This is a genomic window from Kouleothrix sp. 19917, from assembly GCF_057073505.1.
Genome location: NZ_CP097099.1, coordinates 6,399,093 through 6,514,435 on the forward strand (window position 1 = coordinate 6,399,093; position 115,343 = coordinate 6,514,435).

Annotated in this window: 89 protein-coding genes, 1 tRNA gene and 2 pseudogenes (2 of these 92 cut by a window edge); 56 read left to right on the forward strand and 36 right to left on the reverse strand. The window is 63.4% G+C overall.

The annotated features are described in order from the left end of the window. Nucleotides 1-1,389, reverse strand: the 5' portion of a protein-coding gene (gene maeA, locus M1P90_RS25930; protein ID WP_483698481.1) for an oxaloacetate-decarboxylating malate dehydrogenase. The gene continues 327 nt to the left of window position 1, outside the view; 1,389 of the gene's 1,716 nt are visible here — the first part of the coding sequence; its start codon is at nt 1,387-1,389; the stop codon falls past the left edge of the window. Nucleotides 1,390-1,676: 287 nt separating this feature from the next. On the opposite strand from maeA, the gene M1P90_RS25935 reads away from it, so the two are divergent. The 7 genes from M1P90_RS25935 to M1P90_RS25965 all read left to right on the forward strand — a co-directional run bounded on the left by M1P90_RS25935 (nt 1,677) and on the right by M1P90_RS25965 (nt 18,573). Further along, the gene (locus M1P90_RS25935; protein WP_483698482.1) at nt 1,677-3,314 is read left to right on the forward strand and encodes an acyl-CoA dehydrogenase family protein; all 1,638 of its coding nucleotides are present in this window, start codon (nt 1,677-1,679) and stop codon (nt 3,312-3,314) included. Nucleotides 3,315-3,404: 90 nt separating this feature from the next. Then, the gene (locus M1P90_RS25940) at nt 3,405-12,764 is read left to right on the forward strand and encodes an SDR family NAD(P)-dependent oxidoreductase (RefSeq protein WP_483698483.1); all 9,360 of its coding nucleotides are present in this window, start codon (nt 3,405-3,407) and stop codon (nt 12,762-12,764) included. An 84-nt stretch (nt 12,765-12,848) separates the two neighbouring features. Then, nucleotides 12,849-13,559, forward strand: a complete 711-nt coding sequence (locus tag M1P90_RS25945) for a 4'-phosphopantetheinyl transferase family protein (protein WP_483698484.1) — start codon at nt 12,849-12,851, stop codon at nt 13,557-13,559. Between the two features lie 298 nt (nt 13,560-13,857). Beyond that, nucleotides 13,858-15,393, forward strand: a complete 1,536-nt coding sequence (locus M1P90_RS25950) for an acyl-CoA carboxylase subunit beta (RefSeq protein WP_483704689.1) — start codon at nt 13,858-13,860, stop codon at nt 15,391-15,393. An 81-nt stretch (nt 15,394-15,474) separates the two neighbouring features. Then, the gene (locus M1P90_RS25955) at nt 15,475-16,959 is read left to right on the forward strand and encodes an ATP-binding protein (protein WP_483698485.1); all 1,485 of its coding nucleotides are present in this window, start codon (nt 15,475-15,477) and stop codon (nt 16,957-16,959) included. Nucleotides 16,960-17,139: 180 nt separating this feature from the next. After that, the gene (locus M1P90_RS25960) at nt 17,140-17,625 is read left to right on the forward strand and encodes an acyl-CoA carboxylase biotin carboxyl carrier protein subunit (protein ID WP_483698486.1); all 486 of its coding nucleotides are present in this window, start codon (nt 17,140-17,142) and stop codon (nt 17,623-17,625) included. 270 nt (nt 17,626-17,895) lie between these two features. Further along, entirely contained in the window at nt 17,896-18,573 is a 678-nt protein-coding gene (locus M1P90_RS25965) for a class I SAM-dependent methyltransferase (protein ID WP_483698487.1), read from the forward strand. Nucleotides 18,574-18,923: 350 nt separating this feature from the next. Here M1P90_RS25965 and M1P90_RS25970 read toward each other — a convergent pair whose 3' ends face one another. From M1P90_RS25970 to M1P90_RS26005, 8 genes are all read right to left on the reverse strand, one after another. Continuing rightward, nucleotides 18,924-20,219: an acetyl-CoA hydrolase/transferase family protein gene (locus tag M1P90_RS25970; RefSeq protein WP_483698489.1), complete on the reverse strand. Its 1,296-nt coding sequence runs from the start codon at nt 20,217-20,219 to the stop codon at nt 18,924-18,926. Next, nucleotides 20,216-21,331, reverse strand: a complete 1,116-nt coding sequence (locus M1P90_RS25975; RefSeq protein ID WP_483698490.1) for an alanine dehydrogenase — start codon at nt 21,329-21,331, stop codon at nt 20,216-20,218. Before M1P90_RS25975 ends, M1P90_RS25970 begins: the two co-directional genes overlap by 4 nt. A 364-nt stretch (nt 21,332-21,695) precedes the next feature. Further along, nucleotides 21,696-22,568, reverse strand: a complete 873-nt coding sequence (locus M1P90_RS25980; RefSeq protein WP_483698491.1) for a hypothetical protein — start codon at nt 22,566-22,568, stop codon at nt 21,696-21,698. Nucleotides 22,569-22,807: 239 nt separating this feature from the next. After that, the gene (locus tag M1P90_RS25985; protein ID WP_483698492.1) at nt 22,808-23,335 is read right to left on the reverse strand and encodes a Uma2 family endonuclease; all 528 of its coding nucleotides are present in this window, start codon (nt 23,333-23,335) and stop codon (nt 22,808-22,810) included. 44 nt (nt 23,336-23,379) lie between these two features. Continuing rightward, a complete protein-coding gene (locus M1P90_RS25990; RefSeq protein ID WP_483698493.1) occupies nt 23,380-23,844 on the reverse strand; it encodes a protein-export chaperone SecB in 465 nt (154 codons plus the stop codon). Further along, complete coding sequence (locus M1P90_RS25995; RefSeq protein WP_483698495.1) at nt 23,834-24,400, reverse strand: type II toxin-antitoxin system HicB family antitoxin; 567 nt, start codon at nt 24,398-24,400, stop codon at nt 23,834-23,836. The genes M1P90_RS25990 and M1P90_RS25995 overlap by 11 nt, the downstream gene beginning before the upstream one ends. Next, the gene (locus M1P90_RS26000) at nt 24,397-24,651 is read right to left on the reverse strand and encodes a type II toxin-antitoxin system HicA family toxin (protein ID WP_483698496.1); all 255 of its coding nucleotides are present in this window, start codon (nt 24,649-24,651) and stop codon (nt 24,397-24,399) included. Before M1P90_RS26000 ends, M1P90_RS25995 begins: the two co-directional genes overlap by 4 nt. Nucleotides 24,652-24,891: 240 nt before the next feature. Continuing rightward, nucleotides 24,892-24,968, reverse strand: a tRNA-Val gene (locus M1P90_RS26005). A gap of 328 nt (nt 24,969-25,296) precedes the next feature. Between M1P90_RS26005 and M1P90_RS26010 the strand changes: the two genes are divergently transcribed. Together M1P90_RS26010 and M1P90_RS26015 are read left to right on the forward strand one after the other, a co-directional pair. Continuing rightward, the gene (locus M1P90_RS26010) at nt 25,297-26,511 is read left to right on the forward strand and encodes an IS701 family transposase (protein ID WP_483696970.1); all 1,215 of its coding nucleotides are present in this window, start codon (nt 25,297-25,299) and stop codon (nt 26,509-26,511) included. A 67-nt stretch (nt 26,512-26,578) separates the two neighbouring features. Next, a complete protein-coding gene (locus M1P90_RS26015; RefSeq protein ID WP_483698497.1) occupies nt 26,579-28,108 on the forward strand; it encodes a serine/threonine-protein kinase in 1,530 nt (509 codons plus the stop codon). Between the two features lie 666 nt (nt 28,109-28,774). On the opposite strand, the gene M1P90_RS26020 is transcribed toward M1P90_RS26015, so the two are convergent. From M1P90_RS26020 to M1P90_RS26030, 3 genes are all read right to left on the reverse strand, one after another. Next, on the reverse strand, nt 28,775-31,801 hold the full coding sequence (locus M1P90_RS26020; RefSeq protein WP_483698498.1) for a SpoIIE family protein phosphatase: 3,027 nt from the start codon (nt 31,799-31,801) through the stop codon (nt 28,775-28,777). Beyond that, nucleotides 31,798-32,538 carry an anti-sigma factor antagonist gene (locus M1P90_RS26025; protein ID WP_483698499.1) on the reverse strand — a complete coding sequence of 247 codons (741 nt, stop codon included), beginning with the start codon at nt 32,536-32,538 and terminating at the stop codon, nt 31,798-31,800. The genes M1P90_RS26020 and M1P90_RS26025 overlap by 4 nt, the downstream gene beginning before the upstream one ends. Before the next feature lie 77 nt (nt 32,539-32,615). Further along, a complete protein-coding gene (locus tag M1P90_RS26030) occupies nt 32,616-32,966 on the reverse strand; it encodes an STAS domain-containing protein (protein ID WP_483698500.1) in 351 nt (116 codons plus the stop codon). 418 nt (nt 32,967-33,384) lie between these two features. Here M1P90_RS26030 and M1P90_RS26035 point away from each other — a divergent pair, with 418 nt between their 5' ends. The 3 genes from M1P90_RS26035 to M1P90_RS26045 all read left to right on the forward strand — a co-directional run bounded on the left by M1P90_RS26035 (nt 33,385) and on the right by M1P90_RS26045 (nt 39,108). Beyond that, nucleotides 33,385-36,270: a helix-turn-helix transcriptional regulator gene (locus tag M1P90_RS26035; RefSeq protein ID WP_483704691.1), complete on the forward strand. Its 2,886-nt coding sequence runs from the start codon at nt 33,385-33,387 to the stop codon at nt 36,268-36,270. 497 nt (nt 36,271-36,767) lie between these two features. Beyond that, a complete protein-coding gene (locus tag M1P90_RS26040; RefSeq protein ID WP_483698501.1) occupies nt 36,768-38,141 on the forward strand; it encodes a pyridoxal phosphate-dependent decarboxylase family protein in 1,374 nt (457 codons plus the stop codon). Nucleotides 38,142-38,286: 145 nt separating this feature from the next. Beyond that, nucleotides 38,287-39,108, forward strand: coding sequence for a class I SAM-dependent methyltransferase (locus tag M1P90_RS26045; RefSeq protein ID WP_483698502.1), 822 nt, complete (start codon nt 38,287-38,289; stop codon nt 39,106-39,108). A gap of 180 nt (nt 39,109-39,288) precedes the next feature. Here the strand turns inward: M1P90_RS26045 and M1P90_RS26050 are convergent, their stop codons facing one another. Then, a complete protein-coding gene (locus M1P90_RS26050) occupies nt 39,289-40,323 on the reverse strand; it encodes an SDR family oxidoreductase (RefSeq protein ID WP_483698504.1) in 1,035 nt (344 codons plus the stop codon). 201 nt (nt 40,324-40,524) lie between these two features. Here M1P90_RS26050 and M1P90_RS26055 point away from each other — a divergent pair, with 201 nt between their 5' ends. Further along, entirely contained in the window at nt 40,525-42,981 is a 2,457-nt protein-coding gene (locus M1P90_RS26055) for a DNA translocase FtsK (RefSeq protein WP_483698506.1), read from the forward strand. An 88-nt stretch (nt 42,982-43,069) separates the two neighbouring features. Further along, nucleotides 43,070-44,131 carry a dipeptidase gene (locus M1P90_RS26060; protein WP_483698507.1) on the forward strand — a complete coding sequence of 354 codons (1,062 nt, stop codon included), beginning with the start codon at nt 43,070-43,072 and terminating at the stop codon, nt 44,129-44,131. Between the two features lie 301 nt (nt 44,132-44,432). On the opposite strand, the gene M1P90_RS26065 is transcribed toward M1P90_RS26060, so the two are convergent. After that, a complete protein-coding gene (locus M1P90_RS26065) occupies nt 44,433-46,268 on the reverse strand; it encodes a beta-N-acetylhexosaminidase (protein ID WP_483698509.1) in 1,836 nt (611 codons plus the stop codon). Nucleotides 46,269-46,469: 201 nt separating this feature from the next. Further along, the gene (locus tag M1P90_RS26070; RefSeq protein WP_483698510.1) at nt 46,470-48,347 is read right to left on the reverse strand and encodes a mannosyltransferase family protein; all 1,878 of its coding nucleotides are present in this window, start codon (nt 48,345-48,347) and stop codon (nt 46,470-46,472) included. A gap of 132 nt (nt 48,348-48,479) precedes the next feature. On the opposite strand from M1P90_RS26070, the gene M1P90_RS26075 reads away from it, so the two are divergent. Then, nucleotides 48,480-49,907 (forward strand): aldehyde dehydrogenase family protein, encoded by a 1,428-nt coding sequence (locus tag M1P90_RS26075; RefSeq protein WP_483698512.1) that lies wholly within the window; start codon nt 48,480-48,482, stop codon nt 49,905-49,907. A gap of 85 nt (nt 49,908-49,992) precedes the next feature. Here the strand turns inward: M1P90_RS26075 and M1P90_RS26080 are convergent, their stop codons facing one another. Then, entirely contained in the window at nt 49,993-51,000 is a 1,008-nt protein-coding gene (locus M1P90_RS26080; RefSeq protein WP_483698514.1) for a hypothetical protein, read from the reverse strand. Nucleotides 51,001-51,550: 550 nt separating this feature from the next. Next, nucleotides 51,551-52,204, reverse strand: coding sequence for a LutC/YkgG family protein (locus M1P90_RS26085; RefSeq protein WP_483698515.1), 654 nt, complete (start codon nt 52,202-52,204; stop codon nt 51,551-51,553). Here M1P90_RS26085 and M1P90_RS26090 point away from each other — a divergent pair. Further along, a pseudogene (locus M1P90_RS26090) lies at nt 52,188-52,301 on the forward strand (pentapeptide repeat-containing protein); the annotation flags it as partial. The gene M1P90_RS26085 and the pseudogene M1P90_RS26090 sit on opposite strands and share 17 nt — an antisense overlap. A 283-nt stretch (nt 52,302-52,584) precedes the next feature. Here M1P90_RS26090 and M1P90_RS26095 read toward each other — a convergent pair. The 4 genes from M1P90_RS26095 to M1P90_RS26110 form a co-directional block, all read right to left on the reverse strand. Continuing rightward, a complete protein-coding gene (locus tag M1P90_RS26095) occupies nt 52,585-54,024 on the reverse strand; it encodes a LutB/LldF family L-lactate oxidation iron-sulfur protein (RefSeq protein ID WP_483698517.1) in 1,440 nt (479 codons plus the stop codon). A gap of 271 nt (nt 54,025-54,295) precedes the next feature. Then, complete coding sequence (locus M1P90_RS26100) at nt 54,296-55,024, reverse strand: (Fe-S)-binding protein (RefSeq protein WP_483698518.1); 729 nt, start codon at nt 55,022-55,024, stop codon at nt 54,296-54,298. 12 nt (nt 55,025-55,036) lie between these two features. Next, a complete protein-coding gene (locus M1P90_RS26105) occupies nt 55,037-55,813 on the reverse strand; it encodes an SDR family NAD(P)-dependent oxidoreductase (protein ID WP_483698519.1) in 777 nt (258 codons plus the stop codon). Nucleotides 55,814-56,388: 575 nt separating this feature from the next. After that, the gene (locus M1P90_RS26110; RefSeq protein ID WP_483698521.1) at nt 56,389-57,144 is read right to left on the reverse strand and encodes a GntR family transcriptional regulator; all 756 of its coding nucleotides are present in this window, start codon (nt 57,142-57,144) and stop codon (nt 56,389-56,391) included. Between the two features lie 402 nt (nt 57,145-57,546). On the opposite strand from M1P90_RS26110, the gene M1P90_RS26115 reads away from it, so the two are divergent. Further along, the gene (locus M1P90_RS26115; protein ID WP_483698522.1) at nt 57,547-59,133 is read left to right on the forward strand and encodes a heme o synthase; all 1,587 of its coding nucleotides are present in this window, start codon (nt 57,547-57,549) and stop codon (nt 59,131-59,133) included. Nucleotides 59,134-59,304: 171 nt separating this feature from the next. Here the strand turns inward: M1P90_RS26115 and M1P90_RS26120 are convergent, their stop codons facing one another. Both M1P90_RS26120 and M1P90_RS26125 read right to left on the reverse strand, forming a co-directional pair. Next, entirely contained in the window at nt 59,305-59,619 is a 315-nt protein-coding gene (locus tag M1P90_RS26120) for a hypothetical protein (RefSeq protein ID WP_483698524.1), read from the reverse strand. A 248-nt stretch (nt 59,620-59,867) separates the two neighbouring features. Beyond that, nucleotides 59,868-60,875 (reverse strand): Gfo/Idh/MocA family protein, encoded by a 1,008-nt coding sequence (locus M1P90_RS26125; protein ID WP_483698525.1) that lies wholly within the window; start codon nt 60,873-60,875, stop codon nt 59,868-59,870. A gap of 438 nt (nt 60,876-61,313) precedes the next feature. On the opposite strand from M1P90_RS26125, the gene M1P90_RS26130 reads away from it, so the two are divergent. Next, nucleotides 61,314-62,258: a YitT family protein gene (locus M1P90_RS26130; protein WP_483698527.1), complete on the forward strand. Its 945-nt coding sequence runs from the start codon at nt 61,314-61,316 to the stop codon at nt 62,256-62,258. Nucleotides 62,259-62,422: 164 nt separating this feature from the next. On the opposite strand, the gene M1P90_RS26135 is transcribed toward M1P90_RS26130, so the two are convergent. After that, on the reverse strand, nt 62,423-63,061 hold the full coding sequence (locus tag M1P90_RS26135) for a class I SAM-dependent methyltransferase (RefSeq protein WP_483698528.1): 639 nt from the start codon (nt 63,059-63,061) through the stop codon (nt 62,423-62,425). 307 nt (nt 63,062-63,368) lie between these two features. Here M1P90_RS26135 and M1P90_RS26140 point away from each other — a divergent pair, with 307 nt between their 5' ends. Beyond that, nucleotides 63,369-63,872 carry a ClbS/DfsB family four-helix bundle protein gene (locus tag M1P90_RS26140; protein WP_483698530.1) on the forward strand — a complete coding sequence of 168 codons (504 nt, stop codon included), beginning with the start codon at nt 63,369-63,371 and terminating at the stop codon, nt 63,870-63,872. A 112-nt stretch (nt 63,873-63,984) separates the two neighbouring features. Beyond that, the gene (locus M1P90_RS26145) at nt 63,985-66,123 is read left to right on the forward strand and encodes an N-acetylmuramoyl-L-alanine amidase (RefSeq protein ID WP_483698531.1); all 2,139 of its coding nucleotides are present in this window, start codon (nt 63,985-63,987) and stop codon (nt 66,121-66,123) included. A 95-nt stretch (nt 66,124-66,218) separates the two neighbouring features. Here the strand turns inward: M1P90_RS26145 and M1P90_RS26150 are convergent, their stop codons facing one another. From M1P90_RS26150 to M1P90_RS26160, 3 genes are all read right to left on the reverse strand, one after another. Then, complete coding sequence (locus M1P90_RS26150; RefSeq protein WP_483698532.1) at nt 66,219-67,625, reverse strand: MFS transporter; 1,407 nt, start codon at nt 67,623-67,625, stop codon at nt 66,219-66,221. 169 nt (nt 67,626-67,794) lie between these two features. After that, complete coding sequence (locus M1P90_RS26155) at nt 67,795-68,541, reverse strand: SDR family oxidoreductase (RefSeq protein ID WP_483698533.1); 747 nt, start codon at nt 68,539-68,541, stop codon at nt 67,795-67,797. 77 nt (nt 68,542-68,618) lie between these two features. Then, complete coding sequence (locus M1P90_RS26160; protein WP_483698534.1) at nt 68,619-69,212, reverse strand: TetR family transcriptional regulator C-terminal domain-containing protein; 594 nt, start codon at nt 69,210-69,212, stop codon at nt 68,619-68,621. 258 nt (nt 69,213-69,470) lie between these two features. Here M1P90_RS26160 and M1P90_RS26165 point away from each other — a divergent pair, with 258 nt between their 5' ends. Then, nucleotides 69,471-72,494: an ATP-binding protein gene (locus M1P90_RS26165; protein ID WP_483698535.1), complete on the forward strand. Its 3,024-nt coding sequence runs from the start codon at nt 69,471-69,473 to the stop codon at nt 72,492-72,494. A gap of 18 nt (nt 72,495-72,512) precedes the next feature. Here the strand turns inward: M1P90_RS26165 and M1P90_RS26170 are convergent, their stop codons facing one another. Continuing rightward, a complete protein-coding gene (locus M1P90_RS26170) occupies nt 72,513-73,067 on the reverse strand; it encodes a GNAT family N-acetyltransferase (RefSeq protein ID WP_483698536.1) in 555 nt (184 codons plus the stop codon). 304 nt (nt 73,068-73,371) lie between these two features. On the opposite strand from M1P90_RS26170, the gene M1P90_RS26175 reads away from it, so the two are divergent. From M1P90_RS26175 to M1P90_RS26190, 4 genes are all read left to right on the forward strand, one after another. After that, complete coding sequence (locus M1P90_RS26175) at nt 73,372-74,244, forward strand: sigma-70 family RNA polymerase sigma factor (protein WP_483698537.1); 873 nt, start codon at nt 73,372-73,374, stop codon at nt 74,242-74,244. A 79-nt stretch (nt 74,245-74,323) separates the two neighbouring features. Next, the gene (locus M1P90_RS26180; protein WP_483698538.1) at nt 74,324-75,715 is read left to right on the forward strand and encodes a DHA2 family efflux MFS transporter permease subunit; all 1,392 of its coding nucleotides are present in this window, start codon (nt 74,324-74,326) and stop codon (nt 75,713-75,715) included. A 96-nt stretch (nt 75,716-75,811) separates the two neighbouring features. Continuing rightward, a complete protein-coding gene (locus tag M1P90_RS26185; protein WP_483698540.1) occupies nt 75,812-76,096 on the forward strand; it encodes a hypothetical protein in 285 nt (94 codons plus the stop codon). Between the two features lie 10 nt (nt 76,097-76,106). Continuing rightward, nucleotides 76,107-76,580: a hypothetical protein gene (locus tag M1P90_RS26190; protein WP_483698541.1), complete on the forward strand. Its 474-nt coding sequence runs from the start codon at nt 76,107-76,109 to the stop codon at nt 76,578-76,580. A gap of 74 nt (nt 76,581-76,654) precedes the next feature. Here the strand turns inward: M1P90_RS26190 and M1P90_RS26195 are convergent, their stop codons facing one another. Continuing rightward, entirely contained in the window at nt 76,655-77,377 is a 723-nt protein-coding gene (locus M1P90_RS26195) for a MerR family transcriptional regulator (protein ID WP_483698542.1), read from the reverse strand. Between the two features lie 253 nt (nt 77,378-77,630). On the opposite strand from M1P90_RS26195, the gene M1P90_RS26200 reads away from it, so the two are divergent. The 12 genes and pseudogenes from M1P90_RS26200 (at nt 77,631) to M1P90_RS26255 (ending at nt 87,607) form a co-directional block, all read left to right on the forward strand. Further along, nucleotides 77,631-78,029, forward strand: a complete 399-nt coding sequence (locus M1P90_RS26200) for a DUF6194 family protein (RefSeq protein ID WP_483698543.1) — start codon at nt 77,631-77,633, stop codon at nt 78,027-78,029. Nucleotides 78,030-78,184: 155 nt separating this feature from the next. Beyond that, nucleotides 78,185-80,431 carry an ATP-binding cassette domain-containing protein gene (locus M1P90_RS26205; protein ID WP_483698544.1) on the forward strand — a complete coding sequence of 749 codons (2,247 nt, stop codon included), beginning with the start codon at nt 78,185-78,187 and terminating at the stop codon, nt 80,429-80,431. Between the two features lie 255 nt (nt 80,432-80,686). Beyond that, nucleotides 80,687-81,367 carry a helix-turn-helix domain-containing protein gene (locus tag M1P90_RS26210; protein ID WP_483698545.1) on the forward strand — a complete coding sequence of 227 codons (681 nt, stop codon included), beginning with the start codon at nt 80,687-80,689 and terminating at the stop codon, nt 81,365-81,367. A 248-nt stretch (nt 81,368-81,615) separates the two neighbouring features. After that, nucleotides 81,616-82,020, forward strand: a complete 405-nt coding sequence (locus M1P90_RS26215; RefSeq protein WP_483698546.1) for a DUF1801 domain-containing protein — start codon at nt 81,616-81,618, stop codon at nt 82,018-82,020. Between the two features lie 142 nt (nt 82,021-82,162). Next, nucleotides 82,163-82,918 carry an SDR family NAD(P)-dependent oxidoreductase gene (locus M1P90_RS26220; RefSeq protein WP_483698548.1) on the forward strand — a complete coding sequence of 252 codons (756 nt, stop codon included), beginning with the start codon at nt 82,163-82,165 and terminating at the stop codon, nt 82,916-82,918. A 15-nt stretch (nt 82,919-82,933) separates the two neighbouring features. After that, nucleotides 82,934-83,314, forward strand: a complete 381-nt coding sequence (locus M1P90_RS26225) for a VOC family protein (protein ID WP_483698549.1) — start codon at nt 82,934-82,936, stop codon at nt 83,312-83,314. Between the two features lie 385 nt (nt 83,315-83,699). Then, a pseudogene (locus tag M1P90_RS26230) lies at nt 83,700-84,098 on the forward strand (bleomycin resistance protein); the annotation flags it as partial. 9 nt (nt 84,099-84,107) lie between these two features. After that, nucleotides 84,108-84,569 (forward strand): SgcJ/EcaC family oxidoreductase, encoded by a 462-nt coding sequence (locus M1P90_RS26235; protein ID WP_483704693.1) that lies wholly within the window; start codon nt 84,108-84,110, stop codon nt 84,567-84,569. A 115-nt stretch (nt 84,570-84,684) separates the two neighbouring features. Continuing rightward, nucleotides 84,685-85,803 carry a WD40/YVTN/BNR-like repeat-containing protein gene (locus M1P90_RS26240; RefSeq protein ID WP_483698550.1) on the forward strand — a complete coding sequence of 373 codons (1,119 nt, stop codon included), beginning with the start codon at nt 84,685-84,687 and terminating at the stop codon, nt 85,801-85,803. Beyond that, nucleotides 85,800-86,096 carry a MoaD/ThiS family protein gene (locus tag M1P90_RS26245; RefSeq protein ID WP_483698552.1) on the forward strand — a complete coding sequence of 99 codons (297 nt, stop codon included), beginning with the start codon at nt 85,800-85,802 and terminating at the stop codon, nt 86,094-86,096. The genes M1P90_RS26240 and M1P90_RS26245 overlap by 4 nt, the downstream gene beginning before the upstream one ends. A 162-nt stretch (nt 86,097-86,258) precedes the next feature. Further along, the gene (locus M1P90_RS26250; protein ID WP_483698553.1) at nt 86,259-87,104 is read left to right on the forward strand and encodes a MerR family transcriptional regulator; all 846 of its coding nucleotides are present in this window, start codon (nt 86,259-86,261) and stop codon (nt 87,102-87,104) included. After that, nucleotides 87,104-87,607 carry a GyrI-like domain-containing protein gene (locus M1P90_RS26255; protein WP_483698554.1) on the forward strand — a complete coding sequence of 168 codons (504 nt, stop codon included), beginning with the start codon at nt 87,104-87,106 and terminating at the stop codon, nt 87,605-87,607. Before M1P90_RS26250 ends, M1P90_RS26255 begins: the two co-directional genes overlap by 1 nt. 84 nt (nt 87,608-87,691) lie before the next feature. On the opposite strand, the gene M1P90_RS26260 is transcribed toward M1P90_RS26255, so the two are convergent. Then, nucleotides 87,692-88,273 carry a TetR/AcrR family transcriptional regulator gene (locus M1P90_RS26260; RefSeq protein ID WP_483698555.1) on the reverse strand — a complete coding sequence of 194 codons (582 nt, stop codon included), beginning with the start codon at nt 88,271-88,273 and terminating at the stop codon, nt 87,692-87,694. Nucleotides 88,274-88,284: 11 nt separating this feature from the next. Continuing rightward, nucleotides 88,285-89,280, reverse strand: coding sequence for an aldo/keto reductase (locus M1P90_RS26265; RefSeq protein WP_483698556.1), 996 nt, complete (start codon nt 89,278-89,280; stop codon nt 88,285-88,287). A gap of 268 nt (nt 89,281-89,548) precedes the next feature. Between M1P90_RS26265 and M1P90_RS26270 the strand changes: the two genes are divergently transcribed. Together M1P90_RS26270 and M1P90_RS26275 are read left to right on the forward strand one after the other, a co-directional pair. Next, nucleotides 89,549-90,685 carry an FIST signal transduction protein gene (locus tag M1P90_RS26270; protein ID WP_483698557.1) on the forward strand — a complete coding sequence of 379 codons (1,137 nt, stop codon included), beginning with the start codon at nt 89,549-89,551 and terminating at the stop codon, nt 90,683-90,685. A gap of 43 nt (nt 90,686-90,728) precedes the next feature. Further along, a complete protein-coding gene (locus M1P90_RS26275) occupies nt 90,729-93,449 on the forward strand; it encodes a response regulator (RefSeq protein ID WP_483698558.1) in 2,721 nt (906 codons plus the stop codon). A gap of 833 nt (nt 93,450-94,282) precedes the next feature. Here the strand turns inward: M1P90_RS26275 and M1P90_RS26280 are convergent. From M1P90_RS26280 to M1P90_RS26290, 3 genes are all read right to left on the reverse strand, one after another. Beyond that, on the reverse strand, nt 94,283-94,963 hold the full coding sequence (locus M1P90_RS26280; RefSeq protein WP_483704598.1) for an IS630 family transposase: 681 nt from the start codon (nt 94,961-94,963) through the stop codon (nt 94,283-94,285). 26 nt (nt 94,964-94,989) lie between these two features. Then, nucleotides 94,990-95,412, reverse strand: coding sequence for a helix-turn-helix domain-containing protein (locus M1P90_RS26285; protein ID WP_483698560.1), 423 nt, complete (start codon nt 95,410-95,412; stop codon nt 94,990-94,992). 208 nt (nt 95,413-95,620) lie between these two features. Beyond that, on the reverse strand, nt 95,621-96,289 hold the full coding sequence (locus M1P90_RS26290; RefSeq protein WP_483698561.1) for a winged helix-turn-helix transcriptional regulator: 669 nt from the start codon (nt 96,287-96,289) through the stop codon (nt 95,621-95,623). Nucleotides 96,290-96,428: 139 nt separating this feature from the next. Here M1P90_RS26290 and M1P90_RS26295 point away from each other — a divergent pair, with 139 nt between their 5' ends. The 16 genes from M1P90_RS26295 to M1P90_RS26370 all read left to right on the forward strand — a co-directional run bounded on the left by M1P90_RS26295 (nt 96,429) and on the right by M1P90_RS26370 (nt 108,123). Beyond that, complete coding sequence (locus tag M1P90_RS26295) at nt 96,429-96,818, forward strand: DoxX family protein (RefSeq protein WP_483698562.1); 390 nt, start codon at nt 96,429-96,431, stop codon at nt 96,816-96,818. 92 nt (nt 96,819-96,910) lie between these two features. Continuing rightward, nucleotides 96,911-97,588 carry a DUF899 domain-containing protein gene (locus tag M1P90_RS26300; RefSeq protein ID WP_483698563.1) on the forward strand — a complete coding sequence of 226 codons (678 nt, stop codon included), beginning with the start codon at nt 96,911-96,913 and terminating at the stop codon, nt 97,586-97,588. Between the two features lie 107 nt (nt 97,589-97,695). Continuing rightward, complete coding sequence (locus M1P90_RS26305) at nt 97,696-97,965, forward strand: DUF2277 domain-containing protein (protein ID WP_483698564.1); 270 nt, start codon at nt 97,696-97,698, stop codon at nt 97,963-97,965. 185 nt (nt 97,966-98,150) lie between these two features. Beyond that, nucleotides 98,151-98,492 carry a YciI family protein gene (locus M1P90_RS26310; protein WP_483698565.1) on the forward strand — a complete coding sequence of 114 codons (342 nt, stop codon included), beginning with the start codon at nt 98,151-98,153 and terminating at the stop codon, nt 98,490-98,492. 271 nt (nt 98,493-98,763) lie between these two features. Further along, on the forward strand, nt 98,764-99,279 hold the full coding sequence (locus M1P90_RS26315; RefSeq protein ID WP_483698566.1) for a pyridoxamine 5'-phosphate oxidase family protein: 516 nt from the start codon (nt 98,764-98,766) through the stop codon (nt 99,277-99,279). Between the two features lie 12 nt (nt 99,280-99,291). Continuing rightward, nucleotides 99,292-99,960, forward strand: coding sequence for a Type 1 glutamine amidotransferase-like domain-containing protein (locus tag M1P90_RS26320; RefSeq protein ID WP_483698568.1), 669 nt, complete (start codon nt 99,292-99,294; stop codon nt 99,958-99,960). Nucleotides 99,961-100,077: 117 nt separating this feature from the next. Next, nucleotides 100,078-100,839: a DUF899 family protein gene (locus M1P90_RS26325; RefSeq protein WP_483698569.1), complete on the forward strand. Its 762-nt coding sequence runs from the start codon at nt 100,078-100,080 to the stop codon at nt 100,837-100,839. Further along, nucleotides 100,829-101,281 (forward strand): hypothetical protein, encoded by a 453-nt coding sequence (locus M1P90_RS26330; protein WP_483698571.1) that lies wholly within the window; start codon nt 100,829-100,831, stop codon nt 101,279-101,281. The genes M1P90_RS26325 and M1P90_RS26330 overlap by 11 nt, the downstream gene beginning before the upstream one ends. Before the next feature lie 19 nt (nt 101,282-101,300). Further along, on the forward strand, nt 101,301-101,840 hold the full coding sequence (locus tag M1P90_RS26335; RefSeq protein ID WP_483698573.1) for a dihydrofolate reductase family protein: 540 nt from the start codon (nt 101,301-101,303) through the stop codon (nt 101,838-101,840). Nucleotides 101,841-101,848: 8 nt separating this feature from the next. Then, nucleotides 101,849-102,433 carry a dihydrofolate reductase family protein gene (locus tag M1P90_RS26340; protein WP_483698575.1) on the forward strand — a complete coding sequence of 195 codons (585 nt, stop codon included), beginning with the start codon at nt 101,849-101,851 and terminating at the stop codon, nt 102,431-102,433. Nucleotides 102,434-102,680: 247 nt separating this feature from the next. After that, nucleotides 102,681-103,481 (forward strand): alpha/beta fold hydrolase, encoded by an 801-nt coding sequence (locus tag M1P90_RS26345; RefSeq protein ID WP_483698576.1) that lies wholly within the window; start codon nt 102,681-102,683, stop codon nt 103,479-103,481. A 141-nt stretch (nt 103,482-103,622) separates the two neighbouring features. Next, nucleotides 103,623-104,129, forward strand: coding sequence for a GyrI-like domain-containing protein (locus tag M1P90_RS26350; RefSeq protein ID WP_483698577.1), 507 nt, complete (start codon nt 103,623-103,625; stop codon nt 104,127-104,129). 173 nt (nt 104,130-104,302) lie between these two features. Then, on the forward strand, nt 104,303-105,625 hold the full coding sequence (locus tag M1P90_RS26355) for an MFS transporter (protein ID WP_483698578.1): 1,323 nt from the start codon (nt 104,303-104,305) through the stop codon (nt 105,623-105,625). A gap of 351 nt (nt 105,626-105,976) precedes the next feature. Then, entirely contained in the window at nt 105,977-106,726 is a 750-nt protein-coding gene (locus M1P90_RS26360) for an SDR family NAD(P)-dependent oxidoreductase (RefSeq protein WP_483698579.1), read from the forward strand. A 291-nt stretch (nt 106,727-107,017) separates the two neighbouring features. Then, entirely contained in the window at nt 107,018-107,827 is an 810-nt protein-coding gene (locus M1P90_RS26365) for an alpha/beta fold hydrolase (protein WP_483698580.1), read from the forward strand. Between the two features lie 74 nt (nt 107,828-107,901). Beyond that, nucleotides 107,902-108,123, forward strand: coding sequence for a helix-hairpin-helix domain-containing protein (locus tag M1P90_RS26370; protein ID WP_483698581.1), 222 nt, complete (start codon nt 107,902-107,904; stop codon nt 108,121-108,123). A gap of 523 nt (nt 108,124-108,646) precedes the next feature. Here M1P90_RS26370 and M1P90_RS26375 read toward each other — a convergent pair. Then, nucleotides 108,647-112,027 carry a tetratricopeptide repeat protein gene (locus M1P90_RS26375; protein ID WP_483698582.1) on the reverse strand — a complete coding sequence of 1,127 codons (3,381 nt, stop codon included), beginning with the start codon at nt 112,025-112,027 and terminating at the stop codon, nt 108,647-108,649. A 342-nt stretch (nt 112,028-112,369) separates the two neighbouring features. Here M1P90_RS26375 and M1P90_RS26380 point away from each other — a divergent pair, with 342 nt between their 5' ends. Next, the gene (locus M1P90_RS26380; RefSeq protein ID WP_483698583.1) at nt 112,370-113,746 is read left to right on the forward strand and encodes an amidase; all 1,377 of its coding nucleotides are present in this window, start codon (nt 112,370-112,372) and stop codon (nt 113,744-113,746) included. 1,291 nt (nt 113,747-115,037) lie between these two features. Here the strand turns inward: M1P90_RS26380 and M1P90_RS26385 are convergent. After that, a protein-coding gene (locus M1P90_RS26385; protein ID WP_483698584.1) for an adenylosuccinate synthase crosses the window boundary here: on the reverse strand, nt 115,038-115,343 show its final stretch. Its footprint extends 987 nt past the window's final position; 306 of the gene's 1,293 nt are visible here — the last part of the coding sequence; its start codon lies beyond the right edge, outside the window; the stop codon is at nt 115,038-115,040.

Sequence of the window (115,343 nt, forward strand, 5' to 3'; positions counted from 1 at the left end):
CACTACCCCGGCGCGATAGGCCACCTCGGGCTGCGGGTTGCTGCTGGCCACCAGCGCCCGCCCACCCGACCATTCGAGCAATTGGGCGGGCGTGGCCTCGCTGCGCGCCAGCGGGCTCGAAAGCGGGAAGATGATCGGGCGCTCGGCGTTGTTTGCCATCGCGCTGACGACTTCCTGTGTAAACAGCCCGCCCTGCCCCGACGCGCCGATCAAAATCGTTGGCTTGATCTGCTGCACGAGGTCGAGCAGGGTCGTGCCGCCAGGCCGCGCCAGGCGATATTTCACCGCGCTGGCGAGCGGCTGGGCATAAGGCTGCTTGCTCGCATCGAGGTCGCTGCGGCCGTCATGGAGCGGGCCATGGCTGTCGGCCAGCCAGATCGCGGCGCGCGCCTGGTCGGGCGGCACACCTGCGCCCACCATCGCAGCGGCCAGCATGTCGGCCACGCCGCCAGCCACCGCGCCCGCTCCGGCGATCACCACGCGCTGTTCGGCCAGGCTGCCGCCGCTGTGCGCCAGGCCAGCCAGCACACCCGCCAGCGCCGCCGCGCCCGTGCCCTGGATGTCGTCGTTGAACGAGGGGATGCGGTCGCGGTAGCGATCGAGCAAGCGGCGGGCGTTGGGCCGCGCAAAATCTTCCCATTGCAGCAGCGCGTTCGGGAACACGTGTGCCACTGCTTCGACAAAGGCCTCCACAAAGGCATCGTACTCAGGGCCGCGCACGCGCTCGTGCCGCCAGCCGAGGTAGAGTGGGTCGTCCAGCAGCGCCTGGTTGTCGGTGCCAACGTCGAGGTGGATGGGCAGCGTGCTGGCCGGGTGAATGCCGGCGGCGAGCGTGTAGAGCGTTAGCTTACCCACCGCGATCTCCATGCCGCCAATGCCCATGTCGCCCAGCCCCACCACATGTTCGCCGTCGGTGACGACAATAGCGCGCACGTCGTCGGTGGGCGCGCTGCGCAAAATGGCCTCGATCGCGTCGCGCTGCGGGTAGGCAATATACAGGCCGCGCGGGCGGCGGTAGCTGTGGCTGTAGTTCCGCGCAGTAATACCAATGACCGGCGCATAAACCATGGGCAGCATTTCGGGCAGGTGCTGGCCGAGCAGCTGGTAGAACAGCGCCTCGTTGCGATCTTGCAGGCTGGTGAGGAACACATGCCGCTCCTGCGCGCTGGTTTTCTGGCGGTAGTTCTCATAGGTGCGCGCAAGCTGCTCCTCAACGCTGGCGACATGCGGCGGCAGCAGGCCCAGCAGGCCCAGCGCCTGGCGTTCGCCGTCGGTGAAGGCGCTTCCTTTATTCAGCATCGGGCACTCCAGCAGCATCGCGCCGCCGAGCGTGGTTTCAAGCGTCGTCTCGCCGGAGCGAGGATCGCGCACCACCCGGTAGGGTTTCATGTGCAGCTCCTTTCAGCCGCCGCGCCAAGGCACGGGCGCTGTGCAGCATTCCATCGCCTAGCGTATGCGATTGGGGCGGCAGGCGGGGGAAAGGAATCTCCATATTGCGGAAAGAATTCTTTACTGCTCCCTGCCACGCGTTTTTTAGCGCACGCTGACCGCGAGTTTCAAGCAGTGAAGAATTGTTTCCTTACGATATTTGTTTCTTCCCTACATAGCGAACCGGCGCGGGCTACTATCCACATGTTGTACAGCGACCATTATTCAAGCTGGCTGGAGGTACGCCCATGATCGGTTTAGACACTGAAACGCGCGACATGGTCATTGCGACGCTGCAGGAATATGCTGAGCGCAAGTTGAAGCCCGAGTTCCTGCGCGAGCTTGACGAAAAAGACGAATTCCCGGCCCAGGTGCTGAAGGATCTCTACGATCCCGAGCAGTTCGGCCTGCACCTGATGTTCATCCCCGAAGAGTATGGCGGCCTGGGCGGCGGCGCCTACGACATCTACCGCGTCTCCGAGACGATGGCGCGGATCGACCTGGGCATTGCCACTGGCGTGCTTGCCACCTTCCTCGGCACCGACCCGATCACCGTGGGCGGCACCGAGGAGCAAAAGAAGCTGTGGATGGGCAGGATCGCCGACGAGGGCCTGCTGGTGGCCTATGGCGCGACCGAGCCGCAGGCCGGCAGCGACCTCGGTTCGCTCACCACCAGGGCCGTGCCGGTGCTGGAAAATGGCGAGCTGGTTGGCTACAAAATCACTGGCCGCAAGCAGTGGATCAGCAATGGCGGCGTGGCCCGCCTCTACACCGTGCTGGCGAACGCGCCCGGCGGCCCCTCATGGTTCGTTGTCGAGCACGACGCGCCGGGCTTCACCAAGGGCAAGCCGGAAGACAAGCACGGCATTCGCGCCTCGAACACCGCCGCGCTGTTCCTCGACGATGTGTATGTGCCGAAAGACCGGCTGGTTGGCGGCGTGGAAGGCCAGGGCCTGGCGCAGGCGCAGGCGGTGTTCGGCTACACGCGCCTGATGGTCGGCTCGTTTGGCCTGGGCGGCGGCTGGGCCGCACTGGAACGCGCCATTCGCTACGGCCAGACACGCGTGCAGGGTGGCGCATTACTCAGCACCAAGCAGGCCTACACACACAAGCTGCTGGTGCCCAACGCCGTGCGCCTTGAGGCCGCGCGCGCCTACATCGAATGGGTCGCAGAGCGCATCGACGGCGGCGACCCCGAGCAGCAGACCGAGGGCGCGGTGGCGAAGTATATGGCGACCGAAGCGGGAAACAAGGCTGCCGAAGACGCAATTCAGGCGCACGGCGGCTATGGCTACACCAAGGAATACATGGTCGAGAAGATCAAGCGCGACGTGCGGATCACCTGCATCTACGAAGGCACTTCGGAGATTATGGAGTGGACGATTGCGCGCGACCGCTGGCAGCTGCACCTGAAATCGCAGGGCGCGTACTACCGCGACTGGGCCACGCGCCTCGAAACGCTCGCCGCCGACCGGCCCGATAGTGGCGCGGAAACGGCCGCCCTGGCGCTGCGAGCGCTCGTGGCGCTACTAGAGCGCTGCCGCCTCGACCGGCTGACGCGCAACCAGCACATCCTGTTCCGCCTGGGCGAGCTGATTGCCTATGGCGAGACGGCTGCCATCTTTGCCGAGCGCGCCGTGACCACGCCCAGCGAGGCCGTGCCATTCGAGCCAGCCACGCTGCGCACGATGGCGCGCATTCACGCCCGCGACGCCGCGCTCAAGATCGCGAACGACGGGCTGCGCTGGGCGATTGGCGCGGGCCAGAGCGACCCGCGATTATCCGACTCGCTCAACTTGCCGGCGATTTTTGCGGCGCAGGCTGGCCTGGTGGAGGACATGAACACGGTGGCGGCGGCGCTGATTGCGGCGTTTCCAGCCGGATAATTTACGATTTTAGATTTACGATTTACGATTTTGCTTCCCCACTCATTCGTAAATCCAAAATCGGAAATCGTAAATTCAAGGATGAAAGATATGGATTCGACAGCAGATCGCGCAGTTGCGATCGTTGGTGTGGGGGCGCTGCTGCCCGACGCGCCGAATGCGCCCGCATTCTGGAAGAACATCCTCGCCAAACGCTACAGCATCACCGAGGTGCCTTCCGAGCGCTGGAGCGCGGCAAGCTACTATGATCCCGACCCCGCCGCGCCCGACAAAACCTACAGCAAAATTGGCGGCTGGCTGCGCGGTTTCACCTTCGACTGGCAGCGCTTCCGCATTCCCCCCAAAGTTGCCGCCGCAATGGACGAAAGCCAGCAGTGGGCGGTGACGATTGCCGCCGAGGCGCTGGCCGATTATGGCTACCCCGATCGCCCGCTCAATCTTGAGAACACTGGCGTAATCATCGGCACGGCGATGGGCGGCGAGCTGCACTACCTGACGAACCTGCGCGTTTCTTTCCCCGAATATGCCCGCGCGCTCGAGGCCGTGCCCGAGTTTCAGCACCTGCCGGAAAGCACGCGCGCGGCGCTGCTGGCGCGCTGGCACGAGCAGATCGAACGGCGCCTGCCCCCAATCACCGAGGACTCAATGCCCGGCGAGCTGGCGAATATTGTGGCTGGGCGCGTGGCGAACGTGCTGAACCTGCGCGGCCCGAGCTTCATCACCGACGCGGCCTGCGCCTCGACCTTTGCCGCGCTGGATGCCTCGGTCGAGCTGCTGCTCCAGGGCCAGTGCGACGCCGTGCTGACTGGCGGGGTCGACCGCAACATGGGCGCGTCGACTTTTGTGAAGTTCTGCAAGATCGGCGCGCTGAGCGCCACCGGCACGCGCCCGTTTGGCGATGGCGCGGATGGCTTTGTGATGGGCGAGGGCGCGGCGCTCTTCCTGCTCAAACGCCTCCATGACGCCGAGCGCGATGGCGACAATATCTACGCCGTCATTCGTGGGATTGGCGGCTCCAGCGATGGCAAGGGCAAGGGCATCACCGCGCCCAACCCGGTCGGGCAGGTGCTGGCCGTGCAGCGCGCCTGGCACGACGCCGGGCTCGACCCCGCCACGGCCACACTGGTCGAGGCGCACGGCACCAGCACCCGCGTCGGCGACGTGACCGAGGTCGAAAGCCTGAGCAAAGTGTTTGGCAGCGCGGAACGCGGGCGGATCGCGCTTGGCTCGGCGAAAAGCAATATCGGCCACCTCAAGGCTGGTGCGGGCGCGGCGGGCCTGCTCAAAACCGTGATGGCGCTGCGCGACAAAGTGCTGCCGCCCACGCTCAACTCCGAGAAGCCCAACCCGAACATCAACTTCGCCGCGCTGCCGTTCCGCCTGAACCACGAAGCGCGCGAATGGGAGCGCCCGAGCGGCTTCCCGCGCCGCGCTGGCGTCAGCGCCTACGGCTTCGGCGGCACCAACTTCCACGTTGTGATGGAAGAATACGTGCCGGGGATGCTGAAAGCCGAGGAGCGCAGGCAGTTCGCGGGAGCGGATACAACCGCAAAGAGCGCAGCAGCCGCAGCATCGACCATCGATAAGGGCGCAGCAGCCGCAATATCGACCGTCGGTAAGGGCGCAGCAGCCAGAAGTGTTTTACTTGAAGAAAGCTTTGTGGCTGCTGCGCCCCAACCAGCCCCTATCCGCGGCATCCTCGCCCTCGGCGCGGACACGCCCGTGGCGCTGAAGGACGCGCTCGACGCGGCGTTCCGCAGGGTTGAAGGCGGCTGGACGCCGCCAATCGCCGCGCCCGAGCCGGCCACCCTGCGCGCCCCCGAGCGTCTGGTGATCGATTTCGGCACGCACGACGAGCTGCTCGACAAACTTGCCAAGGCGCGCAAGGCCGCTGGCTTTGACAACCCGGCCGCGTGGAAGGCGCTCCAGGCGCAGGGCGTGTTCCGGGGCAGCGAGGCCGCGCCGGGCAAGATCGCGTTTTTGTTCCCCGGCCAGGGCAGCCAGTATGTGAACATGGGCCGCGAGCTGGCCGGCGTTTCGCCCGCCGTCAAAGGTGTTTTCAACGAGGCCGATGGCGTGATGACGCCGATCCTGGGCCGCCCGCTGACCAGCTACATTTTTGTGGATGGCTCCGACCCGGCCGCCGTGAAGCAGGCCGAGCGCGACCTGATGCAGACCGCAATCACCCAGCCCGCGATGCTCACGCTCGACGCGGCGGTGGCGCGGCTGCTGGCCGATTACGGCTTCCGCCCCGACATGGTGATGGGCCACTCGCTGGGCGAGTACGCCGCGCTCACCGCTGCCGGCATCATGCCGCTGGCCGACGCGCTGGAAGCCGCCGCCGCGCGCGGCAGCGAGATGACCAAGGTCAGCGTGGGCGACAACGGCTGGATGGCCGCGGTGATGGCCCCGCTCGACGTGGTGCAGGCGACGCTGAAGGAGATCGACGGCTATGTGGTGGCCGCAAACATCAACAGCTACGGGCAGTCGGTGATTGGCGGCGCGAGCAAGGCCGTCGAGCAGGCGATTGAGGTCTTTACGAAGAAGGGCTTCCAGGCCCAGCGCATCCCGGTCAGCCACGCCTTTCACACCAACATCGTCGCGCCGGCCAGCAAGCCGCTGCGCCAGGTGCTGAACCGCCTGCGCATCAGCCCGCCCACGCTGCCGCTGGTGGCGAACGTGACCGGCGAGCTGTACCCGAGCGACGTCGAGAGCATCAAAGACCTGCTGGAGCAGCAGATCGCCGCGCCGGTGCAGTGGGTCAAGGGCCTCGAAACGCTGTACGCGAATGGCGTGCGCACTTTTGTGGAGGTTGGGCCGAAGAAGGCGCTCAAGGGCTTTGTGGACGACGTGCTGGGCGGCAAGGCCGACGTGGTTTCGCTGTTCACCAACCACCCGAAGACCGGCGAGCTGGCCAGCTTCAACCAGGCGCTGTGCGGGCTGTATGCGGCGGGATATGCGGGTAGTTTTGAGTTCTCAGGTTTGAGTGCTGAGTTGCCAGAGCGAACATCCGAACCTGAAGCAGAAAGTGTAGTGATGATGCCGGCAACAACGCAACACTCCAATGGTATCGAGGCGCTAGGCCAATTGTTGACGCAGGCGTTACAAAGCATATCAACTCAACATTCAACCCTCAGCACTCAGCACTCGCCTTACGATCGCAACGCCGTTCCGCTTGGCTCAGTGGTGATCAGCGGCACGGGTTTGGGCCTGCCCGGCGCGGAAAAGCCCGTAATGGACGCCGACAACGCCCTGCGCATCCTGCATGGCGAGCAGTTCATCGATCTGATCCCCGAGCGCTTCCGCATCCACATGCTCGCCAAGCGCGTCACGCGGCTGGTGAAGGGCGAAGACGGCAGCGGCAGCTTCGAGACGATTACCGACCCGCACGACGTGATCAAGCTGGCCGCGCGGCCGGGTTCGTTCGACCTGAGCGGCGAGTATGGTGTGCCGCCCAAGCTGGTCGAAGCGCTCGACATCACCACACAGCTCGCAATGGCCGCCGGCCTGGATGCCCTGCGCGAAGCGGGCATCCCGCTGGTGCAGACCTACAAGAAGACCAGCAAGGGCACCTTCCTGCCCGAGCGCTGGCTGCTGCCCGAGGCCCTGCGCGACGAAACTGGCGTGATTTTCGCCAGCGCCTTCCCCGGCCTCGACCGCCTGGCCGACGAGTTCGAGCGCTACTACGAGTGGGAAAATCGCCGCGCACAGCTTGCCGCGCTCGAAGACCTGCGCCGCTACACGGGCGACCCCGCCACGCTGGCCGAACTGGCGCGCCGGATTGGCGCGCTCGGTGAGGAGCTGGAGCGCGCGCCGTATGAGTTCGACCGGCGCTTTATCTTCCGCATTCTGGCGATGGGCCACAGCCAGTTTGCCGAATATATCGGCGCGCGCGGCCCGAACACGCATGTCAATGCGGCCTGCGCCAGCACCACGCAGGCGATTGCGCTGGCCGAAGACTGGGTGCGCAGCGGGCGCTGCCGGCGCGTGCTGGTGATCGCCGCCGACGACGTGACTGGCGAGCGACTGATGGAGTGGATTGGCGCGGGCTTCCTTGCGACGGGTGCTGCCGCCACCGACGACCGCGTGGCCGAGGCCGCGCTGCCGTTCGACCGCCGCCGCCACGGGACAATCCTGGGCATGGGCGCGTGCGCATTGGTGGTCGAAAGCGAAGACGCCGTGCGCGAGCGCGGCATGCGCGGCGTGGTCGAGCTGCTGAGCAGCGAAACGCGCAACAGCGCCTTCCACGGCACGCGCCTGGATGTCGACCATATCGCCGAGGTGATGAACCAGCTGGTGACATCCGCCGAGCGCCGCTTCGGCATCGACCGGCGCGCGATTGCCGCGCAGACCGTGTTCGTCTCGCACGAGACCTTCACGCCCGCGCGGGGCGGCAGCGCCTCGGCCGAGGTGGCTGCGCTGCGCCGCACCTTTGGCCTGGCCGCCGGCGAGATCGTGATGGCGAACACCAAGGGCTTCACCGGCCACCCGATGGGCGTCGGCATCGAGGATGTGATCGCGCTCAAAATCCTTGAGCACGGCATCGTCCCGCCAGTGCCGAACCTGAAGGAGCCCGACCCCGACCTGGGCGCGCTGACGCTGAGTCGCGGCGGGCGCTACCCGGTGCAGTACGCCATTCACCTCGCGGCCGGCTTTGGCTCGCAGCTCGCGCTGACGCTGACGCGGCGCATCCCCGGCGCGCCTGAGCGCATCGACAGCCGCGCGCGCTACGACCGCTGGCTGGCGGATACAAGCGGCTACGACCGCGCCGAAACCGAGGTTGTTCAGCACGTGCTGCGCGTGAAGGCGCAGGGCGCGCCAGCCCGCGTGCCGGTGGCGAGCAGGTGGGACTATGGCACTGGGCCGACCCAGCGCGCTGCCGCGCCGGGGGGTAGTGTGCAAGTGGTAGTCAGGGAAACAGAGGCAAGGAGACAGGGAGATAAGGAGATACAGCGGCAGGAAATTCCTGCTCCAATGGCTACATTTGCACCTGCGACGAACGGGCATGTGCCGGTGGCAGTTGGCAGTCAGCAGTTGGCAGTCGGCAGTCGGCAGGTGGCGGTTGGCAGCGCGCCGACGAATGACGAACGACCAATGACGAATGGAGTAGCGCCTGTCGAAACAGTCGCCCATTCGTCCTCCGTCCTTCGTCCTTCGTCCGACCCCGTCACCGAAACCGTGCTCGCAATCGTCGCGGAGAAGACCGGCTACCCGCAGGACATGCTCGACCTCGACCTCGACCTGGAGGCCGACCTGGGCGTGGATACGGTCAAGCAGGCCGAGACATTCGCGGCGGTGCGGGCAGCATTCGACATCCCGCGCATCGAAGACCTCAAGCTGCGCGACTACCCGACCCTGGCGAGCGTGATTGGCTTTGTGCGCGACCAGAAGCCGGAGTTGGCTCCGCCGACGAATGACGAACGACCAATGACGGATGGAGTAGCGCCTGTCGAAACAGTCGCCCCTTCGTCCTCCGTCCTTCGTCCTTCGTCCGACCCCGTTACCGAAACCGTGCTCGCAATCGTCGCCGAGAAGACCGGCTACCCGCAGGACATGCTCGACCTCGACCTCGACCTGGAGGCCGACCTGGGCGTGGACACGGTCAAGCAGGCCGAGACATTCGCGGCGGTGCGGGCAGCCTTCGACATCCCGCGCATCGAAGACCTCAAGCTGCGCGACTACCCGACCCTGGCGAGCGTGATTGGCTTTGTGCGCGACCAGAAGCCGGAGTTGGCTCCGCCGACCAATGACGAACGACCAATGACGAATGGAGTAGTGCCTGTCGAAACAGTCGCCCCTTCGTCCGACCCCGTCACCGAAACCGTGCTCGCCATCGTCGCGGAGAAGACCGGCTACCCGCAGGACATGCTCGACCTCGACCTCGACCTGGAGGCCGACCTGGGCGTGGATACGGTCAAGCAGGCCGAAACCTTCGCGGCGGTGCGGGCGGCATTCGATATCCCGCGTATCGAAGACCTCAAGCTGCGCGACTACCCGACCCTCGCGAGCGTCATCCAGTTCGTGCGCGACCAGAAGCCGGAGCTGGCAGTCGCCAGTCGGCAGGTAGCGGTTGGCGATACGACAAATGACGAACGACCAATGACAGATGGAGTTGCACAAGTCGAAACAGTCGCCCCTTCGTCCTCCGTCCTTCGTCCTTCGTCCGACCCCGTCACCGAAACCGTGCTCGCGATCGTCGCGGAGAAGACCGGCTACCCGCAGGACATGCTCGACCTCGACCTCGACCTGGAGGCCGACCTGGGCGTGGATACGGTCAAGCAGGCCGAGACCTTTGCGGCGGTGCGGGCGGCATTCGACATCCCGCGTATCGAAGACCTCAAGCTGCGCGACTACCCGACCCTGGCGAGCGTCATCCAGTTCGTGCGCGACCAGAAGCCGGAGTTGGCAGTCGGCAGTCGGCAGTTGGCAGTTGGCGATACGACAAATGACGAACGACCAATGACGGATGGAGTTGTACAAGTCGAAACAGTCGCCCCTTCGTCCTCCGTCATTCGTCCTTCGTCCGACCCCGTTACCGAGACCGTGCTCGCCATCGTCGCGGAGAAGACCGGCTACCCGACCGAGATGCTGGAACTGGAGCTTGATCTGGAAGCCGACCTGGGCGTCGACACCGTCAAGCAGGCCGAGACCTTCGCAGCCGTGCGGGCGGCATTCGATATCCCGCGCATCGAAGACCTCAAGCTGCGCGACTACCCGACCCTGGCGAGCGTCATTCAGTTCGTGCGCGACCAGAAGCCGGAGCTGGCAGTCGCCAGTCGGCAGGTAGCGGTTGGCGATACGACGAATGACGAACGACCAATGACGAATGGTGTTGTACAAGTCGAAACAGTCGCCCCTTCGTCCTCCGTCCTTCGTCCTTCGTCCGTAGAAGAAGCCAACCGCGCCCCGCGCCGCGTGCCGGTGCCCGCGCTGCGCCCCGCCCTGGAGCTGTGCAAGCCCACTGGCGTCGCGCTCGAAATGGGCAGCCGCGTGCTGGTTGCGGCAGATCGTGGCGGGGTTGGCAAGGTGCTGATCAATCGCCTGGAGCGGCGCGGCGTAACCGTGTGCGAGCTCGACCCGCAGCACGACGCGGCAACGCTGGAAGCGCAACTGCACGCCTGCCTGGCCGATGGCGCGGTGCACGGCGTCTACTGGCTGCCCGCGCTCGATACCGAGCCCGCGCTGGAGGCGATGAGCGCCGAGCAGTGGCACGAGCTCAACCGCGTGCGCGCCAAAAATCTGCACCTCGTCATGCACACCCTGCTCGGCGCGGGCGAGCCGCCCTTCCTGGTGGCCGGCACGCGCCTGGGCGGCCTGCACGGCTACGGCGAGTCGGGCGCGAGCGCCCCACTTGGCGGCGCAGTGACAGGCTTCACCAAGGCCTACAAGCGCGAACAAACGGCCGTGCTGGTCAAGGCGGTCGACTTCGAGCCGGGCCGCAAAACCGCCGAGCCCGCCGAGCTGCTGCTGGCCGAAACGCTGGCCGACCCGGGCGTGGTCGAGGTGGGCTACCACAACGGCCTGCGCTTCACCGTCACGCTGGAAGAGCAGCCGCTGCCAGCCGAAAACCCCGGCCTGACGCTCGATTCTAACAGTGTCATCCTCGTGACTGGCGCGGCGGGCGGTATCACCAGCGCGATTGTAGCCGACCTCGCGACGGCCAGCGGCGCAAATTTCTACCTGCTCGACCTGACACCCGAGCCGAGCGCCAGCGACCCGAACATCGCGCTGTTCCGCAGCGACCGCGAAGCGCTCAAGCGCAAGCTGATCGACGACCTCAAGGCGGCTGGCGAGCGCCCTACCCCGGTGATGATCGACCGCCAGATCATGGCGATCGAGCGCGCCGAGGCGGCCCTGCGCGCCATCGAGGCGGTGCAGGCGGCCGGCGGCACCGCGCACTACCGCAGCGTCAACCTGCTCGACGATGCCGCCGTTGCGGCGGTGATCGGCGACGTGCGCGCGCGCTACGGCAAGATCGACGTGCTGCTCCACGCGGGCGGCATCGAGATCAGCCGCGCGCTGAGCGACAAAACCGCCGAAGAGTTTGGCCGCGTATTCGACATCAAGGCCGACGGCTTCTACAGCCTGCTCCATGCCGCTGCCGGCCTGCCAATCGGCGCGACGGTCGCGTTCAGCTCGGTGGCCGGGCGCTTCGGCAACAGCGGCCAGACGGACTACAGCGCGGCGAACGACCTGCTGTGCAAAATCACCAGCAGCATGCGCGCCTGGCGTCCCGACACCCGCGCCATCGTGATTGACTGGACGGCCTGGGGCGGCATCGGCATGGCGACGCGCGGCTCGATTCCCAAGATCATGGAGCTGGCTGGCATCGACATGCTGCCGCCTGAGGTGGGCATCCCGACCATCCGGCGCGAGCTGACCGGCGGCGACTTCCGCGGCGAGATGGTGGTGGGCCAGCGGCTCGGCATCCTCACCGAGGAGTTCGACCCGACCGGCGGCCTCGACCCGGCGAAAGTGCCCGCGCGCCTGGCCACAGAGGCCACGGAGAGCACTGAGAAGGCCCGAACCAGCACGTCCTCCGAGAACTCTGTGCCCTCTGTGGCTGGGCATCCCATGCTCGGCAAGGTCGTGACCGCAAAGCTCTACGGCGGGCTGGAGGTGGAAACCGAGCTCGACCCGCAGGTGCAGCCCTTCCTGTACGACCACCAGATCGACGGCATCCCGGTGCTGCCCGGCGTGATGGGCACCGAGGCCTTTGCCGAGCTGGCGAGTCTGCTCGCGCCCGGCTACCGCATCGCGGCCATCCACGAGCAGTTCCACAGTCCGTTCAAGTTCTACCGCAACGAGCCGCGCACGCTGCGCCTGAGCGCCCAAATACAGCCCGGCTGCGACGGCACGCTTGTGGCCCACACCGCCCTGCGCTCGCTCACGCCGCCCGCGCGGCCCGGCCTGCCCGCCCGCGACGACCTGCATTTCACGGCGACGGTGGAGCTTACGCCCGCGCGGATCGAAGCGCCGGTTGCCGCCGATCTGCCGAATTCCTTTATGGAAAGCCAGCCGGATGCGCGGGAATTTGAGCGGTCGGCCATTTACAAGGTCTACTTTCATGGCCCCGCCTACCAGGTGCTCGATCGCGCGCTGGTGAACGGCAGCCGCGCCCTGGGGGTGATGCCCGATCATCTGCTGCCCAACAGCGTGCCAGCCGACGCGCCCACGCTCATGGCGCCGCGCCTGATCGAGCTGTGCTTCCAGACCGCTGGCATCTGGGAAATGGCGAATCGTGGCGCAATGGCGCTGCCGCTCGGCATCGGCGCGGTCACCGTCTACCGCCAGCCCGAAGCGGCCAGCGGCGCGCGCCTGTACGCGCTCGTCACCGCCGTGGATGGCGGCGCGAGCTTCGATGCCTGCGTGCTCGACGAACGCGGCACCGTCTACGTCGACCTGCGCGGCTACCGCACGGTACAGCTGCCGGGCAGCGTCACGCTGTAGGATTTTGGATTGACGATTTACGATTTACGATTGAGAGTTAGTGCTCTGCAATCGTAAATCGTAAATCCCAAATCGTAAATCGCCATGATCGACTGGTTGCTACAATCGAGCGCGGCGCACCCGGCGATTGCGCAGGGCATCGCGCCAGAAGGCTTGCTCAGCCCCGCCGAGCAGGCGCGCCTCGCGACCATGACCGTCGCCAAGCGCCGGCGCGACTGGCTGCTGGGCCGCTGGACGGCCAAGCGCCTGCTGCAGGAGCGGGTGGCCCGCCGCGCCGGCGTGCTGCTGCCGTTCAGCGCCTTCACCATCGCCAGCGACCCCACCGGCGCGCCGCGTGTGATTGTAGACAGTCAAACCGATGTGGGCGTAACTGCGCTTGGCCCGCTCCATGTGTCGATCAGCCACAGCAACGGCCAGGCATTTTGCGGCCTGCACGCCGGCCCCGGCACGCTGGGCGTCGACATCGAGCGGGTCGAATCGCGCGCGCTCGAGTTCGCCCAGGATTACTTCACCGCCGCCGAGCTGGCCCAGCTGCATGCCGCCCCGCCCAGCCAGCGCGACACGCTCACCACCCTGCTCTGGAGCGCAAAAGAAGCCGCGCTCAAAGCACTGCATCTTGGGTTAACAGTTGACACCCGCAGTGTCTCGTGCGCGCCCGCCGATGGCTGCGGCCCAAGCTGGGGCTGGGGCGCGCTGGGCGTCACAAGCACCTTGCAGGCGGCTGGCGCGGGCTTCACCGGCTGGTGGCGCGCCGTCGGCGAATACGTGCTGACGGTGGTGGTTTTGGCGGGCTGACGGTGAGAAAACTGAACTACGGAGACACGGAGTTTTGAGTTACAGGTTTGCATGTTGGAAGGTTGCAGGTTGCGCGACGACGGGCGATGGGAATTTACCACAGAGACACAGAGGCACGGAGTTTTTTGAGTTACAAGTTTGCAGGTTACAGGTTGCGTGTTCGAAACTCGCTGGCTGCTGCCTACTGCCCACTGCCTACTGCCGACTGTCGCCCCATCTCGTGCCTACTGCCTATTGCCTACTGCCGTCTGCCGTCTGCTGACTCCTGACTTCTGACTACTGGAGAAATTGTATGGAAATGGAAGACTACGTTCGCAAGCTGCGCGAGCGCCGCGCAATTGCCGCCGGCTCGGAGCGCGACCGCGATTCGCAGCATAAGAAAGGCCGCCTGACCGCGCGCGAGCGCATCGACCTCTTGTTCGACCCGGGCAGCTTTACCGAGATCGACACGCTGGTGACGCCGCGCTACGAAACCTATATGGGCGGCAAGCAATCGCGCTTTGGCGATGGCGTGGTCACTGGCTTTGGCTTGGTGAACGGGCGGCGCGTGTTTGCCGCCGCGCAGGATGCCGCCGTGATGGGCGGCTCGCTGGGCGAAATGCACGCCAACAAAATCGTCAAGGCCATGCGCATGGCGCTGCAATATGGCTGCCCATTCATCGCCCTGAACGACTCGGGCGGCGCGCGCATTCAGGAAGGCGTGGACAGCCTGGGCGGCTATGCGCGCATCTTCGACGCGAACTGCGAGGCGTCGGGCGTGGTGCCGCAAATCTCGGTCATCCTTGGGCCATGCGCGGGCGGCGCAGTCTACTCGCCCGCCCTCACCGACTTTGTGTTCATGACCGAAAACAGCTATATGTTCATCACCGGCCCGAACGTCGTCAAAGCCGTAATGCAGGAAGATGTGAGCCAGGAAACGTTGGGCGGCGGCCTGGTGCACAGCCAGGAAAGCGGCGTCAGCCACTTCCTCGCCAAAGACGACGCGCAGTGCCTGGCGATGGTGCGCGAGCTGCTTGGCTACCTGCCCGGCAACAACCAGGACGACCCGCCCTACATCCCGCCCACCGACGACCCCGAGCGGCGCTGCCCCGAGCTGGAAACGCTGGTGCCGACCGACTCGCACAAGCCCTACGACGTGCGCCAGGTGATTGGCAGCGTGGTGGACGACGGGCGCTTTTTCGAGGTGCACGCGCTCTGGGCCGAGAACATGGTCGTCGGTTTTGCGCGCCTGAACGGCTGGGTGGTCGGCATTGTCGCCAACCAGCCGATGGTGCTGGCCGGCACAATCGACATCAAGGCCAGCATCAAGGCCACGCACTTCATTCGCGTCTGCGACGCCTACAACATCCCGATCATCACGCTGCAGGACGTGCCGGGCTTTCTGCCGGGAACCAACCAGGAGTATGGCGGCATCATCCGCAACGGCGCGCGCATGATCTACGCGTACAGCGAGGCAACCGTGCCCAAGCTGATGCTGATCCTGCGCAAGAGCTACGGCGGCGCGTACTGCGTGATGAGCAGCAAGGGCTTGCGCGGCGACCTGCTCTACGCCTGGCCGAATGCCGAAATCGCCGTGATGGGCGCGGAAGGCGCGGTCAACATTCTGTTCCAGGGCGAAGTGAAAGCCGCCGCCGACCCGGCCGCGCGCCGCAAGGAGCTGGTTGAAAGCTACGAAGATCGCTTCAATAACCCATATGTCGCCGCCTCGCGTGGGCTGATCGACGACGTGATCGAGCCACGCGACAGCCGGCGCATGCTCATCCGCGCCCTGGAGCTGACGCTGTCCAAACGCGATCGCCACGTCCCCAAGAAGCACGGAATTTCGCCCATGTGATTTACGATTTCAGATTGACGATTTACGATTGCTGAGCCTCAAATCGTAAATCCAAAATCGTCAATCGTAAATTCGGAGAAGATGATGTTTAAGAAAATCCTTATTGCCAATCGGGGCGAAATCGCCGTGCGCATTGCGCGAACCTGCCGCGACCTGGGCATCACCTCGGTGGCAGTGTACGACGCCACCGACGTCGGCTCGCTGCATGTGCGCCTGGCCGACGAGTGCGTGCCGCTGCCGGGCGCGCTGGGCGAAACCAGCGGCGACGCCTTTATCGCAATTGCGCGGGCGGCCAGCGCCGAGGCAATTCATCCCGGCTATGGCTTTCTGGCCGAAGACCCAGCCTTTATCCGCGCATGCGACGCTGCGGGAATCGCGTTCGTTGGCCCGCCCGCCGACGTGGTCGAGCTGCTGCGCGACAAAATCGCCACGCTTGCGCGCGCGGCGGCGGCTGGCTTTGCAACGCCGGCCCACTCCGAGCGCGCCTTTCATGCCGATGAGCTGGAGGCGCTGCGCGCCGCCGCCGCGCAGCTTGGCTACCCGCTGGTGATCAAATCGTGCCGGGGCGGGCGCGGGCGCGGCACACGCCTGGTGCGCGGCCCGGGGCAGCTCGAAGCCGCGCTGGCGCAGGCGCTGGCCGGCTCGGTCGCGGTATTCCACGATGCGCGCGTGTACCTCGAGCGGGCCGTGCTGCCTTCGCGCTATGTCGAGGTGCAGCTGCTGGGCGACGGGCAGGGCAACCTCATCCACCTGGGCGAGCGCGACAGCTCGATCCAGCGCAACAACCAGAAGATCGTCACCGAGTCGCCCGCGCCCTACCTGAACAACGAGCAGCGCGCCGAGCTGTGCGGCCTGGCGCTGCGGATCGCGCGCCTGTTTGACTGCCGCAGCGCCTGTACCGTGGAGTTTGTGGTCGATGACAATGGCGCATTTCTGTTCACCGAAATCAAGCCGCGCATCCAGGTTGAGCACCCGGTGACCGAGATGGTGGCGGGCGTGGATATTGTGCGCTCGCAGCTGCGCACCGCCTGGGGCGAGCCGCTAACAATCCGTCAGGGCGATGTGCTGCTGCGCGGCTGGGCCATGCAGTGCCGCATTCGCGCCGAAGACCCGCACAATAACTTCCTGCCCAGCCCGGGCCGCATTGCGCTGTTTCGCCAGCCGGGCGGGCCAAACGTGCGCGTGGACACCTACGCCTACAGCGGCTGCGACATCCCGCTCACCTACGACCCGATGTTTGCCAAGCTGATCGCGTGGGGGCGCGACCGCGAGGATTGCCTGAACCGGGTGCGCCGCGCGCTGGAAGAAACCTTTATCACCGGCGTGCAAACCAACCTGCCGATGCTGCAGCGCATTGTTGCGGAGGCGGATTTCGAGCGCGGCGCGTACACCACCGAGTTCAGCCGGCGCGCCCTGCCCGATGCTGCAAGCAGCCCCGCCGAGCTGCGCGACATGGCCGCGATTGCGGCGGCGGTGTATGCGATGCGCGCAGGCGCGGCGCAGCCTACCCAGCCGGCGCAGCTCCAGTCGGGTTGGCATCGCTCCAGCCGCACGCTGCCGGGCTAGTAGAGCTTTTCGGAAATCCGACGCTGGTTCTGACGAAAGACCAATGACGAAAGACGAAGCGCAAGGTGGTCATTCGTCCTTCGTCTTTCGTCTCAGCAATCAGAACCGAACTTCGACCGAGCTGTACTAGCCGATCATTGAACGAGCTGGCACTGCCCGGCTCCTATGTGGAAACGCACGATGAACAAGATACAGGTTCGCATCGACGAGGAATCCTTCGACGTGGACGTGCAGGTCGATCCGCGCAGCGGCATCACCGCGACGATTGCGGGCGAGGCGCTGCCTGTCACATTCGGCTACCACGCCGATGGCACGGTGGCCTGGGCGCTGGTGGGCGGGCGCTCGTATGAAATCGAGCTCGACCCGCAGCTGCGCTGGCTGCACACCACGCGCGGCCAGCACCGCCTTGAGCTGCACGACCGCGAGGCACAGGCGCAGCGCCCCGCCAGCGGCGACGGCCGCGTCAAAGCGCCCATCCCCGGCACGGTCGCGCGCGTGCTGGTGCGCCCCGGCGACGAAGTTTCCGCCGGCCAGCCCTTGCTGGTGCTCGAAGCCATGAAGATGGAAAACGAGATCCGCGCCCCGCGCAGCGGCGTTGTCGAGCAGCTCAACGTCGCCGTGGGGCAGAGCGTGACGCTCGGCACGGTGATGGTGGAGATTGGGTAGCGGGAAAATTCCGCAGATGCGGTTTTGTCGCAAGGTTGTGTTGGGAAGAAAAATACGCACTACGCACTATGATTTTGGCTTTGTAGTGCGTAGTGCGTATTTATAGTCACTCAAAAGAACAGATCACGCGCGCTGCCTGATCTGTTCTTTTGTTGTGCCATTCCGGCAAGGCGTATAATGGCGGGCAGGAACCATGACCTGTGCCGGCCAGCCACTGCGGGCATTCGCGGGGCATAGGCGTACAGCCTGCAATGTGAGACAGCCTCGCTTATGACCAACCCAGACGACCTGCACACGATCCACACCACCGATGGAGACTATGCGCTGCAGGAATACCGGCTTGGCCTGGCCGGCCGCAGCTGGACGATTCTGCACACCGACGCGATGCTGACCCACGCCGACGAGATGCGCTTCTTTGGCGAAGGGCGGCCGTATGGCGTGGCGCTCTGGCCCGCCGCAATCGCGCTGGCCCACGAGCTTGCGTCGCGCGCCGAGGAATTGCGCGACACCCGCGTGTTGGAGCTGGGCGCGGGCACCGGCCTGCCGGGCATTGTCGCCGCGTCGTTGGGCGCGCGCGTGGTGCAGACCGACCGCCAGCGGGTGGCGCTGGCCGTGTGCAAGCGCAACGCCGCGCTGAATGGCATTGGCGCGGTGACGCACCGCCTGGCCGATTGGACCGACTGGCACGACAACGAGCGCTACGACTGGATCATCGGCTCGGACGTGCTGTATGGCGAGGTACTGCACCCGCACCTGCGTCGCATCTTTGAGCGCAACCTCGCGCCGGGCGGGCGCGTGCTCGTGTCCGACCCGTTCCGGGCGGCGAGCCTGGCGCTGCTGGAAGCCCTCGACGCCGATGGCTGGGGCGTGGCGCTGAGCAAGTGGAGCGTGGGCGAGGAAGATGAGCCGCGCGCAATCGCGGTGTACGAGCTTGCGCCGCCGCGCTGAGCGTTGGGTGCGGTGAGTGAATTTATCCACAGATTACACAGATAGCACAGATTTTGTCATTAGCGCTGGAGAAAACGACTAAGCCACAGAGAACACAGAGGACACCGAGTATAGCGCTTGTACCAGATTCGAGTAAACACTTGCACTTTATCATTCTGAACGGAGCGCCAGCAAAGTGAAGAATCTCCTATTCACGGCCATGAGAGATGCTTCGCGGAGTGTAACCCTGAGCGAAGCCGAAGGGCTCAGCATGACAATCAAGAAGTAATTATCCGTTTTTGGTATCAAACCTCAGTGATCTCTGTGCGCTCTGTGGCTCAATTCATCTGCGTAATCTACGGATTTCCCTCCTAAATGTAGTTCATCTGGCGCGCGGTGGCCAGCAACTGCTCGCGGAAATCGGGGTGCGCGACGTTGATCAGCGCGCGCGCCCGCTGCGCCAGCGTGGCCCCGTGCAGCCGCGCCACGCCATATTCCGTAATCACAAAATGCACGTCATAGCGGCTCGTCACCACGCCCGCGCCCGCGTCGAGCGTGGGCACAATGCGCGAGAGCTTGCCGCCCAGCGCGGTGGCGGGCAGCGCAATAATCGGCAAACCCTCTTCCGAGCGCGCCGCGCCGCGAATGAAATCGACCTGGCCGCCCGCGCCGCTGTAAAACTGCGTGCCAATGCTGTCGGCGCACACCTGCCCGGTGAGATCGACTTGCAGCGCCGAGTTGATCGCGACCATGCGGCGGTGCTGCGCGATCACAAACGGATCGTTGATATAGTCGGTCGGGTGCAGCTCGACCATGGCGTTGTTATGCACCCAGTCGAACAGCCGCCGCGAGCCGAGCAGAAAGCCCGCCACCAGCTTGCCACGGTGCAGCGTTTTGGCCTCGCCATCGACCACGCCCGCCTCGACCAGATCGACCACGCCATCGGAAAACAGCTCGGAGTGAATGCCCAGGTGGCGCTTGTGCGACAGGTAGCGCAGCACTGCGTCGGGAATCGCGCCAATGCCGAGCTGAAGGGTCGCGCCGTCGGGGATGAGGTCAGCAATGTGCTGGCCGATGCGCTCGGCCACCGGGTTCGACTCGCCCTGCGGCAGTTCGGCCAGCGGGCGGTCGGTTTCCACGCACGCGCTGATCCGCGAAATGTGAATGAAGCTGTCACCGAGCGTGCGCGGCATTTGCGCATTGACCTCGGCAATCACCGTGCGCGCAAGCTGCGCCGCCGGCAGGGTGCAGCCCACTTCGACGCCAAACGAGCAGAAGCCGTGCTGATCGGGTGGCGAGACCTGGATCAGCGCGACATCCAGCGGCAATTGGCCCGAGCGAAACAGGCGCGGAATTTCCGACAAAAAGATCGGCGTGAAGTCGGCGCGGCCTTCGCGCACCGCCCGGCGCACATTCGCGCCAATAAACAGGGCATTGTGCCGAAACGAATCGGCCAGCTCAGGCGAGGTGGTCGGGTCGTCGCCGGCCGTCAGGATGTGCAGAATTTCGACATTGCGCAGCTCGGGCGCGCGCTCGACCAGCGCATCGAGCAGCGTGCTGGGCACGCCGCAGCCACCACCAATATAGACGCGCTGCCCCGAATGCACCAGCGCGAGCGCGTCCGTGGCGCTCATGGTGCGGGGCAGCCTGGCAGAAGCGAGGTTCATAGTATCTCCAGCTGGGTTGCCGTGGCCGGGCCGCGCAGTCGCGCCTGTACCTGGGGCGCGTGCGCTTCGCCGCGCAGCAACCCAACCGCACGCGCCAGCGCGCCTTCCTGGGCCATTGCGCGCTCGATGCCGGCGTTGGCGATCGGTAGCAGAAACGGAAGCAAAGCGTTATTTAAGGCGTGCGCGGCAGTGCGCGCCACCGCGCTCGGTATGTTCGGCACCGCGTAGTGCAGCACGCCTTCGGCCAGGAAGGTCGGCTCGCGGTGGGTGGTTGGCCGGCTGGTCGCCACGCAGCCGCCCTGGTTGATCGCCACGTCAATCACCACGCTGCGCGACTTCATGAGCCTGACGTGTTCCTGGCGCACCAGAACGGGCGCGCGGTCGCCGGGCTGCTGCACCGCGCCGATCAGCACATCCGCGAAGGGCAGCACATGCTCGATTGCACTTTCGGTGCTGAGCCGCGTCGTGACGTGGCCGCGACAAATGCGTTCGCAGTTGCGCAGCCGCTCCATGCTGTGGTCGAGCACGGTGGTGTGCACACCCCAGGCGCTCAGGCCGTAGGCCGCATTCACGCCGACCGTGCCCGCGCCCAGGATCACGACCTCGGCCGAAGGCACTCCCGGCGTGGGGGCCAGCAGGGTGCCGCGCCCGCCGAATGGCGTTTCGAGCAGGCGCGCGGCGAGCTGCGGCAAGAGCCGCCCGGTGATCTCGCTCATGGGCATCAGCACCGGCAGCGCGCCATTCTCGCCAATCAGCTCGTAGCTGATGGTGGTGGCGTGTGTGGCGGCCAGGGCGGCCAGCGCGCGGCGGTGCATCAGCGCGAGGCCCAGAAAGCCACATAGCAGCTGGCCCGGCCGCAGCCACTCAAAGGCCGCCTCGGGCACGCCATCGACCGTCACCAGCAGGTCGCCGCGGGCAATCGCTTCTTCGGCGCTCCACACCAGCTGCGCGCCCGCCGCGCTGAACTCGGCGTCGGCAAAGCCGGCCCCGTCGCCCGCGCCGCGCTCGACATACACGCTGTGCCCGGCGCGCGTGAGCGCCTGGACGCCGGCTGGCGTCAGCGCCACTCGCTGCTCGTCGTTGAGGCATGCGCGTGGTAATGCAATATCCATAAGCCCGCTCCAGCTCGCTACACTGCGGAGTCACATTCGAGCGCAGAATAGCACGGCGCAGGCGCGCGGCGCGGGAATGAGTCGTTACGCGGGGTTGCTGTTTGGGAACTGTGGAGGAGGGGTGTGGGGCAAAATGCCTCATACCAAATACGGATGATCACTTCGGAATTGTCATGTTTCGCTCTGTTCAGAATGACAAAGGAACAGTGTTTACCCGGACTTGGTATCAGTTATTCATATCAAGCTTCTGGTATCTATGAGGATGACCGATTCTACTTACATTTTCGGCCAAATGTTTACAATATCCGCAACGCACGCCGAGCGGCGTGCGTTGTATGCTAAGTGCAAAATTAAACAGTGGGATTTAGAAGAATTTCTGAGCTAGCTCAGAAGCTTTAATGATGGCCTCAACCATGCCAGCCGCAGCACCTACGCCCTGCAAAAGAGCTTTTGCTTCATTAAGACGATCAAGAATAGTTTTCCTATCAGCATCGGGCTTCTTCGCCTGATTTACAGCCTTTTCAATTTGATAGCGTGCATCGCTAATAATTTCTCCGTCGATGACTTCTGCTTCGCCAGCCTTCGTTAGTTCAGTTCGCAGCTTTTCCAATTCCTGTACAAGCTCCAGGCGATTCTGAACTGCACCGAAGTTAATGTCACCTGCTGCATTATATTGGTAAGTTACTGTTTGACCACGTTGATCAAAGTTAGCATGGTATGAAGTATGAACAAGCTGAGGGTATGGAAGCCGAAAATTGTTTTGAACTGCCATCTTTCCTGCTTGTTCGGCTTGAATAATTTCATATTTTCCTTGACTAACCATGTCTCTAATAAAATCAAGATTTCCGAGTTGGTCACAAGCATCATCATATCGCGCATCATTGATAACCAGTTCTTCTTTGATCTGCTCACGAGTAAACATTGGTCTTGAAGATTTCGTTTGTACTATATAGCGAAGAATACGTTCGGCATCAAGTGAAAGTGGTTGGCGGTTTTCAAGTTCTTGTTCCAAATATAAAATACCAGTGATTGTTAAAGAGCGATGCCCATCAATTCCGCCCATAGTACCATCAAGATATCCTCCCTTTAATAGATAAATATCTGCTTTATTAAATTCTTGCTCAGTCAAACCTGCTAGCTGAACTAAGTCACGACAGACAATCCACTCATCCACACCCGTATCGCGCTCGTGAAGCGTTCGAAGAATGATAAGAGCGTCCTCCTTCATTGATGCCATAATAGCCTCCATCTTCACTATTTGAATGCTGCAATGGTATACCAGACGCGCACTTGCGTGAACGAATATACCAGACCCTTGCCCATCCTCACAAAATAAGCCTAATCTCCGTTAGGCTAAAGTATAGCATAAACGTTCTGAGTTCGCTATCCGAAGATCACAATGTGCTTTGGGGAATTTATGAGTATTGGCGCAGAAGGCTGGCTCAAAGAGGCAGTCTGTATTGCTGGAGACAGAGATTACAGCACAACCCGGCAGCCGCACCGCAGATCGACCGTCGCGGGCATGGCAAGCTCGACCGGGCGCAGCTCGCCGGCCTGATAATACAGCACCCGCCCGGCTCGCGGGTCGCAGATCAGCACATCCGCGATCCCGCAGTCGAGGTAGAACTGCGCGCCATCTGGCCCGAGGTCTTTTTCTTCATAGCCCACGCTCAGAATCTCGATCACCGCCTGCGGCAAAACCTCAAGGGCTTCATCGCTATCGGGCGGCTCTTCGCAGAAAATCGCAATGTCGGGGCGCTTGAGCGAGCTATCGGGGTCGGGGAAGCGAATCAGCGTGTCGGCGAGCGCAAAGCAGGCACAGCCATCGCCCCGACTGGGGATGGGGCCAATCGAGCGCTCAATTCGGCGCGAGGCCTTCTGGTGGCGACTCGCGGGCGATGCCTCGACCTTGAGACGGCCGCGCACGTGCTCCAGGCGAACCGGCGCGCCGCTGGCCGCAGTCTGCACAATCAGCTCTTCAATGGTTGTCGTCGATGCCGACATTGCCTGTTCCAACGCTGTCGCTGCATTATGATTATGTACCGAAACTAATCATCCTGTTGAAGAGAAGGTAATTCTACAGTATCAGGATCGAAAAGATTTTGAAAATTTATAATTGGTGGTAACAGAGGAGGTAAACCCGCTTTAATTGATGCAGTCGCTATTGTTTCACGAATAAATGGAAACAAGGCTGAAGGAGCTATATTAGCGGCAATTATGCGTAATTCTCGTTCTAAAGCCTCAGGGCCAGTATCAGATGCATCGATTTCAAAAGTCGCTCGATACGTAACGCTGACTCTAAGGCCAGGGGTTTCCTTAATTTCTGTCAACAACTCAATATCAAGACGTTTTGCCTCTGGGCGGGCCAAACCCAAGCGAAATGCAAATGGTAAATTTACCCATTGTTCTGGAATATTATCTACATCTTCTCGCACAAACTCAAAAGCCCATAATTGCGGAGGAGATATTCGAACAAGTCCTTCTTTATTTTGTTTTCGCTTTTTAGCAGGCATCTTCGATAATCTCCCCCAAATCAAGAAGCGAGCTTAAATCATTTAGTTGCAAAGTCGGAGCTTTGGGAGCAATCAGTACCTCGTTTGTATGGCGAAACGAAGCTGTTTTCTGCAAGGTTAGGCCGCTTTCAATGAGAGCTTCGCTATGCGCAAAACGAGAATTTTGCGACATTGTTTTCACCAATGCTACAACCTCATTCTGCCATCTGGTTGTTGGTAGGGCAAATGTACCTGAATGAATAGCTTGAGAAAGTTTTTCAGTGACCCAAGCATTAATACTTTGCCCTTTTTGCGTAGCTGCTATAGCAATATCACGATGGAGATTTGGTTCAATACGAATAAGAAATCGGCCAGAAAAAGGCTTTTCGGGCGCCTCACCTCGCTCTGCACAGAATTCTAAATAATCATCAACCGAGTCAGCAAATTCTTGGCGAAGTTCTTCCACAGTAGTACCTTGAAAAGTTATGACATCGCGCATATTCATAACTTGACCATGAAACAGGCTTGCCTCATTATCAAATTCAATGCGCGCAACGTAGCCTTTATACTCCATCATAATTCAACCCCTGCTGCGGTAAGAAAGTCTCGCATCGATTTCACAGCTCCCTTATCCGTTTCCTTTTCTGGATGGGGACGATGAAAAACAGCGCGCACTCCATTAAGGGCAACGCGAACCCGAGAGCCTCTACCTTCTGAGATTTGAGCACCCAAGGCGTTCAATAAAGCTTCGATATCCTGCCAATGAATATTGGATCGAATAGGATCTTCGAATATTTGTTGTAATGTAATTCTATGTCGGCTGCGCATACCTACATGCTCGAACCATAGAAACCTACCTCCTGTCCAATATGATATCACAATATGATATCATATTCAATATTGTGTTTGAAGTATTTTCAAAAGATAAGCTCTCCTGATCTCGCAGCGAAGGATATTCTCAGCTCTTGCCCTGGGCTCTAGAGTACAGTACTAACGCTCAGCCCTTAAGTGTTAGAGAGTGTGGAGGGCAAGCAAAACACCCCGGCGATTGCTCGCACGGGGCGTGGGTGGTGGGCGATACTGGGCTCGAACCAGTGACCTCAGCGATGTCAACGCTGCGCTCTAGCCAACTGAGCTAATCGCCCGCGCCGCTAATAGTAGCATTGGGGCCAGATCCTGTCAAGCTCGCGGGCAGCGCGTGATAGTATCCACAGATTACGCAGATTTCGCAGAGCTATCAGAACCAAGAACTAAAACGAATGGTATGCCTTCATAAGGCCCGCAAGCCCGCGCAGGCGGGCTTCGCCATCTCTAGCCCGCCTGTTCACGGGCCGGGTGCGGGATGCAATGCACGCCAAGACGTTCGGGCAGCGCGCGCCGGTCTGCGCTATAACTGGACTTTTGCAGATTTGCGGCAACAAGCTTCTGAGCATATGATCAGGCGAGCGTTGGTCTACCAGTTGGGAGGCACAGGTGCCAGCAATTGTCGCGATACCACAGGTGGTCGAGGAACTGCTGGTCCAGTTCGCCGACCTGTTTCCAAATGAGCCTTCACGCCGCCACTTTGCCGAATACCTGACCGGGCTGTTTGTAGCGGAGCACAAGACCGTGAGCGGTATCACGCGAGAGTTTGCCGCCCCACCCGACCAATCCACTCTCAATCGATGGTTGACTGAAGCGCCCTGGGATGTCCAGCGCATCAACGCGCACCGGCTCGAATGGCTTCAACAGGACGCTGCAACGCGCTATCGTCACGACGGCGTTATCGCGATCGATAACACTTTGATAGATCATGACGGCAAACTGATAGAGGATGTCGGCTATTTCTGGGACCATGCCGACAAACGCCACCTGATCGCCCACGATTACCTGTTTGCCAACTACGTCAACCCGAGTGGGAAGCATTATCCGCTCGATTTCCGGCGCTTCCGCAAGCGCGAGCAGTGCGACGACGAGCGCCCGTTCAAGAATCACACCGACCTCGCTAAGGAACTGATCGATTGGGTTGTCGCTGAGGACATACCGGGCGACTTCACCTTCGACAGTTACTTCACCAACGCGCCAATTATGAACACCCTCCACGCCAAAGGTCGCAGCTACATCGGTGATTTGAAAGCCAACCGAGTGATTGTAGTCAGCGGGAAGCAGACCAGCGTGACTGAGTGGGTCAAAACGCTCACGCCGCTTGTTCGCACCAAGTTTACGGTCGGCGGTCACACGCAATGGTACTTCACCAAGTCCGTTCGTCTGCCCAATGTCAACCACCCAGTGCGTATTCTGGTGTTGTGGTCAGAAGCAGAAGCTGCGACGCCACGCAAGATCCTGATCAGCAACCGAACCCAGTGGGAAGCTCATCGCATTTTGAAGGTCTACAAAAAGCGCTGGACAGGGACGGAGACCTTTCATCGGGACGGGAAGCAGCATTTGGGCATGGGCGAGTGTCAGCTCAGGGACGGGATGGGCCAGACCAGGCACATGCACCTCGTCGTCCTGGCGTACACGGCTCTGATGCGCCAATTGAAGCATGATCGTGCCTTCGAATGGGCTCACACACGCCTGATGACCATTGGCGAGTCCTGTCGCACCATCGCTCGCGAGACCTTGGGCAAAACGCTTGCTTGGGCCATCGAACAATCGCACCAAGGCATGACTCTGTCCGATATCAAGCTCCGTTTGGCTTTACCCTGAGCTTTCGCCTATTTCTGCAAAACCTTAGCTATAATGCACGCACATCTGAGCGCACAGCCAAACATTTATGGTTCAGCATTCCGTACAATTTTGCAGCACCTGCGGCAGCCGCGCCACCCCGCGCGCGCTGTACTGCGTCGATTGCGGCGCGCGGCTCGCGCCCTCGGCGCGCCATGCCCGCTCGCCCCGCCCGGCCGGCGTGCGCGTTGGCGGGCGCTACATCCTGCGCCGCCTGATCGATATGGGCGGAAATGGCGCAGTCTACGAAGCCGAACATGCTCTGCTTGGCACTACGCACGCGCTCAAGGAAACGCTGGCCGCCGATGCCGAGTCGGTTGCGCAGTTTCTCGCGGAAGCCCGCCTGCTTGCGCGCCTCGATCACCCCGTGCTTGTGCGCGTCACCGACTATTTTGTCGAGCCATCCGGCGCGGCCTTTCTGGTGATGGATTATGTGGCCGGCGAGACCTTGCAGCACAAGCTCGAACAGCCCAAGCTCGGCTACAGCATCTCGGATGTGCTGGGCTGGCTCATTCAGCTCTGCGCCGCGCTCGAATACCTGCACGGCTACCGCGACCCGGCCACGCAGCAGCTGCACCCCGTCATCCACCGCGACATCAAGCCGCTGAATATTGTGCTCACGCCCGCCGGGCAGGTCAAGCTGCTCGACATGGGCATTGCGCGTGTGGCCCGCCCCGGCGAAGCAACCTCGCGCGTGGCGCGCGCCGTCACCGAGCCGTTTGCGCCGATTGAGCAGTATGGCGCGGGCACCGACCAGCGCAGCGACATTTATGCGCTGGGGATTATGGCCTATGTGCTGCTGACGCGCCAGCTTCCGCCCTCGGCGCTGGAGCGCGTGGCCCAGCCAAGCGATTTGAAGATTCGCGCAATCAACCGGGCGGTGCCTGCGCCCGTTGCCAGCGCCATTGAGAAGGCGATGATGCCGCAGCCCGAGGCGCGTTTCGCCACAGCTGCCGCGTTTCGGCGCGCGCTGGAGTTGGGCTGGGTGGCGGGCGACCGGCTGGAGCAGGCCGCGCAATCCACGCCCTCGGGCCGGCTTGGCCGCGAGACGGGCCTGCTTGGCGCGCTGCGCCGTGCGCTGGCGGGTGCGCCGCCGGCCCCCGGTGCCGAGCCGGGCGCGCTGGCCGCGCAGTCGGCGGGCGGCTTTACGCTGGCCGAGCGCCTGGCCGAATGGCGCTCACACGCCGACCGGCGCGGCGCAATCGAGTGCCTGCTGGCCCTCACCCGCGACGGCGACGCGCCCCCGCAATTGCGCCTGACGATCAGCATCAGCGAGCGCGGCCAGCGCGGCAAAATGACCTTTCTGCAAATCACGCTGCCCGAAACCGAAACCCGCGCCTTTATCACGCGCCTGGCCGAGCTGCCGCGCCTGGCCGCGCGCCTCACCGCCGAGGTTGCGGTGGAAGTGGGCCGCACCGCGCTCAAGGGTGAGTGGCCGGGCGGGAGGGGCCCGCTGACGCTCAGCATCCGCAGCACTGGCCCGCGCGGCGGCGTGAAAACCAGCGCCTTCGCCCTCGATCGTCGCCAGCTCGAATCGCTGGTTTTCGAGCTTCAGCACGGTCTGCGCAGGGTGCGGTGAGCGAGGAGTCAGGAGTCAGCGGGGGAGTTGGCAGGAGGCAGTGGGCAGTAGGCAGTGGGCAGTGGGCAGTAGGCAGTGGGCAGTAGGCAGTGGGCAGCAGCCAGCTAACACAAAATCTCCGTGCATCTGTGCCTCTGTGGTAAATTCCCGCCGTCGGTCGTCGCGCAACCTGCAACCTTCCAACCTGCAAACTTGCAAACCTGCAACCGCGGCAAAAGCAAGGCGCAAACCTTCTAACCTGCAACCTGCAACTTCTTGCGCCCTTCGATACGCGATTGCGCCGCACTCAGGAGGCGAATCGTTCTTTGGTCTTCCCAATCGTAAATCGCAAATGGTCAATCGTAAATTGATAAGCCTCTGTGTCTCTGTGGTAAATTCCCTTCGTCGGTCGTCGCGCAACCTGCAACCTTCCAACCTGCAAACTTGCAAACCTGCAACCACGGCAAAAGCAAGGCGCAAACCTTCTAACCTGCAACCTGCAACTTCTTGCGCCCTTCGATACGCGGTTGCGCCGCACTCAGGAGGCGAATCGTTCTTTGGTCTTCCCAATCGTAAATCGCAAATGGTCAATCGTAAATTGATAAGCCTCTGTGTCTCTGTGGTAAATTCCCTTCGTCGGTCGTCGCGCAACCTGCAACCTTCCAACCTGCAAACCTGCAACCCACCCTACGGCAGGCGCTTCAGCACCACCAGCGTCAGGTCGTCGAAGGGCGGGCGCTGGCTGAACTGGCGCAGCGCCGCATTGATCGCGCCCACCAGCTCGGCGGCCGTGTCGGCATGGTGCGCGGCAATCACCTCGCGCAGGCGCGGCACGCCAAACGCCTCTTCCTCGCCATTGATCGCCTCGGTCAGGCCGTCGGTGTAGCACACCAGCACGTCGCCGGCCGCTATCTCGGTTTCGGCCTCGCTCAGCGGTGCTTCCTCCAGCACACCCAGCGCCATGCCCGGCGTCGTCAGCTCGCTCACCGTGCCGTCGGCGGCGCGGAACAGCAGCGGCGGGTTGTGGCCGGCGCAGGAAAAGCGCAGCACGCCGCTGTTGGGCTGCAAGATGCCATAGAACAGCGTCACAAACATCGCCGAATCGCTGTCGCGCGTGATCCAGCGGTTGGCACGCGCCAGCGCCACACTGGGCGATGAGCCGTCGAGCGCGGCGGCGCGCACCAGACTGCGCGAGAGCGTCATAAACATGGCGGCGGGAATGCCCTTGTCGCTCACATCGGCCACCACAAAGCCCAGCGGCTGGATTTCCAGCGCTTCGGTGGATGTTTCGGCTGGTGGCAAACCCAGCTCCAGCGTGCTCACGCCCGCCGCACGCGGCAGCCGCCAGAAATCGTAGAAATCGCCGCCCACCAGCCGCGCCGAGCGCCAGTCGGCCGCCAGCTCCCAGCCGGGCAGGTTTGGCACATTCCCCGGCAGCAGCGTGGTCTGGATCTCGCGGGCCACGCGCAATTCTTCTTCCAGGCGCGCCGCCTCGGCGGCCTCACGCGCCAGCAGCGCGCTTTCCAATGCGCCAGCCACCTGATTCGCAATGCCGGCGCAGAGCGTCAGCTCGCGCGCGGTGAAATGGTGCGCCGCGTCGTCGTAATCGGCCACCAGCATGCCCAGCGTGGCGCCGCGCGCTGTCAGCGGCAGGGCCAGCAGCGCGCCGCCGCCAAAGGGCTCAAGGATGGGCGGGCACATATACGTGCGCGAACGGGCGTCGGGCAGCTCAAGCGGGGCCATGGCGCGGCGAGCTTCGGCCAGCAGCGGCGCTTCATTTTCGTCGAACGCCGCGCCAATAAAGGTTGCGCGCTGCGTGGGTGCAAGCCCGTAAGCCGCCAGCGGCGTGAAGCTGCTCGTTTCGCGCTGCCATGTCAGGCAGTAGCAGCGGTCGCAGCCGAGCAGCAGCGGCGGCAGGCGCACAATCGCGGGCAGCAGTTCATCAATCGACGAGGCGTGCGCGATATTCTCGGCCACCTGCAAGAGCGAGTTGAGCGTCCATGCTTCTTCGCGCTGGGCGGTGAAGGCGCGCGCGCTCTCAATCGCCACCGCAATCTGGTCGGCCAGCGTGCGCATCACAAACAGGTCGCCCTGCTTGAAGCGGCCAGCCTCGGCGCTTTGCACATCCAGCACGCCCACCGTCTGGTCGCCAAAGCGCAGCGGCACCGCCAGCTCGGCCAGCGTATGCCAGTCGTCGCCAATATAGCGCGCATCCTGGCGAACATCGTTCACCAGCACCGGGGCGGTGCCCGATGCTGCCGCGCCCACAATGCCATTGCCGCGCGTGATCGCCAGCTGGCGCAGGCGGGCCAGCGACTCGCCCTGGGCGGTGCTGGCGCGAAACACCAGCTCGCCGCTCGGTTCCTGCGTGAAGATATGCACCGGGTGGTAGCCGAAATGCTCGTTGATCAAGCGCACCACCGAGGGCAAGAGCTGATCGAGATCGAGGATCGCGCTGATGCGCTCGCTTACCTCGTGGATGGCCTGGAGCTGCACGGCGCGCTGGCGTGCTTCGGCAAAGGCGCGGGCTTTGGCAATCGCGATCGCGGCCTGGTCGGCAATCAGCGAGAGCAGGCGCAGGTCTTCGGTGTCGAACGCGCCGGGCTGGTAGCTCTGGATGGAAATGCTGCCAATCACATCTTCGCCCGCGATCAGCGGCACGTAGATGCCGGCGCGCGGCGGGTTTTCGCTCTGGTAGCGCGGGCGGGCCGGCAGCTGGTCCATTTCCTTCAAAAAATCTTCGACCAGCAGCGCCCGCCCGGTTTCGCGCATCCACCCAACGATCCCATCGCCACTCGGCAGATCGACCACCAGCGGCGGCAGGCGCACGCGATCCTGCACGCGCACGGCCAGCGTGTAGCGGTCGCTGTCGGGATCGAACAGGCCCAGGTGGAACGACGAGGTATCGATCAGCTTGCTGGCCTCGCGGTAGATCAGCTCGCACAGCGCTTCGACATTCAGCTCGGCGCGGATGATCGCCCGGCTGACGTTGTTGAGCTGGGCCAGCTCGCGCACCGAGCGGCGCTGGCGCTGCAAGTTGAGCGCGGCCCGCCGCACCGAAATGCTGCCAGCCAGCAGGGCCGCGCCCGCCAGCACGAAATACACCAGCGGCAGACGCAGGTAGATCGCCGCGCCCAGGGCCGCAATCGGCAGTGGCGCAACTTCGGCGCTCAGCGCGGGCCGCCACGCCGCCCGAAACCATGTGACCACCCCGCTGCGCCCGCCCTGCAACAGCTCGCGCAGGGCGCGGCTGCCCTGCACCACCAGCACAAAGCACAGCGCAAAGCAGAACATGCGCCGCCCGATCGCATTCGGGTCGGGAACAAGCGCGTCGGCCAGCGCGCCGCCAAGCAGCAATGCGAGGGCGCGCACGCCGCTGCGCAGCATCGGGCGGGCGACCAGCAGGTAGAAGCTGCGCGGGCGGCTGTAGAGCAGCGGCAGCAAGAGGCCAAACAGCAAGCCCGACACGGCCGCCACCAGCGCGCCCAGCGGCGCGCCCAGCGCCAGCGCGGCGCTCACCAGCACAATGCCAACCAGGCTATGCGGATCGGAAGGGGGGATGCGGAAGCCGACGCTTTCGACCAGCAGCGCCAGCGCGACAAACAGGAGCAGCAGCGCCGAGGGGAGGCCAGCCGGCAGCGCCAGGCCCAGCACGGCCCAGCCAATCAGCCCCACCGCTATGCAGTAGATGTTCAGCCAGTGTGCGCGCTTCACGCCGAACCCCGCCCAAAGGCGCGCAGCGCTTCCTCCCGCGTGGGATGGATGGCAAATAGCTGCGTAAAGCCTGTGAGCGTAAAGACCTCGTGCACCTGGGGCTGCAGCGCGCACAGGCGCAGCTCGCCGCCTTCATGCGCAAGCAGTTCCTTGCGCACCAGTAGCAGCGCGCGCATGCCGCTGCTGCTCAGAAAGGTGACGTGGGCAAGGTCGAGCAGAATGTGGCGCGTGCCGGCCGCGATCCTGGCCGAAACGTCGGCAATCGACTGCTGCGTGCTGACGGCATCGAGGCGGCCGGCCAGCTCGAAAACTTCGGCAGAGGAAGCAACCGGCAGCTGCTTGGTCATGGTCAGCAGGTTGCCCTGCGCGTCGTCGAACGTAAACGCGACCGAGTCCATCAGCCGGCCCATGAGATAGATGCCCAGCCCGCCGGCCTGGCGTTCTTCCAGTGGCGAGGTAATATCGGGCGCGGGCACGTCGTCGGGGTTGAAGCGCCGCCCGCGGTCGCGCAGCGTCACCACCAGCTCATTGCTCGCAATCTCCCAGCCGAGGTCGATGATGCCGGGGTCGCTTTCGTCGTAGCCGTGCTGAATGATGTTGGTTGCCGCTTCGTCCACAGCGAGCTGCACCTGCCAGGCGGCATGGTCGTCGAGCCCGGCCTGAGCAGTAGCGTCGGTAATAAACTCGCTAATCGGGGCGAGCGCGTCGAGCGTTGCGGGAAGCGAAAGTGTTTGCATGGGCATCAGCAGGCTGGCAGGCGCGAGCCAGCCCTGCCCGCGCGAGGGGGCGGCTGGCTCGCGCCTGCAAAGGCGGCCTAGAACGAACCGACGGCCGTGAGCGTGTCGGTGTAGATCTCGAACAGTGAGGTAAAGCCAGTGAGATCAAACACCTCTTTGATGCGCGGGGGCAGGTTTGCAATCCGCACATCGCCGCCTTCCAGATCGGTCAGCTTGCGGTCGCGCGCGCGCTTGCGGGCCTCGATCAGCACGCGCAGGCCCGGGCTGGCGATGTAATCGAGCGCAGCCATGTCGAGCACAATGCGGTAGCGGCCCTGATCGAACAGCGCGTCGATCTGCTGTTTGAGGTGCGGAGCGCTGGCGGCATCCATGCGCCCTTCCAGCGTCAGCAGATCAACCCGGTTGAATTTCTTGTGCGAAATGTCCATAGACACAGCCTCCTTGAACCCTCTCGGCTACGGGGATCGGGCGCAGAAATACTTGCCAGGCGTTCGGTGAGGCCTATTATAGCACGGAGCCTAGCGCCAAACAATCAGCCCTGCGCAGGTTGCGGGGTTCGGGTTGCAGGTTGCACGTTTTGAATGTTGAATGTTGAGTTTTGAGTGTGTACGAACCTGCAACCTTCTGGTCGGTCGTTGGCAGTGAGCAGTGAGCAGTAACCTGCAACTTGCCAAACCTCCGCGCCCTCCGCGCCCTTTGCGGTTCATTCTTCGTCCTTCGTCCTTCGTCGTTCGTCATTCGTCGTTCGTCATTCGTCGTTCGTCATTCGTCGTTCGTCAATCCCTCGTCGGTAGACAGGTGCAAATCGGCGGGCTATACTGTCGTGGCGAAATGGAGGGAACCGTGATGGTGGAAGCAGATTTCGAGCTGATCGGGCGCGCGGGTGAGCTGGCTGCGCTCGGCAAAGCGATCGACGCGGCGAGAAGCGGCGCGGGCGGTATTGTGCTGCTGGCGGGCGAGGCGGGCGTGGGCAAAACGCGCCTGCTCGAAGCTGGGCTGGCGCGCGCGGGCGTGCTGGCGCTCTCCGGCGAAACCAGCGAGCTGGCAACCCCGCCCTACGGCCCGATCATCGCCGCGCTGCGCGGCTTCTTGCGCGCCCGCCCCGGCGGCCTGGCTGCCTGCGGCCCGCTGCTGCCCTTCCTCGCGCTGCTCCTGCCCGAGCTAGGGCCGCCCGCGCCCACAGCCGACCCAAGCGCGCTCACCGAGGCCATTCGCAGCGCATTCGCTACCATTGCGCGAAACGGCCCGGCCGCGCTGGTGCTGGACGACCTGCAGTGGGCCGACCATGCGACGCTGGAGCTGCTGCCCGCGCTGGCGGGTGCGCTGGCACGCGAGCGCCTGCTGATCGTCGGCGCGTACCGAAATGATGAGATCGGGCGCGGTCACCCGCTGCGCCGTCTGCGCAACGACTTGCGGCGCGCGCGCCTGCTGCGCGAGATCGCGGTTGAGCGGCTCGACCAGGCCGGCACGGCTGCGCTGGCCGCCCGCTCGCTTGGGCAGGCGCCCGGCCCGGCGCTGACTGCCGCGCTCTACGAGCGCACCGACGGCCTGCCGCTGTTTGTGGAAGAGCTGGCTGGCGCGCTGGCGCTGCGTGGCCGTTTGCAAAGCGGCAAAGGCGGCCTGGAGCTCGCTCCCGGTGCGCAGCTGCCCATCCCCGACACCCTGCGCGACGCGGTGCTCTTGCGGCTCGACGGCCTGCCCGAAACGGCGCTGCGCCTGCTGGAGCTGGCAGCCGTTGCCGGCCCAGCATGCGATCTTGAGCTGATCGAAGGGCTGGCTGGCGGTATCTACGGCTTCGAAATGCTGGTCGAGCGCGGCCTGCTCGACGAAAGCGCGCCGGGCCGGGCGAGCTTTCGGCACGCGCTCACCCGCGAGGCCATCTATACCGATATCGCGTGGGCACGCCGCCGCACCCTGCACCGCCAGCTTGCTGAAGGGCTGGAAGCGAAGGGCTTGCCCCCACAGGCAGTTGCCGAGCACTGGCTGGCCGCGCGCGACCCCGAACGTGCCCGCGATGCCCTGCTGCGCGCCGCCCGCGCATCGTGCGCTATTCACGCCTACCGCGACGCGGCCGGAGCGGCGCAGCGTGTGCTGGAGCTGTGGCCCGACGGCGCCGACGAAGGCGGGCGGCTCGGTGTGCTCGATCAGCTTGGGAGCTGCGCGCAGCTTTCGGGGCAGTTGCCCGAGGCGGCGCGCGCCTGGCGCGAAGTGGCCGACGGGTGGCGGCAGCGCGGCGAGATGCGCGCCTGCGCCGAGGCCGAGCGCAAGCTTGCGGGCGCGGCCGAGCTGCAAGGCCACTGGGATCGGGCGCTGGCCGCGCGCGAGGCTGCCGCGTATGCATTCGCCACGGGCGGCCTGCCCGCCGAAGCCGCCGCCGAGCGCCTTTCGGCAGCGGCGCACCTGCGCTCGGCTGGGCGTTTCCGCGCCGCGCTCGATGTGCTTGCGACCGCCGACGACGAGGCCAGGCGCGCCGCCCGCCCCGACACGAGCGCCCGCATTCTGGGCTTGCAGGGCAATATTCTCGCCCGCATGGGCCAGCTTGCCGAAGGGCTGGCGACCGTGCAGCGCGGGCTGGCGCTGGCTCTTGAGCAGAACTTCGCCAGCGCATCGGCCGAAATCTACCAGCGCCTGGCCGACGCGCTGGAGCACGGCGGCGACTACCCCGGCGCCCGCGATGTCTACCTCACCGCCTTCGATTTTTGCCAGACCAACGCCGTCCCCGCCACCGCGCAGTTGTGTATCGCCTGCCTGACGGCGGTGCTGCGCCAGACTGGCGAGTGGGATCGCGCAATGACACTGTGCCGCGAGGTGCTGGCTTCCGATCACAGTTCGGCGCACGCTCGCACGGTTGCCAGCGGCATGCTTGGCTCGCTGTATGCCCAGCGCGGCCAGCCGCGCCACGCCCGCGCCCTGCTGCTTGAGTCGGCGGCGCTGTCCCAGCGCATCGAGCTGGCGGCAATGGAGCTGATGGCGTCGTGGGGTCTGGCGCTGCTCGACGATCTGAGTGGCGAGCCTGCCGCCGCCGCCGAACACTGCCGCGCCATGCTTGGTCGTTGGGAGCAGATCGAAGATCGCCATTATGCAATCGCGCCATTGCGCTGGGCCGTCACACTCTTCGCCGGGCAGGGTGCCGGTGCCGACGCGCGCGCCTGTGCCAACGCCCTGGCCCGCATTGCCAGCGCCACCGGCCAGCCCGAAGCGCTCTCGGCGCTTGCCCACGCGCTGGGCGAGATCGCCCTGCTCGAAGGCGAGCCGCAGCAGGCGGTGCAGCAGTTCGTTCAGGCGCTCGACCTGCTGCGCGATGTCGCGGTGCCGTTCTGCCACGCCAGCACACAATTCCGCGCGGGAATGGCCTGCGCAGCCGCCAGCCAGCGCGACGCCGCCGTGGCGCACCTCGCCAGCGCCTACCGCAGCGCCCGCAAGCTCGGCGCGCGCCCGCTCGCCACGCAGATCGCCCAGGCGCTTGCAGAGCTGGGCGAACCACTGGCCGAGCGCATTGGCGCAGGCGCGGCTGGCCGCTTCCGCACGGCAGACCTGACGCGCCGCCAGCACGAAATTCTGCGTCTCGTCGCGCAAGGGCAAACCAACGCCGAAATCGCGCACGCGCTGGTGCTTAGCCCGCGCACTGTCGAAATGCATGTCGCCAACATTCTCGCCACGCTCGACAGCCGTTCGCGCGCCGAGGCCGTGCGCCGCGCCACCGAGCTTGGTCTGCTCGAAAGCGTTAGCTAGCTAGTGCATTTTCGATTTACGATTTTGGATTTACGATTATGCTGAGGCGCATATTGATGATAAGCGCCACTGAAATCCGCACAGGTCGTTTGATATTGCACTAGGTGCGCCTTGCTTTTGCCACGGTTGCAGGTTTGCGAGTTGCAGGTTGGCAGGTTCCAGGTTTGCGAGTTTACGAGTTGCAGGTTCGTGCTTCCTGCCGACTGTTTGGTTCTGCGGTTCTTGGTTCTGCGGTTCTTGGTTCTGCGGTTCTGCGGTTCTTGGTTTTCGGTTCTGCGGTTCTCGGTTCTGCGGTTCTTGGTTCTGCAGCTCAGTGCTTACTGCCAACTGCCAACTGCCTGCCGCTAGGTTCTGCGCTTCCGCCAACTACCGTATCAGCTGTGCAAAAATACCGTAGATCCCCGCATCTCAAATCGCGCGCTTCGGCCTATACTGCATCCCATTGAAGCCAGCGTGAAGCACGCGCGCCAGGCCCACCGGGCAGAAAGACCACCACCATGCACGACCTCCTGCACACCACTGCCGAGCGCGCCGCCCAGTATCTCGCTGGCCTCGACTCGCGCGATGTTGCGCCCACCGCCGAGGCGCTGGCCCGCCTGCCCGAGCTGGGCGGCGCGCTGCCCGAAACGCCCAGCGACCCCGCCGCCGTCATCGACCTGCTCGACCGCATTGGCTCGCCCGCAACGGTTGCGTCGGCCGGCGGGCGCTATTTTGGCTTTGTGGTGGGCGGAACCTTGCCGGCAGCGCTGGCCGCCAGCTGGCTCGCAACCGCCTGGGATCTGAACGCCGGCATGAAAATCATGGCCCCGGTCGCCACTGCGCTCGAAGAAATCGCCCAGCAGTGGCTGCTCGACGCGCTGAACTTACCGAAAGACGCAAGCGTGGGCTTTGTAACGGGCGCGACCATGGCCAACTTCAGCGCGCTGGCCGCCGCCCGCCATGCCCTGCTTGCGCGCGCCGGCTGGGATGCCGAGGCGCAGGGCTTGTTTGGCGCGCCGCCAATTACCGTCATTGTGGGCGAGGAAGTGCATGTCAGCGTGCTCAAGGCGCTTGGCCTGCTGGGCCTGGGCCGCGAGCGCGTAGTGCGCGTGCCAGTCGATAATCAGGGCCGCATGCGCGCCGACGCCCTGCCGCCAATCAATGGCCCGACGATCATCTGCCTGCAGGCTGGCAATGTCAACACCGGCGCGTGCGACCCGCTGGAAGCAATCTGCGCAATCGCGCACGACGCCGGCGCGTGGGTGCATGTCGATGGCGCGTTCGGCCTGTGGCTGGCCGCCGCGCCCGCGCGCGCGCACTTGGTGCGTGGCCTCGCGGAAGCCGACTCGTGGGCCACCGACGCGCACAAATGGCTCAACGTGCCCTACGACAGCGGGCTGGTGTTCTGCCGCCACCCCGCCGACCTGCGCGCCGCCATGTCGGCCACCGCCGCCTACCTGCAGCAGGACGATCGCGGCGAGCCGTTTCACTACACGCCCGAAATGTCGCGCCGCGCCCGTGGCGTCGAGGTTTGGGCCGCCCTGCGCTCGCTGGGCCGCGCCGGCCTGGCCGACCTGATCGAGCGCAGCTGCCAGCACGCCGCGCATTTCGCCGCCGGCTTGCGCGAATCTGGCTTCCAGGTGCTGAACGACGTTGTGAGCAACCAGGTGCTCGTTTCGTTTGGCAGCGCCGAAACCACCCGCAAGGTCGTGGCAGCCATTCAGGCTGGCGGCGAGTGCTGGTGCGCCGGAACCGTCTGGCAGGGGCAAACCGCCATGCGCATCAGCGTCTCGTCGTGGGCAACCACCGCAGGAGATGTGGAACGGAGCCTGGCGGCAATGCGGGCGGCTGCGGCTTTGGCCCACGCTGATCCCGCCGAATCGTTGCAGTAAACACACTCATCTCACCCACCCGAATAGTTTCGCGCGGCGAGCCCACAGCCATCCGCGCACCCATCCGGTGAGCTGCGTGGCTCACCCTGGGCATTGCCTTGCCCAGGAATCAAACCATCACCATGAAATTCTGAAAGGAACCGACATGACCGCCACCCAAACCCAAACCGATTTCGCAGCTGTGAAAACTCGCCAGCAGGCCACCTGGTCGTCGGGCGATTACGCCATCATTGGCACCACGCTTGCCATCACCGGCGAGATGCTGTGCGAGGCCGCCAATATCAGCCCCGGCCAGCGCGTACTCGACGTAGCTGCCGGCAATGGCAACGCCACGGTTGCCGCCGCGCGCCGCTGGGCCGATGTCACCTCCACCGACTACGTGCCGGCGCTGCTGGAACGTGGCCGCGCCAAAGCCGAGGCCGAGCGCCTCCAGGTCGAATTTCAGGAGGCCGACGCCGAAAACCTGCCCTTCGCCAACGCCTCCTTCGACGCAGTGCTCTCGGTGTTTGGTGTGATGTTCACGCCCAACCAGGAGCAGGCCGCCAGCGAGCTGCTGCGCGTCTGCCGGCCCGGCGGCGTCATCGCCCTGGCCAGCTGGACGCCCGAAAGCTTTATTGGTCAGGTGTTCCGCACCATTGGCCGCTACGTCCCGCCGCCGGCCGGCGTAAAGTCGCCCGCGCTGTGGGGCAGCGAAGACCGCGTACGCGAGCTGTTCGGTAGTGGCATCAGCGCCCTGCGCGCCGAGCGGCGCACCTACACCTTCCGCTACCGCTCGGCCGCGCACTGGCTGGACGTTTTCCGCAGCTACTACGGCCCAATGCTGAAAGCCTTCGCCGCGCTGGACGAAGACGGGCGCGCTGGCCTTGAGCGCGACATGCTGGCCCTGCTCGAAGTCTCGAACACGGGCGGCAGCACAACCCTGGCGGTGCCGAGCGAGTACCTGGAAGTCGTTGCGACGCGGGCGTAATGCCAGTTGAGCCACAGAGCGCACAGAGAGCACTGAGTATGGCTATCAAACTCAGTGCTCTCCGTGCGCTTGGTGGCCCAGTGTCAATTCTTTTCAAATAGCGACAAAGACTCGAAGACACCAAGATTTTAGTGCATTCTAAAGCCCTTCGTGCCTTCGAGTCTTCATGGCAATCGTTTCTTACTCCTTCACCAAGCCCTTTCGAACCATGCTCTGCGCAGCAGCGACAATTGCCTCACGCGGGTCGCGGGGCGTCCAGCCGAGCACGCGGCGCGCCTTCTCATTCGAGGTCTTTTTGGCATAGCCCAGGTCGGGCACGTTCGGACGAAGATCGGGCGAGAACAGCGCGGCGACGCGCACAACAATGTCGGGAAGCGAGCGGGTTGGCACATGCTTCGCCGCATCGCCAAGCTCGGCCCTGATGATTGCGCCAATTTCCTTCAGCGCAATCGCTGGCCCATTCGAGAGCAGAAAGCGCTGGCCGGCAGCGCCGGGGCTTGTCATCGCCAGGATGTGCGCGGCAGCGACATCACGCACATCGACGATTGGGATGAACAGGTTTGGGAAGCCGGGCATCGCCCCGTCGAGCATGGTCTTGATGATGTGGTTCGCGCCAGAAATATCCTTTCCCATCACTGGCCCCATCACCGCCACGGGCAGCGTCGTCACCAGCTCCATTGGCCCACCCTCAGCGGCCATGAAATCCCACGCGGCGCGCTCGGAGAGCGTTTTGCTCTTGCCATAGGCATCGACGCCGGGGCCATTCAGGATCGTCCAGTCTTCTTCGGTGAATGCGCGCTCGCGATGCGGATGCCCCCAACTGACGGCATGGAACGCCGAGGTCAGCACCACGCGCCCGACGCCCGCATCCCGCGCCGCGCGCAGCACGCGCAATGCCCCTTCGCGCGCTGGAATGATCAGATCGTCTTCGTTCGCAACGTGGCCGGGCTGCACTGGCGATGCCACATGCAGCACATAATCGACATCGGCCACGGCGGCGGGCCATCCTTCATCGCTCAGCAAATCTGCGGCAACAAAGCTCAGATTCTCGCCATGCGTCATGCCCGCGTCGTCGAGGGCGGCCCGAGCGGCGGCTTCTTTCCCAGGCGAGCGAATGGTGGTGCGGACGCTATAGCCTTGTGCAAGCAGCTGGATGATGCAGTGGCCAGCAATAAAGCCAGAGCCACCGGTAACAAGAACGCGCTTCTGCGTCATAAGCGGGCTTCCTTTGTTGCTTCGAAATTGTGTATGTAACTGTGTAACAGTGTAACACCGCCGCGCGTGTATGGCGAATGTTCTGGCGGAGTTGACATAGCGTCGTATTTCTCGCGCCAAACCGCTCATATGCGGACGAATGTGCTATAATACGGCCCTCGAACCGTTTCACAGCACCCTGCATAGATGCGGAGCCGCCCCATGGCCAAGCGCACATCGACGAGCCGCAAACCTGCTGCGTCACGCAGCCGAAAAACGACGCAGCGCAAACAGCAGCAGACGCCTGTTTTTGAGTTTTCGCTGCGCCCCGAGCACCAGCGCGAGCTTTTCGCGTTGGGCCTGATTACGATTGCGGCAATTACAACCGTGTTCTTTCTCACTGGCGCAGCCGGCACAGTTGGCAAACCCTGGCTCGATCTCACCCAGCGCCTGCTGGGCTGGGGCGCGCTGCTGGTGCCGCTGGCGCTTGGCCTGCTGGGCGTCGCCATCCTCTGGCAGGAGCGCCGCGAAGACTTGCAGCTTACCGGCGCGACGGTGCTTGGCACGCTGATGCTGCTGGCCTCGCTGCTGGCCCTGCTCGAATTCGCCCTGGGCCATCGCACCGACGCCGCCGACCAGATCGGCAAGGGTGGCGGGCTGGTGGGCTATGCGCTCTTGCAGCTTGCCGTGCTGATCGACCGTCCGGCGACCTTCCTGATCTACTGCGTGCTTGGCTTGTTTGGCGTGCTGCTCACCTTCAACATCACGCTGCACGAGCTGGTGACGGGCATGGCTGGCAGCTTTGCGCGCTTCTGGGTGACGATCTGGAGCGTGCCCGAGTATGATCGCGCCGAGCCACGGATTGCCCGCGCGCCCAGCCTGCCAGCCGCGCCGCGCGCCGCCGATACGCCCGCCTTCGAGCCGCCGCCCGGCGCCGACGATATTGTGGCAACGCCAATCGCGGCGCGGCCCACGCGCGCCAGCCTGTTCGACCGGCCCGAGGCCAAGGCCAAGCCCGCGCCTGCCAAAGAATCCAAGCCGGCCGCGCCCGCCAAAAGCGCCAAGCCCGGCGCGAACACCCTGCTGACCAACCTGCTCACCACCGCGCCCGAAGCTGGCATGCCCGCGCCTGCCCTGGCCGCCACCCCGCCGCCAGCGGGCGTCACGCAAGAGCCGCTGGATGGCTTTGAGGTGCCGGCCGTGCACCACGCCTGGCCCCTGCCTTCCTACGAAATGCTCGACAGCTATGTCTCTGGTTCGATCACCGACGACGAGCTGAAAATGAAGTCGCGCCTGATTGAAGACACCCTGGCGAGCTTCAAGGTCGAAGCGCAGGTGGTGGGCGTGAATACCGGCCCGGCGGTCACGCAGTTCGAGCTGCAGCCCGCCGTGGGCGTGAAAGTCAGCAAGATCACCACGCTGGAAAAAGACCTGGCGCTGGCCTTGCAGGCACATTCGCTGCGCATCGAGGCGCCGATCCCCGGCAAGGCCGCCATTGGCATCGAAATCCCGAACTCGTCGATTTCGATTGTGGGCATGCGCGATGTGATTGAGAACACAGGGTTCGAGAATTCCAAGACCAAGCTCAAGCTGCCGTTGGGCGAGGACGTGTCGGGGCAGGCGGTGATTGCCGGTATGGAACGCATGCCGCACCTGCTGGTGGCTGGCAGCACCGGCTCGGGCAAGAGCGTCGCGGTGAACTGTTTTGTCTGCGCGCTGCTGATGAAGCACACGCCCGAAGACCTGAAGTTCATCATGGTCGACCCGAAGATGGTCGAGCTGATCGTCTACAATCATATTCCGCACCTGCTCTCGCCCGTGGTAACTGAGCTGGAGCGCGTGGTGCCGACGCTGAAGTGGGCCGTGAAGGAGATGGAGCGGCGCTACAAAGTGTTCGCCAAGCACGGCTTCCGCAACCTCGACAGCTACAAACAGGCTGCGCGCCGCCGCGCCGACCTGGAGCCAATGCCCTATATCATCATTATTATCGACGAGCTGGCCGACCTGATGATGATGGCGCCCGACGAGGTCGAAACGCTGATCTGCCGCCTGGCGCAGATGGCGCGCGCCACTGGCATCCACCTCATTCTCGCCACGCAGCGCCCCTCGGTCGATGTTGTGACGGGCTTGATCAAGGCGAACTTCCCGTCGCGCATTGCCTTTGCCGTTACCTCGCAGATCGACTCGCGCGTTATTCTGGACATGAACGGCGCTGAGCAGCTGCTTGGCCGCGGCGATATGCTCTACATGGCTGCCGACGCCGCCAAGCCCATTCGCGTGCAGGGCACCTACGTTTCCGACGCCGAGGTCGAGCGCATTGTGACCTTCTGGCGCAACGCCAAGCCGCCCGAGCAGGGGGCCGAGGTCGGGGAACAGGGATCGGCAACAGCAAACCAGGGAATGAGCAAAGATGGTAAGAACGCGCCGTCAGCCCCTAAACCCCAAACCTCAACCCCTGGCCTGGGCGAGTACCTGAGCGTGGAAGAACAGGATGAGCTGCTGCCCGAAGCGATCAAGCTCGTCAAGCAGCACCAGCGCGCTTCGGCCTCGCTCTTGCAGCGCCGCCTGCGCATTGGCTACAGCAAGGCCGCGCAGCTGATCGACCTGCTGGAGCAGCAGGGCGTCGTTGGCCCGGCCGAGGATGGCCGCTCGCGCGAGGTACTTCAGCCCAGCGACTAGCCACCGCACAAGCCGCCGCGATCGTGTAGAATAGCGCCACGTGCCATTGTGCCGGGCGCTTTTCTGGCACTAGAGAAAGAAGGCGACTATGCCGGCTCCGATCATGCCGATTTTCGACGGCCATAACGACGTGCTGCTGGCGTTCTACGAGCGCGACCGCGGCGTCGATGTCACGTTTTTCGACCGCAGCAGCAAGGGCCATATCGACCTGCCGCGCGCGCGCGAGGGCGGCCTGGCCGGCGGCTTCTTTGCCGTCTACCTGCCCGCCGATCCGAGCATCCCCAAGGCCGACGAGCTGGCTGAGACCGACACGTCTTCCACGCCGCTGCCCGAGCCGCTTAGCCTGGGCTACTCGCAGCGCACCGCCATGGCCATGGCCGGCATTCTGTTCCGCATCGAAGCGCAATCGCAGGGCCAGGTCAAGGTTGTGCGCACCGCCGACGAGCTGGCCGCCTGCCTGCGCGATGGCGTGATGGCGGCGATTCTGCACTTCGAGGGGGCCGAGCCGATTGATGCCGACCTGTACGCGCTGGATGTGTTCTACCAGGCCGGGTTGCGCTCGCTCGGGCCAGTGTGGAGCCGCCCAACCATTTTTGCCGAAGGCGTGCCGTTTCGCTTCCCGCACTCGCCCGACACCGGCCCCGGCCTGACCGACGCGGGCCGCGAGCTGATCCGCGCCTGCAATCGGCTGGGCATTATGGTCGACCTGTCGCACCTCAACGAAAAGGGCTTCTGGGATGTCGCGGCCCTGTCCGATGCGCCGCTCGTCGCCACCCACTCGAACGTCCACGCGATCTGCTCCAGCCCGCGCAACCTCACCGACCGCCAGCTCGACGCGATCCGCGAGTCGGATGGCATGGTCGGGCTGAACTTCCATATTGGCTTTTTGCGCCCGGATGGCAACAGCAAGCTCGATGCGCCGCTTGAGCTGATGATCGAGCATATCGACTATCTGGTAGAGCGGCTGGGGATCGAGCGGGTCGGCTTCGGCTCGGATTTCGACGGCGCGAAAATGCCCGCCACAATTGGCGACGCGGCCGGGCTGCCGAAACTCGTTGCGGCGCTGCGCGAGCACGGCTACGACGACGCGGCGCTGCGCAAGCTGGGCCACGAGAACTGGCTGCGCGTGCTGCGCAAAACGTGGAAGTAACGAGCAGGAGTCAGGAGTCAGGGGTCGGGAGTCAGGAGGACTTACGCTTTCTAAAGCCTTCACGAACGATAATTTCAGCTTACAGCCGAGAGCAAAACGGTTGAGCCACAGAGCGCACAGAGGCCACTGAGGATGGTAGCCAAAACTCGGAGTTCTCGGTGTTCTCTGTGGCCCAATACTTCTGCGCTTTGCTACAATTGATGATCCTGCTGCTGTAGCATAAAAAGAGGAAGGGTGAGGTGTTTTGTACCTGCCCTTCCTCTTTCGTCCTTCGTCCTTCGTCCTTTGTTCGTCGCCGCGCTTACGCCCCCTGGTAATCGGCCAGCGCCGCCTCGAAGCGCGCCACGCTGTCGGGCAGGCCGCCGGGCCGGTTACGCGCCAGCCACACCTCGCGATACTCCGCAATAATCGCGCGCATATCGTCGGCCAGGGCTTGCGCCTGAGCTGCGTCGGGGTTGTGCGCGTACAGGCCGCGCTGGCAGGCGTGGCGCAGCAGCCGGACGGTTTGCGCAAGCTCACGCGCCAGCAGCGCGCCGTCGGGGCCGGCAAACTGCGCCTGCGGCAGCGTTGCTGTCACCTCGTCGATTGCCTCCAGCGCGCGCGCAAAGCCTGCCGGCAGCACGTTTGTATCGGCGCGCACGCTGGCAACCGGGCGCTGCATGGCCCAGAACAGCGCCGACGAATTGCCCGGCTCGAAGCCCAGCGCACGGTAGATATTCCCCAGGTCGTAGGCCACTCGGCCAGCCACACCAGCCGTGTCGTGGAAGGCAAAGCGATCGAGCGCGGCCGGCAGATTCGCGTTCTGATTCGCCTCGAAAGCCCAGCTCAGGGCCGCGCCAGCCGCAAAGCCCAGGTAGCTCACCGGCAGCGCCTGCCAGTGGCCGCGGTCGCCCCAGTCGGTGTTCAGGTAGCCAACCGCGCCGTGGCGCAGGCCGTGCTCGGCGGCGGCGCGCAGGTTGCCCAGCGCGTTGTCGGTGCGGCCGCCAATTGTGCACCAGGCGGAGGTGCCGGGGCAGACGTAGAAAGGAATGCCCGACTCGGCAAAGCGCGCGCCGTGCTCGGCAAAGGGGTGCGTGGCCTCGTAGCCCCACTCCAGCGCGATCACGCCGGGCGGCAGCTCGGGCACCAGCTCGGGGTGCTGCATAATAATGTCGCCCCAGAACTGTGGCGTGTGGCCGCGCTCCTGCGCCGCCAGCAGCACCTGCCGCAGGAAATCGAGATAGACCGGCCCTTCGCCGCGCTGCTCGACTTCTTCGCGGCTGCGGCCCTGCCCCAGATCGACTGTCTCGTCGCAGCCGATGTTGACCTGCGTGCTGCTGAAGTGTGGCAGCAGCTCGTCGAGCAGCGAGCGCACCAGCGCGATGCTGCCAGAGTCGGAGGGGCACAGGCTGAACGGCCCCTGCATGCGCGTATTCCAGGGCGTGTCGAACTCGTCGTGGGTTTCGGCCAGCGCGGCGTAGCGCGGGTGCTTGAGCCAGCGCTCCATGTGGCCGAAAGTATTCTGGTTCGGCACCAGCTCGATGAAGCGCTCGCGGCAGAAGGCATCCAGCTCCAGTATTTCCGCGCCCGTCACTGGCGAGGCGGCGGCCCAGACATCTGGGTGCTGCGTGTAGGCGAAGGTGTGCTCGGTGTAGAGCTGAAGCTGGTTGATCTTCCAGCCCGCCAGCATCTCCGTCAGCGCCAGCAGTGTCGCCTGGGTCGGCACTTTGTCGCGGCTGATATCGAGCATCACGCCACGCACGGGGAAATCGGGCCAGTCGTGAATTTCGAGGCAGGGTAACTTTGCGCCGCGCTGCTCGACGATCTGGATGAGCGTGCAGACGCCATAGAACGCACCGGACGCGTCGTGCGCCGTGATGAAAATCTGCTCGGGCGCGATAACGAGGTGGTAGCCCTGCGCCTCGCTCACCGCCGCCGAATCGACCTTGATGCGAATGCCGCCCGGCGCAGCGGCAAAGGCCGCCAAGGGCCACGCGCCCGCCGCAGCCGAAAGGAGTGCGGCGCGCAGGCGCTCGCCGGTGGCGCGCAGCTCGGGCGCAGGGGCGAGCACAATCGGCTGGTTTGGGTCTAGCTGAAATTCGCCCGCGCCCGGCGTGAGCGTGCGCGGCTGGGGAAGCAGCACCAGGGTGTCATTCATCGTCGAATCCTTTTCTGAAGCGGTCGCGGCTTGTAGCTGCAAACAGTTGGCAGGAGGCAATCGGCATTTTCCGAAGCGCCCGCGCCCTATTGTACCGCACAGGATGAAGTCGATCCACAGATTACGCAGATTACGCAGACAGCACGTTCTAAAGCAGAATTATAATCTGTGGCATCTGTGTAATCTGTGGATGTTTCGGCCCTACGCCACCAGCACACCATTCACAAACAGCGCCGTCAGCAGCGCCAGCAGGCCAAGCATCGCAATCACCAGCACCTGCCGCACCCACAGCTTGCCCGTCCACTGCGCCAGCACAATGAAGGCAGGAAAGCCCAGCAGCACATGGCGCGACACGCTCCACGGCCAGCTGCTCAGGTAGGGCGGCAGCAGAAACAAAACCAGCGTCAGGCTGTACAGCCAGGGCAGGCGTAGCAGCGCGCCAGCCGTCAGCACCAGAAACCCGATCCAGAACAGCGCCTGCACGGTTGCCAGCGGCCAGTTATCGTAGATAAAAATGTGTCCATAGAGCGCCTGCGGCAGCACCCACGGCGGGCTAAGCTCGTTATGCCAGCTTTGCTGCGCGATCATAAAGGCGAAGGGCGTGCCAAAGCGCTGCCACTGAAACGCCATAAACAGCGCCAGCGCCAGCGGGGGCAGCGCAGCCGCCAAAACGGGCGCGCGAATCGCCCGCCAGCGCCAGCCAAGCGAGTGCAGGTAGGCCAGCACCAGAATTGGCGCAATCAGCACGCCCGGCAGACGCGCCAGCGTCAGCAGAAAGCCCAGCCCGCCGGCCAGCCACCAGCGTTCGCGGCGAATTGCCCATATTGCCGCCACCAGCAGCAGCAGCGTGATCGACTCGGTGTAGGCGGCGGCGAAAAACAGCGACGTTGGGCAGACAACCAGCAGAATGAGCGTGCGGTAGGCGACCGTGGTGCCGAAATCGCGCGACACCAGGTCGTAGAGCACCAGCAGCGCGCCAAAAAAAGCTGCCTGCGCAACCAGCACCGCCGCAAACTCGACGCTGATAGTGGTGGCGAGCGAGAGCCAGCGCGACAAGAGCGGGTAGAGCGGGAAGAAGGCGATGCTCGGCCAGCGCGTGTCGCGAAAGGTGTAGCCGGTGGTGGCAATCGCTACGTAGGCGGTGCTATCCCAGTGCACCCAGGCGTCGGCCAGCGCCGCGCGGAGGAGCGACATGCCCGCAAAGCTGGAGTTATCGGTTCCCACCACTTCCTTGATCGGCGCGAATACGGCGCTGTAGTGCAAGCCCAGCGCGGCAAAGCACCACATCAGCACGCGCCACGCCGCAAACACGATCCCAGCGGCGGCCAGCGGCCGCGTAAATGCGCGGCCATCCAGCCGGCTCAGCTGCAGCACCGTGGCGATCACGCCAATCAGGATCACCACGCCCCACCATGCCGTCAGGCTGAAGTTCCCGCGCCCGGCCCAGCACAGCAGCGCCAGCACGCTCGCGAGCGCCAGCGGGGCCACGCGCTGCTGCGCCACGGTGCCGCGCCCGCGCAAGCCAGCCACACCCCCCGCCAGCACCAGCAGCACGCTCAGCACAAGCTGATACGGCGGCGGCGCACTGCCCATTGCCCGCACGCTGATGCGGTCGAGCAGCAGGCCAAGCGGGCGGGGGTCGTTGCCGAGCCTGGCGGTTCCGCTCTGCAGGCGCAGCGTGATATCGCCCTGCGCGTCGGGCGTGGCCGCCAGGTCGTAGGTACGGATGCCGCGCACCTCGCCCAGATCGCGCGCCTGCCCGTTGACAAACAATTGCGCCGGCACGCTCACCGACGCGCCCGGCCCGCCCATGCGAATGCTGATGGCGAACTGGCTGGCGCCTAGCTGCGGCAATCGCAGGGTCGCGTCGCCGTTGGTGTAGGCGTAGGAAAATGCGTCGTTCGCCTCGGCCCGGTACACGCCGCTCATCGTCTCAACGCGCGAGCCGAGGTCGTGGTTGATCGCCACCGGCCAGGCGTAGATGCCCGCCAGCAGCAGCACAGCCCAGGCTGCCGCCAGCACAAAGCTGATCAGCAGCTGGCTGGTGCTCTGGCTGCCAGCGCGGATTTGCTGTTTCACAAGAATGCTGTCGCCTTCCATCGTTTCCCCTGCCGCGCCGAGTGCGCAAACGGCGGTAGTATACCACTCTGCCGGCCAGCCGCACTGTGCTACAATACGCGGCATTCCTGCTATAGCCGAAAGGAATGCGCCATGACAGATACGCCGGAGTATCGCTTCTGGCTGGCTGGCGAACAACGCGCCGGCACGCCCTATACCGTCGCCTGCCCCTACGACGGCCAGCCGGTTGGCAATGTGCACCGCGCCGGCCCGGATGATCTGGAACAGGCCACGCAGGCCGCCGTGCGCGCCTTTGCAACCACCCGCAAGCTGCCCGCGCACAAACGCGCCGCCGTGCTGCGCAAGGTTTCGGAAACGATTGCGGCGCGCGCCGAAGAGCTGGCGCGCACGATTGCGCTGGAGGCGGGCAAACCGATCAAGCAGGCGCGCATCGAGGTCGGGCGCAGCGTGGGCACCTTCGCCACTGCCGCCGACGAGGCCAGCCGCTTTCACGACGAAGTGCTGCATCTCGATGCGCTTGCGGGCGGCGAAAATCGCCCCGCGATCGTGCGGCGCTTCCCAATCGGCCCGATCGCGGCGATCTCGCCGTTCAACTTCCCGCTCAACCTCGTGTCGCACAAGCTGGCCCCGGCGATTGCGGCCGGCTGCCCGGTGGTGCTCAAGCCCGCCACCCAAACGCCTGTTTCCGCGCTGAAGCTGGCCGAAATTATTTACGAGGCGGGCTGGCCGGGCGAGGCGCTGAGCGTGCTGCCGATCAACAGCCGCGACGCCGCGCCGCTGGTGGAAGACGAGCGCTTCAATCTGCTGACTTTCACCGGCTCGCCAAGCGTGGGCTGGGCCATGAAGGGCCGCGCCGGCCGCAAGCGCGTGACGCTAGAGCTGGGCGGCAATGCCGGCGTGATCGTGCATTCCGACGCCGATGTGGCTTTTGCCGCCGAGCGCTGCGTGGTGGGCGGCTTTTCCTACGCTGGCCAGAGCTGCATCAGCGTGCAGCGCATTTTTGTGCAGGAAGATGCCTACGAGGCCTTTATGGACGCCTTTGTGCCGAAGGTGCGCGCGCTCAAGGTCGGTCATCCGCTCGACGAGGCAACCGACCTGGGTTCGGTAATCAGCAAGGACGAGGGCGAGCGCGTGGGCGAGTGGCTGCACGAGGCGCGCGCCGCCGGGGCCGAGTGCCTGGTCGGCGGCGATGTGCGCGATGGCGTGGTACAGCCGACCGTGGTGGTGAAGGCTGGCCCCGATCTGCGCGTCAACAACCACGAAATTTTCGCGCCGGTGGTGACCGTGCAGACCTACCGCACATTCGAGGATGGGCTGGCGGCGGTGAACAACAGCGATTTCGGCTTGCAGGCCGGCGTGTTCACCAGCGACATCAAGCGCATCTATCAGGCGTTTGAGGCGCTCGAAGTTGGCGGCGTGATGGTGAATGAAGTGCCAACCTGGCGGCTCGATCCCATGCCCTACGGCGGCGTGAAGCAGTCGGGTTTTGGGCGCGAGGGTTTGCGCTACGCAATCGAGGAAATGACCGAGCCGAAGCTGATGGTGATCAATCTGTCCTGAACAGATGCAGGTTGCAGGTTTGCAGATTGAGCCACCTGCAAACCTGCCCACTGCCCACCGCCCGCTGCTTACTGCCTACCGCTGCCTATCGGTCGATCCATGTCCGCCAGTCGTCGGCAAGCTCGTCGAGCGATTTGCCGAGCACCTTCTCGTAGTTAGCCGAGCCAGGGGCGCGCCCGCGCCCGCTCGTGTACAGCCGGTCAACAGCATCCCAGCCATACTGGCGCGTCAGGTAATCGACAAACGAGGCCCATAGCTCGTAGGCGTTGTTCGCGCCCGAATCTTCGGCAGTCAGCAGGCGCATTGGGATGCCCCGCGCCTTGAGCTGCTGCGCGCGCTCGCGCCACGTCGAGGCGCCGCACTTGTCGAGCCAGCGGATGCTTGCGATCCAGGTGGCCATGCCTTCGTGCAGGATCGTGTCGGCCTTGCGCTGGTTGTCTTCGCCGTAGCGCTGCGCCTCAAGATGGTGCCCCAACTCGTGCATCACCACTGTGGTGGCGTTGCCGAGGTCTTCCTCGGGTTGGTAGTAGATCTCGGCGCGGTGCTCGGCGGTGTAGGCCATGCCACGCACGCCACGTGTGGGCGGGGTGCGGTAGAAGCCAACCGACACGCGGTGCTTCAGTGTGGTGCCGAAATAGTCTTCGGCGGCGATCAGCACGCGCTCGAACTTGGCGGCGCGGTCGATGATCTGCTGCTCGGTGAAGGTATTCTTGCCAACGTAGAGGTCGAGGCGGGCGGTTTGCGCCACCAGTGTGCCACGCATGGCTGGGCCATCGCCGGGGATGCGGGCGGGCGCGGGGCGCGGGCGCGGGCGCGGCGCAGGCACACGCGGCGCGCGCATGATGTCGGCGTCGGCGCCCGCGCGCAGGTGCGCATAGGCCGGGCGCGCGGCCGGGCGCGGCTGGGCAGCAGCGGCAGGTGCTGCGCTGCGCCTGGCTGGCCGCGCCGCAAGCAATTCGCTTGCGCCGAGGGCAGCACGTATCGGGACAAAGGGCTGCGCGGCGATCAGGCTCACAAGCAAGACCGCGCACAGCAACACGCCCAATGTTCGGCAGGCGATGCGGATCATGGCATGGCCTGGCGTGCTCGCCACAGGGTGCCTGCCGCCCGCGTGGGCCGCAGTGTCGCCTCGGTCGTGGCGTGCATCTTCAATTCCCAGAAATGCATGGCTCTCATGTACCATCCTTTCGCATTATTGTCAAACTGCTACGACGTTCGATGGAGAGAACATCCGCCGAAATGCTGAGTTGCAAAAGCCATGCACCTGTGATATAATTCACGCATCAAGAGAAAATGATTGCGGCGGTCATTCCAGCGCAATGCCATCCTGGCGAATGCGCGAACCGGCTCCACGTCGCCCCCATATACCTCAACGGCTGCCCGAGCAATCGGGCGGCCGTTTCTGCTTTTACACGCACGCGCATCCGCTGCCAGAACTGGCATGTTCGCTTGTGGCGCAAGGGGCCATGCGCGCATGCCGGCACGGGCATGCGGGCGTTGAGTTCAGCTACCCAGCAATCAGAGTTGCCATGATAACGTTGACAAAGAAGAAAAGGTTACGAGGGGGATGCGTACTATTTTTTGTGGCGCCGGTGTGAGGGAGCGTGGCGCGCAGGTGGGGCATTTCTGCGCGCCTGTGAGGTTTATTCCGCTGCGACAATCAGCACTTCCAGCGTGCGCGGGCCATGTACGCCTTCCACGCGGTTCAGCTCGATGTCCGAGGTTGCCGAAGGGCCAGAGATTAACGTGATTGGGCGGCGGCCTTCGCGCACGGACGGGGCCAGCCGCGCAATTGCTTCCGGCACCAGGTCAACCACCTGCTCGGCGCGCACCACGCACAGGTGGTAGTCGGGCAGCAGGGTGATTGCGCGGCGGCCCTGGTATGCCCCCGCGTCAAGAATGATCGTGCCGGTCTGGGCGACACCGAGCGCGCAGCCGGTCAGCACGCCGTCGCTGGTGTCGAGCTGCTCATTGCTCAGCATGTCGTCGCGCAGCAGCTCCACGCCCTCGGGTGCCCACTCAGCGGGCAGGTCGGCGGGCACCACCAGGCGGCGCACGCCACGCCGCGCGCAGGCGTCGGCAATCGCGCCGGGCAGCTCGCCTTCCACAATCTGATGCACCGTGGCTTTATATTCGGCCACGCGCTCGGCAAAGCGCGCAATCAGCTCGGGGCTGGCAGCCGCGCCGGCATGGCGGTACTCGCGCGCCACGGCTACCTCGGCGGGCTGCTCGGCGGCGGGCACATCGCGCAGGGCGGTGCGCACGCGGCGCAGAATTTCGGTGCGGGCATTGCTCATAGTTGCCTCTTCATGTGTTGCAGGTTGCAGGTTTGCAGGTTGCAGGTTTGCAGGTTGCAGGTTTGCAGGTTGCAGGTTTGCAGGTTGCAGGTTTGCAGGTTGCAGGTTGCAGGTTGCGCGACGACCAAGACCGGATGATTCACCACAGAGACACAGAGGCACGGAGTTTTGGAGTTGCATGCTTGCAGGTTCTCGGTTTGGGCGTATTGCAATACGCCCTTCGTTGGTTCTTGGTTTGGGCGTATTGCAATACGCCCTTCGCTGGTTCTTGGTTTGGGCGTATTGCAATACGCCCTTCGCTGGTTCTCGGTTTGGGCGTATTGCAATACGCCCTTCGCTGGTTCTTGGTTCTGTGCCTGCTGCCCACTGCGCTCACCCCGTCACTTCTTCCCGCCGTTGCGTTCACGCCACCACTCGCGGAAGGTTTGATCGGCCACTGGGAACAGATCGCGCATGGCCGTCCAGCCCGCCAGCGGCCCCGGCAGAAACGGAATCGCGTCGCCACGCACCAGCGGCCACTGGCCGAGCCGCCCCAGGCGCTGCGCCTGCTCGTACAGGCGCGGGCTTTCGAACATGCGGCCGAGCGCCTGCATGCCCACGTTCTCCGGGTCGAGCCGGCTGATCAGGCCGGCCTGTTTTTTCTGCACCACGCGCCCGCGCATATGCACCAGCACCTCGGGAATGTTGATCTTCACCGGGCAAACCTCGTAGCACGCGCCGCACAGCGATGAGGCGTAGGGCAGGGAACCCGCCACATCCACGCCAACCAGCTGCGGCGTCAGGATTGCGCCGATTGGGCCGGGGTAGACCGACTGGTAGGCGTGGCCGCCGGTGCGCTCGTAGACCGGGCAGATATTCAGGCAGGCGCTGCAGCGAATGCAGTTCAGCGTCTGGCGGCCAATCTCGTCGGCCAGCACATTGCTGCGCCCATTGTCGAGCAGCACCAGATGGAATTCCTGCGGCCCGTCGCCCGGCGCCACGCCCGTCCACAGCGAAGTGTAGGGATTCATGCGCTCGCCGGTGGATGAGCGCGGCAGCAACTGCAGAAACACCTCAAGATCCTGCCAGGCCGGGATGACCTTCTCGATGCCCATAATCGACACCAGTACCGGCGGCAGCGTCAGGCACATGCGCCCGTTGCCCTCGGATTCGACCACGCAGACGGTGCCCGTTTCGGCAATCGCGAAGTTCGCCCCGCTGATCGCAACCGGCGCGCTGAGGAACTTGCGCCGCAGGTGCGCGCGCGCGACTGCCGCCAGCGCTTTCGGCTCGTCGCTTAGCTCGCTTACGCCCAGCGTGCGCATAAACAGCTCGCGAATTTCGGCGCGATTCTTGTGGATGGCCGGCACCAGAATGTGCGATGAACTTTCGCCCGCCAGCTGAATGATCAGCTCGGCCAGGTCGGTTTCGGTCGCGGCGATGCCGGCCGCGTCGAGCGCGGCGTTCAGCCCGATCTCGTCGGTGGTGAGCGATTTGACCTTCACGACCTCGCGCGCGCCGTGGCTCTGCACGATCTGCGTGACGATCTGGTTGGCCTCGCGGGCGTCGCGCGCCCAGTGCACATGCCCGCCAGCCGCTTCCACCGACGCCTCAAGCTGAAGCAGGTAGTCGTCGAGGTGGCGCAGCGTGCGCTCCTTGAGTGCACGACCTGCCTCGCGCAGCGCTTCCCAATCGGGCATTTCGCCCACCACACTGGCGCGCTTGGCGCGGATGGTCTGGGTGGCTTTGCCCATGTTGCGGCGCAGCTGCGTGTTTGCCAGCGCCTCCTTGGCAGAGGCATAAAAGCTGATTGGCTCGGAGGGCAGTCCTGCATGTTTCATAGTATTGTCCATCCGATGTTTGGGCGAGGCATTCGCCCCAGGCTTCCGGTCACGGTTTGGGCGAAGCATTCGCCTCGCGCTTTATAGTGACATGTTGTGCGAGCGCAGTTTGGGCGAAGCATTCGCCACGCGCTTCCGATCATGGTTTGGGCGAAGCATTCGCCTTGGAAAAGATCGATAATATAAACATATCGTGAGGCGAATGCTTCGCCCTTACGAGACGTGCCTGTGAGCTTCGACCTTATGAGATACGATCTCTGATCTCAGACGTCTACTCCGTCGCGGCCAGGATTTCGGCCAGGTGGATGGCGCGCACGCCTGCCCGTTGCCGGTGCAGCGCGCCGCCGATGTGCATCAGGCAGGAGTTGTCGGCCGAAGCGCACACCTCCGCGCGTGTGTCGAGCACGCAGCGCAGCTTGTCGCCCAGCATGGCCATGGATGTGTCGGCATTTTTCACGGCGAAGGTGCCGCCAAAACCGCAGCACTGCTCGGCGTTCGGCAGCTCCACCAGGTCGATGCCGCGCACCTTGCGCAGCAGGCGCAGCGGCGCGTCGCCCAGGTGCAGCACGCGCAGCGAGTGGCAGGTAGGGTGGTAGGTGACACGGTGCGGGTAGTAGGCGCCCACATCTTCCACGCCGAGCTTGTGCACCAGAAATTCGCTCAGCTCATACACGCGTGGCGTCAGCGCGGCCACATCGGCGGCCAGCCGGCGGTCGCCCGAAATTTCGGCCACGCGCCCATAGAACTCGCGCACCATGCCCACGCACGACGCCGAAGGCGCGACAATCGCCTCGTAGGGCGCAAATGTCTCGACGAAGTGGCGCACCAGCGGGATAGACTCGCGCTGGTAGCCGGTGTTGAAATGCATCTGGCCGCAGCAGGTTTGCGCCTGCGGGAACTCAACGCGGTGGCCCAGCCGCTCCAGCAGGCCGACCATGGCGCGGCCAGTTTGCGGGAAGATCGTATCGTTGAAGCAGGTAATAAAAAGGGCAAGCTGCATCGCGATTCCTTCTTATTTAGCCGTCCACCCGCCGTCGATCACCAGGCACGAGCCGGTCACAAAGGCGGCCTCGTCGGAGGCAAGGTAGAGCGCGGCGGCGGCAATTTCGTCGGGCCGACCCATGCGCCCAATTGGCTGGCGGGCGTGCAACTGGCCGCGCACTTCGTCGGCAGTGTCGGGGAAGTTGCGCGCCAGGTAGCCTTCCACGAATGGCGTGTGCACCGTGCCGGGGCAGATCGCATTCACGCGCACGCCGCTATTGGCAAAATCAATCGCGACCGAGCGGGTGATGCTGATCACCGCGCCTTTGCTGGCGCTGTAGGGGAAGCGCCGGTCGACCGCAATCATGCCCGCCACCGAGGCGATATTGATGATGCTGCCGCCGCGCGGCTCCTGGGCCAGCATCTGGCGCAGGCCCTCGCGGGCGCACAGAAACACGCCGCGCGCATTCACGCCCATCACACGGTCCCAGTCGTCGGCGGTGGTTTCGAGAATGTTGCCAACGTGGCTGATGCCCGCGTTGTTCACCAGAATGTCGAGCCGGCCCTCGCGCTGCACCACCTCGGCAAAGGCGGTCGCCACCTGCGTTTCCTGCGAAACATCAAGCGTTTGCGTGGCAGCCGCGCCGCCCGCGCCCGTGATCTCGGCCACCACTGCGTCGGCGGCGGGAGTGTCGCGGTCGGCGACGATCACGCGCGCGCCCTGCTTGGCGAACAGCAGCGCAATTTCACGGCCAATGCCCGAGCCCGCGCCAGTGACCAGCGCGATTTTTCCGTCTAGCTGAAACATACAACCTCGCTATGAACTGAGAAGCGGCGTATGCAATACGCCGAAACGAGAACTATTTGAGGGTTTAGGGTCTGGGGTTTTGGGATTGGGCCAACAACCCAAAACCTTCAAACCTTCAAACCTTCAAAGAACCAAGAACCGAGAACCAAGAACTGAGAACCGAGAACAAAGCAGTCGGCAGCAGGCAGCCGGCATGAAGCCGTGCTCCACAACCTTCTCACTTGCAAACCTGCAACCTGTCAACCAGAAACGAGAACCAAGAACCGGCAACCTGCAAACTTGCAAACCTGCAACCTGTCAACCAGAAACGAGAACCAAGAACCGGCAACCTGCAAACTTGCAAACCTGCAACCTGTCAACCAGAAACGAGAACCAAGAACCGGCAACCTGCAAACTTGCAAACCTGCAACCTGTCAACCAGAAACGAGAACCAAGAACCGGCAACCTGCAAACTTGCAAACCTGCAACCTGTCAACCAGAAACGAGAACCAAGAACCGGCAACCTGCAAACTTGCAAACCTGTAACCTTCAAACCACCATATTTCGTGTCTTCGTGGTTGAGGTTTTCACCCAGATCATTCCCGCGCAGCACGCACACGCCCAGCCGAGCGTGCGGCGAAGCGCACCAGCACGCGCTCTTTCATTGCCTGGATGTGCTGCTCCATCGCCGCCGCTGCGCGATCTGCGTCGCCTGCGAGCATGGCCTGTACAATCAGGTCGTGCTCGCCAAGCGCGCCCGCCATCAGCGAGTGGTCGCGCAGCCCGCCAATCAGGAAAATGCCGATCTGGGCGCGCTGCTCGGCAATGGCGGCGGCGAGGCGGCGGTTGCCAGCGTGCGCGGCAATCAGGCCGTGGTGAAAATCGATCTCGCCGCGCAGCAGCCGCGCGCTCATGTCCTGCGCGCCGGGCAGGGCCGCCCGCAGCTCGGCTACCTGCGCCTGCGCCGCGTGGATCTGGCTGGCGCTGATGTGTGGCAGGGCCGCGCGGATCGCCGCCACCTCCAGCACCGTGCGCAGGTCGTACAGCTCGCGAATATCGTCGGCGCGGTAGATGGTGACATGAAAACCACGGCGCGGGCCGGTTTGCACCAGCCCAATGCGCTGGAGCTGATGCAGCGCCTGGCGCACCGGCGTGCGGCTCACACCCAACTCAGCGGCCAGCGCCGAGTCGGAAAGGCTCTCGCCCGGCTGGCGCACGCCTTCCACGATCTGATTCCAGAGCGCGCGATACACGCCATCCACCAGCATGGGTGAAGGGCCGGCAGCGTCGGCGATTGCCTGCCACAGCGTATCGCCAACCGATTTGTTGGTGCCAGGTGGCGCGCTCATCATAATTTAGGGCTTATGCAGTTGGCCTGCTGAGCCTTCGGCAGAGCGGTACTTACTTTTCTTTGTGTACGGTTTTTCCGCGCTACGCGCGGAAAAACCGTACACAAAAATGATCGTTTTGCCTTGCTGCCGCAGGCGAAAAGCACAGCGTCGGGCACCCACTGAATGATGCCAAAGAGCGCAACTGCATACTATGTAAATTGTTCTAGGGAGTTGAATACAAAAAGTATAAATCACGCAACCACGCGAGTCAAGCCTGAATTGCAGGATTCTCCACCCCATTGCGCAATCTTGTGATATTTGACACAGGGCACTGCCTATGCTAGACTCGCCGGCACTCAAGCATCCCATTTTCCGCAGCACCATGCCCCGCGTGGTGTGCGGCACCCACAAGAAGAACTGCCTATGCAACCTCAATCTTCGCCTGCCGTTGCGCGGCTTCGTGCAGTACAGGCGGTGCTTGCGCTCGGCGCGGCGCTGGCCTATGGCGTTGCGGTCGCCAGTGGCGCAACGCCTGCACCTGGCGCGCTGCTGCTCAGCATGGCCGCAATCGCGGCGCTGGGGGTGGCGCTGTTCGTGCTGGTGGCCGGGCGCGTGGCCGCCCCGGCTGCGCGGCGCGGCGCACGCGCCGAGGCGTCGCTGCGGCGCTACCGCCGTGTGGCCGCGCTGGTGATTGCACTCGTGTATGTCACGCTGGCGGCCGGCGCGCTGGTGGCGAACGAGAACGCGCTGCGCGCATGCCTGGCGCTGCCGATCTGCGCAACAGATAGCGCAACTGCCAGCTACAGCCTGGCACAGCTGGCAATGGCGCATCGCGTGCTGGCCGCGCTTGCGGCGCTGGCAGTGGGCCTGCTGGCCGCCCAAACATGGCGGCTGCGCGCCGAGCGGCCCGTGCGCCGGGCGGTGATCGCCACCCTGGCGCTGATGGCGGCGCAGGTGCTGGTGGGTATGCTGCAAGTGCTGCTGGCCAGCGATGGCACGGTTGGGCAGCTTGCGGCGACGCGCGGCGCGCACCTCGCCGTTGGCGTGGCGACATGGTCGGCGCTGGTGGTGCAGGTGGCGCTGGTGTTTTACTTGCCGCAGGGTGCCGCACCCAAGCCACTCGCCGCCGAGGTCGTGGCGAAGAAACCCTCCAAACTGAAAGACTACATCAGCCTGACCAAGCCGGGCGTGATCACCCTGCTGATCCTCACGACCGTCGCGAGCATGTACATCACTCCGGCAGGCGTGCCGCCACTCGCGCTGGTGTTCTGGACCTTTGTGGGCGGCTGGCTGATGGCCTCGGGCGCGCACGCGGTGAACTGCTGGGCCGATCAGGATATTGACATCAACATGGGCCGCACCAGCCGCCGCCCCATCCCGAGCGGGCGCATCCCGGCCTGGCACGCGCTGGTTCTGGGCATTGTGCTGGGCGCGCTGGCCTTCGCGATTCTGGCCGTGTTTGTTAATCTCGCGGCGGCGCTGCTTTCGCTGGCGGGCTATTTCTACTATGTGCTGATCTACACGCGCTGGCTGAAGCGCACCACGCCGAGCAATATTGTGATCGGCGGCGGCGCGGGCGCGTTCCCGCCGCTGGTGGGCTGGGCTGCCGCCACTGGCGGGCTGACCTGGGCCTCGCTGCTGCTGTTCGCGATTATTTTCTACTGGACGCCGCCGCACTTCTGGGCGCTGGCTCTGATCCGCGAGAAAGATTATGCCCGTGCCAGCGTGCCAATGCTGCCGGTGGTGGCGGGCAGCGGCGAAACCAAGCGCCAGATTGTGCTGTACACGGTGCTGATGCTGCTGATCACGATTCTGCCCACGCCGCTGCACCTGTTTGGCCTGGCCTACCTCGCCATGGCGCTCCTTCTGGGCGCGATCTTCCTGCGCTATGCGCTGCTGCTCTGGCGCGATGGCACGGTGCCGGCCGCCTGGGCGCTGTATAAGTTTTCGCTGCTGTATTTGGCGCTGCTCTGGGTGGCGATGGTGCTCGACCGGGTGCTGTTCGCGTAAAACAAGGCTCAGAGGTCAGAAGGCACGAAGAATCGCGCGATTCTTCGTGCCTTCGTGTTTTTCTTGGCAGGTAAAGAACAGTACAACTTCATTATTAACAGATGGTGCAGATTTCAGATTATATTCTCATCTGCGTAATCTGCGTAATCTGTGGATGATAGTATCCCCTGCCTAATGTGCAATTGGCACGCGCACGAGCCGGTAGGCACGCTTGCTGGCAGGTTGCGTTTCATACACCAGCCAGATCACATACGATTCCTGGCGGGTTGGCGCGCAGCCGGTGTAAGGTTCGCAGCCGGCGTTCCAGGTGCTGTAGCCCACCAGCCGCGCACCGCCCAACGATTGCTCGAACCAGGGCAGTGCAAGCGCGCCACGCCACACGCCCAGCCCGGCCAGCGGGCAGGCCAGCACCACAATCACCAGCAGTGCCGCCACGAATACCGCCCAGCCCGTCCTGTGGCGCTGCGCCTGTTCTGCTTCGCTCACTGCGCGCTCCGATATAGATAGGACGCAGAGGAACGCGGAGAACGCGGATTGCTGGAATATACATCTGTCGTTCCGCGCTCGTTCGCGTCCATCCGCGTCCCAGCTCACACAATCGAACAAATATAGATAGGACGCAGAGGAACGCGGAGAACGCGGATTGCTGGAATATACATCTGTCGTTCCGCGCTCGTCTGCGTCCATCCGCGTCCTAGCTCACACAATCCGAAGTGGTTATCGCACCTCTCGCGCTACCCCGCGCCCAGCTCGACTTCGCGCCCCAGCCGCGCTGCCTCGTAGGCGGCCAGCACCACGCGCAGGTTTTCGCGCCCGACGCTGCCCGGCGAGGGGTTGGGCGCGCCATCCAGCACGGTGTCGAGGTAGCGGCCGATCATGGCGGCGAAGCCATCTTCGTAGTTCGGCAGCAACACCTCCGGCTCGGGGCGCATGCCGCCGCTGGGCCGGAACAGCGTCAGCGCGCCGAGTGGCCCGCCCAGCGCCAGCACGCCTTCCATGCCAAACGCCACCACGCTGGAGCCGGGGAACCACACGCCCGCCGCCTGCGAGGAAAACAGCGTGCCAAGCTGGCCGCCAGCAAAGCGCACATTCAGCACCGCCGTGTCTTCGCCGCCAAGCTCGGGGCGGAAGCGCGTGGCCATGCAGCTCACCGCCTTGATCGGCCCGCCGATCTGCAAGAGCACGTCGATGTAGTGGATGCCCCCATCCAGGAGCTGCCCGCCGCCTGTGACGTTCGGATCGTAGCGCCACGCGGTGGAAAGATACTTGCCGCCCTGCCAGTGCGCGTAGGTGGCCTGAATGCCCACCAGCGGCCCGATCCGCCCTGCGTCGATGGCGCGCTTCATCTCGACGACTGCCGGCAGGGTGTGGTTGGTTTCGCCATAGAACAACGTTACGCCGGCCGCCTCAGCCGCGCTAATAATCGCGTCGCAGCCGGCCAGCGTTTTTTCCAGCGGCTTCTGGCAGAGAATGTGCTTGCCCGCGCGCGCGGCAGCGATGGCGATATCGGCGTGGAGGTGGTGCGGCGTGCAGATCTCCACCGCGTCGACCTCGGGGTCGCCCAGCACTTCTTCCAGCGATGTGGTTGCGCGCGCGCCGCCAGCCAGCTCAGCGCAGTGCGCGGCCTTGGCGGCGTCGAGATCGCAGCACACCGTAATGCGCGCGCGGGTGGCGTGCTGCCCATAGGCGCGAATATGCGACTCGCTGATCAAGCCGCACCCAATCAAAGCGACACGAAACACGATTGCCTTCTTTCTGATTTCAGCACGGTCTGAGCTTTCGGCGCGTGCCGTATTATACGCGCTTCGCGACGGGTTGCAGGTTACAAGTTTTGAATGTTGAATGTTGAGTTTTGAATGCGTACTAACCTGCAGCCGCACGAGGGTTTAGGGTCTGGGGTTTTGGGCCTGGGCCTGCGAACATGCAATCTTCAAATCCTCTGCGCCCTTCGATACGCGGCTACGTCGCTACTCAGGACGCGAATCATCCGTTGCTCATCCCAATCGTCAATCGTCAATCGTAAATCCTTCGGGGCCTCCGCGCCCTTTGCGCTCTTTGCGGTGAAATAGTCGTTCGTCCTTCGTCATTCGTCCTTCGTCATTCCCGCTTGACATCCCACCGGCGCGCGTGTATCGTGCGCGCACCGCAGCAGCGAAGATTTTCATCATCAGGAGGCCCATATGCCCGCCGTTCTGTCGCGCCCGCGCGCCCGCTTCACCGTGGGGGCTGTGGTCGATTACCTGCTCATCAGTGTCGCTGGGCTGATCGCCGCGCTGAACGTCGCGCTGTTTCTGGCCCCGCATCGCATCGCGCCAGGTGGCGTGAGCGGCATTGGCATCATCATCAATGCGATCACGGGCTGGTCGCTTAGCCTGGTGATGCTTGGCTTCAACGTGCCGCTGCTGGCGCTGGGCTTCCGCATGCTGGGCGGCTGGCGCTTTCTGCGGCGCTCGCTGCTCTACACCATCATCTCCAGCGGCGGCGTCGACATTGTGGCGCGCTTTCTGCCTCAGGGCGGCATCAGCAACGACCTGCTGCTGAACGCGATCTATGCTGGCGTGGTGGGCGGCATCAGCGCGGGCCTGCTCTACCGCGGCGGCGGCGCGGGCGCAAGCACGGGCATTCTTTCGCGCGTGCTGCAGCGCCTGACGGGCATGCCGCTCAGCCAGGCCTACCTCTGCGTCGATGGCGTGATCATCGTGTTTGCGGCGGTGCTGTTTAGCTGGGAAGCGGCGATGTACGCGCTTATGACGCTGTTTATCTGGGGCCTGGTGGCCGATTATGTGCTGGAAGGGCCGGGCGTCATCCGCATTGCCACGATTGTCACCGACCACGGCGACCGCGTGGCGGGCGCGATTATGAAGCAGCTTGGCTATGGCGTGACGGCCTGGCGCGGCGAGGGCAAGTTCACGCACCAGCCGCACGATGTTCTGTTCACCACGATCAATCGCTCGCAGGTGGGCGAGCTGCGCGAGGTGGTGGCTGCCGCCGACCCGGGCGCGCTGCTGGTGATCGGGCAGGGCCACCAGGCGCTTGGCCAGCGCTTCCGCCCCTTGCAGCCGCGCTTTCACTCCGCGAATTTCGCGCTCGCGCCCGAGGATGTGGCCGATGGTGATGCGCGTTAGTGCGCGTGAACGCGCAGAGGTTAGGGATTGGGGAATCGGGTTTGGGGATTACAATGCGGAAATTCTTGCCTGATTTCCGTTTCTCGCTTCGCAGTTTCTGGCTCTGGCAGGGAAGGGTTTCGCATGTCCCAAACAACACTGTTGCTCTGTGGCCTTGTGCTGGGCTAATCGCTGCGCCGCGCCTGCACGTAGCCGCGCTGGCTGGGGTGCTCTGCGCCGGGGTAGGGCGCGCGCCGCAGCTGCACTTCAAGCGCAAAGCCGGCTTCTTCCAGCGTGGCCGCCACGGCGTCGGGCTGCAAAAAGCGAAAATCGAGATCGACCCCCTGTTCCCACCATTCGTCCATGTGAATCACGTTGTCGCCAATGTGGAAGGCCACCAGCACGCGCCCGCCCGGCTTGAGCACACGCCGCCACTCGCGAAACGCGGGCAGCAGGTCGCCCGGCGCAAGGTGGATGATGCTGTAAAAGGCGACGATCCCGCCCAGCACCGCATCGGGGAGCGGCAGGGCGCGCATGTCGGCCTGCTCGAACGAGAGCGCGGGGAAGCGCGTGCGCGCCTGCTCGATCATGCCCGCCGAAAGATCGAAGCCGATTGTTTCCGCGCCAGCTTCGGCCAGAAACGCTGCGACATGCCCCGGCCCGCAGCCAATGTCGGCAATCGGCCCGAGACTGCCCACCTGCTCGGCAAAGGCCAGCAGCAGCGCGCGGTCGAGCGGCTTGCCAGCCAGCTCATTGGCGATCTGCGCGGTATACTCGGCCGCAACCTGGTCGTAGCTGCGCGCCACGGGATTTTGTTCTGCCATTGTCTCCCTCAAGCTATGAGCGTGCGGGCAATTATAGCGCCTAGAGCAGTCGGCTGTGAGCAGAGGCCAGTCGGCAGCAGCACTAAGGCATCAGAAAGCTATCGCGTACAAGATTGACGGCTCATCCATTGTGACGAATGCTGTAAATATGTGCGCGGCGCTTTATGCGGGCCATTTCCGACCGCATTGCGCGATATACTGGCGTCACCGGCTGGCGCGGACGCAGAAGATTTCCGTTTCCTGCTTCTCAATCCCGCGGCAATATCGCGCCGCGTCGTTCGTGCCAATGAAATAAAAGGAGCATTCTATGAACAGCAAACAGGACGCGCTGCCACTGCTGCGCGCCGAATTCGAGCGCTGGGACGCGCTGCTTGCGAGCCTGAGCGAGGCGCAGCTCACCAGCCCGCAGTTCGACGAAGGCTGGTCGATCAAAGATGTGGTGGCGCACCTGCATGCCTGGCAGCAGCGTTCGGTTGCGCGCGTTCAGGCGGCGCTGGACGGCGGCGAGCCCAACTACCCGAACCTGCCGCCCGAGCTCGACCCCGAGACGGAAGATGTCGACGAGCTCAACGCCTGGTTCCATTCACAAACCCGCGAGCAGCCGTGGCCCGAGGTCCGCCGCAACTGGCGCGCGAATTTTGCGCACTTGCTCGAACTCAGCGCGCAAGTGCCCGACGCGCTGTGGCTGGGCGACGATCGCTACCCGTGGATGGACGGCTACCCGCTGCTTGGCGTGCTCGAAGGCACCTACGAGCATCACCAGGAGCACTGGGAATTCCTCCAGCCGGTGCTGGCTGGCTTTCACGCCTAAATGTTCCTCTTATCCTTTGCGAGATTTCGCGGTATGATAGAAGCCCACACACGACGCTTCATCGTATGAAGCAGCGTTTCGGCCGAACCGTGAATTGAAAACGGAGCACAGAATGAGTGATTCGCCCCGCATTCATGAGCACATGGCCGCCTCATCTGCCAGCGGCTCTCGCAAAGGCGCCACTGTTTCCCTGATCGTTCTGCACAGCGACCCACAGCCCGCAGCCGATGCCCTGGAATCCTACGCTGCGCCGGGCGCGGCAACTGCCCCGCATTATTACATCGACGCTGCGGGCGCGATCACGCAGCTTGTGGAAGAAGCACGCGCCGCGAAGCACAGCGGCAGCGCCACCTGGAACAAGCGCCGCCGTAACATCGACCCGATCAGCATTGGCGTGACGCTGGAACACACACCCGGCACAGTTGTTCCCGCCGAGCAGCTGGACGCATTGCAATCGCTGATTGGGAGGCTCAAAAGCACCTACACGCTTGCCGACAGCGCGGTGCAGCGCTGGGAAGATGCGCTGCCCGGCCTGAGCACCGCCGATGGCGTGCTGACGCCGGCCGACCTGCCGCCGCCAATTGCGCACCCAACAAGCGTGCGCGGCCCAGTGGTTCTGAGCGACGACGACGTGCTTTTCGACGAAGGCACGATCTGCGGTGGCACGCAGGGCAGTGGGCCGGCGGTGCTGAGCGACGACGACCACTCCATGCGCGACATGCCGGGGCCGGCGGTGCTGAGCGACGACGACCCCGATTCGCAGGCGCGGCTGCGGTCGTTTTTGCTGGGCGAAACGTACCGCTACCGTGGCGAGGGCTTCCGCAGCGACTGGTCGTTTCACCAGTATGCGGCGAAAAACAACCTCGGCGCGCCGCTGGCCCAAAGCGCCACCAAAGCGAAGCAGGTATCGTTTGGCGGCAAAACCTATGGCTTCCAGCCATTTGCGCGCGATGTGCTGTTTAACGAAATACCCAAATGGGGCGAGGTGCAAAGCCTGAACAGCGCGCTGAATGGCACAATTCCGGCGGCGGGCAGCAGCGCGGCGCGCCTGATCCTTGAAGCGGGTTTTGCGGCTGCCGGCGGCGCCCTGCACGACAATCAGTCCTTTCACCAGCGAGCAGTGCGCGACAAACTGGGCGAGCCGCTGGGCGCGGGCTACGCCACCACCATCAACGGCCAGAAGGTCGCAATGCAGGTGTTTTCGTGCGACACGCTGTACACGCCCTATAACATGGCCAACGAAAGCAAAACCAACTGGGGCGATGTGCGGCGGCTCAGCGACGAGCCGGCCGGGCCACTGCGCGAAGGGCTGTGGGCCGAAACCTACAAGATCGCTGGCGTGGCCTACGACGCCAGCGCGCCAATGCAGCAGCTTGCCAGCAGCCAGAAGCTCGGCGCGCCACTCAGCGGCGTGTATGCGATCGATTTCGAAGGCAACCCATTCACCATGCAGGTGTTCGCCTGCGACACACTCTACGCCGCGCAGAATGGCCCGATCAAGCGCCTGAGCGGCTTGCCCGCTGCCGCGCCCGCTGCCGCCGCAGTAAACACCGTAACAGCATCAGTTACCGCCCCCGCGCCGGCACAGCCAGCCGCCCCGCGCGACCAGGTTGACGAGCCGCTGAGCGACCAGCGCCACACCTTCTATGTGCTGCCCTTCGCTTCGGCCCCGCGCCTCGGGCAGCCCTATGGCTACACCAAGTTCTCGGTGCGGCACCGCAGCGATTTCTACAAAAACACGCAGGGCCGGCATTCGGGAATGGACTTCATGCTGCCGGTTGGCACGCAGCTGCTTTCGATTGGCTATGGGCTGGTGGTGGCCGCTGGCGACCCCGGCAACAAAGCACTGGTTCCGTTCGGCGGCTGCCCACCGCTGGCCGTGCTGGTGCGCTACGGCAATGTGTACGCCGTGTATGGCCATTGCTCGAAGACGATTGCGCAGCGTGGGCAGTTTGTGAAGCCAGGCGACCTGCTGGCGCTGTCGGGCGAATACAATGGCGGGCATGTGCACTTCGAGCTGCGCCCGGTGCCGGCCGCGCTGCTTGGCAACCGCGACCCGGGCCAGGCGGCGAAGAACTCGGGCATTGCGCTCAACCCGGTGCCATTTTTCAGCGCCGACATCCAGAATACCTTTGCGCACGAGTATAGCAAGCTGCGCGGCGGGCCCTACGATTTCTGCTGCGACGCCTATGCCACCCAGCAGGATACAACCTTTGGCGCGCCAGTTGATGTGCGCCCCTGCACGAATTAGTGCGCGTTCAGCTCAGGGCTTAGAAAATGGGGGCGGGGGGCGGTTTCGCCGATCGTGCCCCCATCGAACTGTACTTTTCGGGAACCCTGGCCGTGCTACTCGAAGCTGATGTGCGGCTGTGCGAACTCACGTGGCTTGCCCGGCGCACGCGCGCGCAGCCCCAGGCTCAGCAGCGTCACGCTCAGGCCGCTGAAGATCATTAGCAGGTAGATGCCGTGGAAGGGCGCAACCGCGCTTGGTGCATCGCCCAGGATCGCGAAGGTCAGCGAGACGCCCAGCACGGTGCCAAACTGGCGAATGGCCTGGTTCACGCCACTACCGACCGCCAGCTTTGCGGGCGGCAGGTTTTGCACGGCCGCGCCGCCCAGAATCGGCATAATCAGCGACACACCAATGCCCGTAAGCAGCGTGCTGGGCAGCCAGACGCTCAGAAAGTGCGGCGTCGTGCTGACGCCAAACAGCAGCACCGACGCCCCGATTGCGTAGATGATTCCGCCCGGCACCAGCAGCCGCCGGTGGCCGTAAATTCCCGCCAGCCGCCCGGTGATCGGCGCGAACAGCACCACCATCAGCGGCCCGGGCATCAGCGCCATGCCCGCACGCACCAGCGGGTAGCCCCAGATGCGCGTCAGAAAGAAGATCGAGCCAAAAAACATCGCCGTGAAGCCGATGCTGTAGAAAAACATGCCGGCATTTGCCAGCGAGAACGAGCGGTCGCGGAACAGCGACAAGTCGAGTGCGGGCGAGGTGACGCGCGCCGAGCGCACGACAAACGCCACCAGCACGATTGCGCCAGCAAGCAGCGCGCCAAGCACCGCGCCATTACCCCAGCCCTGCGATTCGCTCTGCACAATGCTGAATGCCAGCAGCGCGCTTGCGCCAACCAGCAGCAGCACGCCCAGCAGGTCGGGCAGCGCGCCGGGCGTCTCATCGCGCGACTCGCGGATGATCGCGCGGCCAACGAGCACCGCCGCCAGCCCTACCGGCAGGTTGAGAAAGAAAATGCCCGGCCAGCCCGCCAGCTGCACAATCAGCGAGCCGAGCGGCGGCCCAGCCACCACGGCCAGCGCGCCAACCGCCCCCCACAGCGCCACCGCCACCGAGCGCATGTCCTGCGAGAAGGCCGCCAGCGTCAGCGCCAGCGAGGTGGGCGTGAGCATCGCGCCGCCCACGGCTTGCAGCACGCGCGCCGCAATCAGCAGCGCTGGCGAGCCCGCCAGCCCGCACAGCACCGACGCCAGCGTGAACAATGTTGCGCCGGCCAGAAAAACGCGCTTGCGCCCAACCCGGTCGGCGAAGCGGCCAGCCGGCACCAGCAGCGCGCCATACACGATTGTGTAGGCGTTCAGCACCCACGAGAGCTGTGCGCCCGATACGCCGCTGAAGCTGCGCTCAATGGCGGGAAAGGCCACAAACAGCACCAGCGCGTCGAGCATCACCGCGAATACCGCCAGGCTGGTGACGGCCAAAATCGCCCAGGGCGACGGGGACTTTTGTTTCATGAAAATAGCTCCAGTTAAGGGACGAATGACGATGGACGAATGACGGATTTCACCACGGAGAAACGGAGGTTTTGAGTTGCATGAAGGTTGCAGGTTTGCAAGTTGCAGCACCCTGCCGACTGCCGACTGCCGACTGTCACCCTTTTCACCTCTTCACCTTTTCACCTCGTCACACCGCGACCGACTGGGCAAACTGCCGCTCAACGGCTTTCGGGTCGCGCTGGAGCGCTGCCGCGATCTGCGTGGCGGTTTCGCCGGGGTAGACATCTTCTTCGCCGCTTGCCAGCGCGGCCAGCGCCGCGTGCACCACGTCGGCCGGCGCGATCTTTGGTACGTCGAGGCGCGCAACCATGTCGGTGTCGACATAGCCCGGCATCACGCCGACCACCAGCGTGCCCTGCGCCCGCAACTCGGCGCGCACCGCCTGCGTCAGCGCAAACGCCGCCGCCTTCGACGCCGAGTAGGAGCCGGCGGTCGGGCTTGCCACCCGCGCCAGGATCGAAAGCACATTGATCAGCGCACCGCCACCATTAGCGGCCAGCACCGGCGCAAACGCCCGGCTCATCCGCAGCACGCCGAAGTAGTTCACTTCCATCTCCTGCCGCGCCGCCGCCAGATCCTGCGCGCCAATCAGCCGTTCCCCACGCGCCACGCCCGCGTTGTTGATCAGCAGTGTGACGTCGGGCAGGCGCGCGGCCGCCGCCAGAACCGACTCGTCGCTGGCTACGTCGAGTGTAACCGGCACAACCCGCGCGTCGGCGCGCGCCAGCTCGGCCAGCGATTGCGGATCGCGCGCCCCGGCATAGACACGCGCCGCGCCCGCATGGAGTAGTTCCTGCACGAACACCCGGCCAATTCCGCGATTCGCGCCCGTCACCAGCGCCACCGCGCCATCGAGATCAACATGCTTGCTCATTGCTGTGCTCCTTATGGGACCAATCGGTCTCAAAATAGTGTAACGAAAAGGGCGGCCTGCGCCGCCCGCGAAAATTCCTACGCCGCGATGTCGCGCTCGATATACTGCGCCAGGTGCTGCGCGACGTGCTGAAAATAGGCCGCGCTGCGGTGCGCGCGCGACAGCAGAATGCCGCCTTCAAGCGCCGCAACCATCACCGCCGCAACCACCTGTGGGTCGGTGCCGGCGCGCACGCTGCCGTCGGCCAGGCCCGCCTCGACAATGCTGGCAATCAGCCCTTCCCAGCCCACAACGACCTCGCGCACGCGCGCGCGCAGCGCCGGGTCGCCGTCGTCGCTATCGACGATGGTGTTGAGGATCGGGCAGCCACCCGGCACCGGCGGGTCGGATGTGATGGCGCGAAACGCCGCAACCACCGCCAGCAGCTGCCTGATCGCCCCGGTTTCGGCACCCACCGCTGCAAGCAGGCGGCTGGTGCTCTGCGCCTGCGCGTACTCGAATGCGGCCAGCGCCAATTCTTCCTTGCTCGCGAAATGGCGGTAGATGCCGCCCTTCTGCAAGCCCGTGCTGGCCATCACATCGCTGATCGACGAGCCCGTGAAGCCGCGCTGATTGAAAAGCGTGGCGGCCTGCCGAATGATATGTTGTCGGGTCTGCTCGCCTTTTGTCATGCCATTCACCCGTAAAAGCGACCAATCGGTCTCATATGAAGTATACACCGTTTTCCAGAAAGCGCAAGCGGCAGTTTGTGTGCCGCCTCAGCACTATGGAGTAGATCAAAGCTCCGACCACGGGCCCTTGCTCTTCTCCATCCGACGGCGTATGGTAGGGCTACTATCACCCATATCGGAACAAAACACTTTCGCCTGGGCTTGTGGATGGGATTTGAGTGGCTGGCCCACGCCAGGGCATGCGCGCAGGGAGCTGTGATGCGAGAACTAACACTACGCCTGCTTGGCCCTTTTGCCGTCGCAATCGACGGTGCGCCGGCCACGGGCTTTGCCTACGCGAAAGTGCGCGCCCTGCTGGCCTACCTGGCGCTCGGGCGCCGCCACCCGCACAGCCGCGCCGCGCTGGCCACGCTGCTCTGGCCCGATCAGCCCGAGCGTGTCGCGCGCGCCAGCCTCAGCCAGGCGCTCACCACGCTGCGCGCCGCGCTGGGCGATAAAGATGCGGAATTTCCCATTCTGCTCGCCGATTCGCTGCATGTCCAGCTCGACCCCGCCTGCCAGATCAATAGTGATGTCGCGCAGTTTCAGGCCGCGCTGCAATCCACCGACGCGCACATCCACCGCAGCTGGCGCGCATGCCCATCCTGCGCCGAGCAGCTTCAGGCCGCGCTGGCCCTGTATTCCGGCCCTTTCCTTGCCGATGTGCTCGTTCCCGACAGCGACGTATTTGAAGAATGGGCTACCGGGCAGCGCGAACACATCCAGCAGCGCGCGCTCAGCGCCCTGGCGCACCTGATCGAGCGGCTGGAGTGGCGCGAGGATTACAGCGCCGCGCTGCCCTATGCCCGCCAGCTTGTGGCGCTGGAACCATTGCTCGAAGCGAATCAGCGCACCCTGCTGCGCCTGCTGGCCCTGAATGGCGAACCGGCCGCCGCGCTGGCGCAGTTCCGCCAGTTCAGCGCGCTGCTCGCCGCCGAGCTGGATGCCGAGCCGGAAGCCGCCACCACGGCGCTGATCAGCCAGATCCGGCGCGGTGCCACCACCGACCTTGCGCCCGCGCGCCCGCCCTTCCAGGTGCCCGAGCCGCCCGCCGCGCTGATCAGCCGCAGCAGCGAGCTGGCCGCGCTCTGCACGCAGCTGCGCAACCCGGCCGCGCGCGCCGTGACCATAACCGGCACGGGCGGCATTGGCAAAACGCGCGTTGCCCTGGCGGCGGCCCACGCGCTGCGCCACGATTTCGCCGATGGCGTGTTTTTTGTCGAGCTGGCGCCGCTGGGCGACCCCGCGTTGGTGGCCGATGCGATTGCGCAGGCGCTGGGCGTGAAAGAACAGCCGAACCAGCCGATCCGCGCGGCCTTGCGCACCCGGCTGTGCACCAGGCACACGCTGCTCGTGCTCGACAACTTCGAGCATGTGGTGGCCGCCGCGCCGCTGGTCGCCGAGCTGCTGGCCGCCTGCCCCGCGCTCACCGTGCTCGCCACCAGCCGCGTGCCCCTGAACATTCGCGCCGAGCAGCCGCTCGCGCTCGAGCCGCTGGCCGAAGCCGACGCCGTGCAGCTCTTCATGGGTCGCGCGTGCGCGGCTGGCGCAGCCCTGCCCGCAGAAACGGCCGATCTGGCGCTCTACGCGGCGATCTGCCGGCGAGTGGATTGCCTGCCACTGGCGATTGAGCTGATCGCGGTGCGCGCCCGCGCGCTCAGCCCGCACGACCTGCTCGGCCAGCTCGAACGCCCCCTGCAGGCGCTGGTACACGGCCCGCGCGACATCCCGGCACGCCATCAGGCGCTGCGCAGCGCCATCCAGTGGAGCTACGACCTGCTGAGTGCCGCCGAGCAGCGCGTGTTTCGGCACATGGGCGTGTTTGCGGGCGGCTGGGGTGTGGCAGCCGCGCAGGCCGTGGTTGGGATGGAAGAAGATGTGCTGCCGCTGCTGGAAAGCCTGCATGCTGCCAGCCTGCTCCAATGCCATGCGGTCGCGGATGAAACACGCTTTGTGCTGCTCGAAACGATTCGCGAGTTCGCACAGGAGCAACTGGCCCGCTCCGACGATGCCAGCGCCGCCAGCGCCCGCCACATGGCGCATTTCACCCACTTCGCCGTCGAGGCCGAGATCGAGCTGCTGCGCGCCAATGCCCCGCGCTGGCGGGTGCGCGTCGCCGCCGAACAGGATAACCTGCGCGCCGCGTTCCGCTGGGCAATCGAGCACGGGGAATACACCAGCGCCCTGCGGCTCGCCGCCGGCGTGTGGCGCTTCCACTGGATGGCGGGTCTGCTGCGCGAAGGGCTGGAGCGCCTGGAAGCCGCGCTGGCGTACCGCGAGCACACGCCACCCGCCGTGCAGGCCAACGCCATGCGCGGCGCTGGCTCGCTGGCCGGCGGCCTGAGCGACTTTGCGCGCGCCCGGCGCTGGCTGGAAGAAGGTGTGGCAATTGCGCGGCAGTCGTGCGATGCGCGCGTGCTGCAAGGTTCGCTCACCGGCTATGGCTACACGCTCTACGAGCAGGGCGACCTTGCCACGGCGCTGGGGCCGCTCGAGGAAGGGCTGGCCCTGGCGCGGCAGATTGGTGACCGTCGGCTGGTGAAATTCCCGGTCGGCATTCTGGCCGGCGTGCATCAGCGCCTGGGCAACCTGGGCGTCGCCAGCGAGCTGGCCGAAGAATGCCTGCAGATCAACCGCGAGTACAGCGACCCCGAAGGCACGGCCAATGCGCTGCGCACACTTGCAACCATTATCTTCGAGCAGGGCTTGCCCGAGCGCGCCCGGCAGCTGTGCGAAGAAGCGCTGGCGATGCACGGCACGCTCAATCACCAGCTTGGCCTGGGCTTCGATTATGTGCTGCTTGGCGACATCAGCCGCGACCGGGGCGACCTCGCTGCCGCGCTTGGCCACTACCGCCACTGCCTGAGCCTGTGGCGCGAGCGCGAAAACCGCACCAACAGCGCGCTGGTGCTTGCGCGCATCGCGCAGATCCTGGCCTGGCAGGGCGGCGCGGAAACCGGCGCGGCGCTGCTGGCTGCCGCCGCCGAAATTCACCGCCAGAATGGCGCGCTGCTCTGGCCGAGCGAGCAGGAGCGCCTGGCGGAAACGGCGCGGGTGTGCCGCGCCAGCCTGGGCGAAAGCACCTTCGCTGCTGCTTCGGCGGGCGGGCGGGCGCTGCTGCTTGGGCAGGCGCTCGACCTGGCGCTGCAGCCGATTGCCGCAGCGGGCCAGCGCAAGATTGTGGCGCGAATGCCCAAACGCGCCCGCCGCATTCCCGAGCGCGCGCCGCGCACCGTGGCCTAGCAGCAAGCCTCAAAGGCCCTATGCTGCGGCTTTTCTGATGCCCATCTCCTGGGCTGGCCGCGGCGCAAGCGCAAGCTCCATAAACACCAGCCAGTTGCGCAGATCGTCGGGCAGCTCGTAGTAGGGCTGGATGTTTTGAAACCCGAGGCGCTGGTACAGGCGCAGGGCATCCTGCTGCCGGAAGCTGGTGTCGAGGCGCATGCGCGAGTAGCCCAGCGTGCGCGCTTCTTCCACAATTGCCTCGCCCAGCGCACGCCCCACACCCCGCCCGTGATATTCCGGGTACACAAACATCCGCTTCATCTCACAGGTGCTTGCATCGATTCGGCGCAGCGCCACGCAGCCCGCCGCCGCGCCATCGGCGCGGGCAAGCAGCAGCTGGCCATCGGGCGGGGCGTACTTGCCCGGCAGGCCAGCCAGCTCCGCCGCAAAACCCGCCGCATCGAAGTAACGGTCGATCAGAGCAAGATCGGCGGGGTGGCTTTGGCGGTGCCAGCGCGTGAACGAGCGCATCAGGTCACGCACGGCGTTGAGCTGCACGGCGCTGTGCGGGACGATTATGGATATTTTCATCATTCACCTGTATAAACAGAAGGGTTTTCAGCTGTTTCCAAGCCGCCATTGCGGTGGCATGCATACTCTACACAGCGCGTCTCAAAAAACTCTCAAAAGCCGCAAGCGAATCTTTTGGCGTTTCGCCGCGTCGTACTTCATGAAGCCACATTTCAGGCAGGGCCAGGTCACCGCTGGAAGGGGAACGCGATCGATCCGCAGATTGCACAGATTACACAGATATGAAGTCTCTCATCTGCGTAATCTGCGTCATCTGTGGATGAATTTCGGGACTTTGACATGGTCTTGCATTTCAGGAGAACCTATGAGCCAATCGAACGCAGCGCCGGCCGACTTCGAGGCGCTGGTGCAGGCGATTCGCCCCGAGCTGCACCAGTACAGCGCGCGCATGCTCGGCTCGGCGATCGACGCCGAGGATGTTGTGCAGGAAGCGCTCACCAAAGCCTACGCTGCGCTGCCCGCGACGCAGGTGGCCAACATGCGCGGCTGGCTGTTCCGCATTACGCATAACAAAGCGATCGACTTCTTGCGGCGGGCCAGCCAGCAGCGGCTGGAATACCTCGACGAAAACGCGCATCTGGCGGAACCCGACCCGCCGCTGGAAGAAAGCGAGCTGGTCGCGCTTGCGCTGTCGGCCTTTCTGGCACTGCCCGCCAAGCAGCGCAGCTGCGTTATTCTGAAGGACGTGATGGGCTATTCGCTGGCCGATATGTCGGAAATGCTCGACGCGACTGTGCCCGAGATCAAGGCCGCGCTGCATCGCGGGCGGGCGCGCCTGCGCGAAACGGGCCAGAACCTGCCCACCGACATGGCGGCCCCCAGCGAAGAAGAACAGCGCCTGGTCGCGCGCTATATCGATCGCTTCAATGCGCGCGATTTCGAGACAGTACGCGCCATGCTGGCCGACGACGTGCGGCTGGAGCTGTTCAATCGCATTTCGCTGCGCGGCCGCACGCCAGTGAGCGAATACTTCCACCGCTACGACCAGAGCCGCGACTGGCTGCTCGCGCCCGGCACCGTCGAGGGCCGCCCGGCCATTCTGGTGCGCGACCCGCAAGCGCCCAATGCGCCGCCTACCTATTTCATGCTGGTTACGTGGGAAGGCGGGCGGCTCGCGTTCATCCGCGATTATCGCTACACGCCCTATGTGATGCGCGACGCCGATGTGCAGGGCTGACGACGGGCAGGGAGACAAGGAGAAGCGCGCCTCGCGTCTCGTGTCTCGTATCTTCGCTCTGTTAATCAAAGGACCGACAATGAAAAATATCTCGCGCACGTGGGTGCTGGCGCTCACCGCGCTGGCCTCGTTTATGGTGGCGCTCGATGCGCTGGTGGTTGCAACCGCGCTCAGCACGATTCGCCGCGACCTGGGCGCGACGGTCGAACAGCTGGAATGGACGGTCAACAGCTACACGCTGAGCTTCGCGGTGCTGCTGCTCACCGGCGCGGCGCTGGGCGACCGCTTCGGGCGGCGGCGGATGTTTGTGGCGGGGCTGCTGGTGTTCATTGGGGCGTCGGCGCTGTGCGCGCTGGCCGCGTCGATGGAGTGGCTGATTGCGGCGCGGGCGCTCCAGGGTGCTGGCGCGGCGCTGGTGATGCCGCTGGCAGTGACGCAGCTGAGCATTGCCTTCCCGCCCGAAGAGCGCGGGCGCGCGCTGGGACTCTTCAGCGGCGTGTCGGGGCTGGCGGTGCTGGCCGGGCCGGTGGTCGGCGGCGCGATTGCGGGCGGGCTGACGTGGCAGTGGATCTTCTGGCTGAACGTGCCGATTGGCCTGGTGCTGGTGCCGCTGGCGCTGCGCCGCCTGCCGGAAAACTTCGGGCCGCGCACGCCGCTCGACATTGGCGGGCTCGCGCTGGTAACGGGCGCGGCGCTGGGCGTGATGTGGGGGCTGGTGCGTGGCAACAAGGCCGGCTGGGCCAGCGCCGAGGTGCTTGGCGCGCTGGCGGCGGGCGTGCTGCTGGCGGTGGCGTTTGTGGCGTGGGAGCGCCGCGTGTCTGCGCCGATGCTGCCCATGCACATGTTTCGCTCGCGCGCCTTCGCGGCGGGCAATGTTGCGGGCTTGCTGTTCTTCGCATCGCTGTACGGCGCGACCTTCTTTCTGGCGCAGTTCTTCCAAAACGCGCTGGGCTATGGCCCGCTTGGTACGGGGTTGCGCCTGCTGCCCTGGACAATCATGCTGTTTCTGGTGTCGCCATTTGCGGGTGGGCTGGCTGGCCGCTTCGGTGAGCGCCCGGTGATGTTTGGCGGCATGCTGCTGCAAGGCGCTGCAATGGCCTGGATCAGCCTGATTGCGCGGCCAGGCCTGCCCTACCCACTGCTGATCGCGCCCTTGATCCTCGCGGGCTTTGGCGCGGCGGCCATCCCGGCCGGGCAGAATGCCGTGGTGAGCGCGGTGGCGATGCAGGAGATTGGCAAGGCGTCGGGCGCGTTCAACATGCTGCGGCAGCTTGGCGCGGCTTTTGGCGTGGCGATCCTGGCGGCGGTGTTTGCCGCATCGGGCAGCTTTGTGTCGCCCGAAACGTTTAGCAGCGGCTTTGCCCCGGCGATGCTGGTGTCTGCGGCGCTCTCGTTTGCGGGCGCGGGCGCGGCGCTGCTGCTGCCGGGCCGGGCGAAGGCGCGCGTGGCGCAGGCAAACATGCGGGCATAGGCGCACGCACGGCGTGTGAGTCGAAATATGTATTGACGTTCCTTTGATATCTTGTTATATTATTACCAATATAACAATATATCAGGGGGGCTTTGTATGCCACAAGCGAATGAACCCGCGCCAGAACTCGTCGTCGAGCGCATTCAGGTGGGCGTGCGCCTTGAGAAGCGCATGGTGAAGGTGCTGAAGGGACTGGCCGAATACCTCGACCTTTCGCTGGCCGACCTGCTGGAAGGCGTGGTGATGCACGCTTTTGAGAACAGGCCGCCGTTTTCCGACACCACGCTCCAGCGCATTGAGCAGCTGAAAGACGTGTATGGCATGGCCTATGGCGTCGAGATGAGCCACCGCCTGACCGAAGCCGATGCGCCCAATGAGTAAAGGAGCGGGTGTGGAACCAGTGAGCGCCCTGCGCGCGAGCCGGTCGGCGCGCATTCGGCTCGGCGCCGCGCCGTCGGCGGTGTTCCCGCTGTTCACGCCCGAGGGCGAGCGGCTGTGGGTGGAGGATTGGAACCCCGAGCGTGTCTACCCCGCCGACGGCGCGGCGGAGCTGCACAGCGTTTTCCTCACACACAATCACGCCGCGCAGCCAACGATCTGGGCAATTGTGGGAATGGACGCCGAGCGCTTTCGGGTGAGCTACCTGCGCGCCGCGCCGGAATCGCATGTTGCGTTTATCGCAGTGGAGTGCGCCGAGGACGGGCCGGGCCGCACGGTTGCGACAGTGAGCTACACCTTCACCGGGCTGAGCGCGGCGGGCAACGAGTACGTGGCGCGCTTCACGCCCGAGCACTACAGCGAGTGGATTGGGCATTGGGAAGCGGCGATCAACCGCTACCTCGCGCATGCCACTGCGAGTAGCTGAGAATTTTCTGGTACGCCACAGAGAAACGGAGGCCACGGAGAAGAAATGCGCTCCGTGGCCTTTGCATGTTTCCGCTAGATCGCTTCGGGCCAAAATTCCTCGACATACGCCCGAAATGCGCTCGCCGCCGCCAGCGCTGCCCAGCTTCGGCGCGTCAGCTCGGCGCGACGCCCCTCGATCGCAGCGATAGCGCGACCGGGCCGGTTCGCCGCCAGCTCGCCGAGCGTCGTGCGGATGGCGTCGAAATCGTAGCCCGCCTCGCGCAACAGCGCCACCACGCGCAAACGGCGCATCTGCGCCTCGTCGTAGAGCCGGTAGCGGCTGCTGCGGTCGCGCACCGGCTCCAGCAAGCCTTGCTGCTCCCAGAAATGCACAGCAGACACACGCACGCCTGCTTCCTGCGCCGCTTCGCCCACGCGCAGCCGCCGCGCGTGGCGCGAATGCGTGGAGGATTCCTGCGCGGCGAGCGTTCCCAGCGCGGCCAGCGTCCGTTCGAGTTGCTGACGCTGGCCCGCAAGCCCGGCGTGGTGCTCATCGATCAGAGATAATGCGGCGGCAAGTTGACCCCGTTGCATCGCCTGCATGACATTGCGCGCTCGTTCCGCTCCATACGCCGCGACGAGTTTCTGCGCGGTGAGCAGCGCCCGGAGATGCTGGCGAGTATACTGTCGGTAACCGTTTGCGGCGCGCTCGGCGGGCGGGATCAGTCCGTCCGCCTCGTAGTTGCGCACCTGCTGCACGCCAACCTGCGCAGCTTTGGCAAGGTCGCTTGTGCGATACGTTCGCGAAACTGTCATGTAAAACCCTCAATTGCAATGAGAGGGTTTATACCACAGATTTCGCTTTCCTGTCAGGAATGTTTTCCAGTGCGTGCCTAAAACTCCCAACGCTTGCGTTCGTGTTGTAGAGTAAACGGGCTGGCCAGCAAGAGGTAAGATAGTTGCTTACGAAAGAAGGAGTGAGCCACAGAGAACACCGAGTGCACCGAGTGAAAACCCGATCTCCGTGCCCTCAGTGCGCTCTGTGGCCAGGAAGAACATAGGAGGAACAGTGGACCAACAATCAGTTATCGACTACATCACCACGACGTTCGATGGTGTCACAACCGCTGTCGCCGACGACAACTACTTCTTTTTCTACGACCCGACGCAGATGTTCCCGTTCGCCACGCTCATGGTCAACGACGTGAACGACGAGTTTTCCGATCTCAACCGGCCCGGCGTGTACCGCCTGAACATCGGCGTCGACCGGGAGACATTTGTGACGCTGGTGGGCGATGGCGAGGGTGAGTACGATTACACCGCGTTCGACACAATCATGCCGCACCCGGTCTACGGGCGGCAGCGCTGGATCTGCATTGTGAACCCGAGCGACGTAACGTTCGCAGAGAAAATCCAGCCGCTGCTCGCCGACGCCTACGCCCGCGACGTGCGCAAGCATACGAAGTGATATTTCACCACCAAGACACCAAGACACCAAGCGATAATTTATTTTCTTGGTGCCTTGGTGTCTTGGTGGTTACACCCATAGTCTCATCCTGTTAACGAACAATTGTGCTATAGTAGAAGAACCCCGAAAGCCACCGCGAGCAAAGGAGCAGAGTTTTGGAGCAGGAGTATATCGAGATTCGCGGCGCGCGCGAGAACAACCTCAAGGATGTGTCGCTGCGCATTCCCAAGCGCAAAATCACGATCTTCACTGGCGTTTCCGGCTCGGGCAAGTCGTCGATTGTGTTCGACACGATTGCCACCGAGGCGCAGCGCCTGCTGAACGAAAACTTCAGCACATTTATCCGCAACTTCCTGCCGCGCTTCTCGCAGCCCGAAGCCGACGCAATCGAAAACCTGAGCATGGCGGTCGTGGTCGACCAGAAGCGCATGGGCGGCGGCTCGCACTCGACGATGGGCACGATCACCGACATCTACTCGCTGCTGCGGCTGCTGTATTCGCGGATTGGCGAGCCGCATGTGGGCTTTTCCAACGCCTTTTCGTTCAACGACCCGCAGGGCATGTGCCCGGAATGCAATGGCCTGGGCCAGAAGATGGGCGTGCGCTCCGACGACTTTCTGGACATGGATAAGTCGCTGAATGAGGGCGCGGTGCAGGCGGCGATCTTTTCGTCGTGGGAAAAAGACAGCTACGCGGCGTCGGGCTTTTTCGACAACGACAAGAAGCTGCGCGACTACAGCGACGAAGAAATGGAGCTGTTGATGCACGGCAAAGACGTGAAGTACAAGCTTCAGGTCGGCACAAACGCGATCAACGCCAGCTACGTCGGCGTGATCGAGCGCTTCAACCGTTCGTACATCAAGCGCGACATCAAGACGCTCTCCGAGCGCACGCAAAAGGCTGTCGCGCCCTACCTGACCATGCAGCCCTGCCCACTCTGTCATGGCGCGCGGCTGAGTCAGGCGGCGCTGAGCAGCACAATCAACGGGCGCAACATCGCGGAACTGGCGTCGATGGAAGTTGGCGATCTGATCGGCGTAGTGCGCGAAATCGAGGGGCCGGTCGCCGCGCCGATGGTTGCCACGCTGGTCGAACGGCTGGGGCACCTGGTCGACATCGGGCTGGAATACCTGAGCCTGAACCGCGAAACCGACACGCTTTCCGGCGGCGAGTCGCAGCGCGTCAAGATCGTCAAGCACCTCAGCAGCAGCCTGGTCGACGTGATGTACATCTTCGACGAGCCGAGCGTCGGCCTGCACCCGCGCGACGTTCACCGCATGAACGAGCTGTTGCAGAAGCTGCGCGACAAAGGCAACACGGTGATCGTCGTCGAGCACGACCCCGACGTGATCAAAGTGGCCGATCACGTCGTGGATGTTGGGCCGCTGGCCGGGCGCGACGGCGGCAAAATCGTGTACGAGGGCAGCTTCGCGGGCTTGCTGAAGGCCGACACACTGACCGGCCAGCATATGCAGGAGTCGGTGCCGATCAAGGCGACGGTGCGCAAGCCAAAGGGCGCGCTGCGCATCAAGAACGCCAGGACGAACAACTTGCAAAATGTTAGCGTCGACATCCCTACTGGCGTGCTGACGGTGATAACTGGCGTGGCTGGGTCGGGCAAATCGTCGCTGATCAACGAAGAGTTCTTGCGCCAGCACCCCGACGCCGTGGTGATCGATCAGTCTGCTGTTGGCACCTCGACGCGCTCGAATCCCGCGACGTACACCGGCATCATGGACGACGTGCGCAAGGCGTTTGCGAATGCGAACAAGGTCAGCGCATCACTGTTCAGCTTCAACTCCAAGGGAGCGTGCGAAAACTGCCAGGGCCTGGGCGTGATCTATGCCGACCTCGGGTTTCTCAGCGGTGTCAAGACGCCGTGCGAAATCTGCGGCGGCAAGCGCTTCAAAGACGAGGTGCTGGCCTACACTTACAACGGCAAAACGATCACCGACGTGCTGGAAATGTCGGTTCAACAGGCGCTGAAGTTCTTTGAGATCAAGGAAATCGTGAAGCGGCTCCAGGCGCTGAGTGACGTCGGACTGGATTATCTGTCGCTCGGCCAGCCGCTCAGTACGCTGTCGGGCGGCGAGTGCCAGCGCATCAAGCTCGCCAGCGAACTGCACAAAAAGGGCAGCGTCTATGTGATGGACGAGCCGACGACCGGCTTGCACATGTCCGACATCGGCCATTTGTTGGAAGTGATGAACCGGCTGGTGGATGCGGGCAACAGCGTGATTGTGATCGAGCATAATCTGCACGTGATCAAAAACGCCGACTGGATCGTCGACATGGGGCCGGAGGGCGGCAGCAAAGGCGGGCGCGTGATGTTCGAAGGCACGCCAACCGACCTGCTCGACGCCAAAGACTCGCTGACCGGCGCGTACCTGCGCGGGGCGTGAAAATGCACCACTGAGGCACGCGCAAGATATAACCACGGAGGCACGGAGACACGGAGGAGCAGTTTGAGTAAACTACCAAGGCACGAGAAGACGTTTGAGTATAACCACCAAGGCAGCAAGGCACCAAGGTAAAACAGTATTGCAATCTGCACCGGACGCATAACCTGATTTAGAACCTCTGTGCCTCCGTGTCTCCGTGGTAAAAATAAAAACTCAGTGCCCTCCGTGTCTTTGTGGTAAAAATAAGGCTTTAGAATGACAATCATCGCCGAAGCACGCCCATCCGACTCGCCGTATATCGAGAGTGTGATGCATGGCCACACGCTCCATGCTGGTTCGACCATCCGTCCGGCGGAGACGAACTGGCACATGGTGGTGCTCAAGCTCGACGGCACCGCACGTGTGCTGGCTGTCGGGCCGCTGACTTCGTCGGGCGTGGTGAGCTACGGCGCGGGCGGCGAGCTGCTGTGGATCAAGTTCAAGCTTGGCACCTTTCTGCCGCACGCGCCGACACGCGACCTGGCCGATCGCGAGACGACGCTGCCGAATGCATCGCGGCGCTCGTTTTGGCTCGACAAGGCGATCTGGGAGATACCGACCTTTGAAAACGTGGAAACTTTTGTCCAGCGGCTGGTGCGCCACGACGTGCTGGCCCACGACCCGCTGATTGGCGCGGCACTGGGCGCGGAGCCACCCGCCATTGCCGAGCGCACGCTGCGTCATCGCTTTCTGCGCGCCACCGGGCAGACGCAATCGCACATCCGCCAGTTCGAGCGCGCCCGCCAGGCGGCAGATCTGCTCGCGCAGGGCGAACCCATCCCCGACGTGATGTTCCAGCTCGGCTACTACGACCAGCCGCACCTCACGCGCTCGCTCAAGCGCTTCATCGGCACCACCCCCGCGCAGCACATCGCCGCGACCTTCGCAGCGCAATAAATTTTGCCACCGGCAAAAAAGACACGAGACGCGAGATAAGGAGACACAAGACAGGGAGACGCTTGTGTCTTTTACTGCTTGTCCATCATCCCGGCGACTTGGTTCTGTGGTTCTCGGTTCTGCGGTTCTACGGTTCTGTGGTTCTGCAGTTCCGTAGTTCTGCGGTTCCTCGCCCTTGCCGTTTCGTACAAGACATCGCGCCCGCAACACGCTATGATAGGCAGGTAGCGACGAAGAAGGAGCGTGCAATGGCAACAAAAACATCTCGGGCAACCGGCCCTGAGCAGGTCGAAGCGTTTCTGGCGGCGCTCGATCATCCGCTCAAGCCGGTGATTGTGGCATTGCGCGAAGTAATCTTGAGCGCCGACCCGAGCATCGCCGAGGGCATCAAGTGGAACGCGCCGAGCTTTTACACCACCGAGCATTTCGCGACCTTCCACCTGCGCGCACAAGATGGCGTGAAAATTATGCTTCACCTGGGTGCGAAACCGCGCGACACCGCGCAGACGGGCATTGCTATCGACGACCCGACAGAATTGCTCGAATGGCTGGCGAAAGACCGCGCCTCGGTCGTATTTCGCGACCTGAGCGAGGCCGAAACGCGGCGTGAGGCGTTCGTTGCCATCATTCGCCAGTGGATCGCGTATGTTTGAAGAATCTTAACCACCAAGGCACCAAGACACCAAGATTCGAAAAGCTGGCAGACATGCATGCTTGCTCGTATCTGCCATCTTTACTTTGTGCCTTGGTGTCCTGGTGGTAATTTTTGAACGGCATCACGAAAGAGGGTCGATCATGTTACTCGAAAACAAGAACGCAATCATCTACGGCGGCTCGGGGGCAATTGGTCGCGGCGTCGCCAAAACGTTTGCCCGCGAAGGCGCGAAGGTCTTCCTGGTCGGGCGGACGCGCGCAACGCTTGAGCAGGCCGCGCAGGAAGTAATTGCCGCCGGTGGCGCGGCCGAGGTGGGCGTGGCCGACGCGCTCGACGAGGCTGCGGTCGAGCAGCACCTTCAATCGGTGGTCGCAAGCGCGGGCCGCGTCGACATCGCGATCAATCTGACGACGCGCGGTGATGTGCAGGGCACGCGCCTGCTCGACATGACGGTCGACGATTTCATGCAGCCGATCGTCAACGGCGCGCGCTCGAATTTCATCACTGCGCGCGTGGCTGCCCGCCAGATGGTGCTGCAGGGCGCGGGTGTGATTCTGATGATCACCAGCGGTTCGGGCGAGGCGTGGACGCCACCCGAAATGTGGCCGATGGGCGGCACCGGCCCAGCCGACGCGGCCCAGGAGTCGTTCATGCGCTACCTGGCCGCCGAAGTCGGACCGCGCGGCGTGCGTACGGCCTGTCTGTGGACGGCGGGCGTCGTGATGGAGAACGACCCGCTGAACGATGCTAAAGATAATCTGGCACACATGTCGATGCTGCGCAAGCGCCCGACCATTCAGGAATTTGCCGACACGGCGGCGTTCGTCGCATCGGATCGCGGCAGCGGCATCACGGCGTCGATCATCAACGTCAATAGTGGCATCAGCGCGCGCTGATAAGGAGAAAACAGCATGGACATGAAGCTCGAACTCGTGCCGATCCCGGTGTCTGACATCGACCGCTCGAAAGCGTTCTATGTCGACCAGATCGGCTTTCACCTCGACCACGACGTCGAGCCGGGAAACGGCATGCGCGTGGTCCAGCTCACCCCGCCCGGTTCCGGCTGCTCGATCCTGCTCGGCAGCGGCATGGGCGAAATCTCCGAGATGCAGCCAGGTGTGCTCAAAGGGCTGCACCTCGTGGTGGACGACGTTGCCGCGCTGCGTGAAACACTGATCGCGCGCGGCGTCGCGATGGGCGACCTTGTCGAGTTCCCCGGCGGCATCAAATACGCTGGCTTCAGCGACCCCGACGGCAATTCGTGGCTGTTGCAGGAAGTGCCGCCGGGTTAGTAGCTGGCATTGCATCTTCTCGAGAACCGCGTTCAGCTTGGATTGCAGAACTCTTTTGTCCACAGATTACGCAGATTACAAGCCGCATATCTGTGGAATCTGCGTAATCTGTAGATTTATTATGGAATTTGGATATAGTCCTGCTTCCCCAGCGCGTGCTTTCGGGCCTACCAATAGCATTATCCTCCTGGCTCCTGCCTCCCAATCAGAATACGGCGCCCTGTCGTGCCGGGCAGTGTACAATACCGCGCTCGGCAATTTCCGAGAAATAATCGGCGCGATTTTGCACGGCATGCCTCTTGTATTCACAGAACATCCGTGCTATCCTTGATCGTCACCCTCCCACCTTCGCACTCGCTGCCGACGCCTGCAAAGGAGAAGCCGTATGCGCCTGGTTCACGCGATTCCTGCCCTGCCTGTGCGCGACACGGCCCAAAGTGCCGCGTTTTACCGCGACAAGCTCGGCTGCGCGATCTGGCATGAAGACGCCGGTTTCGCAATCGTCGGGCGCGATGCGTTCGAGGTGCACCTCTGGCAAGCCGCCGACGAGGCGTGGAATGGTCGCGACGGCAAGCCTGTTCAGTCCGGCGCGGAGTCATTTCTGGCCGGTACCGCCAGCTGCCGTGTCGAAGTCGATGGCGTGGATGCCCTGCACGCCGAACTGGAGCCGCGTGGCATTCTGCACCCCAACGGCGCGCTCGGCAACCGCGACTGGGGCACACGCGAGTTCGCCATTCTCGACCCCGATGGCAACCTGATCACCTTTTTCCAGCGCCTTGTTTCCCCATCGCGCATGGATGGCCCGGCGACGCCGGAAGCGCTCTATGCACAGTTGCTCGAAACCTGGAACAGGCGCGACGCCGCTGCCTATGGCGCGCTTATCGCGAAAGACGGCAATGTCGTCGGGTTCGACGGCAGCCAGATCGACGGCAGCGCCGCGGTTGCAGCCGAGATCGGGCGCATTTTCCAAAACCACCAGACAGCGCGCTACGTCGGCAAGGTGCGCGAGGTGCGCCTGATCGCGCCGGGCGTTGCGCTTGTGCGCGCGGTGGTAGGCATGGTACCGCCCGGCCAGAACAACATCAACCCGGCGGTCAACGCCATTCAGTCGCTTGTGGCCGTGCGCAACGCGGGCGCGTGGCGAGCGGCGCTGTTCCACAACACCCCGGCGCAGTTCCACGGCCGGCCAGATTTGGCGGAGCAGTTGACCGAGGAATTGTCAGAAGAATTACGCAAAAAAGACAGCGAGACATGAGACAGCGAGACACGAGAATGCGGTGACGATCTGAATTCACCTTGTCTCGTGTTTCGTGTCTCGTGTTTTCATCTTGTCATTGTGTCATCTTATCAAACCTAGAAAGGAAAGCTTCATGAGTGGAGTACGGGTTCTGGTAGGCACGCGCAAAGGCGCGTTTATCCTGACATCGGATGAGAAGCGCGAGGAGTGGGACGTCAGCGGCCCGCACTTCGGCGGCTGGGAGATCTACCACATCAAAGGCTCGCCAGCCGACCCGAACCGGCTGTATGCCTCGCAGTCGGGCGGCTGGTTCGGCCAGCAGATCCAGCGCTCCGACGACGGCGGCAAGACGTGGGAACCCGTTGGCAATGAGTTCAAGTACGACGGCGACGCCGGCACGCACCAGTGGTACGACGGCACGCAGCACCCGTGGGAGTTCGCGCGCGTGTGGCACTTCGAGCCCTCGCCAACCGACCCCGACACGGTGTACGCCGGCGTGGAAGACGCGGCGCTGTTCCGCACCACCGACGGCGGCAAATCGTGGCACGAAATGGCGGGGCTGCGCAAGCACGGCACCGGCCCCTCGTGGCAACCCGGCGCGGGCGGCCTGTGCCTGCACACGATTGTGATCGACCCGAACAACCCGCAGCGCATGTTTGTCGCCATTTCAGCGGCGGGCGCATTTCGCAGCGAGGACGGCGGCGAAACGTGGAAGCCGATCAACCACGGCCTGCACTCGAACTTCATGCCCGACCCCGACGCCGAAACCGGCCACTGCGTGCACCGCATCGACATGCACCCCACCCGCCCGAACGTGCTGTTTATGCAGAAGCACTGGGACGTGATGCGCAGCGACGACGGCGGCGATAACTGGCACGAGATCAGCGGCAATCTGCCATCCGATTTCGGCTTCCCAATCGCCGTGCATGCGCACGAGCCAAGCACGGTCTACGTCGTGCCGATCAAGAGCGACTCCGAGCACTACCCGCCCGAAGGCAAGCTGCGCGTGTACCGCAATCGCGGCGGCGGCGACGGCGACTGGGAGGCGCTGACGAACGGTTTGCCGCAGGAGAACTGCTACGTCAACATCCTGCGCGAGGCCATGAGCGTGGACAAACTGTCGTCGTGCGGCATCTACTTCGGCACCACGGGTGGGCAGGTTTATTGCTCGGCCGACAGCGGGGAAAGCTGGAAGGCGATTGTGCACGACCTGCCGGCGGTGCTTTCGGTCGAAGTGCAAACGCTGCCATGATCCGCGTGTATCTGCCCGCCCACCTGCGCACCCTCGCGCGTGTCGGCAGCGAGGTCGAAATCGAGGTCGCCGCGCCCGTCACCATCGGCGCGGTGCTGGATGCGCTTGAGGCGCAATACCCGATGCTGCGCGGCACCATCCGCGACCACAGCACCAGGCAGCGCCGCGCCTTTGTGCGCTTCTTCGCCTGCGAAGAAGACCTTTCGCACGAGCCGGCCGACACGCCGCTGCCCGACGCGGTGGTGTCGGGCAAGGAACCGTTCATGGTCGTGGGCGCAATCGCCGGAGGGTGAAATTTTTCGGGTGCTGAATATTGAGGCCACACAGGTCGGCCCTGACAAAACTTGTCAGGACCGACCTGTGTGTCGGCCCCTCTTTTTTTGCGAATCCCCGCTTGACTCTCAAGCCACTTGAGGGTTTATACTCCAACTGTTCCGTTCAGCAGATGGGCTGCAATGCTCAAGATTGGCGAGCTCTCCAAGCTGGCGCAGGTGCCGGTGGCGACGCTGCGCTACTACGACCAGATCGGGCTGTTGAAGCCAAGCGAGATCGACCGCTTCACGGGCTACCGCTACTACGCGGCCAGCCAGCTGCCGCGCCTGCACCGCATTCTGGCGCTGAAAGGGCTAGGCTTTTCGCTTGAGCAGATCGCCGCCGTGCTCGACGCGGGCATTTCGCCCGAGCAGATGCGCGGCATGCTGCGGCTGCGCCACGCCCAGATCAGCCAGGAAGTCGCGGCGGCGCAGGCACGCCTGCTCGAGGTCGAAGCGCGCCTGCAACAGATCGAGCACGAGCGCGAGCTGCCCGGCTACGACGTGATTGTGAAGCGCGTCGAGCCGCTGCTGATCGCGTCGGTGCGGGCAATTCTGCCGAGCCACAGCGCGGTGGGCGGGCTGTTTGGCGAGGTGTACGACGCGATTCGCCCATATGCGGAAAAGGCGCTGACACCGAACCCCGAGCGCGGCGGGCAAACGCTGGTGCTGTGCTACGACACAGAGTTTAAGGAAAGCGATGTGGAAGCCGCAGCGGCGTTTATGCTGCGCTGCCCCATCCCGCCCAGCGGGCGCGTGCAGGTGCACGAGCTGCCCGCCGCGACCATGGCGGCAACCATTCACCACGGCTCCTACGCCACGATTGGCGCGGCGCACGAGGCAGTGCTGTGCTGGGTTTCCGCCAATGGCTACCGTGTCGCCGGGCCGGATCGCGAGCTGAACCTGTACCACGCGCAGCCAATCCGCCAGGACGATCCCTCATATATCACGGAAATTCAGTACCCGATAGAGCGAAAAGGATGGATGTAATGAAAGTGACCGAGCCAAAAGTAGACGAGCGCGCCGCGCAGCCGACCGTGGGGATTCGCACGCAGGTGCCGATGAGCGAGATGGGCGAGGCGCTGGTGCCGCAGCTGCTGGGCGAAACGTTTGGCTGGCTGGGGCAGCGCGGCATCGCGCCCGCTGGCCCGCCGTTCATGCGCTTCCATGTCATCAACATGGAAGGGCTGATGGATATTGAGATTGGTGTGCCGGTGGTGGGGACGGTGCAGGGCGACGAGCGCGTGCGCGCGGGCGAGCTGCCGGCCGGGCGCTATGCCTCGCTGGTGTATACGGGCGTGACCAACGGCATTCCCGCCAACAAGGTGCTGATCGAGTGGGCCGAGGCGCAGGGCTTGCAGTGGGATCGCTTCGACGCGCCGGGCGGCGATGGCTTTGTGTCGCGCTACGAGTCGTTCCTTACTGGCCCCGACGAAAGCCCTAACCCGGCCGACTGGGATACCGAAGTGGCGATCAAGCTGGCCGAGAGCTAATCTTGCATCAGGACGCAGAGGGCCGGACTGAATAGTCACACGACTCAGCTCCGCGCTCTCCGCGTGCGTCCGCGCCCAATGCACTCAGGCTTTCAGCCCCGCCAGCAGGAGCGACCATACTTCCTCCAGCTCCGTATCGATTGCGGGGTCGCGCCATTCGGCAGCGTGGGCGGGGTTGTGGAAGCGGTTGGTGGCGATCACCACGGCGCGCCCAGCCGCTGCCGGGCTGGCCACATGAAACTCGCCCTGCGCCACGCCGTCGGCAACGATCTGCCCGGCCTGCGCGGCCAGGTGCGCCACATGGGCAGTGATGATCTCGCCCGCGTCGCTCGCCAGCGCCAGGTAGGTCGCAAACATCTCGGGGTCGTCGAAGGCGCGGTTGCGCTTGATTGCGATCAGTGTGTCGAGCCAGCGCCGCAGCCGCGCTGCCGGTGGCCCTTCTTCGGCCACAATCGCATCCAGCGGCGCAGAAACCCGTTCGAGCCAGCGCGCGGCCACGGCGTCGCGCAGCGCGGCCTTGCTGGGGAAATGCCGGTACACGCTGCCGTGCGTTACGCCCAGCGCGCGCGCCACATCGACCACCGTGGTTTTGGCCGGCCCAAAGCGGCGGAGCACTTCCTCCGCCGCTTCCAGAATTCGCTCCTGCGTCAGTATTGCCTCGGGCATGCGAAATCCCTCTAACCGCGCTCGCTGTCGAGCATTGCCATCTGGTGCGTATTATACCGTTCGCCGGCAACTGCGCCAGCGGGCACGGCCTGCTCGATTCGCGCCATCTCGGCATCCGAAAATGTGAGCGCCAGCGCGCCCAGCGCCTCGCTCAGCCGGTCGCGCCGGCGCGCGCCCACCAGTGGCACAATGTCGGCCCCCTGCGCCAGCACCCAGCCGATCGCGGCCTGCGCCACCGTCGCGCCTTTTTCGGCGGCTATGGCGCGCAGCTCTTCCACCAGCGCCAGGTTGCGATCAAGGTTTTCGTCCTGAAAGCGCGGGCTGAATGCGCGGAAATCGCTGGCGTTAGCCTGCGTGCGCGACCAATGGCCGCCCAGCAGCCCACGCGACAGCACGCCATATGCGGTGATGCCAATGCCAAGCTCGCGGCAGGTCGGCAGCACGCTCGCTTCGATGCCGCGTGAGAACAGGGAATATTCGATCTGGAGATCGACGATTGGGTGGGTGGCCTGCGCGCGCCGGATGGTGTCGGAGCCGACTTCGGAAAGGCCGATCTGCCGCACATAGCCGGCCTGCACCATCTCGGCAATCGCGCCAATCGTTTCCTCAATCGGCACATTTGGGTCGAGCCGCGCCGGCCGGTAGATGTCGATATATTCGGTGCCGAGGCGGCGCAGCGAGTAGGCCAGGAAGTTCTTCACGGCGGCTGGCCGCGCATCGTAGCCGCCCCAGCCATTGCTTGCGTCGCGCAGCGCGCCAAACTTCACGCTGATCTGCACGCCGTCGCGCGGGCGGCCGCGCAGTGCCTCGCGAATCAGCAGCTCGTTATGCCCCATGCCGTAAAAATCGCCGGTGTCGAGCAGCGTCATGCCCGCATCAATCGCGGCGTGAATGGTGGCAATGCTTTCGGCCTCATCCGACGGGCCATACATGCCCGACATGCCCATGCACCCCAGCCCAATCGCCGAAACGGTCGGCCCGTTTTTGCCCAGTTGTCGCATCTCCATTTTGTTGCTCCTGTTATTTCGATTGAAGACAGCAGGAGTATATCACATCAAATAACAAAAATCAATATCTGTTATTATATTTTTGTTAGATGCGCTGATTATTGCAGAGCGCAATCTTTTCGCTACCCATTGGCAAATCTCCTGTAACTTGCGCGTCATCCGCGCGGTTGTGGCAGGCAGGATATTTTAGTATTGTAGTAATTGGCAGAACGTGGGCTGGTCGCCCCGAGCTCATTGCAGCTTTCAACCATAATCAACGGAGCACACGATGCAGATCCAGCAATCCTTTTGGGGCGGCAGCGCGGGCTGGCAGCCGCAGCACCCCGGCCAGCCGGGGGATGCCCAGCTTGTGTTTGTGTTCGGCGGCAAGGCCCAAATGCGCAACGCCGAGGCGCTGGGCGAACTGCGCAGCGCCTATCCCGGCGCGATCATCCTGGGCTGCTCGACGGCTGGCGAAATCTACGACACCCAGGTGCTGGATGACTCGCTGGTGGCCACGGCGGTGCAGTTCGCGCATTCTCGCGTGCTTGGCGCGCACGCCCCGCTGGCACACGCTGCCGGTAGCTTTGCAGCCGGGCAGGCACTGGCCGAGCAGCTCGATCCGAATGGGCTGGTGCATGTGCTTGTGCTTTCTGAGGGGCTGGGTGTGAATGGCAGCGAGCTGGTGGCCGGCCTTTCCACGCATCTGCCCGCACATGTCAGCATCACGGGCGGGCTTTCGGCCGATGGCCCGCGCTTCGCCGAGACGCTGCTGCACTGGAATGGCGAAACCGCGCCCGGCCAGGCCGCCGCGATTGGCCTGTATGGCGAGCGCCTGCGCGTGGGCTATGGCTCGCTGGGCGGCTGGGATGCGTTTGGCCCCGACCGGCTGGTCACCCGCTCATGCGGCAATGTGCTCTACGAGCTCGACGGCACCTCGGCCCTGGCGCTGTACAAGCGCTACCTGGGCGAACACGCCAACGACCTGCCCTCCAGCGGGCTGCTGTTCCCGCTCAGCGTTTCGAGCGGGCCGGCCAAAGAGCGCGTGGTGCGCACCATCCTGGCCGTCGACGAGGCTGCCGGCAGCATCACCTTCGCGGGCGACGTGCCCGAAGGCGCGTATGCGCAGCTGATGAAAGCCAACTTCGACCGCCTGATCGACGGCGCGCATGGCGCGGCCAGCACCAGCCAGGCCGCGCTTGGCGAGCACAGTGCCGAGCTGGCGTTGCTGATCAGCTGCGTGGGCCGTAAGCTGGTGCTGAAGCAGCGCATTGAAGAAGAAGTCGAGGCCGTGCGCGAGGTGCTGGGCGACCGCACCGTGCTGGCTGGCTTTTATTCCTATGGCGAAATTTCCCCGCTGCTGGCCAGCACGCGCTGCGCGCTGCACAACCAGACCATGACAATCACGACCTTTGCCGAAATCTAGCGCGCACCGCGCAGCCTGATCACACTCATTCGGGATGACATCTATGCACAGCCTTCTTGCCCGCCAGATCAAACGCCACATCGGCGAAGCCACGGCCGCGCCGGAGATTGCGCGCCTGCTCGAAGCAGTTGACCAGAGCTACCACCAGGCCGACACCGACCGCGAGATGCTGGTTCGCTCGCTCGAACTGGTGTCGGAAGAGCTGCGCGGCATGCACATCAGCATGCGCGCGATCTTCGAGCGGCTGGTGAACAGCAGCGCCGAGGGCATTTTCGCCTTCGATCACGGCCTGCGCTTTACCGCCTGGAACCCCTCGATGGCCGAGATTTCGGGCGTGCGCGACACGCAGGTGCTTGGCAAACTGGCGCACGACGCGCTGCCGGGCTTTGGCGCGAATGGCGAAGAACAATATTTTGCCAATGCCCTGGCCGGGTGCGTGACGACAGTAGAATCCATGCCATCGTTTGTTGCCACTGCGCACCGCGACCGCGTATTCGAAAGCCGCTATGCGCCGCTGCACGACGATAGTGGCCTGATTATTGGCGGGCTGGGGGTGATACGCGATATCACCAGGCGCAAGCATACGCAGGAAAAACTTCAGCGGCAGCTGCGCGAAACGCTCCTGCTCAACCGTGTGATCGCTGCGGCCACATCGGTGCAGGAGCCAGTTCACATCCTGAAAATTGTCTGCGAAGCGCTGGCGCAGACCTTTGATCTGCCGCAGGCCGCCAGCGCGCTGCTGAACGACGAGCGCACTGCGCTGGAAGTGGTGGCCGAATACTGCACGCCTGGGCGTCCTTCGGCACTGGGTGTGCGCTTGCCTTTAGCCGGCAACGAAGCCAGCCGGTATGTGATCGAACACCGGCAGCCGCTGGTGATCTCGAATGCGCAAACCGACCCGCGCAACCAGGCGTTTCACGAAGTCGGCCATCAGCGCGGCACCGTCACCTTGCTGATCGTTCCACTGATTATCCGCAATGTCGTTGTTGGCACGATTGGGCTGGATGCGCTGGACGAGCGCGTTTTCAGTGAAGAAGAGATTGCGCTGGCGCAGAATGTGGCTGCCGCCGTCAGCCAGGCGCTGGAAAACGCGCAGCTGTATGTTGCGGTGCAGCAGGAGCTGGCCGAGCGCCGCAAAGCCGAAGCCGAGCGCGAGCGCGCTTACGCCGACCTCTTGCATGCCAAAGAAGCCGCCGAGGCGGCCACGCGCGCCAAATCGGAATTCCTTGCCAACATGAGCCACGAAATCCGCACGCCCATGAATGGCATTATTGGCATGACCGAGCTGCTGCTCGATACCGAGCTGGACGCCGATCAGCACGAGTTCGCCACCATTGTGCGCGATTCGGGGCAGGCGCTGCTGACGATCATCAACGACATTCTCGATTTCTCGAAGATCGAGGCCAACAAGCTCACGATCGAGCACAAGGATTTTGCGCTGCTGCCGGTGGTGGAGGGCTGCGCCGACCTGCTGGCCAGCCGCGCGCGCGACAAACAGCTGACCCTGATGACTTATGTTGCGCCCGATATCCCGGCGCAGCTGCGCGGCGACCAGGGTCGGCTGCGGCAGGTGCTGGTGAACCTGATTGGTAACGCCGTGAAGTTCACCAAAGCAGGCTCGGTGGTGGTGCGCGCCGAGCTTGCGGAAGCGCACGCGGCTGCGGTTGTGGTGCGCTTCAGTGTGCAGGACACAGGCATTGGCATCAGCGACGAGGTGCAGGCGCGCCTGTTCCAGCCCTTTACGCAGGCCGATGGCTCGGTGACGCGCAAATATGGCGGCACGGGCCTGGGCCTGGCGATCTGCCGGCGGCTGGTGGAGCTGATGGGCGGCGCGATTGCGGTCGAAAGCCGCGCAGGGCAGGGCGCGACCTTCTCGTTCACCATTCGCTTCGAGCGAAGCGGCGCATCGCCGCACGGCTTCGAGGCCCCAAATTGGTCGCAGCTGCGCGCGCTGGTTGCCGATTCGCACACGCCCAGCGCCGAGATCGTGCAGCAATACCTGCAAAACTGGGGTATCGCCGCCGACGCAGCGCCCAAAGGTGCGCGGGCGATTGAGATGATGCGCGTTGCGGCGGCGGGCGGCGCGCCATACAGCCTGCTGATCTGCGAGCAGGCGCTGCCAGATATGGACGGCTTTGCGCTTGCGCGGGCGATCCAGCGCGGGCAGGGGCTTTCGCACCCGCAGCTCATTATGCTCACGGCCTTCGACGAGCGCGGGCAGAACGAACAGGCGCTGCAAAGCGGCTTTCGCGCCTACCTTACCAAGCCAATCAAGCAATCGCAGCTCTTCGATAGCATGGCAGCGCTTTTCTTTGCGCTGGACAACGAGCCGCACGAGCAGCCAGCCCCAGTCAATTCGCCCCTGGCAGGCCCAGGCGACTCATCATCTCGGCTGATCCTGGTGGTGGAAGACCATGTCGTCAATCAGCAACTGGTGCTGCGTCAGCTTGGCAAGCTTGGCTATGCCGGGCATGCTGTGCCAAACGGGCGCGCCGCGCTTGAGGCGCTTGCCCAGCCACACCCCTACGAGCTGGTGCTGATGGACTGCCAGATGCCCGAGCTCGACGGGCTGGCCGCCACGCGCAGCATCCGCGAGCGCGAGCAACAGAGTGGCGCGCGCATCCCAATCATTGCAATGACGGCGAATGCCATGCAGGGCGACCGCGAGGTGTGCCTGGACGCGGGTATGGACGACTACCTGAGCAAGCCGGTGCGCCACGCCGAGCTAGGCCAGATGCTGGCGCGCTGGCTGCCGGCGAGCTAAAACAGCGTTGCGGGAAATTGGTTGCTGGTTGTAGTCGCCATTTGGCAATAGGCAGTCACCATCATAATTGCCAACTGACGACTGCCTACTGCTAGCCAGCTCGAAACGGGTTTTCACTGATGTGTACCAGCGCAATCCCCAATCCCTAACCATTCATTACTCTGGAAGGAACGTTCTTTTCTACAACGGGCAAGCTTCCAGGAAGCTTAGGCTAGTTGTCCTTCAACCTGATACTCAGATGAGCTTCCTGGAAGCTGAGTACAAGGAAATTTATTTTCCAGACTACTAATTACTTTGGAAAATACGTTATTTCATACAACGGGCAAGCTTCCAGGAAGCTCATCTGATTATCAGGTTGAAGCAAAACTGGCCTGAGCTTCCTGGAAGCTGAGTACAAGGAAACTTCGTTGACAGAGTACTAATTACTTTGGAAAATAAGTTATTTCATACAACGGGCAAGCTTCCAGGAAGCTCATCTGGCCACCAGATTGAAGCAAAACTGGCTTTAGCTTCCTGGAAGCTGAGTACAAGGAAACTTAGTTGACAGAGTACTAATTACTTTGGAAAATAAGTTATTTCATACAACGGGCAAGCTTCCAGGAAGCTCATCTGGCCACCAGATTGAAGCAAAACTGGCTTTAGCTTCCTGGAAGCTGAGTACAAGGAAACTTAGTTGACAGAGTACTAATTACTTTGGAAAATAAGTTATTTCATACAACGGGCAAGCTTCCAGGAAGCTCATCTGGCCACCAGATTGAAGCAAAACTGGCTTTAGCTTCCTGGAAGCTGAGTACAAGGAAACTTAGTTGACAGAGTACTAATTACTCTGTCAACTAAGTTTCCTTGTATTTCTGATTTAGGGAATTGATACGAGTATAGTGCCGATTGAATTTGGCACGTGCCGCTTGGATGCCGAACTGCCAGTGGATCTTGATACCCTTGGTACTGCGTTCGTCAAGTAAGGCGAGCACTTCGCTGCGCAGGACTTCAATTGTCGCGATCCGTCGAGCCAGGCATTGGCGCGAGATTGCTGAAAACTCGCACTCGATCATGTTTAACCAACTGGCCCCTTTGGGTGTATAGGTGAACTCGAAGCGCTCAGTGAGCGCAAACGCTTCCTCGGCACTCAAGTGTTCATAGAACGACGAGGCATTGTGGGTGTTGAGATTGTCGAGAACCAATCGGATGCGCTTGGCTTGCGGATAGGCAGCCGCGATCTGCTGACAAAACTGCATGAACTCGCGCTTGGTGCGCCGCTCAGAGACCTGCCCAAGCCGTCGTCCCGTCAGCGGCTCGATCGCCGCAAGCAGCGCACACGAGCCAAGCTTTTCGTATTCATAGTGTTGTTTCTCAATCTCGCCTTTGCGCATCGGTCGCGGCAGCAAGATCTCGCCAATCAAAAAGCACGGTCGTTCATCAAAGCACACCACGGGATAGGCGGGATCATAGGGCAGCGCATACAGCGCCAGGATCTGTTCGAGATGCGCCAAAAAGGCAGCGTCAATACGACCAATGCACCAGGTGTCTTTAAGATGCGGTTTTAGTTCGTTTTTTTTAGGACATCAGCAACAAAGGTATGCGAAATCTGCTCGCACAGCCCGGCTTCAACCACCTTTTCGGCGAGCAGACGCAACGACCAGCGAGCATGACCCGCTGGCGCATCGCTACAGGCGAGCGCGGTGATTTTGGCACGCTGCGCGCCATCGATCAAGGTCGGACGACCAGAGCGAGGCGCGTCGTCAAGGCAGCGTAAGCCAGAGGTTTTGTAGCCGTCACGCCAGGCAGCCACTGCGTTGTAGGTCACACCGAGCGTGGACGCGGCATCTTGAAGCGTTTTACCACGATCAAGTTCAAGCAAGGCAGTGGCACGTTTGAACGTGCGAGCGCTCAAGCTGCCTTTCGACAATAGCGTTTCGAGTGTTGAGCGGTCGTCATCAGTGAGTGTCAGGTGCTGTTTTTTCATACGGTCAGTCTACCAAGACTGCCGGAAGAATGCAAGGAAATTTAGTTTACGAAGTACTAATTACTCTGTCAACTAAGTTTCCTTGTACTCAGCTTCCAGGAAGCTAAAGCCAGTTTTGCTTCAATCTGGTGGCCAGATGAGCTTCCTGGAAGCTTGCCCGTTGTATGAAATAACTTATTTTCCAAAGTACTAATCGCGCGTTCACGCGCTAGGCCGGCCCTGCATGTTGCGGAATGCCGCATATGGCGAGAAAGCGCTCCAGCGCTTCCGCATCCCCTTCCACGCCAATCAGCCCTTGCGCCAGCGCCACGTCGGGCGCAAGCTTGCCGGCCAGCAGCGCCAGGTAGGTTGGCATCTCCGTGCGCAGGATCATGGCTGCGTCGCGCGGGTCGCCCGGCCCCACATCGAGCGTGCCATCGTGAATATGCGCCTGCAAGACCTCGCCGTCGATCTGGAGCGCGTAGGTTTCATCCAGCCCCTGCGCCAGCTCGGGCCGGAAAAAGGTCTTCAGCGTCAGCGCATACGAGCCAACGTGCAGTATCACCGCCTCGCCGGGCGCCTCGGGCACGAACTGGCTGCCCCACTTTCCCAGCTCAAGCAGCATTGGCTCCAGCCCGCGCCCCAGCTCGGTCAGCTCGTACACGGCTGAGCCGGCCGGCGGCGGCAGCGTGCGCCGATGGATCACAGCTTGCTGCTCAAGGTGCTTCAGGCGTTCGGAAAGCAAGTTGGTGCTTATTTCAGGCAGCCCGGCCAGCAAATCCTTGAAGCGGCGCGGCCCGGCCACCAGCTCACGAATGATGAGTATCGTCCAGCGCTCGCCCACAACATCCAGCGCGTAGGCTAGCCCACAATATTGATTGTAGCTTCGGGTTTTCATAATCATGTAGTATACAAGACAAACGAGCGAACTGCAATTTTTGAACTGAAAACTTGACTTTTTGAAGTAAATTGGCTATAATAAAAATAGAACCCCCGTGCTACTTTGTGTCTTTTGAGCTGAGCGAAGGGAGCCGAGCATGCGTTTTGTTGTGTGGGGTGTACAGCTACTCCTGGCAGCCGTATTCCTCTGGCACGGTTCGATCTACCTCTTCCCACCTGCCGAAATTGCCCCAATGATCGATACGATGATTGCCCCGGCGCTGAGAGTGTTTATTGGTGCCGCCGAGATTCTGGCTGGCATCGGCATCGTGCTGCCGGCGCTGACGCGCATTTTGCCGTGGCTGACGCCGCTCGCAGCGGCCGGCATGATGGTGGTTGCCGGCAGCGCGGCGCTGTTTCACCTGACACGCGGCGAGTTTGGCAATGCTGCTTTCACTCTGGTGCTGCTGCTGCTGGCCAGCGTTGTTGCCTATACGCGCTGGAAGATCGTGCCGATTAATCCTCGCAGCGCTGTTCTCCCTGCCTGATACCTGCTTTTCGCATAGGGAAACAATGCACTTTCAGCCAGCGGGCTGTGTACCTCGCATTCGCACTTCGCAGCCTCTTGAAAGGAGACCCAATGAATCTTCCCAATGTTGTTTCGCGCGACGAATGGCGCGCCGCGCGCCAGGAACTGCTGGTCAAGGAAAAGGCCCACACCCGCGCCTACGACGCTGTGAACACCGAGCGCCGCGACCTGCCGATGGTCGAGGTCGAAAAGCAATACACATTCCAGGGGCCAGACGGCCCGGCGACCCTGAGCGATCTGTTCGACGGCCGGCCACAGCTGATCGTCTACCACTTCATGTTCGCGCCAGACTGGGATGCGGGCTGCCCGGGCTGTTCATACATGATCGATAATATCGGCGATCTGCGGCATCTCCATGCCCGCAACACGTCATTTGTGGCTATCTCACGCGCGCCGCTGGAGAAGCTGGAAGCCTACAAGGATCGCATGGGCTGGGATGTGCCGTGGTATTCTTCGCACGACAGCGATTTCAACTATGATTTCGAAGCCAGCGATGCGAATGGCGAGATTTCGATGCTGAGCGTGTTTCTGCGCGACGGCGACACGATTTACCACACCTATTCCACAACAGGGCGCGGCACCGACATCACCGGCAGCACCTACAGCCTGCTCGATTTCACGCCGCTGGGCCGCCAGGAAGAATGGGAAAAGCCGGCCGGCCGCGCCAACGACGAGCCGCAGGGCTGGCTGCGCCGCCACGACGAGTACGAGCAGGAGCGCGTGGCCTAATAGATTTCATCCACAGATTACGCAGATTGCGCAGATTACAGGAAACATAAAATCTGCGTAATCTGTGTAATCTGCGGATAGCAAGAGCAGAAACGAAAGGGACGAGGATGTGCCGCAATATCAAGCCGCTGTTCAACTTCGAGCCGCCCGCCAGCGAGGATGAGGTGCGCGCCGCCGCACTCCAGTTCGTGCGCAAGATCAGCGGCTTTGCCGCGCCGTCGAAGGCCAACGAAGCCGCGTTCGATGCTGCTGTCGACGAGATAGCCGCTGTAGCGCGCAGGCTGCTGGCCGAGCTGGAAACCACTGCCACCCCCAAAAACCGCGACGAAGAAGCCGCCAAAGCGCGGGCGCGTTCGGCGCAGCGCTTCCCCCGCTAGCGAGCGAAAAGAGCGATGCTGTGGGCAAGACTTTTCTTCGATAATCTCGGCCCGGAGCCGATTAAGCTCGAAAAGCTCGACGTTGTCGACACGCCCGACGTAACGCACCTGCGCTTTCGGGTGAAGAAGTAGTTCGGCATGGCCTGTGTCAGGAACCGCACCATGCTTAGAGAAAGGTGATCGTCATGGCAAAGTATCTCATTTCATTCCCCAGTGCTGCAATGAACGTACCCGACAGCGAGTGGGAGGCGGTGGGTCGAGACGCTCGCGCCGTGATACGCGAGACGAAAGAAGCGGGCGTCTACGTTTTCGGTGGCGGAATTGATGAAACGGTGCCGCCCGTTCTCGTTTCGGCCAATGGCTCAGCCGCTGAGGGAGGGTACCCGTGGGCGCCTCAGCTCGATGGTGGATTCACGGTACTTGAACTACCTTCACGGGAGGAGGCCCTCGCCTGGGCTGCACGTATCGCGAAAGCCTGTCGCTGTGATCAGGAACTTCGCGTGTTCCAGTTTGATCCAGAGTCCTGAGGTCGGGGGGGTGCTGCACATTCTGCCTAGCTACCCCTGATTGCGGCGATTATTACCATACAGGTGGGGAGGAGAAGCACGTTGCGACAGCTTGTGGTGACGGAGACCGTGACGCTCGATGGCGTCATGTCCGACCCCGATATATCGTACGTAGTTCTGCTGCGCTACCAGCCTGTGGAATAATTTCACCACTGAGGCACAGAGAACGCAGAGCATCAATCAAGATCTTTGTGTCTTTGTGTCTTGGTGGCAAAGGTAAAGGACTAATGCGATGGCGCATCAATCCCCAAAAACGACAATTGACCACGACTATAGCTATCCAAACGCTAGCGCGACGCCCTGGGGCGATGCTGCAGCTGTGCTCAACGAGGCCGAGATCTTCTGGCTTTCGACGGTGCGCCCCAACGGACGCCCACATGTCACGCCCTTGATTGCGGTCTGGCTCGATGGCACACTGTATTTCTGCACCGGCGCGCACGAGCGCAAGGCCAGGAATATCGCCGGGAACCCGCACGTCATTCTCACCACCGGGCGCAACTCAATGCGCGAAGACGGGCTCGACCTTGTGCTCGGAGGCGACGCCGTGCGCGTGACCGACACGCCCCTGCTTCTGCGCGTTGCCGACCTGTACGAGCAGAAGTACGGCCACGACTGGCACTTCGATGTCGTGGACCAGGGGTTCAGCGGGCAAGGCGGCAATGTCGCGCTGGTGTTTGCTGTCGCGCCAGACACCGCGTTTGGCTTTGGCAAGGGAACGACGTTCAGCCAGACGCGCTGGCAGTTTTAGCAGGAGTGGATTGTGAAGTATCTTCTGACCTCGGCGGGTATTGCAAACCCGAGCATCCACAACGCACTGCTCGAGCTGCTGGGCAAGCCGATTGCCGAGTGCAACGCGCTTTGCGTCCCGACCTCGTCATACGGGCATCGCATGGTCAGCCCACATCAGGCCTGGAAGTTCATCGCCGGCCAAGAACCACGGAGCCCGATGGTCGAACTGGGCTGGAAGTCGGTGGGCATTCTGGAGCTGACCGCGCTGCCCAGCATCGAACGGGAACGCTGGGTGCCCTGGGTGCAGGAGGCCGATGTGATTCTTGTGAATGGCGGCGACCCTTTGTACCTGTGCTACTGGATGCGGCAATCCGGCCTGGCAGAACTCCTGCCGACGCTGCCCGGCGTCTGGGTGGGGCTCAGCGCCGGAAGCATGATCCTGACACCACGCGTTGGGGAAGACTTCGTGGGATGGAAGCCGCCCACTGGTGGCGATGAAACGCTGGGCATCGTCGACTTCTCGATTTTCCCGCACCTCGATAACCCGGATTTGCCGCAGAACACCCTCGCCAATGCCGAAAAGTGGGCCGCAAGCCTGGGCAACCCGGCCTACGCGATCGACGATGCAACCGCGTTCAAAGTGGTCGATGGCACGGTTGAAGTTGTTTCCGAAGGCCACTGGAAGCGGCTTACCGCATAGGGCATTTTCGATTTACGATTTTGGATTTACGATTGTGCTCAACCGCAGCGATGCAGAATCAGCACAAACGAATGCCGCACAGATCGCTGGTAAATGCGCTCAATGATGGAGAGCACCATGTTGGATAGTTCGAAGCACAACGAGACACCGGCCCTGCCCACAGTTATCGACCACGCCACCTGGCAGGCGCAACTGGACGAGCTGCGTGTTCGCGAGAAGGCCCACACCCGCGAAGGCGACCGCATCGCCGCAGCCCGGCGCCGCTTGCCGATGATCGAGGTCGATGCTTCTGCGCCGGTTGTGTGCGCGCGTGGAACTGTGCCGTTTATCGAGACCTTCGAGGGCCGGTCGCAGCTGTTCGCATCGTACCACATGTGGCACACCGGCCGCCCCGCCGCCGAACAGTGCCAGGGCTGCACATTCAACACCGGCCACGTACAGGAGCTTGCCTACCTGCACTCGCGCGATGTGACCTTTGCGGTGTTCTGCGAGGGGCCGTTCGAGGAAAGCAACCGCTACCGCGAGTTCATGGACTGGCAGATGCCCTGGTATGCGGTGCCCGATGAATCGCTGGAGCGCATTGCCCCAGGCGGGCATTTCGGCATGAAAGCCTGCTACCTGCGCGTCGGCGACCGCGTGTTCGAAACGTACTGGACCACCGGGCGCGGCTGCGAAATACTGGGGAACAGCTATGGCATGCTCGACATGACGGTGTATGGCCGCCAGGAGGCGTGGGAGGATTCGCCGGAAGGCTGGCCGCGCCGCGAAGGAGCGATGAGCACGAACGGGCGGCCAACTTCGCAGTGGCCCCGCCTCGCCGCCGGTCGCTCCGACGACCTCGGCACGCCCGAGCGCCGAGAGGTACCCGATGACCGCTGAAACACCAGACCCACGGCTGCGCGTGCTCGACCCGCTGGTCGGCGAGTGGGATTTGCACCACCGCGACCTCAACACCGGCGAGACGTGGGAGGGGCGTGATCGCTTCGCCTGGATGGACGGCGGCTTCTTTCTCGCGGTCGACCACGAGGAGTTTGGCAAGAACATCAAAGGCACGATGGTCATCGGCTTCGAGCAGCGCTATGGCGAAGATGCGCCGAGCAAGCAGATCATCGGCCACTGGTTCGAAAGTAGCTCCGGTTTTCACTTCGTGTATTTCTGGGAAGTGGACGACCGCACCGTGCGCTTTTCGTTCGAAGAGCCAGACACGCCAGTTCGCTTCCTGGGGCAGTTCAACGACGACAAAAGCCAGATTCGCGGCGAATGGCACCTGCCCGATGGCGGCGGCTACGCGCTGACGATGACGCGCGTATCGGCTTCGTGAAGTATCGGAGGAGAAGGCTATGGGCAACGTCGTTCTGGATATGGCAATGTCGCTCGACGGCTTTGTGTCGGGGCCGGATGGCGGCGACGGCGGCCTGCACGACTGGTATTTCGCGCCCAGCGAAAACGACACGCGAATCATCGACGAACTGTTTCATAGCATCGGCTCCATGATCATCGGTCACAACGTGCTGGGCGAAGCGACAGATGGCTTTGAAACGCCCTACAAAGTGCCGCACTTCGTTCTGACACACACGCCGCGCCCGACCGTGACCAACGCGGATGTGCCGTTTACATTCGTCGCTGGCGGAATCGAGGAGCTTGTTCGGCAGGCACAGGCGGCGGCGGGCGAGAAAATCGTCTGCGTTGCCGGTGGCGCTTCGACGGCGCAGCAATTGCTCGCCGCCGGGTTGATCGACGAACTGCACCTCCACGTCGTCTCGATGCTGCTGGGCGATGGACTGCGCCTGTTCAAGAACGGCGTGCCGACGCAACTGGAGCGCATTGACGTGATCGAATCGCCGCAGGTGACGCATCTGCGCTTTCGGGTGCAGAAATAAGGAGTGGCATGGGACGCATTATTGTATTCACAAATCTGACGCTCGACGGCGTGCTGCAAGCCCCGGGCGGCGCAGACGAAGACACGCGTGGCGGGTTCACGCAGGGCGGCTGGGCCGCGCCGTATGGCGCGATGCAGGACGCGGGCGAGGCGCTACCCGGCATGGATGCGCTGCTGCTCGGACGCTGGACCTACGAGCAATTCTATGATTTCTGGCCGAAGCAAACGGGCAACCCGTTTTCAGGAATGCTCACCGCCATGCCGAAATACGTCGCATCGACCACGCTGGCCGAGCCGTTACCGTGGGCCAACTCGACCTTGCTCCGTGGCAACGCGGCTGAGAGCGTGGCAAAGCTCAAAGCCGAGCAAAACGGCAACATTGTGATCATGGGCAGCGGCACGCTGGCGCAGTCGCTGCTGCGCGCCGGCCTGATCGATCGCTACGTGCTGCTGGTGCATCCGCTGGTACTTGGTTCCGGTCGCCAGCTCTTTCCCAGCGGCGGCGCGCCTGCCACGCTCAAGCTCGTTTCAGCAACGAGCACATCCAAAGGCGTGGCCGTTCTTGCCTACGAACCAGCCGCGCTCCATGCCTAGGAACTATAGAGACAAGCACAATACCGTTTAATTAAGCCCGCAAGGAACGTTTACCACGAAGACGCGAAGACACGAAAGTTTTCAGAACGTTATAAAATCTTCGTGCCTTTGTGCCTTCGTGGAAGCCCTTCCTGCCGCCGAGTTCCGCACGCTGCCCGGCGAATGGCACGGCGTTTCCGAAGAAGTGCTCGCACCGGCACTGACCTACTTTTTCCATTCTTGAAGCTCCAACGTGAAAGGATCTGCAATGACGACCCAATCCGGCTACGCGCCCGTGAACGGCCTCGAGCTGTACTACGAGATCCACGGTGAAGGCGATCCGCTCATTCTGCTGCACGGCGGCTTTGGACTGGCCGCGATGTTCGAGCCGATCATGCCGCAGCTTTCGGCGCATCGCCAGGTGATCGCGGTCGACCTGCAAGGCAATGGCCACACCGCCGACATCGACCGCCCGCTCAGCCTGGAGGCGATGGGCGACGACGTCGGCAAGCTGATTGAGCACCTGGGCTTCGTGCAGGCCGACGTGATGGGCTACAGCATGGGCGGCGGCGTGGGTCTTCAGACGGCGATACAGCACCCCGAGCGTGTGCGCAAGCTCGTCGTCGTCTCGATTCCGTTCAAGCGCAGCGGCTGGTACCCCGAGCAGACGGCGGGCATGGACCAGATTGGCGCGCACTCAGCCGAGTTTATGAAAAACACGCCAATGTACGAAGCCTACACCGCCGTTGCGCCACACCCTGAGAATTTCACGCAGCTGTGCGCGAAGATGGGCGACATGATGCGCGGCGACTACGACTACAGCGAAGGCGTGAAGGGCCTGACGATGCCGGTGCTGCTGGTGTTTGGCGACGCCGACGGCCTGCCGCCTTCGCACGCAGCCGAGTTCTTTGCGCTGCTGGGCGGCGGCCAGCGCGACGGCAGCTGGGACCGCTCGGGTATGCCAAAATCGCAGCTGGCGATTCTGCCGAACATGACCCACTACGACATCTTCGAGTCGCCGGCACTGATCCCGATGGTCGATGCATTTCTGGATGCGCCCGCCCAATAAGAAGCCCAGAAATGGGAAGCGAGATGTATCCACAGATGACGCAGATTACACAGAAAGGTCTCCCATCTGCGAAATCTGCGTCATCTGTGGATGGATTTTGGGACTTTGCCGTAGCCCTGGTTATTTACAGGGAATGCAGCTATGAAAGCAGCAAACGTGATCGGGCCGGCCTCGATCGTCGAGAAACCCGAACGGCCCTACCTCGGCATCCGCTTTGCGACGCCGTTCCAAGGCATGTTTGCCGTGGTCACGGAGCGCCTGAAAGAAGTACGGAAGTGGGCCAAAGTAAACGCGCTCGATGATCAAGGCCCGTACCTTCTGCGCTACTACATCACCGACATGAAAGGCATTATGGATGTCGAAGTTGGGCTGATGACGCGCGCTGCTCTCGCTGGCGAAGGAGACATTCGAGCGGTTTCGCTTCCAGCGGGCAGGTATGCCACGCTGACGTACCGGGGCAACGGGCTGCGGGGCAATCAGGCGCTCATGAGCTGGGCGCACGGCAGTGGCGTCGCGTTCGACCGCCCTGTCGGTGGACATGACCAGTCGTTTGCATGCCGCTACGAAGCCTACCTCACCGACTATCGCATCGAGTCGCGCAAGCTGCTTTGGGATGTGGAGCTGTCGATTAAGCTTGCCGATGATTAAGTGCTCTGGAAAATAAATTTCCTTGCGCTCAGCTTCCAGGAAGCTTAGGCCAGTTTTACTTCAACCTGATAGCCAGATGAGCTTCCTGGAAGCTTGCCTGCTGTATAAAAACTTTCTTTCCAGAGTATTAAGCCGTAGAGCGCGCAGAGAGAAGCGGAGATGAAAACAAAAGCATGAAAACCTTTTACGCCGTGCTGGCGAACACACTGGCCGCATCGCTGGCAAACACGTTCATCTGGTTTGCAGCCACGTTCTGGGCCTACCTCGAAACCAAATCAGTGATCGCAACCTCGGTGATGGCCGGCGTCTTCACCGTCACGATCGCCCTTTCCGGATTCTTCCTCGGCTCGCTGGTGGACCGCTACCGCAAGAAAACGGCGATGCTGCTGTCGAGCGCGCTGTCGCTGGTGTTTTACCTCGTTGCGCTGGCGATTTACACCTCGTCGGGCGCGGGCTTCGCCGACGTGTCGAACCCGCTGCTGTGGGTGTTCATCGTGCTGATTCTGTTTGGTGCGATTGCGGGCAACCTGCGCGCGATTGCGCTTTCGACACTGGTGACGATCCTGATTCCCGAAGATACACGCGACCGCGCAAACGGCCTGGTTGGCACAGCCAATGGCGTCGGCTTTCTGGTCGCGTCGATCTTTAGCGGGCTGGCGATTGGCTTTCTGGGCATGTTCTGGGTGCTGGCAATCGGCATTGCCGTGGCCGTGCTGGCGATCGCGCACCTGCTGACCGTCACCATCACCGAAACACGCGTGGTTCACGCCGACGCGAACACCGACAAAATCGACATTCGCGGCACAATCGCGGCGATTGGGCAGGTGTCGGGCCTGTTCGGGCTGATTTTCTTCAGCATGTTCAACAACTTCCTGGGCGGCGTGTTTATGTCGCTGATGGACCCGTATGGCCTGGAACTCGTTTCGGTGCAGGTCTGGGGCATCCTGTGGGGCTTTCTGAGCCTGGGATTCATCGTTGGCGGGCTGATTGTGGCGCGGCGCGGCCTCGGTCGCTCGCCGCTGCGCACGCTGTTCCGCGCCAACCTCGTGCTCTGGACGATCTGCATCTTCTTTGCGATTCAGCCGTCGATCGTGCTGCTGACCGTCGGCATGTTCATCTGGCTGTGCCTGATGCCCGTGGTCGAAGCAAGCGAGCAGACGATTTTGCAGAAAGTGATCGTGCCCGAGCGGCAGGGGCGCGTGTTTGGCTTCGCACAGAGTGTCGAGCAGGCCGCGTCGCCAATCACGGCATTTATGATCGGCCCGATTGCACAGTTCATTTTCATCCCCTTCATGACCGACGGCGCGGGCGCGGATTTGATCGGCGGCTGGTTCGGCACCGGCACCGGGCGCGGCATCGCGCTTCTGTTCATCGTCGCCGGGCTGGTTGGCCTGGTCGTCACATTCGTGGCGATGCAGTCGCGCTCGTACCACGCGCTGTCGCAGCTCTACGAAACGCGCGCCGCCGAAGGCGAACTGGCCGAGGCAACTGCGTAGAGCAGGAGTCAGGAGTCAGGAGTCAGCATACCTCGCACGTCCTGACGATTTCCGAACTGAAAATCAGAGTGTAACAGCTTTAACCACGAAGGCACGAAGGCACAAAGGTAATAAGTACTCTGGAAAATACGTTATTTCATACAACGGGCAAGCTTCCAGGAGGCTTATCTGAGTATCAGGTTGAAAGAAAACTGGCTTGAGCTTCCTGGAAGCTGAGTACAAGGAAATTTATTTTCCAGAATAATAAGAAGAGAGGATAGAAGCACAAGCGGTGATAAAACAGAGACAGCTCGCTCTGTGAACTCTGTGCGCTCTGTGGCTCGATCTCGATTTCTTGAGGGAGGAGAAGCGATGTTGCTCGAAAACAAAGTCGCTGTGATCTATGGCGCGGGCGGCTCGATCGGCGGCGCGATTGCCCACGCATTTGCCCGCGAAGGCGCGCAGGTCTTTCTCTCGGGTCGCGCGCAGGCCAACGTCGACGCGGTTGCGCAGGGCATCCGCGCCAGCGGCGGCAGCGCCGAAGCGGCGCTTGTCGACGCGCTCGACGAGGCGGCGGTGAACGCCTACGTCGACACGGTGGCGGCGCAGGCTGGCCGCATCGACATCTCGGTGAATGTGATCGGCGTTGGCGATGTGCAGCGCCCGCTGATGGATCTGTCGGTGGACGAGTTTGTGCAGCCGATTGTCAACGCAATGCGCACGCAGTTCATTACCGGCAAGGCGGCGGCGCGGCATATGACCGAACAGGGCGGCGGAGTCATTCTTCAGTTCGGTGGCGGCGGCCCGCAGACGGTTGAGGGCATTGGCGGTTTCAAGATCGCGCTCGACGCGATGGAAGGGTTGCGCCGCCAGTGGTCGATCGAGCTTGGGAAGCAGGGCGTGCGCGTTGTGACGCTCAAAACCGGCGGCATCCCCGAGTCGATTGCCGCGAGCGACCCGATCCGTGCAGCAGTCGAGCAGGGCACCGTCGAGGCCACACAGCTTGGCCGCGCCGCCACCCTCGCCGATGTCGGCAACGTCGCCGCGTTCGTCGCGTCGGACCTCGCGCGCACGCTGACCTCGACCGATGTGAATATCTCCTGCGGCGCGATCGTGGACTAGGGTGACGATTTACCCCCAGGGTGCTGGGTACGATTTACCACGAAGGCACGAAGACACGAAGATTGAAGAATACGTTTTACCACCAAGACACCAAGTCACCAAGTTTTTAAGATACACGAATGCCGATAATTCGTACAAACGAACTTTCGTTTCTTGGTGTCTTGGTGCCTTGGTGGTGAAGACATTAAGAATTTCAATGAAAAGTTTGTCGATTCGAGAGGATGCCATACGACTATCATGTGAAGGGCAAGAGTGCTTCTTCTGACGCAAGAGTGAGAAAAGGACCAAAAGATGACAACCCCAAGCAGCAGCGGCTACGCCTCGGTGAATGGCCTGGAAATGTACTACGAGCGTTACGGCAGCGGCGGCACACCGCTCGTGCTGCTCCACGGCGCATTTTCCGCAATCGGCACGTCGTTTGCGCAACTGATCCCCGGCCTGTCGCAAAATCGCCAGGTGATCGCGTTCGAGCTCCAGGCGCACGGCCACACCGCCGACATCGACCGCCCGATGTCGATGGAAGCGATGGCCGACGACGTGGCCGCCGCGATTGCGCAGCTTGGCTTTGCGCAGGCCGATGTGTTTGGCTACAGCATGGGCGCGGGCGTGGCGCTGCGCGTGGCGATGCAGCACCCCGAGGTCGTGCGCAAACTCGTGTTGCTCTCGGTCTCGTACACCTTTGCCGGAATCCATCCTGGCCTGATGGACGGCATGGGCGAAATGAAGCCCGAGATGATGCACGGCTCGCCCTGGCACGACGAGTACATGCGCATCGCGCCGCGCCCCGAGGATTTCAACCGCCTGTTTGCGAAAAAGGGCGCGATGGACGCCGCTACGACTGACTTATCCGCCGATGACGTTCGCGCAATCACGTCGCCGGTTTTGCTGATCGTCGGTGACTCTGATCTTGTGACGCCCGAGCACGCAGTCGAAATGTTCCGCCTGTTTGGCGGCGGCGTGTTCGGCGATATGATGGGCATGCCGCGCTCGCAGCTCGCCATCCTGCCCGGCGCGATGCACTCGAACGCATCCGCGCGCGCCGACCTGCTGGTGCCGATGGTGAACGCATTTCTCGACGCGCCGGTGGCGAAGGAAGCCTAGTGCGTAGTGCGTGGTGCGTATGAATTCTTTCTACGCACCACGCACTACGAAATATGGTGTTACGGAGGGCTACCATGGCGAAGAAGAAAGAACCACTGCCCGGCGGCTTCCCCGGCGGGCTTTCGGCCCCGGCGCAGCGCGCACTGGCCGGCGCGGGCTACACGCACATCGAGCAGCTTGCCGCCACCACCGAGGCCGACATCCTGAAGCTGCATGGCATCGGCCCAAGCGCAATGCCACTGTTGCGCGAGGCGCTGGCGGCGAAGGGGTTGTCGTTTAAGGGCAAGGCCGAATAATCAACCGCAAAGCGCGCAAAGAGCGCAAAGTTTTTGAGTCTTCGCGTCCTTCGCAGTGAACCCTGCAACATATTCAGCCGCGCCGAGAGAGTTAGCGCGCACGCCGAGAGAGTTAGCACGCACGCCGAGAGAGTTAGCACGCACGCCGAGAGAGTTAGCGCGCACGCCGAGAGAGTTAGCGCGCACGCCGAGAGAGTTAGCGCGCACGCCGAGAGAGTTAGCACGCACGCCGAGAGAGTTAGCGCGCACGCCGAGAGAGTTTGCGCGCATGACAAGACGATATCGCACCGCGACAATAGAGTTTGCACGCACGCCGAGAGAGTTAGCACGCACGCCAATAGAGTTTGCATGCATGAAAAGACGATATCACACGGCGACAATAGAGTTTGCACGGACGCCAATAAAGTTTGCACGCATGATAAGACGATATCACGACGCTTAATCGCTCTGCGCTCTGCCTTCTTCGCTCTACGCTCTGCGCTCAATCGCTCTGCGCTCAATCGCTCTACGCTCACTCGCTCGCTCAATCCTGCGCCAGCGCCGCAGCGAGCAGCGCCTGCCCGCGATCAGCCGCGTAGGACTCCGCGACTTCGCGCAGCATTGCGAGGACTTGTTCTTCGGAAAGGCTGAGCTGCTCAGCAAGGCCGAGCACAGCCTGGAGATCGCTTTGTGTGTCGCCGTGGCCGATGCTTTGATCAATCAAAAAGCATACGGCGAGAAGGTACAGCCCTGCTTCGGTATTGCCTTGTCGTGCCGCAAGGCTACCAAGGTTGAAAAATGTGGCTGCCTCGCCAGCGCGGTCGCCGATCTGCTGCTCGATGGCGAGCGCTTGCTGGAAGAGGTCGCGGGCGCTCCCATACTTGCCTTCGTCCAGGTCGACCGTGGCGAGCTGATGCAGGGTGTCGGCCTCGCCAGCGCGGTCGCCGATCTGCTGCTTGATGTCGAGCGATTGTTGGAATAGATCGCGGGCGCTGCCGTACTTGCCTTCGTTGAGGTCGACCGAGGCGAGCTGGTGCAGGGTTACAGCCTCACCGGCGCGGTTGCCGAGCTGCTGCCTGATGTCGAGTGCTTGCTCGAACAGAGTGCGGGCGCTGCCGTACTTGCCTTCGCGGAGGTCGACCGAGGCGAGGTTGTGGAGTGTACTAGCCTCGCCAGCACGGTCGCCGATCTGCTGCTCGATGGCAACCGCTTGCTGGAACAGGGCGCGTGCGCTGCCATACTTACCTTCTTGGACATCGAGCGTGGCGAGATTGTGCAGTGCGTCAGTTTCGCTGGCCTTGTCGTTTGCTGTCTGCGACTGCCGCAGGGCGTGTTGGTATTCATTGCGTGCAGCTTGGTAATCGCTACGAGCGCTAAACGATCGCCCGAGCCAGCCATGTGTCGTCGGGTGGTCGTCGTAGTTGAGCATGTCGCGGGCGAGCCGTTCCTGCTCGGCGTACAGACCGCGCCGGTTGTATGCGCCGGCAATACGCGCAGTTACATCGCGTGCTTCATCGTAGGCACCGGCGGCAATATACTGGGCACGCGCTTCAAGCAGGCAGTCGTCCCAGCTCAGGCCAAGCTCGTCTGCTTTATTCTGCTGAACGATCTCGTTCAGATAGTCTCCAGCGGCGCGGTGCGCGGCCTGTCGCGTGGCATCGTCCAGGCGGGCGGGGTCGAGCAGCCAGGCGCGCAGCACCGGGTAGGCCGCCCAGAGTTCGCCGCTGCCGCGCTCGCGCTCGGGGAAGGCAAGCGCGTGGCGCTGCCAGGCGGCGGCGTACTCGCGCAGGCGCGCTTCGGGCACGCCGGCCACCGCCGCCAGCCCGGCCAGTGGCACCGCCACGCCATACACGGCGGCGCGGCACAGCGCGGCCTGCGCGTCCGTAGGGAGATAGCCAAACAGGCGCGGCGTCACAATCGTTTCGCAGTAGGCGCGCTGCAGCGCCGCAAGCTGGTCGGGCGTTGCGCCCTCGGGCGGGGTGCTGCCATGCAGCGAGGCGCGCAGCTCGTCGGCGGAAATGGTGCGCAGCAGCTCGCGCACCTGCTGCAAAAAGCGCGGCGTGCCGCCAATCACGCGGTGCAGCTCGCGCAGCAGCGCGTTCGGCAGCTCGCCGCTGCGATAGCGCTGTTCCACGCCTGGGTCGCGCAGCAGGAACTTTAAAAACGCGCTCCACGGGAAATCGGCCAGCGGCTCTTCGTGCGCGGTGGCGGGCGGCAGCGCCACGCTGGCGGGCAGGTAGCGGCTGGTCACAATCGCGCGCGACGCCCCCAGCGGGTTGCGCGCCACGTCGGCATAGAAGGCTGCCACCTCGGGGTTCAGGAACTGCTTGCTGCGCTCGTCGAGGTTGGCTTCCAGGTTGTCGAGCACCAGCACAAAGCGCGCGCGCTTGAGCATAGCCACGACATCTTCCAGCCGCCGCTGCGCGGGCTGCGTTTCGGATAGCAGATCGTCGGCAGTGGCGCGCAGCTCGTCCGCCAGCATGGTGTCGCCCTGGGCGTGCTGGCGGCGCGCCGCCTCGCGAAAGGCCCGCGCAAAGGTTTCCAGCAGGCGCGCGCTATTCAGCGGGTTGGTGGCGCTGCCCGAAATCGCAATGATCTGGAAGCCATCGGTTTCCATCCGGCGCGCCAGTCGCGTCGCCAGTGTCGATTTGCCCGCGCCGCCAATGCCGGTCAGCACAGCAAGCTGCATTTCGCCGCTGCGCAGTTTGGGCAGCAAGCGCTGCAACTCGCGCCGCCGCCCCACAAAACCTTCGGCGCGGCCCTGCTCGTTCATGCCATCGAGCGATTGCTGCACCATGTTCGGGCGCGCGGGCGGCTCAAGTGGGCGGCGCGGGTTCGTGTCGAAAACCTGCTGCTGCGTGCTGGCGACATACAGCACCGGCAGCGTCCACGACGGGTCGCCGCGCTCGTCGCAGCCCTTGCCAATCACCTGGCGCGCCTGCGTCAGCGCACGGTCAACCGGCTGGCCGGCGGCAAGCGTTTTGTAGAACGTGGCGGCGAACTCGGTGGCGGTCTGGTCGGCAATCGACGCCGCCCAGCCAATCGCCAGCGGCACATCGCTGCTCACCAAACCCTGACAGATGCCGCCAATCGCCGCGAGCGGGGGCGTTTTGCCGCTCTGGCAGCCGCTAATGAATGCGCACTGCACGCCGCTGCCCGCAAACAGCTCGTCGCGCAGTTGCTCGGAAGAGCGCAGATCGGTGCCGCCGCGCTCGTTTTCAAACGCGAAATAGCCCAGGCCGTCGGCGTGCACAATGCCGTGGCCGGTCAGGTGCACCACATGCGGGCGAAACTCGCTGATCCGGTCGCGCAGCTCGTCGAAGCTGCCCAGGTCGCCCGAGTCGAACGCGACATTGTTGCCAGCGGCGGCAAGCGCGCCGAGCAGCGCGGCTTCTTCGCGCTCATAATCGAGCGTTTCCTGGTCGGTTGGCGCGCAGGCCACAAACAGAATGCGCAGCGGGCGCGGCGGCAGCTCGCCACGGAAGGTGGCAAGCTCGCCATCGGCGACGGGCAGACGGCGGATGCTGGTGCGCAAATCGCGCCCAAGAAACGCGCCCTTGTGGCGCAGCAGCTCCCACGGCAAGTTCAGGATGCTGGCGGCCTGCGACGCAATCACCAGCACGCGCGGCGCGCCCGCCGGCAGGCGCTGCTCGATTGCCGGCCAGTGGGGCGCGAGCCACAGCGCAAACAGCGCGTCGCCAAGCCGGGCCTGCTCGCCCTGGGCAAGCTGCGGCGCGCGGCGCTGCTCGAACAAGCGGCTGTAGTTCGCGGCCAGCTCGCGCATTGCGTGCGCATCCTGCGGCGACACACCCTGGTTGCTCGCCACCACGTCGCCGTCCACGCGCACGTGGTACACCAAGGCCTGCCCGGCGGCGGCGCTGGTTTCGTGAATGTTCAGCGTAATATGTGTTGGTCCGGCTGGCATAGGCGTTCCTGTCAGCGGTGAGAAAGAACCGGCTTGCGGCCTGCAATGGCATCGGGCGCTGGTTGGGCGTGTACCACAAACTGCGGCGGTTAGACTATTCTAGCACGCCGTTGCAGCCGCTGTCGATTACGATCTGCTAACGTCTAATACAAGTTTGCGGAAATACGTTGCTGGTTGCTGAATGACCACGGACCACGGACAACCGACCACTACTCGTCGTCAGTGGTCGGTCGTCGGTTGTCGTAACCAGAAATGGACTTCAAGCGCGCTGTACTAGGCTTGTGCAAAGCTTCTCGAGCAAAAAAGAAACGAGAGCATTGAAAGGACGAGAGGAGCAAAACCATGAACGATCTGATCTTTCGCACGGCGACCGACCTCGCCAGCATGATCCGCGCCAAACAGGTTTCCGCCGCCGAAGTGCTCGAAGCGCACTTGGCGCAGATCGCCGCGCATAACCCCGCGCTGAACGCCGTTGTCACGCTCGACGAGGCGGGTGCACGCGAGCAAGCGGCTGCCGCCGACGCGGCGCTGGCGCAGGGCGGCGAGCTGGGGCCGCTGCACGGCGTGCCGCTGACGCTGAAAGACGCGCACGCCGTCGCTGGGATGCGCACCACCTGCGGCTTCCCGCCACTGGCCGGTTACGTTCCTGCCGAAGATGGCAGCGCCGCCGCGCGATTGCGCGCCGCTGGCGCGATCATCATTGGCAAAACCAACGTGCCCACACTGCTCGCCGACGCCCAGACCGACAACCCGATCTTTGGGCGCACGAACAACCCGTGGAACGTCGAGCGCACGCCAGGTGGATCGAGCGGCGGCGCGTGCGCGGCGGTCGCGGCAGGAATGACACCGCTGGAAGTCGGCACCGACCTTTCCGGCTCGATCCGCATTCCCGCGCACTGCTGCGGCGTCTACGGCCTGAAGCCGACCGAGCATCGCGTCTCACTGGAAGGGATTGTCGCTGGCCCGCCCGATGGCCCGCGCCCGGTGCGCATCATGTCGACCGTCGGGCCGATTGCGCGCAGCCTGGACGACCTCGCGCTCGGCTTGCACGTGCTGGCCGGCCCCGACCGCCGCGACACCGATGTGCCGCCGGTTGCGCTTGTGCCGGAAAGCGCGCCCGCGCTCACGGGTTTGCGCGTCGCGTGGGCACCCACCTTCCCCGGCGTGCCCGTCGCAAACGCCATCCGCGCCACGCTCGAACGGCTCGCGAGCGGGCTGGATGTGCGCGGCTGCCGCGTCGAGGAACGTTTGCCCGATGTCGATTTCGGCGCGCAGGGCGCGTTGTTCAACGAGCTGCTTGGGCAGATGATGGGCGCGCTTCAGCCGCCCGAAGCAGGCCAGCAGCCCATTCCGCTCGCGGCATATTTCACCGCGCTGGCCCGGCGCGATGGTTTCATTCGCCAGTGGGAAGCATTCTTCGACGAATGGGACGTGCTGCTGCTGCCCGCCGCAATGACCACAGCATTCGCGCATTGCCCGCAGGGCGCACCAATCGAGCTGGATGGTGGGCAGGTCGAGTACTGGAACATTTTCGCCCACACCTTCCCATTCAACCTGAGCAGCCACCCCGCGCTGGTGGTGCCGTGCGGTCAGGATCGCGACGGTCTGCCGATTGGCGTGCAGCTAATTGGTCGGCTGTGGAGCGAGGAAAAGCTGCTGGCGGTCGCCCACGCGCTTGCGCCGCTCACTGGCGGATTTTCGCGCCCAGGCGGATTGTAGAATAAATTCAGCACATGCTTCAAAGCAGTTTGCTCGGGCCGCAGGGCTGTTGCTCGTGATGAAGTGCAGCACCTGCTTGAAGCCAGTTTGCTCGGGCCGCAGGGCCGTTGCTCGTGATGAAGTGCAGCACCTGCTTGAAGCCAGTTTGCTCGGGCCGTAGGGCCGTTGCTCGTGACGAAGTGCAGTACCTGCTTCAAAGCAGTTTGCTCGGGCCGCAGGGCCGTTGCTCGTGACGAAGTGCAGTACCTGCTTCAAAGTAGTATGCTCAGGCCGCAGGGCCGCCGGGGCTCGCGCCGCCCCGGCACCCGGCGTCGGGGCTATCGCCCCGAACCCCAAATTTTGCGTGATTCCAATTTCTGCGTTTGCCTGTTATGCCTCCGTTGTGCCGAAAGCTGGCAGCAGAGTATGAAAGCTAGCTCGACCTAAAACCCCGTATAACACGTATGGCTCGATGCCTTGCCCTTATCCACAACGGAGGCATAACAACGGGTATTTCGCACTAAAACGCTGTATAACACGTATGGCTCGATGCCTTGCCCTTATCCACAACGGAGGCATAACAACGGGCATTTCGCATGCCGGACACGCTCATTAGGGGGTCCAGTAGTTTAAAAGTTTTGGTGTCATGCCTCCGTTGTGCCGACCGCTGGCAGCAGAGTATGAAAGCTAGCTCGACCTAAAACGCCGTATAACACGTATCGCTCGATGCCTTGCCCTTATCCACAACGGAGGCATAACAACGGGTATTTCGCATGCCGGACACGCTCATTAGGGGGGCCAGCAGTTTAAAAGTTTTGCTGTTATGCCTCCGTTATGCCGAAAGCTGGCAGCTGCCAATCAATCCAATACTTATTCAAAGCAGTTTGCTCAGGCCGCAGGGCCGCCGGGGCTCGCGCCGCCCCGGCACCCGGCGTCGGGGCTATCGCCCCGAACCCCAAATTTGATGTGGCTGGCTACGACAATGCCAGTGTGTCATGCCTCCGTTGTGCCAATAAGCTGGCAATTGTATTGGAATGCAGTACCGCACTGCAATGCGGACGGAGGCATGACAACAAGCGTTGTAATTGATACTGGCGCTCTTTGCCGGAAGGGTTTTAGGGAAACCGGCAAGGGTTTCCCTAATCGGGGGCACGGGGGCGAAGCGCCCCGAGAAAGATCCATAGCGCCAAATGAGGTACGGGGACGCAGCGCCCGCAAAACACATGCAAACACAATCAGCACATGTACCCTTCGATACACGGCTACGCCGCTACTCAGGATGCATGTGCTGATGAATAAGAGGCGAAGCGCCCTAAAAGAGCGGCGCAACCTCAATAATCTGATCGCGGGCCGGGCCGACCGACACCATCCCCAGGCGCGCGCCCGTCAGCTCGCACAGCCGCGCCACATAGTTCTGCGCCTCGGGCGGCAGCCGGTCGAAGCGCTTGATGTTGGCAGTAGGTGCCTGCCAGCCTGGCAGTTCCTCGTAGATCGGCTCGACCTTGCCAAGCACGGCGACATTGCTGGGCGGGTAGTCGAGCTCGGCGTCGTGCAGGCGGTAGCCCACGCACACCTTCACTGTCGGCAGGGTATCAAGCACATCCAGCTTGGTAATCAC

Coding starts and splice junctions, on each gene's coding strand:
- M1P90_RS25935 (WP_483698482.1), top strand. CDS start 1,677: ATGATCGGTTTAGACACTGAAACGCGCGACATGGTCATTGCGACGCTG.
- M1P90_RS25940 (WP_483698483.1), top strand. CDS start 3,405: ATGGATTCGACAGCAGATCGCGCAGTTGCGATCGTTGGTGTGGGGGCG.
- M1P90_RS25945 (WP_483698484.1), top strand. CDS start 12,849: ATGATCGACTGGTTGCTACAATCGAGCGCGGCGCACCCGGCGATTGCG.
- M1P90_RS25950 (WP_483704689.1), top strand. CDS start 13,858: ATGGAAGACTACGTTCGCAAGCTGCGCGAGCGCCGCGCAATTGCCGCC.
- M1P90_RS25955 (WP_483698485.1), top strand. CDS start 15,475: ATGATGTTTAAGAAAATCCTTATTGCCAATCGGGGCGAAATCGCCGTG.
- M1P90_RS25960 (WP_483698486.1), top strand. CDS start 17,140: ATGAACAAGATACAGGTTCGCATCGACGAGGAATCCTTCGACGTGGAC.
- M1P90_RS25965 (WP_483698487.1), top strand. CDS start 17,896: ATGACCAACCCAGACGACCTGCACACGATCCACACCACCGATGGAGAC.
- M1P90_RS25970 (WP_483698489.1), bottom strand. CDS start 20,219: ATGAACCTCGCTTCTGCCAGGCTGCCCCGCACCATGAGCGCCACGGAC.
- M1P90_RS25975 (WP_483698490.1), bottom strand. CDS start 21,331: ATGGATATTGCATTACCACGCGCATGCCTCAACGACGAGCAGCGAGTG.
- M1P90_RS25980 (WP_483698491.1), bottom strand. CDS start 22,568: ATGGCATCAATGAAGGAGGACGCTCTTATCATTCTTCGAACGCTTCAC.
- M1P90_RS25985 (WP_483698492.1), bottom strand. CDS start 23,335: ATGTCGGCATCGACGACAACCATTGAAGAGCTGATTGTGCAGACTGCG.
- M1P90_RS25990 (WP_483698493.1), bottom strand. CDS start 23,844: ATGCCTGCTAAAAAGCGAAAACAAAATAAAGAAGGACTTGTTCGAATA.
- M1P90_RS25995 (WP_483698495.1), bottom strand. CDS start 24,400: ATGATGGAGTATAAAGGCTACGTTGCGCGCATTGAATTTGATAATGAG.
- M1P90_RS26000 (WP_483698496.1), bottom strand. CDS start 24,651: ATGCGCAGCCGACATAGAATTACATTACAACAAATATTCGAAGATCCT.
- M1P90_RS26015 (WP_483698497.1), top strand. CDS start 26,579: ATGGTTCAGCATTCCGTACAATTTTGCAGCACCTGCGGCAGCCGCGCC.
- M1P90_RS26025 (WP_483698499.1), bottom strand. CDS start 32,538: ATGCAAACACTTTCGCTTCCCGCAACGCTCGACGCGCTCGCCCCGATT.
- M1P90_RS26030 (WP_483698500.1), bottom strand. CDS start 32,966: ATGGACATTTCGCACAAGAAATTCAACCGGGTTGATCTGCTGACGCTG.
- M1P90_RS26035 (WP_483704691.1), top strand. CDS start 33,385: ATGGTGGAAGCAGATTTCGAGCTGATCGGGCGCGCGGGTGAGCTGGCT.
- M1P90_RS26040 (WP_483698501.1), top strand. CDS start 36,768: ATGCACGACCTCCTGCACACCACTGCCGAGCGCGCCGCCCAGTATCTC.
- M1P90_RS26045 (WP_483698502.1), top strand. CDS start 38,287: ATGACCGCCACCCAAACCCAAACCGATTTCGCAGCTGTGAAAACTCGC.
- M1P90_RS26050 (WP_483698504.1), bottom strand. CDS start 40,323: ATGACGCAGAAGCGCGTTCTTGTTACCGGTGGCTCTGGCTTTATTGCT.
- M1P90_RS26055 (WP_483698506.1), top strand. CDS start 40,525: ATGGCCAAGCGCACATCGACGAGCCGCAAACCTGCTGCGTCACGCAGC.
- M1P90_RS26060 (WP_483698507.1), top strand. CDS start 43,070: ATGCCGGCTCCGATCATGCCGATTTTCGACGGCCATAACGACGTGCTG.
- M1P90_RS26065 (WP_483698509.1), bottom strand. CDS start 46,268: ATGAATGACACCCTGGTGCTGCTTCCCCAGCCGCGCACGCTCACGCCG.
- M1P90_RS26075 (WP_483698512.1), top strand. CDS start 48,480: ATGACAGATACGCCGGAGTATCGCTTCTGGCTGGCTGGCGAACAACGC.
- M1P90_RS26085 (WP_483698515.1), bottom strand. CDS start 52,204: ATGAGCAATGCCCGCACCGAAATTCTGCGCCGCGTGCGCACCGCCCTG.
- M1P90_RS26095 (WP_483698517.1), bottom strand. CDS start 54,024: ATGAAACATGCAGGACTGCCCTCCGAGCCAATCAGCTTTTATGCCTCT.
- M1P90_RS26100 (WP_483698518.1), bottom strand. CDS start 55,024: ATGCAGCTTGCCCTTTTTATTACCTGCTTCAACGATACGATCTTCCCG.
- M1P90_RS26105 (WP_483698519.1), bottom strand. CDS start 55,813: ATGTTTCAGCTAGACGGAAAAATCGCGCTGGTCACTGGCGCGGGCTCG.
- M1P90_RS26110 (WP_483698521.1), bottom strand. CDS start 57,144: ATGATGAGCGCGCCACCTGGCACCAACAAATCGGTTGGCGATACGCTG.
- M1P90_RS26115 (WP_483698522.1), top strand. CDS start 57,547: ATGCAACCTCAATCTTCGCCTGCCGTTGCGCGGCTTCGTGCAGTACAG.
- M1P90_RS26130 (WP_483698527.1), top strand. CDS start 61,314: ATGCCCGCCGTTCTGTCGCGCCCGCGCGCCCGCTTCACCGTGGGGGCT.
- M1P90_RS26135 (WP_483698528.1), bottom strand. CDS start 63,061: ATGGCAGAACAAAATCCCGTGGCGCGCAGCTACGACCAGGTTGCGGCC.
- M1P90_RS26140 (WP_483698530.1), top strand. CDS start 63,369: ATGAACAGCAAACAGGACGCGCTGCCACTGCTGCGCGCCGAATTCGAG.
- M1P90_RS26145 (WP_483698531.1), top strand. CDS start 63,985: ATGAGTGATTCGCCCCGCATTCATGAGCACATGGCCGCCTCATCTGCC.
- M1P90_RS26150 (WP_483698532.1), bottom strand. CDS start 67,625: ATGAAACAAAAGTCCCCGTCGCCCTGGGCGATTTTGGCCGTCACCAGC.
- M1P90_RS26155 (WP_483698533.1), bottom strand. CDS start 68,541: ATGAGCAAGCATGTTGATCTCGATGGCGCGGTGGCGCTGGTGACGGGC.
- M1P90_RS26160 (WP_483698534.1), bottom strand. CDS start 69,212: ATGACAAAAGGCGAGCAGACCCGACAACATATCATTCGGCAGGCCGCC.
- M1P90_RS26165 (WP_483698535.1), top strand. CDS start 69,471: ATGCGAGAACTAACACTACGCCTGCTTGGCCCTTTTGCCGTCGCAATC.
- M1P90_RS26170 (WP_483698536.1), bottom strand. CDS start 73,067: ATGAAAATATCCATAATCGTCCCGCACAGCGCCGTGCAGCTCAACGCC.
- M1P90_RS26175 (WP_483698537.1), top strand. CDS start 73,372: ATGAGCCAATCGAACGCAGCGCCGGCCGACTTCGAGGCGCTGGTGCAG.
- M1P90_RS26180 (WP_483698538.1), top strand. CDS start 74,324: ATGAAAAATATCTCGCGCACGTGGGTGCTGGCGCTCACCGCGCTGGCC.
- M1P90_RS26185 (WP_483698540.1), top strand. CDS start 75,812: ATGCCACAAGCGAATGAACCCGCGCCAGAACTCGTCGTCGAGCGCATT.
- M1P90_RS26195 (WP_483698542.1), bottom strand. CDS start 77,377: ATGACAGTTTCGCGAACGTATCGCACAAGCGACCTTGCCAAAGCTGCG.
- M1P90_RS26210 (WP_483698545.1), top strand. CDS start 80,687: ATGACAATCATCGCCGAAGCACGCCCATCCGACTCGCCGTATATCGAG.
- M1P90_RS26215 (WP_483698546.1), top strand. CDS start 81,616: ATGGCAACAAAAACATCTCGGGCAACCGGCCCTGAGCAGGTCGAAGCG.
- M1P90_RS26220 (WP_483698548.1), top strand. CDS start 82,163: ATGTTACTCGAAAACAAGAACGCAATCATCTACGGCGGCTCGGGGGCA.
- M1P90_RS26225 (WP_483698549.1), top strand. CDS start 82,934: ATGGACATGAAGCTCGAACTCGTGCCGATCCCGGTGTCTGACATCGAC.
- M1P90_RS26235 (WP_483704693.1), top strand. CDS start 84,108: ATGGATGGCCCGGCGACGCCGGAAGCGCTCTATGCACAGTTGCTCGAA.
- M1P90_RS26240 (WP_483698550.1), top strand. CDS start 84,685: ATGAGTGGAGTACGGGTTCTGGTAGGCACGCGCAAAGGCGCGTTTATC.
- M1P90_RS26245 (WP_483698552.1), top strand. CDS start 85,800: ATGATCCGCGTGTATCTGCCCGCCCACCTGCGCACCCTCGCGCGTGTC.
- M1P90_RS26250 (WP_483698553.1), top strand. CDS start 86,259: ATGCTCAAGATTGGCGAGCTCTCCAAGCTGGCGCAGGTGCCGGTGGCG.
- M1P90_RS26255 (WP_483698554.1), top strand. CDS start 87,104: ATGAAAGTGACCGAGCCAAAAGTAGACGAGCGCGCCGCGCAGCCGACC.
- M1P90_RS26260 (WP_483698555.1), bottom strand. CDS start 88,273: ATGCCCGAGGCAATACTGACGCAGGAGCGAATTCTGGAAGCGGCGGAG.
- M1P90_RS26265 (WP_483698556.1), bottom strand. CDS start 89,280: ATGGAGATGCGACAACTGGGCAAAAACGGGCCGACCGTTTCGGCGATT.
- M1P90_RS26270 (WP_483698557.1), top strand. CDS start 89,549: ATGCAGATCCAGCAATCCTTTTGGGGCGGCAGCGCGGGCTGGCAGCCG.
- M1P90_RS26275 (WP_483698558.1), top strand. CDS start 90,729: ATGCACAGCCTTCTTGCCCGCCAGATCAAACGCCACATCGGCGAAGCC.
- M1P90_RS26285 (WP_483698560.1), bottom strand. CDS start 95,412: ATGAAAAAACAGCACCTGACACTCACTGATGACGACCGCTCAACACTC.
- M1P90_RS26290 (WP_483698561.1), bottom strand. CDS start 96,289: ATGAAAACCCGAAGCTACAATCAATATTGTGGGCTAGCCTACGCGCTG.
- M1P90_RS26295 (WP_483698562.1), top strand. CDS start 96,429: ATGCGTTTTGTTGTGTGGGGTGTACAGCTACTCCTGGCAGCCGTATTC.
- M1P90_RS26300 (WP_483698563.1), top strand. CDS start 96,911: ATGAATCTTCCCAATGTTGTTTCGCGCGACGAATGGCGCGCCGCGCGC.
- M1P90_RS26305 (WP_483698564.1), top strand. CDS start 97,696: ATGTGCCGCAATATCAAGCCGCTGTTCAACTTCGAGCCGCCCGCCAGC.
- M1P90_RS26310 (WP_483698565.1), top strand. CDS start 98,151: ATGGCAAAGTATCTCATTTCATTCCCCAGTGCTGCAATGAACGTACCC.
- M1P90_RS26315 (WP_483698566.1), top strand. CDS start 98,764: ATGGCGCATCAATCCCCAAAAACGACAATTGACCACGACTATAGCTAT.
- M1P90_RS26325 (WP_483698569.1), top strand. CDS start 100,078: ATGTTGGATAGTTCGAAGCACAACGAGACACCGGCCCTGCCCACAGTT.
- M1P90_RS26330 (WP_483698571.1), top strand. CDS start 100,829: ATGACCGCTGAAACACCAGACCCACGGCTGCGCGTGCTCGACCCGCTG.
- M1P90_RS26335 (WP_483698573.1), top strand. CDS start 101,301: ATGGGCAACGTCGTTCTGGATATGGCAATGTCGCTCGACGGCTTTGTG.
- M1P90_RS26340 (WP_483698575.1), top strand. CDS start 101,849: ATGGGACGCATTATTGTATTCACAAATCTGACGCTCGACGGCGTGCTG.
- M1P90_RS26345 (WP_483698576.1), top strand. CDS start 102,681: ATGACGACCCAATCCGGCTACGCGCCCGTGAACGGCCTCGAGCTGTAC.
- M1P90_RS26350 (WP_483698577.1), top strand. CDS start 103,623: ATGAAAGCAGCAAACGTGATCGGGCCGGCCTCGATCGTCGAGAAACCC.
- M1P90_RS26355 (WP_483698578.1), top strand. CDS start 104,303: ATGAAAACCTTTTACGCCGTGCTGGCGAACACACTGGCCGCATCGCTG.
- M1P90_RS26360 (WP_483698579.1), top strand. CDS start 105,977: ATGTTGCTCGAAAACAAAGTCGCTGTGATCTATGGCGCGGGCGGCTCG.
- M1P90_RS26365 (WP_483698580.1), top strand. CDS start 107,018: ATGACAACCCCAAGCAGCAGCGGCTACGCCTCGGTGAATGGCCTGGAA.
- M1P90_RS26370 (WP_483698581.1), top strand. CDS start 107,902: ATGGCGAAGAAGAAAGAACCACTGCCCGGCGGCTTCCCCGGCGGGCTT.
- M1P90_RS26375 (WP_483698582.1), bottom strand. CDS start 112,027: ATGCCAGCCGGACCAACACATATTACGCTGAACATTCACGAAACCAGC.
- M1P90_RS26380 (WP_483698583.1), top strand. CDS start 112,370: ATGAACGATCTGATCTTTCGCACGGCGACCGACCTCGCCAGCATGATC.